This is a genomic window from Isoptericola sp. MSGPD8_1_ISO-PGPR-S23-394 (genome assembly GCF_058072785.1).
In genome coordinates this window covers 3,341,754-3,453,956 of record NZ_CM176517.1, presented here as the reverse complement: position 1 = coordinate 3,453,956, position 112,203 = coordinate 3,341,754, and the positions used below count along the sequence as shown (strand labels likewise).

The following is a 112,203-nucleotide window of genomic DNA, read 5'->3' as shown; positions in this document are numbered from 1 at the left end:
CTCGGAGCGCTCGCAGGTGGAAGCCCATCAGGGTGCCGCGCACGACAGCTTCGCCGTCGTCGCCGTAGGCAAGAGCCAGGAAGAGGCGGTTCGGGCTGCGCTCGGCCTCATACGGCGCAGCGACCGTGGAGAGATGCGAACCAAGCTCCGCTCTGCGGCGCACGGCCGGTCCACGAAGTACCGGAAGAGCTCCGAGGGGCAGGGCTTCACCAAGAAGAGCTGACCCGTGCGGGCGTGACGAAGGTCGGGCCGCGCATCTCCACGATCCGCTGAGAGCGTCATACCTGGTGAGGCGGTCAGTTCAGCCGAGCCGCGCCAACCGCCGGACTCCCACACGGTTCTCGGCATCGGTGCGGTGCCGCAGAATGAGGCTGTGAGTACCACACCCACCCTGCCCCGCGTCCGCGCCTCCGAGCTGGTCGGGCGTGGCTGGTTGAACACCGGCGGCAAGACGCTGAGCCTCGAAGACTTCCGAGGTCGTGTGCTGGTCCTCGACTTCTGGACCTTCTGCTGCCTCAACTGTCTGCACGTCCTGGACGAGCTGCGCGAGCTGGAGGAGAACCACCGCGACGAGCTCGTCATCGTCGGTGTGCACTCCCCGAAGTTCGCGCACGAGGCGGACCCGGACGCCCTGGCTGCCGCCGTCGATCGGTACGACGTGCGCCACCCCGTGCTCGACGACCCGGAGCTGACCACCTGGGACGCCTACACGGCCCGCGCCTGGCCCACGCTCGTGGTCGTCGACCCCGAGGGATACGTGGTGGCGCAGATGGCGGGGGAGGGGCACGCGTCGGCGATCGCGACCCTGGTGCGCGACCTGGTCGCGGAGCACGAGGCCAAGGGCACCCTGCACCGCGGGGACGATCCTTACGTCCCGCCGGCGCCGGAGCCCAGCACCCTGCGCTTCCCGGCGAAGGCGGTCGAGCTGGCGGGCGGGAACCTGCTCGTGGCCGACGCCGGCCACCACTCGCTGGCCGAGCTGGCGCCCGACGGCGAGACGTTGGTCCGGCGCATCGGCTCCGGTGAGCGGGGGCTCGTCGACGGCGGGCCGGGCAGCGGCGACGCGCACGACGCCCGCTTCAGCGAGCCGAACGGGCTGTGCCTGGTCCCCTCCGAGCTGCGCGCGCGCCTCGGCTACGACGTGCTGGTCGCCGACACGGTGAACCACGCGCTACGCGGTGTACATCTTGCCACCGGGCAGGTGTACACCGTGGCCGGGACGGGTCGGCAGTACATGGTCGGCGGGCAGGAGAACGTCGAGCTCCCCGGCGAGGGGCGGCGTGCTCACGCGCCCGGGGACGAGGAGCCGGCCACCCGGGTCAACCTCTCCTCGCCCTGGGACGTCGCCTGGTCCGAGCCCCTCGGTGCGTTCGTCGTCGCGACGGCGGGCAACCACACGCTGTGGGCGTTCGACCCCGCACGGGCATCGATCCGGTTGCTCGCCGGCACGATGAACGAGGGGCTCGAGGACGGCCCGGGGAGCACCGCGTGGTTCGCCCAGCCGTCCGGTCTCGCGCCGTCGCTCGACGCCGACGGGAACGCCGACGGCGGGTTCTGGCTCGCCGACGCCGAGACCTCCGCCCTGCGGCACGTCGCACCGGACGGTGCCGCCGACGTCGAGGTGCGGACCGCCGTCGGGCAGGGCCTGTTCGACTTCGGCCACCGCGACGGCGCGGCCCCCGAGGCGTTGCTGCAGCACCCCCTGGGCGTCGCCACGATGCCGGACGGTTCCGTCGTCGTCGCCGACACGTACAACGGCGCGCTGCGTCGGTACGACCCGGCGACGCAGGAGGTCACCACCCTGGCGACGCGTCTCGCGGAGCCGAGCGACGTCGTCGTGCAGGCCGACACCGACGGTGGCAGCGTCCACCTGCTCGTCGTCGAGTCGGCGGCTCACCGCCTGACCCGGATCGCCCTGCCCGCCGACCTCGCCGGCGAGGTGCTGGACGGCGGCGCGCACCGCGTCGCCCGCACGGCCACCGATGTCGCCCCCGGCGTGCTGCGCCTGGACGTGCCGTTCGTCCCGGCACCGGGACAGAAGCTCGACGACCGGTTCGGCCCGTCCACCGAGCTGCGCGTCAGCGCGACTCCGCCCGAGCTGCTGCTCGACGGCACGGGCGACGGCACCGCGCTGTCCCGCGACCTGCGCCTCAACCCCGAGGTGCCCGAGGGCGTGCTCCACGTGACCGCCAAGGCCGCCTCCTGTGACCTGCCGCCCGAGGACGCGCCGACCGGACCCGACGGAGAGCCTGAGTTCTTCCCTGCCTGCCACCTCGCCCAGCAGGACTGGGGCGTGCCGGTGCGGGTCACGCTCGACGGCGCTCCCGAGCTGACCCTCCCGCTGCGAGGTGCATAGCGCACCTCACACCATCGCGGCCGAGCGCTCCCAGAGCTCGTGAGCCACCCGAGGGTCCCGGACCTCGCGGCCGACCCGGGCCGCGATCCTGCGGCTCTCGTAGTAGGCACCGGGTGCGAAGGTGGTACCGGGGGTGCCCTCCGCGAGCCAGACGAGCTGGTCGGCGCCCTTCTCCGGGGTGGTCGTGATCAGTCGCCGGAGGGGGCCGTGGTAGAGGCGCCGCAGCACGTGGTTCGTCTCGCCGGCGAAGCTCGTGCCGACCACGCCGGGGTGGAACGCGACCGCACTGACGCCCTGGTCGGCGTACCGGCGCTGGAGCTCCTGGGTGAACAGGATGTTGGCCAGCTTGCTGTTGCCGTACGCGCGGTGCGCGGCGTAGCGGCGGGCGTTCTGCAGGTCGTCGACGTCGAACCGGCTGAAGATCTGGGCGGCCCGGCTGGCCGTCTGGATCACAGTGGCGCGGCCGGCGACGAGGGCGGGCAGGAGCAGCTCCGTCAGCAGGAACGGCGCGAGGTGGTTGACCTGGAAGGTCTTCTCGTAGCCGTCGACGGTGACCTCGCGCTCGCCCATGATGCCGCCCGCGTTGTTGGCGAGCACGTCGATCCGCGGATAGGTGGCGAGCAGGTCGGCGGCGAGCCGGCGCACCTGGGCCAGCTCGGCAAAGTCGGCCACCAGGCTCGGCGCGCCGAGCTCGGCGGCGACCGCCTCCGTCTTCCTGGCCGAGCGGCCCACGAGCACCACGTGGTGACCGTCGCGGACGAGCCGACGGGCGGCGGCCGCGCCGATCCCGTCGCTGGCGCCGGTGAGGACGATGGTTCGGGGCACGGGGCCCCCCGGCGAGCGTCCGGTGGGCAGGGTCATGCGGCCTCGAGCTCGTCGAGCATGCGCTCGAGGTTGGCGCGGGCGGTCGCCGCGTACCCCGCGACCCAGTCGCCGGCGTAGGCGCGCGGGACGACCTCGACCACGAGCAGGCACGCGAAGTACGCCCGGTACAGGCGCAGCCGCGTCCAGGCGTCCGAGTCGCCGGCACCGGGGGTTCCATCCCCGAGGCCGAGGTCGCCACCGGCCTCGCGGTACCCGGCGAGCACGTGCGGGTCGACGGCGCCCGCCCCGAGCTGGTCGGCGCCGACCAGCTCGAAGACCGGGTCGCCCCACAGGGCGCGCTCGGCGTCGACGACGGCGGCCAGGTCGTGCCGGTCGGCGTCGAGCAGGACGTTGCCCGGCCACAGGTCGGCGTGCACCAGCCGCGGGGTGGTCACCGTGGCCAGCACCTGCCGGTGGCCGGCGACGGCGGCACGCAGCCGGGCGTGCGGCAGCGCCACCGCCCACCGCTCGGCGTCGTCGAGCGCCGCCTCGACCATCGCCGCGAAGGCACCGGGCCACGTCGCCCGGCTCAGCCCGGACTCCGGCGCGGGGTACCCGAAGCGGTCGCCGGTGAGGCGGTGCAGGCGGGCCATGAACCCGCCGAGCTGCCGTCGCGCCCGGTGCGAGCCGGAGGTGTCCAGGTCCGCACCCTCCCAGAGGACGCCGGGCACGTGCTCGGTCACCACGACGTCCCCGTCGACGTGCTCCCGGCTGCGGTCCACCCGCAGCAGCCCGGGCACGGGCAGGCCGGCACGGTGTGCGCGGCGGTAGACGTCGGCCTCCGTCCCGGAGATCCCGTGCTCGTAGCGCAGCAGCCGGCTGGTGTCCGCGCCGGTGACCTTGACGACCACCAGCCGCCCGTCGGTGAGCGTGACGCGCAGGACGGTGGCGAACATCCCGCCCGCGAGGGTCTCGACCTCGCGGACGGTCCCGACGGGCGCCAGCACGGCGGTGACCTGGTCGTCGGTGACGGCGGTCTTGGTCAGCACCCGCCGAGCCTAGCGGTGGGCCACCGGGCCGGGTAGGGGAGGGCGTCAGGCGAGGCCGCACCGCCGGGCGACCACCGCCGCCTGCATGCGGGACGGTACCTGCAGCTTGGTCAGCACGCGCGACACATGAGTCTTCGTGGTGGCCTCGGAGATGACGAGCTCGGCGGAGATGTCCTGGTTCGACAGCCCCCGTCCGAGGGCGGCCAGCACGTCGACCTCCCGGCGGGTCAGGTCGGCGAGCCGGGGGTCGGTGCCGGGGGCCGGGGGCGGCGTCCCGGCGGGGGACGACGGCGGCGGTGCGGGCTCGCCGAGCCGCGCGAGCACACGCCGGGTCACCTCGGGCGCGAGGACCCCGTCGCCTGCCGCCACCTGGTGCACGGCGCGCAGGAGGTCGGCGGGCTCCGCGGACTTGAGCAGGAACCCCGCCGCGCCGGCGGCGAGGGCGCCGTGGACGTACTCGTCGAGGTCGAAGGTCGTGAGCACGAGGACGTCCGCCAGGCCCTCGGCCGCGATGATCCGGGTCGCCTCGACGCCGTCCGTACCGGGCATCCGCAGGTCCATGAGCACGACGTCGGGACGCAGCGCCCGGGCGTTGGTGACGGCGGCGTCGCCGTCGGCCGCCTCCGCGACGACCTCGACGCCGTCGGCCGACTGCAGCAGCAGGCGCAGGCCCGCACGGATGGCGGCGTGGTCGTCGGCGAGCAGCACCCGGACCGGACGGCCGCGTGGCACCGTCATGTCGCCTCCTCGCCCACGTCCACGGCCTCGTCCACGGGCAGGCTGGCCTCGACCTGCCAGGCGTGGTCCGCCGTCGGCCCCGCCGCGAAGGTACCGCCGAGACCCTCGGCGCGCTCGCGCATGGTGACCATCCCGGTGCCCGCGCTGAGTGGCCCCTCCCCTCGCTGTGGGTGCACGACGCGCCGCTGCACCGCGTGCTCCGACGGCGCGTCGTGCACCCACAGCGTGGGGAGGGGGTTGCGGACTCGCAGGGTCAGCCCGGCGCCGTCGTCGAGGGCGACCGTCACGGGTTCACCGGGGGCGTGCTTGCGGGCGTTGGTCAGCGCCTCCTGGGCGATCCGGTGCAGGGCCTGCCCGACGGCGGCCGGGACGGTCCGGTCGGTGATCCGCAGCGGGTCGTGGACCGTGACGTCGTCGCCCGCGGAGCGCGCCGACCGCACCAGCTCGCCGAGGCCGTCGAGCCGGCCGGGAGCGGTGAGCGGTTCCGGCGGGACGTCGGCGTGCAGCAGCTCGATCATCGACCGCATCTCGGTGAGGGAGGCGACCGAGCTCTCACGCACCTGCTCCAGGGCGGTGCGGTCCCGCTGCGGGTCGGGCGGCAGCGCGAGCGCCGCGCCGGAGTGGATCGCGATGGAGGACAGGTGCGAGGCGATGACGTCGTGCAGATCGCGCGCCATCGCCGCGCGCTCGGCCTGGACGGCCTCGTGGCGGTCCAGGGCGGCGATGCGCGCCAGGTCGGCGGCACGCTCACGCTCCAGCTCCGCCGCCCGGGCGGCCTCGTCGGCGCGCGCCCGCTCGAGGTCGGCGAGCTCGGCCTTCTGCCGCACGTTGTCCGCCCACCACATCGGCATCACGACGACCGCGCCCATCTGCAGACCGGCGAACACGAAGTAGCGCAGCTCCTGGCTGGCCTCCCCGGCGGCGACCGCGACGGTGAGCGTGAGCGTCGCCGCGGCCGTCCACAACCAGGTGCGCGCCGTGCGGCCGGTCCGCAGGACGGCCTCGAACAGCAGCTCCCACAGCACCACGAGGAGGATCGCCAGGCTGCCGCCCCACACGAGGTCGACGGACACGACGACGAGGCCCGCGCCGAGCGCGAGCAGCGGGTGCGTGCGCTTGGCGAGGAGCACCACGCAGCCGACGGCGAGCAGCGCGACGCGCCACCACGGCTCCGGCACGACCGATCCCAGCGGGCCGACATCCTGGACGAGGTCGACCAGGCCCACCGCGAGGAGCAGCATGCCGAGGAGGAAGGCCATGGCGGCACCGAAGGCGTCCGCCAGCAGGTCCTCGCCCGCCCACGCCCGGCGCAGGCCGCGCGGCCGCGACCTCGGGACGGGTGGGGACTCGGTGCTCACGGTCACCATCCCAGCACAGGGCGGCGCACCGGGGATCGTCGGAAGGATGTACGGCCGCGTGCCCGGTGCCCGTGCCACGGCCCCGAGGATCATCCGTCCGGAGGACGCCGCCGAGCCGCTGACCACGCGATGCTCGGCGCATGGACCTCCCCGTGGATCTCGTCGGGACCGACGGCGGGCTCGTCGCGATGGCCGGCGTGCTCGCCGTGCTCGCACTCGTCGACTCGACCAGCTTCGGCACCCTGCTCGTCCCCGTCTGGCTGCTGCTGGCCCCGGGCCGCGTGCGGGCCGGACGTGTGCTCGCCTACCTCGGCACGGTCGCGGTCGCCTACCTCCTGATCGGTGTCACGGTGCTGCTCGGTGCCGGTGCGGTGCTCGAACGGTACGGCGACGTGCTGGAGTCGCGACCGGTGCTACTGGCCCAGCTCGTGCTCGGGATCGGTCTGCTGGTGCTCAGCTTCCGGTTCGACGGCAAGCGGTCCGCACGCCGGGCCGCGAAGGACGGCGGGCGGCCCGGTCGGCTGGTGCGGTGGCGCGAACGCGCGCTCGACCTCGACCCCGGCACCTCGTCCCCGGTGCTGCCGCTCATGGGGCTGGCGCTCGGCGCGGTGACGCTCGAGGTGGCCACGATGCTGCCGTACCTCGCGGCGATCGGTCTGCTGACGGCGTCGGACCTCGCGACGCCCGTGACGCTGGGGGTCCTGGCGCTGTACTGCGTCGTGATGGTGCTGCCGGCGCTGCTGCTGCTCGTGGCCCGCTGGGCGGCGGCCCGCCGGGTCGACCCGTGGCTGCGCCGGCTGGAGCGGTGGCTCTCGAAGAACGCTGCCGAGATGACGGGCTGGGTCCTCGGCATCGTGGGGGTGCTGCTCATGCTCGACGCGTTCGGGCGCCTGGGCTGGACGGGCTGAACCGTCCGGGACCAGGGACGGCCGGTGAGGGCAGGGGCGGCGAGCGATACTCTCCGGTGGTACCCGCACCCGTCCGGAGAGGCCCTCTCGTGTCCGACCAGCCGCCGCCCCCCGACCCGCAGCAGCCGCCCGCGGGTGAGCCGTACCAGCAGCCGTACCAGCAGCCATACCAACCGCCGCACCAGCAGCAGCCGCCCGCGCAGCAGCCCTCCCCGTACCCGTCGCCGTACCAGCAGCAGCCGCCGTACCCGCCGGGCTACCAGCCGTATCAGCAGTACGGCTACGTCGACCCGAACGCGAGGTCGCGGATCGCGGCGGGTCTGCTGGGCATCTTCCTCGGCTCGCTGGGCATCCACCGCTTCTACCTCGGGTACACCGGGCTCGGCCTGACGATGCTGCTCATCACGGTCCTGTCGCTGGGGTTCCTGTCCTGGGCCGTCGCGATCTGGGGCCTCATCGAGGGGATCCTCTACCTGACCGACAAGACGGGCAGCTTCTCCCGCGACGCCAAGGGCGTGCCGCTGCGCGACTGAGTCAGCCGGGCCGGCCGAGCCGGGCCGGCAGCTCGCGCAGGCTGTCGACGACGTCGACGCGCGCGGCCTCGCGCCGGGCGGCGTGCAGGTAGCCCCACGGGCCGCGACGGATCAGCACCGGCCGCATCCCGGCGTCGGCGGCCGGCAGGACGTCGTTGTCGAGCCGGTCGCCCACGTAGGCGATGTCCGACGGCCGGACCCCGGTGAGGTCGGCGACCCGCGCGAAGAACACGGGGTCGGGCTTCTCCACACCCCACTCGTCGGACGTGCGGATGCTGTCCACGGGCAGATCCATGGCCTCGAGCGCCCGGCGGGCCTGCGGCGGCTGGTTGCCGGCGACGACGACGGCGTACCCGGCGTCGCGCAGGGCGGCCAGGGCGGGGCGCACGTCGTCGTAGAGGTCGTCGGCGTCGAAGTTCTCGCGCAGGTCGTCCGGGTCGTCGACGGCCCAGCGGGCGATCTCGGCGGACAGGTCGATGCCGGGCCGGGCGAGCTCGAACGCGTCCTGCAGGGGACGGTCGGTGGCGGCGCAGGCGCCGATCAGGCCGAGGAACGTCCCGCGGGGGACGCCGAGGCGGTCCGCCCACCGGGAGAAGATGCGGGTCTCGTCGATCAGGGTCTCGCCGACGTCGAAGACCACCGCGCTCACCATGGGACGAGCCTATCCACACCTGCTGCGCGGGCAGGGGCGCGCACGGGTAGCGTGATCAGCAGACGTCCAGATCTCGGCCGTAGGGTGAGGGACATGACCGAACCGGCGATCCCCGTGACGCTTTCCACCGCGTCGGTCTATCCGCGCCGTGCCGCCTTCGCCTTCGAGTCCGCCGCCGAGATCGGCTACGACGGCGTCGAGGTGATGGTCTGGTCGGACCCAGCGACCCAGGACCCGCAGGCACTCTCGCGGCTCGCGGCCGACACCGGCATGCCCATCCGTTCCATCCACGCCCCGACGCTGCTGGTCAGTCAACGGGTGTGGGGGCGGTCGCCCGCCGACAAGCTCGCCAAGGCGGTGGACATGGCCGGCGAGCTGGGGGCGCGGACCGTCGTCGTGCACCCGCCGTTCCGCTGGCAGTACCGCTACGCGCGCAGCTTCGAGGAGCAGGTGCGCGAGCTCAACGCCTCCAGCCCGGTGACCGTCGCGGTGGAGAACATGTACCCGTGGCGCCCGCACTCGCGCCTCGACCGGGAGCTCAAGGCCTACCTGCCCGGCTGGGACCCCATGGAGCACGGCTACGACGCCGTCACGCTCGACCTGTCGCACGCCGCCATCGCGCAGCAGGACGGCTTGAGCCTGCTCCAGGAGTTCGGCGACCGGCTGCGGCACGTGCACCTGGCGGACGGCACGTTCAACGCCCGCGACGAGCACCTGGTGCCCGGTCGCGGTGACATGCACTGCGACAAGGTGCTGACCGAGCTGGCGCGTTCGGGCTTCGACGGGGACGTCGTGCTGGAGATCTCGACCCGCAAGGCGTACGACGCGCACGAGCGGCACACCGACCTCGTGGCGGGTCTGGAGTTCGCGCGGGCCTACCTGTCGCCGGAGCCCGTCCCGTACACGCCGCCGCCGCCGGAGCACCGCCACCGTCCCGCGGACGCCTGGGAGCCGGAGCACCCGAGCCTCGACAGCCAGTGAGCCCCTGAGCCGGCTCAGGCGGCCAGGGCGGGCGCGCTCAGGCGGCCAGCGCGGGCCGGGCGCCGACGGCCCGCAGCACGAACGTCTCGGCGGCGCTGATGGCGCGCTCGCGGGCCGCGGGCTCCTCGGGGATGAGCCGGCCGGAGAGGCAGGCGTTGACGAGCTGCACGGTCGGCTCGATGTCCTGGCGGGGGAAGGAGCCGACGGCGATGCCGTCGTGGAGGATCCGCTTGAGGATCGACTCCACGATCTCCGCGTGCTCGCGCAGCCGCGCCTGGGTGGACCGGGACAGGACGGTGCGCAGGTCCGGGCCGGGCGCCAGGTGGAAGACCCGCGCGAGCTGGGCCTGCTGGCGGATGTAGGTGCGCAGCTGCTCGACGGGGTCGTCCACACCGGCGAGCGCCCGCTCGAGCGTCAGGGCGTACTGCTCGGTCTCGTGGGTGATGAAGCCCAGGAGCAGCGACTCCTTGTCGGAGAAGTGGTTGTAGACCGCGGTGCGGCCCACGCCGGCGGCCGTCGCGATGTCGGCCAGCGTGATCGTGTCGAACCCTCGCTCGGCCATGAGCGTGGACAACGCCGTGAACAGCTTGTGCCGAGTCATCTGGCGGTGCTCGTGCAAACTCTTGCCGATGATCTTGGGCATGATGACATCATAGGCATCCAGCGTCAGGACACGGGCGGCTATCCTCGCCGCTGTGACTGATGACACCGGAGCGCAGGCCCAGGACCGCAGCGGTGACGTGGTGCCGGACACCAAGGACTGGACGTGGGTCGTGGACCACGCCTGCCCCGAGTGCGGCTTCGATCCGACGGCGGTCGACCCGCTCGCCGTCGGCGCCGCCGTCCGGGCGACGGTGCCCGCCTGGCAGGCCGTCCTCGCGCGGCCGGAGGTCCGCCGCCGGCCGGTACCCGGTGTGTGGTCGCCGCTGGAGTACGCGGCCCACGTCCGGGACGTCTTCCGGGTCTTCGACGAACGGCTCGAGCTCATGCTGCGCACCGACGGCGCCGAGTTCGCGAACTGGGACCAGGACGCGGCGGCCGTCGAGGGCCGGTACGGCGAGTCCGACCCGGCCGCCGTGGCCACCGAGCTGGCCGATGCCGGCGAGGCCGTCGCACGCCGCTTCGACACGGTGCGCGCCGACCAGCTCGAGCGGGTGGGGAAGCGTTCGAACGGGTCGACGTTCACGGTGCGGACCTTCGGGCGGTACTTCCTGCACGACGTCGAGCACCACCTCCACGACGTCGGCGTCTGAGCCCGCGCTCCCGCCGTAACAGGCCGGAAACACGCGGGCCTGATGGCGCGTGGCGGGGAGGAGTACCTTGCGCCACATGTCGTACGTGCAGACGCTCGTCCCGCCGGAGCACGCGTCGAACCATGTGCTCGTCGTCCCCGACTCGTGGGGTCCAGCGCGGGTCCGGGGGCTCGCCGACGCCTGGTTCCCGGACGTGTACTGGCTCAAGGAGCCGCAGTCGGACACCGGGCCGCGTCCGATGGCGGGCGCGCGGTTCCGCGGCATGGCCACCGAGACGTCGCGGCCGCCCGGTCCGGGCGTGCTGGGGGTCGGCGCCGAGCACGGGGCGGCCGGACCGTTCCCCGTGCCGGAGGCGCTGTCGCCTCAGGTCGGCCTGAGCGGTCCGGCTACGGCGTACGCGCTCGGTCGCGTGGACGGCATGTTCGACGCGCGGGTGGGCCGGCCCGCGACCACGGACGACCGCGACGGCATCTCCCGGGCGTTCGCGGCCGGGCTGCCGGAGGGCGAGGAGCTCCGGCTCGTGCAGTGGGGCGTCGCGGTGGCGCGCAAGGCCGGGGGCGTGCTGCTCGCCGACGGACGCCAGCTGCTGCACCCGGACCCCGCGGGTGCCGTCGACCTCGCGCTGTACGCCGCGCACCCCGTGGGGAGCGGCGATCTCCTCGGACTGCTGCGCTCGCTCGTCGCGACCGCGGAGGTCGAGGTGGAGGAGGCCGCCGCCGACGGCACGACCCGCTGCCGGCTCGTGGCGCGCACCCCGTACGACGGCGTGATCCTGGTCGAGGCGGAGCGGGTCGACCGGGTGCCCCGTGCGATGGCGGGACTCGACTGGCGCGAGTACGGGCCGCACGCGTACCGGGTCTCGTGGGTGCCGCAGGACGCCTACGAGCTGGAGCTCGAGCGGCCGTCCGGGGTCCATGTGATCGCCCGGGCCCGGATGCGGGCGATGGTGGCCCGGCTGGCGCTCCTGCTGCACGCGAGGACCGGCGGCACGATCGTCGACGACGGCGCGTTCCTGGCGACGGTGGCTGAGGTCGAGCGGCGCACCGACGACCAGCGGACGACGTCGCGCGCCTGGATCTGACGGGGCACACCGATGTTGTCCACAGGGGTGTGGAGCAATCCGTGACCGTCCGCTCCGGACGCCGGTGCTGGTGAACGCAGGATTCGCGGCGACGACGCTGGTCGTCGTGCCGTCGGCGGGCCGACCTCGCGAGGCGCTCCCAGCCGCGGAATCTCGCGGATCGTCTCCGTTACCACGGTGTTCCCGGCCACGACAACTCGGGGGCAGCACCGGTGGCGGGGTGGTACGCGGCGCGCCCACGGTGGCGTGTCGTCCACAGATTTCGTCCACAGGGGTGTGGACGGTGTGGGGATTCCGGGCGTCCCGCTGTGGACGAACCTGTGACCGAAAATCCGCGGCCTCGGACCTCTTGCAGTCGACCCCCAGCAGGTCTAGAAACGTGCCTAACGGTCTCGGCGAGAGGTGCTCAGGATCACGTCGATCACGGTCGACGGGGTCCGTCGGACAGCCCGCCGGGGCAAAGGTCGACCGGAGAACGACGGACCGATCCGTACCGAGTGCGGGCCGCGGGTGACGACGCGGGTGTTCGGCGGGGCCGGAAGACCACCCGCGTCCGGGATCCTACGGAGAACGGGCCGGTCAGGGCGACGACGCACCAGGCCCGGACCGACCCGGTGGGAGACCCGGGGCTGTGACGTCGACACAGCACCCCGACTGCGATCGCCGGGGACCGCGGCGATGCCGAGGCCCCCGGCCGCCCCGGGGGCCTCGGCCGTACCTGGGAGCGCGACCGCGCGTAGCCTCGGGCCCATGAGCAACCTCGAGACCCGTCCCGCTGAGCAGGTCTGCGCACCGGGGACCGCAGCCCCCGACGTCGAGCTGCTGGGCTCCCGGGACGTCCCGCTCGGGGGGCCTCGCGCGATGTCGGTGCGTCGCACGCTCCCGCAGCGGCAGCGCTCCCTGATCGGCGCGTGGTGCTTCTGCGACCACTACGGGCCGGACGACGTCTCGACGTCCGCCGGGATGCAGGTCCCGCCCCACCCGCACATCGGCCTGCAGACCGTGAGCTGGTTGTTCGCCGGCGAGATCCTGCACCGGGACTCCGTCGGGTCGCTGCAGACCGTGCGGCCGGGAGAGCTCAACCTCATGACGGCGGGCCGGGGCATCTCGCACTCGGAGGAGTCGCCGGAGCCGAGCGCAGGGCGTCCGAGGCCGCCGACGCTGCACGGCGTCCAGCTGTGGACCGTGCTGCCGCTCGACGCGAAGGACACCGCACCGAGCTTCGAGCACCACGGCGACCTGCCCGCCGTCGTGCGGGACGGTGCGCGGGTGCAGGTGTTCCTCGGTGCGCTGCGGGTAGCGGGGCAGGCGCTGGAGTCGCCGGCCCGCACGTTCACCCCGCTGGTCGGCGCCCAGATCGACCTCGAGCCCGCGACGTCGGTCGTGCTCGAGGTGGACCCCAGCCACGAGCACGGCCTGCTCGTCGACGAGGGCGACGCGCGCCTGGAGGACGGTGAGGTCGACGCCGACACCCTGGCGTACGTCGCACCCGGGCGTTCCCGGGTGACCGTGTCCGCCGGTGCGCGGCCGGTGCGCGCCGTCCTCATCGGTGGCGAGCCGTTCGGCGAGGACGTCGTCATGTGGTGGAACTTCGTGGGGCGCACCCACGAGGAGGTCGTCGAGGCGCGCGCCGCCTGGACGGCACAGCTCGCCGACGCGGACGACGGCGGCACGACGTTCGTGCCGGACGCCGCCGCCCGGCGCTTCGGGCAGGTCGAGGGCTATGCGGGCGGGCCGCTGCGCGCCCCCGCCCTCCCGGACGTCCGGCTGCGACCCCGCGGACGCCCGGGCCGTTGACGCCCGTCAGGGGAACGTGATGCGGAGCTTCGCGTTCTTCTTGCCCTGGGCGATGTTGACGACCTTGATCTTCATCCCGCCGCCGCGGGTGGTGAAGGTCTGCCCCTCCCACATGTTCGAGCGACGGTTCGACTCCCGGCCCATCGGCACGACGAGGTGCTCGCCCGGGTACGCCCACGTGGACCGGCTGCCCGCGACCCGGCTGACGGTGATGCCGTACCGCACCGTGTAGTCGGAGCTCGCACGGTAGGGAAGGCGCGTGTACGGGTACCGCACCCCGGGTTCCTTGCGGCGCAGCTCGATGAAGTACACCTCGCCGGTGCGTGGGTCCCGGGCACGCACGAGGGTGGGGCGCTTCGTGTCCCGGTGCCGTGCCGTGAGCAGGACCGTCCGGTTGCCGCCCTTGGCTCCGACGAACCGCTGCTCGGAGCGCGGCAGGACGCCGAGCCGTCGCTTCTGCGCGCCCGACAGCGCCGGGATGCCCTGGGCGGCGAACTCGCCGCCCATCAGGTCGAGCGGGTCGAGCCCCTCGGCCGCCCCGCACCGCGAGCTGCGGAAGCTGCCGTCGTTCTTCCCCTCGCACCAGCCGACGCCGGAGTGCTCGAGGCCCATGTTGTGCGCCAGCTCGTGCGCCAGCGTGGCCACGCCCTTCTCGTACTGGTTGTGGTCCCACCGGTCGCCGGAGCGGTAGCCGTCCGGCCCCCCGAACAGGGAGAACGTCCATCCGCCGGGGGAGTTGCGCCCGGCCTTCGACGGCATGGAGGCGAGGCCGACCTTCCCGTCGCAGGTGTCGCCGTACCTCGAACCGCCGGCATAGTCGCCGGTGCGGTACGGGTAGAGGACGACGAGGTGCGCGCGACGGTCGGGCCCGCGGTCGTCCGCCGAGTACCACCGCTTGCCGTAGTGCTTGGCACCGCCCCGCTTGACCTGCTTGAGCACCTGCTTCGTGGTGCGGCACGCCCCGTCGCCGGTGTTGATCCGGCGGACCTTCCCCGAGCGGACGAACGTGACCCGGCCGCGCGACTGCTCCGACCAGTACGCCGAGGTCTCGCGCAGGAGCCGGTCGACGTCGGAGTTCCGGACCCATTTCTTCACGTGCTTCTTCCGGACGTTCTTCGGAGTCGCCACGACGATCTGCACGGTGTGCGTCTTCGTGCTCGTCCGCGCCGCCGTCGAGAGGGCACGCGTGCCGTCGTTGGCGGACGACCGGCCGAACCGGGACGAGTCGACCTCGGACTCCCAGGTCACGGGATGGCCGGCGTGTGGTTCGCGCACGTCCGGGGCTGCTGCGGCGGACAGCGCGTCGACCGCGAGCAGCGCGCCCACGGCGACGGCGACGACGGAAATACGGAAAGACATATCGGGCCCCCGAGCCGATCGACATCGATAGGTCGGAGCGTATCGACGAAAGGAGAAATGTGCCCGGCGAAATCAATGTCCCTTTCGTCCAAAAAAGGAACATGAAGGACGCCTCGACGGCTCTGCGCCCTCAGTGCCGCCGTCGGACGATGACGGGCAGCGCCGCCCACAGGAAGAGCAGGAGCACGGCGCAGCCGACGCCGACGATCAGACCGGCCGTGCGGTCGAGCACGACGTCGTAGACCAGCAGCGCCGTGCACGAGAGCGCGATGGCGAGCAGCACGAGGGCCGCCCGCGTCATCCGGTCACCGACCGTCACGACCGGCTGCTTCAGGTGCTTGCGGAAGAGAGCCCGATGGATGGCCACCGGCGCGACGAACAGGCCGGTGGCCACGATGCAGGTCAGCAGGTCGACGAGATAGACGTTGCGCTGGAAGTCGTCGAGGTCCTGGAAGCGGGACTGGAACGGCAGGATGAGCAGGAACCCGGTGAGGATCTGAACACCGGTCTGCATGACCCGGAGCTCCTGCAGCAGCTCGACCCAGTTGCGGTCCGAGCGTTCCTCCAGCGTCTCTTCGCGGCCGTGCTCCTGCCGTTCCGGCGTCCCGGCGGTGTCCGTCATCGCCCCTCCTCCGCGACTGCTGATGGGCACCTCATCGTGCCATCGGCACCGACACGCCGCACCGGTGGCGAGAGCTGGAATCCGACTCCGGCGCGGTTGTCCGACGCTCTCGGTTCCGAGTGCGGGTCGCTCATGGGCGCCGCGCGGAGGGGGCGGCCGTCCCAAGAGCGCGGCGCCGCCAGCGGGGACTCTCAGTGCGGCGAGCCGGCCAGAAGCGAACGGTGTCGCCTCCGCGGGGGGAGGCGACACCGAGCCGGTCGTCGTGGGTCAGCGGCCGAATCGCTGGAAGGCGGCTTGGCGGCTGACGTTCAGCGCCGCGCCGATCACGGTCCACGAGTCGCCGGCCTCACGGGCCTCACGCACCACGCGACGCAGGTCTTCCTCCGCGGCGGCAACTGCCTTGCTCGCAGCGATGATCTCGCGGAAGTGGGTCGCGTCGCGGGCCGGGTGGGTGGTGGGGTCGAGCGCGTCGAGCGCCGCCTCTTCACGATCGATGAGTCGGGTCATGGGGCGTCACCTCATCTCATGTAGTCGTAGCGACTAGGTTGTAGTCGGTCGGCGTGGATGATGCGGGCCGGTGCGTCGATGGGCACCACCACCAGCTCCAGGAGCGCCCCGGCCAGGTCGGGCCCGATCACCAGCAGGCGGTCCTCGCCGTCGTACTCGTACTCGACGTAGCGGATCGCGTTCTCCCAGGCGTGCACGATATCGGCGTCGTCGACTCTGTGCCTGTGCGCGCTCGGGAGGACCTGCACGCTGTCAAGGCTATGTTGACAGCAGCTGTGGCGTCAAGGTCGCCTTGACGCCTGCTGTCGATCATCGTCAATCGGTGTCGCGCTCATCATCGAGGGATCCTCGCCCATGCACTGTTGCAGAGGGAGTGCGCTGTGACCTGCCGTACTGCTGAGAGCGGGTGACGGGAATCGAACCCGCGCTGTCAGCTTGGGAAGCTGAAGTTCTACCATTGAACTACACCCGCACGTCCGTCATCGCCGGCCGATGAAGGCCGTCGCGACGACGCGCGTGCCGATCATACCCAACACCCCGCCCCAGGCCGAAACCGGGCGTGAACCCGGTCCGAACGAGGCCCGGTCCGGGCCCGGACCGACACGGGGACGCCGGTCGCCGGGACCGCGGTGCACGCCGGGGGAGGGCCGACTACCGTGTCCCCGTGCTGCTCTCCGACCGCGACATCCGTGCCGAGCTCGACGCCGGGCGCGTCGGCCTGGACCCCTACGACCCGGCGATGGTGCAGCCGTCGAGCATCGACGTCCGCCTGGACCGGTACTTCCGGCTGTTCGACAACCACCGGTACCCGTTCATCGACCCGTCGCAGGAGCAGCCGGAGCTGACGCGGCTGGTGGAGGTCGACGCGGGCGAGCCGCTGGTGCTGCACCCGGGGGAGTTCGTCCTGGGTTCCACCTACGAGTCCGTCTCGCTGCCCGACGACGTCGCGGCACGCCTGGAGGGCAAGTCGAGCCTCGGGCGCCTCGGGCTGCTGACGCACAGCACCGCCGGCTTCATCGACCCCGGGTTCTCGGGGCACGTCACCCTCGAGCTGAGCAACGTGGCGACCCTGCCGATCACGCTGTGGCCGGGGATGAAGATCGGCCAGCTGTGCTTCTTCCGGCTGTCCTCGCCGGCGGAGCACCCGTACGGTTCGGAGCGCTACGGTTCGCGTTATCAGGGCCAGCGCGGCCCGACGGCGAGCCGGTCCTGGCAGTCCTTCCATCGCTCGGACGTATGAGCGCGTCCTCCCGGGGTGGCCGACGTCGGTACGCTCGGTCCCGCCGCGCGGGGTCGACCAGGCACGACGCGGCGCCCCGGTCCCGGAAGGAGCTCCGCCAGATGGCCAAGCAGTCGTCACCGTCCCTGCCCCTGCTGCCGCGTGCGACCACGCAGGGGCACCAGGCGCGCCACCTGCTGGCCGTGCCCGCCGACGTCGAGGTCGACGAGGTGGAGGTGCTCGCCATGTCCCGGTTCTCGGGGGCCCGCTGGGACGTGGCGCCGGCGTCCCTGCTCGGTGCGGACCTGCCCGCGGGTCGCATCGCCGGTCCGGGGGAGCCCGGCGTGCTGCGGTTGACCCGGCACAGCCACGTGCACGGCCCGTACGCACCTCGGGGGGACGGCTTCGAGCTCGGGCTCCCCAGCAGCACCGCGATGGTGTTCGACGTCGTCACGCCGCGCGAGCGCTGGGCCGACGCCCCGCCGCCGGGCGGTGGCGACCGCGACGGGCTGGCGAGGTCCTTCCCCGCAGGGCTGCCGAACCGTGAGGAGGAGCGCGTCGTGGCATGGCTCGTCGCGGCGGCCCGCCGCCTCGGGGGCTCCGCCCGGCTCGACGTCGCCGCGCTGTGGGACCCGGCGGAGGCCGCGCGACGGGACGCCGGTGCCGGCGTCGTGCTGACGCCCGACCCGGGGGCCGCCGTCGACCTCACCGTCTGGTCGGACATCTGGCTGGACCCGCAGGCCGCGCACCGGGTCCTGCAGGAGGTGCACCCGCGGGTGGTGCTCGCGACCGAGGGCGCCGACTACCAGGGCCCACCGGCCGGGATCGCCGAGAAGCCGCTCTACCCGGGCGAGAAGATGGACCCGGAGGTGCGGCGGGCGCTGCACGCCCAGGCCGACGAGATCGACATCGCCGCGCTCCAGGAACCGGTGGTGCTCGACGGGTACGGGCTGACCATCGACCTCGGCCACGACGGCTACGTCACCGTGGAGGTCTCCGGCGACGAGGTCCTGCCCCTGCTCGTCAAGGAGCTGCCGTGGGCCGCCGGGGGCGCGATCTGCTACCGCGTGGTGTGGGACCCGCCGGACCAGCACGAGGCGCAGCGGGAGTTCCCGCAGCCGGCGCTCGTGGTGGCGCGCAAGCGGGCCGCGGATCTCGTGGGCCGGGTGGCCGCGGCCATCCAGGGCGCGGTGGGCGGCGAGATCGCCGACGAGTCCGAGTTCCTGCTGGCCCCCGAGGACCTGTAGCGGGGGCGTCGTCGTCGACCGGCCCGATCCGAGGTCCGGCGATACAGTGAAGCCCCGCCCCGCCCCCGGACGGACGGAGTGTCGTGCTGCCGGTCCTGCTGCTCACCTTCGCGCTGGCGCTCGTCGCGCCGGCACTGGTCGCTTGGATGGGCCGGCGTGCGTTCTGGGTGCTGGCGCTGGGTCCGGCCGCAGCGGCCGCGTACGCGCTGGCCGCCACGGAGCGGGTCGCCGCCGGCGACCTGCCCGTCTCGACCACACCGTGGGTGCCGGGACTCGACCTGTCGATCGGCCTGCGCCTCGACTCGCTCTCGTGGCTGATGCTCCTCGTCGTCGGGGGAGTGGGCGCGCTCGTGCTGATCTACTGCAGCGCCTACTTCTCCCGGGACGCGGAGGGCACCGGCCGGTTCGCCGCGGTCCTGACGGCCTTCGCCGGGGCGATGATCGGCGTCGTCACCGCGGACGACCTGCTGCTCCTGTTCGTGTTCTGGGAGCTGACGACCGTCTTCTCCTACCTGCTGATCGGCCACTACGCCGATCGCAAGACGTCCCGCCGGGCCGCGATGCAGGCGATCGTCGTCACGACAGCCGGCGGCCTCGCGATGCTGGTCGGCCTCGTCGTGCTCGGGGTCGCCACCGGCTCGTGGCGCATCTCGGAGGTCGTGGCGGACCCGCCCACGGGTTCCGCCGCCGTCGTGGCCACCGTGTGCCTGCTGGCGGGTGCCGCCACGAAGGCGGCGCTCATCCCGTTCCACTTCTGGCTCCCCGCGGCGATGGTGGCGCCGACGCCGGTGTCCGCCTACCTGCACGCCGCCGCCATGGTGAAGGCGGGCGTCTACCTCGTGGCGCGGTTCGCGCCCGCGTTCGCCGAGCTGGCCGTGTGGCGCTGGCTGGTGCTGCTGCTGGGCGGGGGCACGCTGCTGCTCGGCGGCTACCGGGCGCTGCGGCAGCACGACCTCAAGCTCGTCCTGGCGTTCGGCACCGTCTCCCAGCTCGGCCTCATCGTGCTGCTGGTGGGTCTGGAGAGCCGGGCGGTCGCGCTCGCGGGGCTCGCGATGCTGGGCGCGCACGCGATGTTCAAGGGTGCGCTCTTCCTGGTGGCCGGCGCGGTGGACGTCGCCACGGGCACCCGTGACCTGCGCAGGCTCTCCGGCCTGTGGCGCACGATGCCCGTGGCCGCCACGGCGGCGGCGCTCGCCACGGCCTCCATGATCGGCCTGCCCCCGTTCGCGGGCTACGTGGCGAAGGAGGCGGCGCTGGAGGGGCTCTGGCACGACGCGACGCACGGCGGCGGCACGGTGGTGGTGACCACCCTCGTCGCCGTCGTCGTCGGGTCCGTCCTCACCGTCGCCTACAGCCTGCGGTTCCTGTGGGGCGCGTTCGCGACCAAGCCGGCCGCCGACGGCGGAGCGGCCGAGCCGACGCCGGTCCGGCGGCGCTCTTGGTTGCTCGTCCTGCCCCCGCTGGTCCTGGGTCTGCTCGGGCTGGTCGCCGGCCTGACGCCGTCGACGGGCGAACGCCTCCTCGGCCCCTACGCCGAGACGTACCCGGCCGGCGAACCCGGGCACCTCGTGCTGTGGGGCGGCCTGACGCCGGCGCTGGGCCTGTCGCTGCTGGTGCTGGCCGGTGGCGCGGCGCTGTTCTGGAAGCGGCAGCGGGTCGAGCTGCTGCAGGACCTCGCCTGGTCGCCGCGCGCCGCGGACCTCGTCTACCGCCGGGCGATGCGCCGCCTCGACGACGTGGCGGCGGACGTCACGGGCGCGACCCAGCGCGGCTCCCTGCCCGTCTACCTCGGCATCATCCTCGTCGTGCTGGCGGTGGCGCCGGGCGCGGTGATCGCCACCGGTCTCCTGACCGGCACCACCGTGGCACCCGCGGCCGTCGGCTGGGACCGGCCGGCGCAGGCGGCCGTGGTGGCCGTCGTCGTGGCGGCCGCGATCCTCGCGGCCCGCGCCCGGCGCCGGCTCAAGGCCGTGGTGCTGGTGGGCGTGGCCGGGTACGCCAACGCCGGCCTCTTCGTCCTGCACGGAGCCCCGGACCTGGCGCTGACCCAGGTGCTGACCGAGACGGTCACGCTCGTCATCCTCGTGCTGGTGCTGCGCCGGATGCCGACGTACTTCTCCGACCGGCCGCTGGCGGCCAGCCGCTGGGTGCGGCTGGTCCTCGCGGTCATCACCGGCGTGGTGATGATGGCGCTGACGTTCGCGGCGCCGCTGGCCCGGGTCGCCACCCCGATCAGCGTCGACTTCCCCGAGGAGGCCGTGGAGTTCGGCGGCGGCCACAACATCGTCAACGTCACGCTGGTCGACATCCGGTCGTGGGACACCGTCGGCGAGATCTCGGTGATCCTCGTCGCGGCGACCGGGGTCGCCTCGATGGTGTTCCTGCGCCAGCGCAGCGGCGAGGTGCTCCGGCTCTCCCGGGCCGACGGCGAGGGCCTCGCCCCGGACGGGCACACGCGGGACGTGTGGATCGCCGCCGGGCGCACCGTGTCGCCGTCCCGGCGCTCCGTCATGTTCGAGGTGGTCACGCGGCTGATCTTCCACGCCATGATCGTGGTCGCGCTGTTCCTGCTGTTCAGCGGCCACAACGCGCCCGGAGGCGGCTTCGCCGCGGGGCTGATGGTGGGGATCGCGCTCGCCGTGCGCTACCTGGCGGGCGGTGGCTACGAGCTGGGCGAGGCCCTCCCGGTGCAGCCGGGCGTGCTGCTCGGATCCGGGCTCTTCCTCTCCGCCGGGGTCGGGCTCGCCGCGCTGCTGACGGGCAACGAGGTGCTCGAGAGCGTGATCGTCGACCTCTCCGTGCCCGTCCTCGGCAAGATCCACCTCGTGACCTCGCTGTTCTTCGACGTCGGGGTCATGCTCGTGGTGGTCGGCCTGGTCCTCGACCTGCTGCGCACGCTCGGTGCCGAGATCGACCGGCAGGGCGACGCTCCACGGTCCCGCTCGACGGAGGGAGCCTCGTGATCGTCCTCGAGAACACCCCCTCGGCCGTCCTGCTGCTCGCCGTGGGCGTGCTGTGCGGTGCCGGGGTCTACCTGGTGCTGGACCGTCCGCTCACGCGGGTGCTGCTCGGCATCGTCCTGCTGAGCAACGGCGCCAACCTGATGCTCCTCGTCGCCGGCGGGCGGGCGGGGGCGTCGCCCGTGGTGGGCAACGCCCCGCAGGACGTGCGGATGAGCGACCCGCTGGCCCAGGCGATGATCCTCACGGCGATCGTCATCACGCTCGCCCTGACGTCGTTCATGCTGGCCCTGGCGTACCGGTCGTGGCAGCTCCACGGCCACGACGAGGTCGCCGACGACGTGGAGGACCGGCGCGTCGCCCGGCAGGCCGCCATCAACGCACCCGCGTACGTGGACGACGACGCCGCCGAGACGGGCGAGACGCTCGACGAGGAGGCGGCCGCCGTCTACGACCAGGTCGTCGAGGCGGCCGAGCGCCGGCGCTCGCGGGACGAGCGCGACCCACGTGGGCCCCAGGAGGGTTCGCCATGATCGACACCGCCGCGCTCTGGTCCGTGCCGACCCTGGTCCCGTTGCCCGTGCTCCTGCCGCTCTTCGCCGCGGGGCTCACCCTCGCCCTGCACCGGTACGCGAACGTGCAGCGGGTCATCAGCGTCGCGGCGCTGTCGGTGACCACCGCGTCCTCCGCGGTGCTCATGGTGGCGGCGGACGACGGGCCGTTGGTCGTGGACGTCGGCGGCTGGGCCGCACCCGTCGGCATCGCGCTCGTCGCGGACCGGCTCTCCGCGCTCATGCTGACGGTCAGTGGCGTCATGCTGCTGTGCGTCCTGCTCTACTCCCTCGGGCAGGGCATCCCCGAGGGGGAGGACGCGCCCCGGGACCGCCGCGTCGGCGGCAGCATCCCGGTGGCGATCTTCCACCCCACGTACCTGGTGCTGGCCGCGGGCGTCGCCAACGCGTTCCTCACGGGCGACCTGTTCAACCTCTACGTCGGCTTCGAGATCCTGCTCGCGGCGTCGGCGGTGCTGCTGACGCTCGGCGGGACGGCGGAACGGGTGCGGGCCGGGTCCGTGTACATCGTCGTCACCCTGATGTCGTCGCTGCTCTTCCTCACGGCGATCGCACTGATCTACTCGGCGACGGGCACCGTGAACATGGCGCAGCTCGCCGAGCGCCTGCCGGACATCGACCCCACGGTGCGGCTGGCGCTGCAGCTCCTGCTCCTCCTGGCGTTCGGCATCAAGGCCGCGATCTTCCCCCTGGCCGCCTGGCTGCCCGACTCGTACCCGACGGCGCCCGCCCCGGTCACCGCGGTCTTCGCCGGCCTGCTCACCAAGGTGGGGGTCTACTCGATCCTGCGGACCCAGACGCTGCTGTTCCCCGCCAACGACGTGGTCGACCAGGTGCTGATGGGGCTCGCGCTGGCCACGATGCTGGTCGGCATCCTCGGTGCCGTCGCGCAGAACGACGTCAAACGGCTGCTGTCCTTCACCCTGGTCAGCCACATCGGCTACATGATCTTCGGTGTCGCGCTCGCCTCCGAGGCCGGGACCGCCGCCGCCATCTTCTACGTCGTGCACCACATCTCCGTCCAGACGGCGCTGTTCCTGGTGGTGGGGCTCGTGGAGTGGCGGGGCGGGTCGACGTCGCTGGACCGGCTGGGTGGTCTGGCCCGCCTCGCGCCCGTCCTGGCGGTCCTGTTCTTCGTCCCCGCGATGAACCTCGCGGGCATCCCACCGTTCTCGGGGTTCCTGGGCAAGGTCGGGCTGGTCACCGAAGGGGTCCGCGACGGGTCGGGCCTCGCGTGGGCGCTCGTCGTGGGGTCCGTCGCCACGTCGTTGCTCACTCTCTACGCCGTCGTGAAGGCCTGGAACAAGGCCTTCTGGCAGGAGGCTCCGTCCGGCATCGCCCGCGACGTCGCCCTGCCCCGCGGCCTCGTGCTGCCGGCCGGCGCCCTCGTCGCCTTCGGTCTCACGCTGACCGTGGTCGCCGGCCCCCTCTACGGCTACGCGGAGCGGGCCGCCCGCACCTCGATGGACGGGTTCACGTACGTCAACGCCGTCTATCCCGGCGGGTCGGAGCGCGGCACGGGCGAGTCGGTGGAGGTCTCCGAGGAGGAGGTGGGGTCCCCATGACCGACCAGCCGCGTCGCCGCACCGACATCCTGCGCCGTCTGGTGGGCCGCCCGGTGTCGCAGTGGCCCGCCGTGGTGCTGCTCACCGCCGTCTGGGTGCTGTTGTGGGGCGACCTGTCCTGGGCCAACGTGATCGCGGGCGTGCTGCTCGCCGTCGTCGTCGTCGTGGCCTTCCCGCTGCCGCCGATCAAGGCCGACGCCGCGTTCCGGCTCGTGCCGTTCTGCCGGCTCGCCGGGAGGTTCGTCCTGGACCTGGTCGTCGCCTCGTTCCAGGTGGCCTGGACCGCCCTGCGGCCCGGCCCGGCGCCCCAGGGGGCGATCGTGCGGGTGCAGCTGCGCAACCCGGACGACGTCTTCCTGACCCTCACGTCGGTGCTGGCCACGCTCGTCCCCGGGACGCTGGCGGTGGAGACCAGCCGACGGACCGGCCGGGTGTTCGTGCACGTGCTCGACATCGAGGGGTTCGGCGGGGCCGACGGGGTGCGTCGCAGCACCCGGGAGCTCGAGGAGCGGGTGCTGCGGGCGCTCGCGGGTGACGCGGTCCTCGAGCGGTGCGGCCTGGCCGGGCCGTCGGCGGACCGCGGGGAGGTGCAGGCCTGATGATCGTGGTGGTCGTCGTGGCGGCGGTGCTGGTGGCCGCCGCCGCCCTGATGGCGCTGGTGCGGGTCGAGCGCGGCCCGTCGATGCTCGATCGCGCCCTGGGGCTGGACCTGCTCACGGTGAGCCTCGTCGGCGCGATCGCCATCGAGGCGGTCTGGTCGCGACGCACCGAGACCGTGCCGATCCTCCTGGCGCTGTCGCTGGTCGGGTTCGTGGGCTCGGTGGTGATCTCCCGCTTCGGCGTCCGGCAGCACCAGTCCCAGCATTCCGGCCGGTCCGCGGAGCCTGACGCGGCCCCGGAGCCTGGCGCGGCCCCGGAGCCTGGCGCGTCGTCGGAGCCTGGCGCGTCGTCGGAGCCTGGCGCGTCGTCGGAGCCTGGCTCGGCGCCCGGGGTCGGCACCACGGACGAGGGGGGACCCGCATGACCGAGGTCGACGCCGGCACGTGGACGACGGTCGCGGACGTCGCCGCGGCGCTGTGCCTGCTGCTCGGCGCCTTCCTGACGTTCGCGGCCGGCGTCGGGGTCATCCGGTTCCCCACGCTGCTCGACCGGATGCACGTCGTGACCAAGCCGCAGGTGCTCGGCCTCCTGCTGCTCCTGCTGGCCCTCGCGCTGCGGGTGCGGAGCTGGTCGGCGGTCTCGATGCTGGTGCTGGTCGCGGTGTTCCAGCTCGCGACCGCGCCCGTCGCGGCCCACCTGGTCAGCCGGGCCGGCTTCCGCACCGGCAAGGTGGACGAGGCGGTGTTGCGGCCCAACGAGATGGCCGGCCCCCAGGACGCGCCCGACGACGCCGACGGGACGGACGACGACGCCGGACCGGTCGGGACCGAGCACCCCGGCGAGCCGGACCACCCGGGCCCGAACGCGCCCGGGCGCACGCTCGACGACGACCCGGCCGGGCGGTCCGGGGACGACTGAACCGGCGGACCCGCCGCCCGCCCCCTGCCGGCCCGCGTGCCAGGTCGGGTCCAGCGGCCGGTGCGGCGGGACCTTCGCCTCTGGCCGCCCACCGGCGCGCCTCCGCACGGTGGTGGTGGGTGCGGCGGACGCCGCGCCCCCGCGAGCGCCCGTCGAGGCCGCAGAGGTGGTTGCTGATGATCACGAGGGACGAGCGAGGTCGACGATCTGTCGTCCGCCGCTCTCCGTGGGTCACCGCCACGGTGGCGACGGGCAGCATCGGCGGCCTGCTCGAAGCGTTCGGTCCGCCAGGGTCGGCGCAGATCGCCGTCTCGGCCTTCGCGCTCGTCCTGGTCGCGGTCAGGGGTCGCCGCATGGTCATGGACCTCCGTGCCGGTACTTACGGCGTCGACATGCTGGCCGTGCTGTCGGTCGCTGCCACGGTGCTGGTCGGCGAGTACTGGGCTGCGCTGGTCGTGTGCCTGATGCTCTCCGGCGGGGAGGCGCTCGAGACCTCGGCGAACGGCCGGGCACGCCGTGAGCTGACGGCTCTGCTGGCCCGGGAGCCCCGCGTCGCCCAGCGCGCCGGGCCCGAGGGGACGCTCGAGGAGGTGCCCGTCGACCAGATCCGGCCCGGGGACGAGGTGTGGGTCCGGCCGGGGGAGGTCGTCCCGGTGGACGGGCTCCTCCTCGCCGCGGCCGCGACGTTCGACGAGTCCTCGCTGACCGGGGAGTCGCTCCCGGTGGAGCGCCACCGTGGTGACCTGGTGCTCTCGGGCTCGGTCGGCGGGTCGGGTGCGGTGAGGGCGCGCGCCACGGCGACCGCGGCGACGTCGCAGTACCAGGCGATCATCGAGCTCGTGAAGCAGGCGCAGGCGTCCAAGGCGCCGTTCGTCCGCCTCGCGGACCGTGTGGCGGTGCCCTTCACGGTGGTCGCGCTCCTGCTCGCTGCCGCGGCCTGGGCGTTGAGCGGGGACGCGGCCCGGTTCGCGGAGGTGCTCGTCGTGGCCACCCCCTGCCCGCTGATCATCGCCGCGCCCGTGGCGTTCATGTCGGGGATGTCCCGCGCCGCGTCGAACGGGATCATCGTCAAGTCCGCGGGCACCCTCGAGCTGCTGTCCCGGGTGCGGACGGTCGCACTCGACAAGACGGGGACGCTCACCCGGGGTGCACCCGTCGTCGCGGAGGTGCTTCCCGGCCAGGGGCGCACCGCCGGGGAGCTGCTCGCGCTCGCGGCCTCCGTCGAGCAGTATTCGGTGCATGCGCTGGCCGCCGCGATCGTGCAGGCCGCGCACCAGCGCGGCATCGAGCTCTCGCCCGCGCACGACGTCGTGGAGGAGACGGCCCGTGGCGCTCGCGCGGCGGTCGACGGGCACGCCGTCGCCGTGGGCAAGCTGGCCTATGTCGGTGAGGACACCCGCCACCCCGCCTCACGGCCCGGGGCCGGGCAGATCGGTGTCCACGTGGCGGTCGACGGCTCGTACGCGGGGACCGTTCTCCTCGCGGACGAGCTCCGGCCCGAGGCCCGTGACACCCTGGCGGCCCTGCGCGGCGCCGGGGTCCGCACCACCGTCATGCTCACCGGGGACGCCGAGGTCACCGCCCGGCACGTCGCGGACCAGGTGGGTATCGACGACGTGCGCGCCGGGCTCCTGCCCCAGGACAAGGTCGACGCCGTCCGACGACTGCAGGACCGCCCGGTGCTGATGGTGGGTGACGGGGTGAACGACGCGCCCGTCCTCGCCGTGGCCGACATCGGGATGGCCATGGGGGCACGAGGCTCGACGGCCGCGACGGAGTCGGCCGACGCGGTGGCGGTGCACGACGACCTCGCGCGCACCGTCACGGCCGTGCGGATCGGTCAGCGGACCGTGCGCGTCGCGTGGCAGGCCATCGCGCTCGGGATCGGGCTGTCATCGCTGCTCATGGTCGTCGCGGCGACCGGGCGGCTCCCCGCGCTGGCGGGCGCATGGCTGCAGGAGGGGGTCGACCTCGCCTGCATCCTGTGGGCGCTCCTGGCCACGCGCCCCGGACGGGACGAGACTCGGTCCGGGGCGACAGGTCAGACCACGGCACGCTCGCGAGCCAGCAGCGACTCCTTGATCGGCAACCCGTAGCGGAACCCACCGAGCGTCCCGTCGCTGCGCAGCACCCGGTGGCACGGCACGAACAGGGCGGCGGCGTTGCGGGCGCAGGCCCCGGCGGCGGCGCGCACGGCCGCCGGCCGGTCCGCTCGGCGTACTCGGCGTAGGTGACCGGGTCCCCGGCGGGGACGTCGCGCAGGACCTCCCACGCATGCTGCCGGTACGGTCCGGAGCGCTGGCGCACCGGCACCTGCCCGACGGCGGTCACCTCGCCCGCGTAGTAGGCCCGCACGGCGCCGGCCTGCCGCGACACGTCGGCGGCGGACGCCTCGACGGCGGGGACAGCGCCGTCCGGCCGCAGGTCGGGGTGGATCAGCGCGAGCAGGGACGCGACGTCGTCGGTCCAGCCCGAGGCGAGGACGACGCCGTCGTCGGCGACGATCGTGAAGGGACCGTCCGGGGTGTCGACGGTGGTGGCGGAGGTCATGGGGTGATCCTTCCGGTGAGGGCGGCACGCCAGACGTGCCGGGCGGCGTAGGAGCGCCAGGGCGCCCAGGTCGTGGCGCGCTCGGCGAGCGCGCGAGGGTCGTCGGGGAGGCCGAGCGCACGGGCGCCGGCGCGCAGGGCGACGTCACCGGTCAGCCAGATGTCCGGGTGGCCGAGCACCCGCAGCGCGACGTACCCGGAGGTCCACGGTCCGATCCCTGGACGGGCCTCGAGCTCGGTGCGCAGCGTGCCGGCGTCGGCGCCGACCCCGACGACGAGCGTGCCGTCGGCGAGCGCCCGGGCGGTCGCGACGACCGTCCCGCGCTGCCGGGCGGGCAGCGCGAGGTGGGTGCCGTCGTCGTCGGCGACCTGCTCCGCGGTGGGGAACAGGCGCGTCAGCCCGGGCAGCCGGGACGTGTAGGGCGTGCTGGCGGCGGCGGCGAGCCTGCCGAGGTGTGTGCGTGCCGCGGGCACGGAGATCTGCTGGCCGACGATGGCGCGGACGACGAGCTCGTGCGGGTCGGTGGTGCCGGGCACGCGGGTGCCGGGCGTGGCGGCGACGCTCGCCGCCAGGACGGGGTCCGCGCTCAGCGCGGTCTCCACCGCGACGGGGTCCGCGTCGAGGTCGAGGAGGCGGCGCACCCGGGTGACGGCGGTGGCGACGTCCTGCAGCGACGCCAGCTCCAGGTGCAGCGCGACGGTTCCGGGGCCGACGGCGGAGCCCGCCCGGACCTGCACCGCACCCGGGCCGTGGGGCAGCAGGAGGGTGCGCGCGTACGTCGCGTCGGATCCGTCGGTCGAGGCGGTCTCGACGCCGTCGACGGCCCGGGCGGCCAGGTAGTCCACGGTGCCGACGGCGTCGAAGGGTTCGCGCACCGGCAGGGTCAGATCGAGGTGCACCGGGTCGGCCGGGTCGCGGGGGCCGGTGGTGCCGGTTGCCTCGACGGGAGGTCGGTGACGCCGGGCGCGCAGCGCGGTCGGGGTGGTGGCGAAGACCTCCCGCACCGTGTCGTTGAGCTGGCGGATGCTGCCGAAGCCGGCGGCGAACGCGACGTCGGCGACGGGCAGGTCGGTGCTGGTCAGCAGCGTGCGGGCCGTCTGCGCGCGGTGGGCGCGCGCCAGGGTGAGGGGGCCGGCCCCGAGGTCGTCGCGCAGCACCCGATGCACGTGCCGGGGGCTGTACCCGAGGCGGCTCGCGAGGCCGTCGACGCCCTCGCGGTCCACCACACCGTCGGCGACGAGCCGCATCGCGCGGGCCGCGAGGTCCCCGCGCAGGTCCCAGGCGGGGGTGCCGGGGGTGGCCTCGGGCAGGCACCGCTTGCAGGCGCGGTACCCGGCGTCGTGGGCGGCGGCGCTCGTGACGTAGAAGGTGACGTTCTGGCGCAGCGGCGTGCGTGCCGGGCACGACGGCCGGCAGTAGATGCCGGTGGTGCGCACGGCGGTGAAGAACTGTCCGTCGAACCGGGCGTCGCGGGCGGCGATCGCGCGGTAGCGCTCCGTGAAGACGTCGGGGGTCATGACCTCATCGTCGCGCGTGCCGGGACGTGTGGGCTAGCGGGAATCAGACACGACGGTGGCAGAACGGTCTGCCGGGAGCCGGCTCAGACCGACGCGTCGAGCCAGCCGACGACGGCGTCCAGGAACTCGTCACGGGCGGGTGCGGGGGAGAGCGCCAGGTCGTGGGCCCCGCCGCGGATCGTCATGTAGCTGACGTCGTCGCCGAGCACCGGGGCCACCGCGCGCATGTGCTCCACGTCCAGCACGCTGTCCGTGGTGAGGTGCTCGTCGTGGCTGGACCGGTCGGAGGAGAGCACGAGCACCGGGACGTCCAGGTCGAGCCCTCGGGCGAGCCGCCGCTGGGACCTCAGCACGGACCGCAGCCACGCCGCCCGCACCGCGAAGGGCTCGTGCCACTTCCACGCCGGGTCGAACTCCCACTCACCGCCGTGCTCGGCGTGCAGCGCGAGGGCGTAGTCGGCGACCAGGTGGCTCACGACGGCCCGCGGTGCCACGGGCGCGACGGCCTCCACCATCGCCGTCGCCGCCCAGCGGGTGGCACGCGGCTCGTTGAGCCGGAACCAGGGGCTGTTGAGCACCACGGCGTCGGCCCGGCCCGGTCGTGCGGCGGCCCACAGCGGGACGACCAGGCCACCCGTGGAGTGGCCCTGCGCGACCAGCCGCTCGTGCCCGGCGTCCCGGACGACGGCGGCGGCCGCGTCCAGGTCCTGCGCGTAGACGGCGATGTCTCGCACCTGGTTCGGGTCGTGCCCGGCCGCCACGTGCGCGTCCCAGGAGCGTCCGTGCCCGCGCAGGTCGACGGCGTAGAACGCGTATCCCGCGGCGGCGAACCGCCGGGCGACGTGCGGGTGGAAGAAGTAGTCCACGAACCCGTGGACCGCGAGGACCGCCGTACGTGCCGGCCGGCCGTCGGGTGCGACCGAGGGCGTGTACCGCACGAGGGTGGCCTCGGCGCCGTCGGGCAGGGCGAGGGTGCGTGCCTCGAAGCCGTCACCCAGCAGGTCGGGGCGCCAGTCTGTCGGCTCGGCGCCCTGCGAGGAGGACGGCGGGGTCGCGTGGCCTGGTGCGGACGTCATCCCGCCGAGCCTACTCAGCGGGTCTCGTCCGGGCGTTCCTCGTCAGGCGTGCCCGGTGCGTCCGGCTGGTCCGGCGCCGGGTGCGGCGGCTCCGTCGGCTGCGGGGAGGCGAGCGGCGGCTGGCCCGGCGCGGCGACGGGCGGTTGACCCAGCGGCGGCGCGGGCTGGGGCGGCGTGCCGCCCGGCGTGTACGGGTTCGGCACCGGCGTCCCGGCGGGGTAGGCGGCGGCGCCCGTCGCGCCCGCTCCGGCCGAGGTGCCGGTCGTCTCTGCGGTCCCGGGCCGGCGGTTGCCGCGCACGACGAGGACGACGACGAGCGCGATGACGGCCAGGCCGACCACGACGCCGACGACCCACCACGGGAAGCCGCCCCCGAGTCCTCCGCTATTGGCCTCGCCGCGCGCGAAGATCTCGGTGCTCTCACCCATGGCGGGCCGCCACTCGACGGTGCTGCCCTCCACGGTGCCGTTGGTCTCGACGACCTCGCCGGGGAAGGTGACGGCGACACGCACGTCGAAGCTGTCGGCGATGCCGGGCGGCAGCGAGCTCATCTGGCCGGTGTCGTCGGTCATGTCCATCGTGCCCTGGACCAGGTACTCGTCCCCGTCGCGCGTGATCGACAGCTCGTCGGTCCCGGTGCCGGAGAGCTCCTCCAGCGGCATGTCGGCGAACGTCACCGTGGTGCCGGTGTACTCGCCGTCGGCGTAGGGCTCCTGGGACGAACCCTCCGGCAGGTCGCTGGCGACCTCGTCACCGGCCTGGTCCCACAGCTCCTGCGGGTCCATGCCCATGGTCTCGGCGAGCTGGTCCGAGAACGCCACCGTCATCGACCCCGAGACGGTGTCGTCCTCGGAGAGGTTCAGGTCCATGTCGAGCTTCATGCACCCGGCCAGGGTGAGCAGCCCCACGGCGGCGAGCACGGCGACGACGGCGGTACGGAGGCGGCGACGGCCTCGGGTCGATGTCTGCACGGGTCCAGCATCCCCCAGGACGTTGGCCACGGCACCTGCTGCGTCGGGTGCTCCGACGAGGGGCGTGCGAAGCAAGGTTGAGTGGAATAGACTCAACTTTGCGGAGGTTGATCCGAGCAGACCAACCCTGAGCGGAACCGGAGGATCCATGGACACCAAGTTCACGACGATGTCGCAGCAGGCCATCGGCGACGCCGTCCAGTCGGCGTCGGCGGCCGGCAACCCCCAGCTCGAGCCGGCCCACCTGCTCGCCGCCCTGCTGCAGCAGACGGGCGGCGTCGCCGTCGGGCTGCTGGAGGCCGTGGGCGCGAACCCGCAGCAGGTCGGCCAGAAGGTGCGTGCCGCCCTCGTCGCGCTGCCCACCGTCAGCGGCGACGGCGTCGCCCAGCCCTCCCCGTCGCGGTCCATGCAGGCCGTCCTGACCGGATCCGCCCAGGAGGCCGAGGCGCTCGGCGACGAGTACGTCTCGACCGAGCACCTGCTCATCGCGACCGCCACCGGGCAATCCGCCGCCGCGCAGGCGCTGACCGCCGCGGGCGCCACCGCCGACGCCCTGCGCACCGCCCTGCCCGCCGTGCGCGGCTCCGGTCGCGTCACGAGCCCGAACCCGGAGGGGACGTACAAGGCGCTCGAGCAGTACGGCACCGACCTCACGGCCCAGGCACGCGACGGCCGGCTCGACCCGGTCATCGGCCGCGACGCCGAGATCCGCCGCGTCGTGCAGGTGCTGTCGCGCCGCACCAAGAACAACCCGGTGCTCATCGGCGAGCCCGGCGTCGGCAAGACCGCCGTCGTCGAGGGCCTCGCCCAGCGCATCGTCGCCGGAGACGTGCCCACCTCGCTGCAGGGCAAGCGGCTCGTCGCGCTCGACCTCGCCGGCATGGTGGCGGGCGCCAAGTACCGCGGCGAGTTCGAGGAGCGCCTCAAGGCCGTCCTCGAGGAGATCGCCTCCTCCGACGGCGAGGTCGTCACCTTCATCGACGAGCTGCACACCGTCGTCGGGGCAGGGGCCGGCTCCGAGGGGGCCATGGATGCCGGCAACATGCTCAAGCCCATGCTCGCCCGGGGCGAGCTGCGGATGGTCGGCGCGACCACGCTCGACGAGTTCCGGGAGAACATCGAGAAGGACCCGGCCCTCGAGCGCCGCTTCCAGCAGGTGTACGTCGGCGAGCCGTCCGTCGAGGACACCGTCGCGATCCTGCGCGGTCTCAAGGAGCGGTACGAGGCGCACCACAAGGTCACCATCGCCGACTCCGCCCTCGTGGCGGCCGCGGCGCTGTCCGACCGGTACATCACCGGCCGCCAGCTGCCCGACAAGGCGATCGACCTCGTCGACGAGGCCGCCAGCCGGCTGCGCATGGAGATGGACTCCTCGCCGGTCGAGATCGACGAGCTCCAGCGAGCCGTCACCCGGCTGGAGATGGAGGAGGTCGTCCTCAAGGACAACGAGGGCTCGGCCGACGCCGCGTCGCGCGCCCGGCTCGAGAAGCTGCGCGCCGACCTCGCGGACCGCCGCGAGGAGCTGGCCGCCCTGACCGCCCGCTGGGAGTCGGAGAAGGCCGGCCATAACCGCGTCGGTGACCTGCGCGCCCGTATCGACGAGCTGCGCACCGAGGCCGACCGGCTGCAGCGCGACGGTGACCTCGAGGCGGCCGCCCGGCTGCTGTACGGCGAGATCCCCTCCGTGGAGCGCGAGCTCGCCGACGCGGAGCAGGCCGAGGCCGACGCCGTCGCCGCGGAGACCGGCGAGGGGGGCACCGAGCGGGAGGCGCCGATGATCGCCGACAAGGTCGGTGCCGACGAGATCGCCGAGGTGGTCTCCGCCTGGACCGGGATCCCCGCCGGGCGGATGCTGCAGGGCGAGACCGAGAAGCTGCTCGGCATGGAGGACGTGCTGGGTCAGCGGCTCATCGGGCAGACCAGCGCCGTGCGGGCCGTGTCGGACGCCGTCCGGCGCTCGCGCGCGGGCGTCGCCGACCCCGACCGCCCGACCGGCTCGTTCCTGTTCCTGGGCCCGACCGGTGTCGGCAAGACCGAGCTCGCCAAGTCGCTCGCGGAGTTCCTCTTCGACGACGAGCGGGCGATGGTCCGCATCGACATGTCCGAGTACTCGGAGAAGCACAGCGTCGCCCGCCTGGTCGGTGCCCCTCCGGGGTACGTCGGCTACGAGGAGGGCGGCCAGCTCACCGAGGCCGTCCGCCGTCGGCCCTACTCCGTGGTGCTGCTCGACGAGGTGGAGAAGGCCCACCCCGAGGTCTTCGACATCCTCCTGCAGGTGCTCGACGACGGACGCCTGACCGACGGCCAGGGCCGCACCGTCGACTTCCGCAACACCATCCTGGTGCTGACGTCGAACCTGGGTTCGCAGTTCCTCGTGGACCCGACGCTCGACGACGCCACGAAGCGGGAGAACGTCCTGACGGCCGTGCGGGCGGCGTTCAAGCCGGAGTTCCTCAACCGGCTCGATGACGTCGTCGTCTTCGACGCGCTCTCGCTCGGCGAGCTGGGACGGATCGTGGACCTGCAGGTCGCGGCGTTCGCGGCGCGGCTCGCGGACCGGCAGATCACGCTGTCGGTGACCGACGCCGCCCGCGAGTGGCTGGCGCTGGAGGGGTTCGACCCCGCGTACGGCGCGCGGCCGCTGCGGCGCCTGGTGCAGCGCGAGATCGGTGACCGGCTCGCGCGGCAGCTCCTCTCCGGGGACGTGGCCGACGGCGACCAGGTCGTCGTCGACCGCGACCCGGAGGGCGCGGGTCTGACCGTCGCCCCCGAGGTGCTCAACGCCTGATCGCGGACCGTCCGTGGCGCACCGGCCGCCGGCCGCCGGTCGCCGTCCGCTGGCTGCCGGGCGCTCAGCGTCCGGCGGCCGCGACGCCGTGCTCGAACGCCCACACGACGAGCTGCACGCGGTCACGGGTGCCGGTCTTCGTCATGATCCGGCCCAGGTGCGACTTCACCGTGCTGGCCTCGAGGACGAGCGCCGCGGCGATCTCCGCGTTCGACGAGCCCCGGCAGAGCCGGGCGACGATCTCGTGCTCGCGCGGCGTGAGCAGGCCCGCCGCGTCCTCGTCCCGAGCGGCGGGGGCGCGGCGGCGGGCGAACTCGTCGATGACCCGGCGGGTCAGCGAGGAGTCCACGAGCCCGTCGCCGGAGGCCACGCGGCGGACGGCGTCGACCAGGACCTCCGGTTCAGCGTCCTTGAGGAGGAACCCGCTGGCGCCCGCCTCGAGCGCGCCGAACACGTAGTCGTCCAGGTCGAACGTGCTCACCACGAGCACGGGGACGGGGTCGGCGACGCCCGGCCCGGCGAGCGCGCGCGTCGCCGTGATGCCGTCGCCGCCGGGCATGCGCACGTCCATGCAGACGACGTCGGGCCGCAGCGCGCGGGCGACCTCGACCGCCCGCGTGCCGCTGGACGCCTCTCCGACGACGTCGATCCCCTCGCTGCCCAGGATCACCGCGAACCCGGCACGCACGACCGCCTGGTCGTCCACCAGCACGACCCGCGTCACGACGCCCCCTGCCCGGCGACCGGCACCGCGAGCCGTACCCGCCACGCGCCGTCGGGCGTGGTGCCGGCCTCCAGGCTGCCGCCGACCAGCGCCGCGCGCTCGGTCATGCCGATGACGCCGTGCCCCGGTGTCGCGGTTCCCGGCCGGTCGTCGGACCGGCCGGCGACCCCGCCGCCCACCGCGACGCGGTTGCGCACGGTGAGCACCAGCTCGGCCGGCCGGTGGTCGAGCACGACTCCCACGGGCTGTCCCGGCGCGTGCCGCCGCGCGTTCGCGAGCGACTCCTGCAGGACGCGGTAGACGGTGCGCTGGGCGTTCGCCGGGAGGTCTGCCGGTCGACCCCGCACCTCGTGCCGGACGTCGGTACCCGTCGACCGGGCGAGCTCGAGGAGCGCCGGCAGGTCGTCGAGGACGGGTTGGGGTGCGTCCCCGTCCCGGGCGTCCCGCGCGTCGCGGCCCGTCGGGCCGTCGCCGGAGCGCAGCAGCCCGACGACGAGGCGCAGGTCGTCCAGCGTCGACCGGCCCTGGGTGCGGATCCAGCGCAGCGACTCGCGGGCCCGGTCCGGGTCCGTCGCGACGAGGCGTTCCGCCGCGGCCGCCTGCACGACGATCCCCGACAGGTGGTGCGCGGCGACGTCGTGCAGCTCGCGGGCCATGCGTCCGCGCTCCTCGAGCACCGCCTGGGCGGCGCGTGCCTCGCGTTCCCGCTCGGCCTGGGCCACCCGCTCGCGCAGCTGCGCCTCCAGCTCGCGGCGCGTGCCGACGTACGCCCCGACGAGTGCGGCGGCGACATACGCCAGCGCCGCGGAGAGCAGGCCCGTCCAGAGCTGGGAGGCGACGGTGCCGGCGCCGGGCACCTGGGCCGGGAGCGGCCCGGTGAGCACGAAGGCGAGCAGCGTCTGGACGACGCCGGCGCCCGCCGCGACCCACGGCGCCACCCGGCGGGGGACGTAGGCGCCGACCGAGTAGGCCGCCACGAGGGTGGCGGGCGTCTGGAAGGACATCAGCGGGGGCAGCACCGCCACGAGGGCGACCTGACCTGCCGTGGTGAGGACCAGGCACAGCAGCGGCGACCGACGACGCACCGTCAGCAGCATCGCCTGCCCGAGGATGACACCGACCACCGCGACGCGGGCGCCGGCCGGGCGTGCGTCGACGGTGCCCTGGGCGACCAGGGGGAGCACCTCGTCGACCGTGACCCGCTCGACCACGAGGAACAGCGCGACGGTCACCACCCCGACCGCGGCGCCCAGGAGGGCGTCGCGGTGCAGGGTGGTCGTGGCGGCGAGACGCGCGCGCAGAGTACCGATCACCGGTGCTGCCTCCCGTCCGTCGGTCGCTGCGCCGAGGCTACGTCAGGTCCCGGCGCCGGAACATCACCGCGCCGCCGCCGAGCACGACGACGACCCAGACGGCGAGGCCGGCCAGGGCCGCTCCTGCCCCGAACGCGGCGCTCCCGCCGAGGATGCCGGACGCCCCCGGCCCCGTGGACGCGAGCGAGCCGAGCGTCAGCGGCAGCCACGACATCGCCGACGACGTCCCGCCGGAGAGCAGCGCCACGGTCGCCTGGACGAGCGGCTCGACGAACGCCGCCCCCACGAGGACGACGATCGCCGCCACCTGACCGCGGACGAGCACTCCGACGCCGAGACCGAGCCACGCGAGCGCGACGAGCACGCACAGCCCGCGCACCCAGGTGGCCAGGGCGTCGGCGCCACTGATCGCGAGCCCGGCCCCAGGCGTCGTCGCGATCGCCACGGCGAGACCCAGAGCGGTGACGACCGCGAGGGCGACACCGATCACCAGCGCGGCGACCGCCGTCGCACCGGCCTTGCCGAGCAGCACCCGGGTGCGGGAGGGCTGGACGAGCGCGGTCGGGACGACCCCACCGGTGCGGAAGTCCGTGGTGCCGGCGAGGACGCCGAGGATGAGCAGGCAGAGCGTCGCGACCCCGACCGACCCCGCCCCCGAGGGCCCGTTGCCGAGCAGGTCGAGCATGCCGCGCTGGACGGAGGCCGAGCCGAGGTCGGTCAGGGCGGTGAGGTCGGGCACCAGGTCGGTGGCGATCTCGGACGAGGTGCCGCCGAGGCCACCGAGCCGGTCGGCCAGGCGAGGCAGGAGGAGGGTCGTGGACTGGACGAGCACGGCGCCGGCGAGGGCGACGATGCCGACCACCCACGGGGCTCGGGTGGAACGCAGCTTGAGCAGCTCGGCGAGGAACATCAACGCACTCCTTCGGTCGCGGCGGTGAGGTCGAGGTAGACGTACTCGAGGGGGTTGTCCCGGGCCAGCTCGTCGAGCGGGCCCGCGGTGATGACCCGGCCCTGGCCGAGCACGACGACGTCGTCGGCGACCTGCGTCACCTCGGACAGGACGTGGCTGGCGAGCAGCACCGCGCCGCCGTCGTCCGCGAACCCGCGCAGGAGCTCGCGCAACCAGCGCATGCCGGCCGGGTCGAGCCCGTTGGCGGGCTCGTCCAGGACGAGGGTCGCCGGGTCACCGAGGAGGGCGGCGGCGAGGCCCAGCCGCTGGCGCATGCCGAGGGAGTAGGTCCGCACGCGGCGGTCGGCGGCCGGCGTCATCCCGACGAGCGCCAGGACGTCGTCGACCCGGCGCGCGGGCAGGTCCCCGGCCAGCGCGAGGATGCGCAGGTGGTCGCGGCCGGTGCGGCCCGGGTGCAGGCCGCCGGCGTCGAGCAGGGCACCCACCGTGCGGGCGGGGTCGTCGAGGTCGCCGTAGCGGCGCCCGTGGACGAGCGCCTGGCCGGCGGTCGGCGCGGCGAGACCGAGCAGCACGTGCAGCGTGGTGGTCTTGCCGGCGCCGTTCGGGCCGAGCAGCCCGACGACGCGTCCCGGTTCGACGGTGAAGCCGACGTCGTGGACGGCGTCGAACGGGCCGTACGACTTGCGCAGCCCCGTGATCTGGATGGCGGGCACGTGGTCCCCTCTCGTGGTGTCCGCGCCGGGAGCGGCGCGAGGACTCCAGCCTGTCCGGAGCGACGTCGTCGTCGCTTCCGGCGGGAGGGGGAACCTGGGCTACGACCTTTGGTGGAATGCCGAACAGGAACCTGGGCCCGTATTCACGGAGGAATACGGGCCCAGGTTCCTGTTCGGCGGTCGATCAGATGCGGACGAACGTCGGGTTGTCCTGCCACATCCTGCGCTTCACGACCCCGACACCCGGCCGGGCGGACTCGATGATCTTGCCGTTGCCGGCGTAGATCGAGACGTGGCCGGGCGTGTAGACGATGTCGCCCGGTCGGGCGTTGCTGCGCGAGACCTTCTTGCCGGCGTTGCGCTGCCCCGACGTCGTGCGCGGCAGCTTCTTGCCGGTGGCCTTCTGGTAGACGTACGAGGTGAAGCCCGAGCAGTCGAAGCCCGACGACGGGCTGGTGCCGCCGTACGTGTACCGGTGGCCGACGTAGCGGTTGGCCACCTTGACGACCTTCGCGCCGCCGGTCTGCTTCGCCTTCATCGTGATGGTGCGGTAGCGCTTGGCCTTGACCAGGCCCGTGGACCGGGCGGGGACCACGGTCAGGCGGATCCGGTTCTTGCCGACGTCGTAGCGCTTCAGCACCGGCTTCATGCGCACGATGCCGTTCTTGTTGAGCTTCTTGACGTTGACCTTCTTGCCGTCGACGAAGAGGCGGACGCGACCCTTGACCGGCTCGCCGTGCTTGGTGGCGTGGACGGTGAAGCGGGGGCGGGTCTTACCCTTGCCCTGCTTCGCGACCTTGCGGGACACGGAGACCTTGACGGCAGACTTGGACTTCTTCGCGGCGACGATGCTCTGCCCGACGGCCGACAGGGTGGTCGTCGTGGCCGAGGTGGTCGTGGACGGGGCGGCGGAGGCCGTGGTGGCCCCGGCGACGAGGGTCCCGCCCGCGAGCGCGGCGGAGAGCGTGATCGCGACGACGGAGCGTCGCAGGCGCGGTGCGCCGGCGTCCTGCGGGCGCGCAGGGCTGTGCTGGGTGATGGACATGGGTACCTCTCCAGCCTGCGAGATGAGCTGTCGGATGAGGCCGAGAAGTGATGGCCCGCCGTCGTGAGACGGCTTAACCCCGAGGCCGGAACGAGTCCGGCCGAAGAACGTGGTTCTCCCGCTGCTGCCGTGGGTTCGGTGATGCCGGACCACCGGCAGCACTGGGCTTGCGGTCCGACCGTTCACCCCGGAGACGGGGCGACCCGGGCACGCTAGCCCGCGCTCGCAACAGATCACAATCAGGTCACGGCGCGTTCTCGGGGTGCTTCGCGGAGAACCTGTGAAGGATCTCGGCCGCCGGCGCATGCCGGAATCTTCGGCCCGATCGGCTCTTGCCGGGGCGAAACCGGTCAAGACGACCAGACGATCTGTCCCGGTTCGTCGGCTTGTCACGCGGGCCGTGCAGGCCGATGACCGGCGTTCACGCAGGTCGAGGGGCGGCCTTCACATCTCGCGTGACGTCGGTCACTCCAGAAGGGTGCCGGTGCGCGGAGCGTCCCCGACGGCGACGCACAGTCCGGCACGGTCGCCCTCGGCCCAGGACTCCTCGCTCGGTGTCCACACGACCCACCTCAGGTCGTCCCCGGCGCCCGCCTCCTGGGCCCGCGGGCCCAGCAGCTCCGGGCCGCACGCGCGGGACGCGCGGGCGGTCAGGGTCTCGGAACCCGGCCAGACCTCGTCCCCGGCCGAGTCGTGGCGGCCGACGACCTGCACGACGTGCTCGTCCGCGCAGGGCACCACCTCGACGGTCGCGACGGCGGACCCGTCCGGCAGCTCGGCCACGCAGGACCCGAGGACGAGCTGCACGGCGTTGACCTGCCGCGGCTCGTCGAGGTCCGCCGCCACGGGCTCCCAGGCCTGCTCCTGCGCCCGGTTCACCGCCCACGCGCCACCGGCGGCCGCGGCGACCACCAGGACGATCACGCCCAGCACGGCGACCACCCACGCCCGGGCCCGACGGCGCGCCGCCGCGCGCTCCGCCGCGGTCGGGCCACCAGGGGCGCCCCAGCGGGCACCGAAGGCGTCCGGGTCGTCCGCGGTCGCTCCGGGCACGTGCCCCGGCGCGACCCCCGGGCGTGCGGGCGGCCCGGCGAGTCCCGGCGTCCCGCCGTCGCCCGGGGCGCCCTCCGCTGCGGGGCCCGTCCCCGGACCGGGGGAGACGAACTGCGGGTCCTCGGGACGGTCGGGCACGTCGGTCATGGGCACCAACCTATCGGCGCGACGGCGAGGGGTCCGCGAGGTCGAGGACCACGGGGACGTGGTCGCTCGCCCCCTTGCCCTTGCGCTCGTCGCGGTCGATCGTCACCGCGCGGACCCGCTCGCGCAGGGCCGGCGAGGCGTAGGCGAAGTCGATCCGCAGCCCCTTGTTCCGAGGGAAGGCGAGCTGCTGGTAGTCCCAGTAGGTGTACGTGTGCTCGGCGGGCACGTGCTCGCGGGTCACCTCGGTGTACCCGACGTCCTCGAAGGCCGCGAAGGCAGCACGCTCCGCGGGCGAGACGTGCGTGTGCCCGTCGAACGCGGCCGGGTCCCAGACGTCGGTGTCGCGCGGGATGACGTTCCAGTCGCCGAGGAGTGCCACGGGGGCCGAGCGGTCCGCCGCGAGCCAGCTCGCGGCGTCGGTCCGCAACCTCTCGAGCCAGGCGAGCTTGTACGCGTAGTGGGGGTCGGTCAAGGACCGGCCGTGCGGCACGTAGAGGGACCACACGCGCACCCCGCCGCACGTCGCGCCGAGGGCGCGGGCCTCCACGCGGGGCTCCTGGTCGGGCTTGCCGAACGCCGGCTGGCCGACGAACGACGCCTCGACGTCCGCCAGTCCCACCCGCGACACGATCGCGACCCCGTTCCACTGGTGGTACCCGGTGTGGGCGACCTCGTAGCCGGCCGCCTCGAAGGCGGCGCGGGGCACCTGGTCGTCCCGGCACTTCGTCTCCTGGATCGCGAGCACGTCGGTGCCCGAGCGTTCCAGGAAGGCCAGCACCCGGTCCAGCCGGGTCCGCAGGGAGTTGACGTTCCACGTGGCGATCCGCACGGGCGCCACGGTACCGGCGACCGCCGGTCCCACGTGGCGGTGTCCGGGGCGATACGCGCCGCCGGGCCGGGGTCCCGGCGGCGCGCGGAACCCTCTAGAGTGCGGTCATGGGAACCGCGCTCGTCACCGGTGCTACCGCCGGCCTCGGACTGGAGTTCGCCTGGCAGCTCGCCACCGCGCGCCACGACCTCGTGCTCGTGGCCCGCACCACCGAGCGCCTCGAGCAGGTGGCGGGACAGATCCGCGCCGCCGCCGGTGTGCAGGTGGAGGTCCTGCCGGCGGACCTGTCCGTGACTGACGACGTCGCCCGGGTCGCCGAGCGCCTGGCGGTGACGGGTGACGAGCCGGACGACGGACGGCGCCCCGTCGGGCTGCTGGTCAACAACGCCGGGTTCGCCACGGCTCAGCAGTTCGTCGGCGGGGACGTCGAGGCCGAGCTGCGCGCGGTGGACGTCATGGTCCGCGCCGTCGTCCAGCTCACGCACGCCGCCGTCGGGCAGATGACCGCCCGAGGGCGCGGCGCCGTCCTCAACGTGGCCTCCGTGGCGGCGCTGACCACGGGCGGCACCTACGCGGCCGCCAAGGCCTACGTGCGGTCCTTCACCGAGGGGCTCACCGTCGACCTGCGGGGCACCGGTGTCACGGCGACCGTGCTGTGCCCCGGCTTCGTGCGCACGGAGTTCCACGAGCGTGCCGGGCTCGACACGGCGTCCATCCCGTCGGCCGGCTGGCTCGACGCACCGACGGTGGTGGCGCAGGCGCTCGCCGACGTCCGCCGCGGCGTCGTCATCTCGACGCCGTCCCTGCGGTACAAGGCCGGGTCGGCCCTGCTGCGGGTCCTCCCGCGGCCTGCCGTCCGCGCCATCGGTCACTACCGCTGAGCAGCCGGGCGGGCGACCGCGCGGGCTGCCGCCTGCCGGGCGACCTCGGCCTCTGACCGGGAGGCCTCCGCCCACGACCTCTCGAGCTCGCGAACCTTCTTCCGCGCCTCGCGCACCTTGCGCTCGGCCTCCTTGCGCCGCGCCGCCGCCTTCTTGACCTTCGCGTCGGAGGCGTAGGCCTCCACGACGGCGGCGGTCGCGGCGGCCTCTGCGGCGTCGGCCTGCTCGCCGGCCTGCTCGCCGGCCTGCTCGCTGGCCGCGCCCGTGCTGTCGCCCGTCGGGTCCTCGTCGGTGCGCCGCGCGATGAACGCTGCCACGCCGTCCAAGGTGCGTTCGAGACCCCAGACCACGTCGTCGACCTCGTCGAGCTCGGGAACCTCCGGGACGTAGGTGCCGCGTTCGACGAGGGGGCGCAGATGGGGGAACCGGACCTCGTCGACGAGCATGCGGAGGGTGTCGGCGATGGCGCTCGGGTCGTACGTGCCCTCGCTCTCCTCGGCGGCGCGTTGCAGGTCCCGGCCGAGCAGCGCCGCGTTGCGGGTGTAGCCGTTGACCAGCAGGATCGTGGCCACCTTCGCGCCGTCCGTGAGCGGGGTCGAGCGCAGGGCCCGCAGGCCGGCGTCGGCGGCCCGCAGGTTGTTCGGTGTCAGGGGAGCGCCGCTGATCGGGATGTCCAGCACCCACGGGTGCTGCCGGTACGCGGCGAGCGTGAACAGCGCCCACTCGCGCAGCTCGGCGCGCCAGTCGGCCGGGTCGTGCGCCGGCGGGAAGACGACGTCGAAGGCGACCTCCTGCATGAGCAGCAGCAGGTCGTCCTTGCTGGTGACGTACCGGTACAGCGACATCGTCGTGAAGCCGAGGCGCTTGGCGACGCGCGCCATCGAGACGCCGGCGAGCCCTTCGGCGTCGGCGATCTCGACGGCGGCCTCGACGATCCGCTCGATGCTCAGCTCCCGCCGGGGCGCCCTCTCGGGGCGTTCGGCGACCCCCCAGGCGAGCGCGAGACGAGGGGGCAGCTCGGGCACGTCCGTCGCGTCGGTCATGCGCTCATCATCCCCGACCGGTCGTCACGACGGTCCCTGCGGCCCAGGTCCGGGCCCGCCCCTCAGCGGACGGTGCGGCGACGGTAGAGCACCGACCCCGCGACGAGGCTCGCCAGGAGGAAGGTGCCGAGCCAGGCGAGCGCGGTCAGCAGCGTCGCGGTCTCGAGAGTGCCCATGAGCAGACCCCGCACGGTCTCGATGATCGCGGTGAACGGTTGGTGCTCGGCGAACCCGTGCAACCAGTTGGGCATGGTCTCCACGGGCACGAAGCCGGAGCTGAGATAGGGCACGAAGAGGAAGATCATGTTGACCGACGGCGCCGAGTCGACGCTCATCACCAGGCCGAGGACGGCGCTGATCCAGGTGAAGGTCACGATCGCGAACGTCGCGAAGGCGAGGAACCCGAGCCAGCCCCCCAGGCCGGCGTCAGGCTGGAACCCGAGCGCGAGGGCGACGGCCACGACGAGGACCGCGGAGGCGAGGTTGCGCACGACGCTCGCGATGACGTGCCCCCACAGGACCGACGGCGAGAAGATCGGGAGGGTCTTGAACCGGTCGATGGTGCCCGTGCTCATGTCCTGCGCGACGGCGATCGCCGCCGTCGCGGAGTTCATGCCCAGGCACATGATGAGCACCCCCGGCACCACGTAGTCGATGTAGTCGCCGCTGCCGCCGCTGATGGCGCCGCCGAAGATGACGACGAAGACGACCATGATCATCACGGGCAGGGCGAAGGCGGTGACGATGCCGTCGACGGAGCGGATGCTGCGGCGGGCCTCCCGGCGGGCCATCGTCGTGACGTCGCGCAGCGGCGACCGGCGCGCCCCCGCGGCCCGGCCGGTCGAGGGTGCGGTCGCTCGGGCCTGGACGGTGGTGGTCATGACTGCTGCTCCGCTGTGGTCGAGGGGCGCCGGTGGCCGGGTCCGGTCAGGGCGAGGAAGACGTCGTCGAGCGTCGGCTTGACGACGCTGACGCCGGAGACGGTGAGGCCGCCGGCGTCGGCGCGGTCGAGCACGTCGCGGATCGTCCGCACGGGCTCGGCGCTCGCGAAGGTCAGGGCGAGGGACCGCTGGTCGGTCGCGGCGGTGTCCACGCCGGGCAGGTCGGCGAGCGTCACGTCGCGGGCGGTGGCGAGGCTGGTCGCGTCGTCGAACGTCACGCGCACGTGCTCGCCGGAGACGAGCGTCTTGAGCTCGGCGGCGGTGCCACGGGCGGCGATCCGGCCGTCGGCGAGCACGGCGATGGTGTCGGCGAGCCGGTCGGCCTCCTCCAGGTACTGGGTGGTGAGCAGGATCGTGGTGCCGTCGGCCGCCAGGGAGCGCACCACGTCCCACAGCTGGGTGCGCGACGCCGGGTCGAGCCCGGTGGTCGGCTCGTCGAGGACGAGGCCTGCGGGTCGGCGACGAGGCTGATCGCCAGGTCGAGCCGCCGCCGCATGCCGCCGGAGTACGTCGACACCTTGCGGCGGGCGGCGTCGGCGAGGTCGAAGCGTTCCAGCAGCTCGGCCGCCCGACGGCGGACCGTGCGCCGCGGGAGGTGGGCGAGGTCGGCCATCATGACGAGGTTCTCCTCACCGGTCTGGAACTCGTCGACCGAGGCGTACTGCCCCGTCAGCGAGATGCTGCGCCGGACGGCGGCGGGACGGTGGACGACGTCGGCCCCCGCGATGACGGCGGTGCCCCCGCCGGGGCGCACGAGCGTGGTGAGGATGTTGACGGTGGTGGTCTTGCCGGCGCCGTTGGGACCCAGCAGGGCGAAGATCTCGCCGCGGCGGACGTCGAGGTCGACGCCGCGCAGCACCTCGTGCCGGCCGTAGGCCTTGCGCAGCCCGCGGACCTCGATCATCGGGTCGTTCATGGGGACTCCTCCGTGTGTGTATGGCATACACGAGCGTATGGCATACACGCCGCGTAGGCAATACACGCAACCCACGGGCGGCCGCACGCGCCCTCCGGCGCGATCGCCCCGGCTACCCTGGTGCCGTGACTTCCGCCGACTTCTCTCCCACTCCCCGCGAACAGCTGCTCGAGCTCGTCAAAGAGCTCGCCGTCGTGCACGGGAAGGTGACGCTGTCCTCCGGCAAGGAGGCCGACTACTACGTCGACCTGCGCCGGATCACGCTGCACCACCGCGCCGCGCCGCTGGTCGGGCACGTGCTGCTGGACCACCTGGAGGAGGTCGGGCTCGGCACGGCCGAGGTCGACGCCGTCGGCGGCCTCACGCTCGGGGCAGACCCGATCGCCGACGCGCTCCTGCACGCCGCGGCGTCGCGCGGGCAGGAGCTCGACGCGTTCGTCGTGCGCAAGTCCGCCAAGACCCACGGCATGCAGCGGCAGATCGAGGGACCGGACGTCGCCGGCCGCCGCGTCGTCGTCCTGGAGGACACCACCACGACGGGCGGCTCACCCATCACCGCCATCGAGGCGCTGCGCGCCGCGGGCGCCGAGGTGCTCGGCTGCGCCACGATCGTGGACCGCGCCACGGGAGCTGGGGAGAAGATCGAGGCTCTCGGAGTGCCCTACCACCACCTCTTCGGCCTGGACGACCTCGGCCTGGCGTGAGCTCGGCACGTCGCCCCGGGTTCGCGCCGTTCGCGGCCCCGCTCCTGGTCTCCGTCGCGGGCGGCGTCCTCGTCGTGCTCGGCCTCGTCGAGACGTGGGTCGTCGTCGTGGCCGGGATGCTCGTGGCCGCCGCCGTCGTGTGGTGGTACCAGCGCGCGCTGCACCGCTGGAGCGTCCGCAGCGCGGAAGGCCTGCGGGCTCTCGAGGCCACCGGGCGGTGGACCGCGTACAGCCTGCCGGACCGGCCCGACGCCCCGGACGAGGCGCGGTCGTTCCCGAAGCGCGCACCCCTCGCCAGCGCGCTCGGGCACACCTACGGCCTGCTGCTCAGCACCCGCGCGCACCATCGGCAGGTGTGGAGCCTCGAGCTGGGGGTGCAGCGGCGCTCCGCCGGCACCTCGCACGACGGGCGCCCGGCCGAACCGATGATCTCCTCCGACCCCTTCCACGTCGTGCTGACGCACCTGGACCGCGGGTTCGGTCAGGTGGACGTCCGGGCGTCCGGACCGGCCGACCGGTGGCGCACGGACGTCGAGGTGGGGGTGCCCGGCTTCGACGAGACGTTCGTCGTCCGCACCGAGAGCGAGCGCACGGCACGCCGGTGGCTGGCCTCGGGCGCCGGCGCGGAGCTGGCCCGCGAGGGCACCGGGGTGCTGCACGGCGGCACCCTGCGGCTCGACGGGCGCACACTCCTGTGGTGGCGTCCGGGCCGTGCCGACCTCGACGTGCTCGACGACGTCGCCCGGGTCGTCGGACGGGCCGCCTCGTACCTGCCGCGGTGAGCGCCCGCGCAGCGGTGCCTCAGACGCGGGCGACGAGGTCCGCGATCGAGTCGACCACGTGCGAGGGCCGGAACGGGTGGTGGTCCACCTCGTCCTTCGCGGTGGACCCCGTGAGCACCAGGAACGTCTCCAGGCCCGCCTCGATGCCCGCGACGACGTCGGTGTCCATGCGGTCGCCGACCATCGCCGTCGTCTCCGAGTGCGCGTCGATCCGGTTGAGCGCCGAACGGAACATCATCGGGTTCGGCTTGCCGACGTAGTACGGGGACCGTCCCGTCGCGGCCGTGATCATCGCCGCGACCGCGCCCGTGGCGGGCAGCGGGCCCTCGGTGGACGGACCCGTGGTGTCCGGGTTCGTCGCGATGAACCGGGCCCCGCCCTTGATGAGGCGGATCGCCTTGGTGATCGCCTCGAACGAGTACGTGCGGGTCTCGCCGAGCACCACGTAGTCGGGGTCGGTCTCGGTGAGCGTGTACCCGGCGGCGTGCAGGGCCGTCGTCAGGCCCGCCTCGCCGATGGCGTACGCCGACCCGCCCGGCACCTGGTCGGCGAGGAACTTCGCGGTCGCCAGGGCCGACGTCCAGATCGCCTCCTCCGGCACGTCGAGGCCGGAGCGGGCCAGCCGGGCGGAGAGGTCGCGCGCCGTGAAGATCGAGTTGTTGGTCAGCACCAGGAAGGGTCGCCCCGCGTCGCGCAGCGCCGCGATGAACTCCGCCGCGCCGGGGATCGCCTGCCCCTCGTGCACGAGGACGCCGTCCATGTCCGTCAGCCAGCACTCGATCGTCCGTCCGCTCATGGGCACACGCTATCGCCAGCGGCCCTCGGCGGGGGTCGTAGGCTTCGCAGCGTGACCGACGAGCCTCAGGACACGACACACTCGGGCGCCGTGCGCCGCCATGCCGCGCCCTCGCACGGCACGTCCTGGCGAGCCGCGCCGGGCCTCGCCGTCCGCGGCGGGCTGGTGGGCATGGCCGAGTCGGTCCCCGGCATCTCCGGGGGCACCGTCGCCCTGGTGACCGGCCTGTACGACCGACTCCTCGGTGCCGCGAGCCAGGTGGTGCACGTCGGGCGCGAGCTGGTGCAGGGGGTCGCCCAGGGGCGTGGCCTGCGCCCGGCGGCCCGAGCGGTGCGTGCCGTCGACGGTCGGTTCCTCCTGCCGGTCCTCGTGGGGATGGCCGTGGTCCTGCTCGTCTCGCTGAGCACCATCGCCCCGCTGCTGGAGGAGAACCCCGTCCCGGTGCGGTCGGTGTTCTTCGGCATGATCGCCGTGTCCGTGATCGTGCCGCTGCGCATGATGCCGGACCGGTTCCGCCTCCAGGACCTCGGGCTCCTCCTGGTCGCCGCGGTCGTGGGGTTCTTCCTCGTCGGGCTGCCGCCCGCCGGCGTGACCGACCCGTCGCTCTGGTACGTCGCCGGGGGTGCGGCGATCGCCATCAACGCGCTCGTGCTGCCCGGGGTGTCGGGGTCGACGCTGCTGGTGGTGCTCGGTCTGTACATCCCGGTCCAGCAGGCCGTGGAGGACCGCGACCTGGCGTTCCTCGGAGCGTTCGCGGCCGGCGCAATCGTCGGCCTCGCCTCCTTCGTGAAGCTCCTGCACTGGCTGCTCGACCATCGCCGGCAGGTCACGATGGCCGTGCTCGCGGGTCTCATGATCGGCTCCCTGCGCGCGCTGTGGCCCTGGCAGGACGCCGAGGGCGGCCTGCTCGCGCCACCCGACGGCGGGGCCGCCGTCGGGCCGCTCATGCTCGCCGTCGCGGGTGCCGCCGTCGTCGGCGCGGCGATCTGGTGGGAGGCCGTGCGGAGCGACGAGAATGCGTGACGCCGGCGCCGGCGGTGACGAGGTCGGTGCCGAGGAGGTCGGCGTCGGTCCGTGGCCGGGTGAGCTGCCCGACGACCCCCGCTACGACCCGGAGCTGCTCGCCCACGGCGACCGCCGCAACGTCGCCGACCGGTACCGGTACTGGACGGTCGAGGCCGTCCGCGCCGACCTCGATGCCCGCCGCCCGCCGGACCGGTTCCTGCACGTGGCCATCGAGAACTGGGCGCACGACCTCAACATCGGCTCGGTGGTGCGCACGGCCAACGCCTTCAACGTCGCCGGGGTGCACGTCGTGGGCCGACGGCGGTGGAACCGCCGCGGGGCGATGGTCACCGACCGCTACCTGCACGTACGCCACCACCCGGACGCGGAGGCGTTCGCCGCGTGGGCGGCCGGCGCCGACGGCGGTGCCGGGCTGCCCGTCGTGGGGGTCGACAACGTGCCCGGCTCCGTCCCCCTGGAGCACCGGGTGCTGCCCGCCCGGTGCGTGCTGCTGTTCGGCCAGGAGTCCAGCGGGCTGACGCCCGCGGCGCAGGCGGCGTGCGACGTCGTCGTCCACATCACGCAGCACGGCTCCACGCGCTCGCTGAACGCCGGCGCGGCGGCCGCCATCGCGATGCACGCCTGGGCGCTCCAGCACGTGTGACCGCGGCGACCGTCTCGCTCTGCGGGCCCGGATGTGACGCCCATGACCCGGTCGTGAGAAAATCCGGATGCATGTGGGCCCAGGAGGCCGCCAGCCACCAGCGAGGGTGTGTCGCCGCCCGCCTGCGTTCCTCGTACGTTCCCTCATTGGAGTACCGCAGATGCCTATCGCAACCCCCGAGGTCTACGCCGAGATGATCGACCGGGCGAAGGCCGGCAAGTTCGCCTACCCCGCCGTCAACATCACGTCGTCGCAGACCGTCACCGCCGCGCTCCAGGGCTTCGCCGAGGCGGAGTCGGACGGCATCATCCAGGTCTCCGTGGGCGGCGGCGAGTACGCCTCGGGCGCCACGATCAAGGACCGCGTCACCGGCTCGCTGGCCCTCGCCGCGTACGCCGCCGAGGTCGCGAAGAACTACCCCGTCAACATCGCGATCCACACCGACCACTGCGTCAAGAAGAACCTCGACTCCTGGGTCCGCCCGCTGCTCGCCCTCGAGGCGGAGCAGGTCAAGGCCGGCAAGAACCCGACCTTCCAGTCGCACATGTTCGACGGCTCGGACATCCCGCTGGAGGAGAACCTCGTCATCGCCGAGGAGCTGCTCGAGCTCTCGCAGGCCGCGCGCACCATCCTCGAGGTCGAGATCGGCGTCGTCGGTGGCGAGGAGGACGGCCACGAGGCCGAGATCAACGAGAAGCTGTACACGACGGTCGAGGACGGTCTCGCCACGGTCCGCGCCCTCGGCGCCGGTGAGAAGGGCCGCTACCTGACGGCGCTCACGTTCGGCAACGTGCACGGCGTCTACAAGCCGGGTGCCGTCAAGCTCCGCCCGGAGATCCTCGCGGAGATCCAGCAGGCCGTCGGTGCCGAGATCGGCCAGGAGAACCCGTTCGACCTCGTGTTCCACGGCGGTTCGGGCTCCACGGCCGAGGAGGTCGCCACGGCGGTCGACAACGGCGTCATCAAGATGAACATCGACACGGACACGCAGTACGCGTTCTCGCGTCCCGTCGCCGACCACTTCTTCAAGAACTACGACGGCGTCCTGAAGGTCGACGGCGAGGTCGGCAACAAGAAGGCCTACGACCCGCGCGCCTGGGGCAAGCTGGCCGAGGCCGGCATGGCCGCCCGCATCGTCGAGGCGTCCCAGTGGCTGCGTTCGGCCGGCCACAAGATGTGATCGTCGCCTGATGTGCGCAGTGCCCCTCCACCGTGACGGTCGAGGGGCACTGTTCGTCTGCGGGTCCGGTCAGCGAGGGCCGGCGGTGGTGATGTCGAGGTCGACGCCCGGGTCCTCGTCGACGATCTCGAGCAGCTCGCCGATCCGGGTGACGTCGAGCAGGAACCGCACCGTCGGCGGAGCGCGCAGCACCCGGACCTTGTGCGGGCTGCGCGAGGCCAGCCGGGCCAGGAAGGCCACGCCGGAGGAGTCCATGAAGGTGACGTGGTGCGCGTCGAGCTCGACAGGCAGGCCGGAGGCCTCGGCGTCGGAGATCGCCTCGCCGAGCTCGGCGCTGACGTCGGCGTCGATCTCGCCCGAGAGGACGACGCGGGCCCGGGAGGTGCCCACGATGACGTGGATGCTCGCGGGGTCGCCGATCTGGGGCGCCGTGGGGGCAGCGCCGTCCCCGTTTCCGGGGGTGCCCGGCGTCGTGTTCGATCCGTCCTGCACGGTGCTCCTTCCTCGAGCTGCTCGCTCTGCTCAGGTCTCAGCGGACACCAATCTACGGTTGAATGTGCAGCGAATGCACCAACTTCGCCGGGACGCGCGGGAAATGGAGGGCTGATGACCGATTTGCCCCATCCTCTCGCCTCCGCGGCGCAGGTTTCCGGCGAGGACCTCGCGCTCGCCGTCACCACGACGACGGTTCCCGCGTTCATCACCGGGCCGTGGGAGTCCGGCATGCCCGTGATCTGGGTCAACGAGGCCTTCGAGCGCCTCGTGGGCGTCGGCGCCGAGGACCTGCGGCTGCTGGGCCCGCACCCCCTCCTCGCGCTCGTCGAGGACGACCCGAACCGGGCCGCTGCGCAGGCCGACCTGGCGGCCGGACGCGCGATGCGCCGGATCGTCAGCGCGCGCAAGCGCGACGGCGGCGTGAGCTGGCTGCAGGTGGACGTCACGCCGATGCCGCACGCCGACGGCGCGGAGACGCGCTGGGTCGGTGTGACCACCGACGTCTCGGAGTACGTCGACCAGCAGGCCGCGCAGCTCGCCTCCCTGGAGGTGGAGCGCCGCCAGCGGGCGGACCTCGACCTGATCGCCCAGACGACGGAGCTGCTCGGCGACCTCGAGTACCCGTTCGCGTTGCGCGACATCGCGGACCTGCTGCGGTCGCTCGTCCCGTGGAGCGGCTTCTACCTCAACGACGACGGCCTGCAGCACGCCGAGGGCGTCGACGTCGCCTCACCGCCGACGGGACGTGGCCGGCGGCACACCCGCTACGTGCCGGAGACCTGGCCCGGCGATCTCGAGGCGCTCGGTGGAGAGGCCCCGCCCGACGGCACGGCTGCGGGCGGGGCCGCTCCCAGCGTCGCGGGCGGTTCGTCGCCGGACCGGGTCCAGGAGCTCCTCGACGGCGTGGTCGACGGACCCGTGCGGCTCGACCTCGGCGGGGACTACGGCCCGCACTCCGCCTCCGGCTGGCTGCGACGGGACCTCGTGCGGCGCGTCGTCGAGGAGTCCGGCGTCGTGCCGCGCTCCGTCGTCGTCCACGCGGTCGCCGGACGGCGACGGGTCCTGGGACTGCTCGTCACCTGGCACGGTGACGCCGCCCGCGGGCCGGGCGCCGGGGACGGCGCCTGGTCCGACCCCGGCCCCGAGCACATCTTCACGGTGGTCGAGGTGGTCGCGCGCCGGGCGGGGACCGCGATCGACAACGCCCGGCTGTACGCCCGCGAGCACCGCCTCGCCGAGGCCCTGCAGCGCGCCATGCTCCCCGAGCAGGCCGACGTGACCGGGCTCGACGTGTGGACCTACTACGCCCCCAACGCGGAGCACGCTCAGGTCGGCGGGGACTGGTACGACGTGCTGCAGATCTCCGAGGGCACCGTCGGGATGGTGATCGGCGACGTCGTCGGGCACGACGTGGAGGCCGCCGCGGCGATGGGCCAGCTGCGGTCCGTGGTCCGCGCCTACGCCTACGAGCTGACGACGCCGGGCACCGTGCTCGACCGGGTCGACCAGCTCGTGACGGGCATGCGGGTGCCGCGCCCGGCGTCGATGGTCTACGCCACCCTGCACCACGTGGCCGACGACGACTCCTGGTCGGTGGAGTACACGCGCGCGGGCCACCTGCCGCCGCTGCTGCTGCGGGACGGCGACGTCCGGCTCCTGTCGGGCGCCGGCGGGTCGCTGGTCGGCTTCGGCACGGCGGCGCGCAAGACGGGGCGCGAGGTGCTGCACCGCGGCGACGTGCTGCTGTTCTACACCGACGGGCTCATCGAGCGTCGCGACCGGTCGCTCAAGGTCGGCCTGGACACGCTGGTCGAGATGTCCGGCCGCATCACCGCGCGGGACGCGGCCGGCGTGGGCGAGGAGCTGCTGTCCCGGCTCGCCGACTCCCCGGAGGACGACGTCGCCATCGTCGTGGTGAGGGTGCCGGACCCGGTCGAGGACGCCCGGATCACGGCGCTGAGCCCGCGGTCGCGCCGGTGGTTGCTGCCGAGCGAGCCCGCGTCGATCGGTCGGGCACGGCACGCGGTGCTGCGCACGTGCCAGGCGTGGGGGCTGCCGGAGTCGGCGGCGGCCGAGCTGGTCGTCTCCGAGCTCGTGGCGAACGGCGTGCTGCACGGCTGGGGGAACATCGCGCTGCGCCTGTTCGACACCGGGGACGGGCTGCGCATCGAGGTCGAGGACGCGAACCCGGCTCCGCCGGTCGCCACCGACGGTCACCCGAACCGGGTCGGCGGTTTCGGCATGCAGATCGTCGAGCGGCTGGCCGACTGGGGCTGGCGGCCGGCGGGTTCCGGGAAGCTGGTGTGGGCCAAGCTGCGGCCCCAGCCGATGCCGTCCGAGGAACCCGCCGCCGTCACCGGGTAGGCGCGTCTCAGGTCAGCGAGCGCACCTCGCCCACGGAGGTGCCGGCGTCCACGAGGAACGTCGCGCAGCGGTCGGCCTCCGCCCCCTCGCCGATGCGGTCCGCCGCGCGGGACAGCGCGAGCAGGGAGCGCAGGAAGCCCTGGTTCGGCAGGTGGTCGGCGGGGATGGGGCCCTGCCCCCGCCAGCCGGCACGTCGCAGGGCGTCGAGCCCGCGGTGGTAGCCGGTCCGGGCCTGGGCGTAGGCCGTGACGGCGTGGACGACGTCGTCGCCGCTGTCGAGCGTCCGCTCGGCGAGCACCGCCCACACGAGGCTCGACGCCGGGTGCGCCGCGGCGACGTGGGCCGGGGACTGTCCTTCGGCGAGGGCGGTGCGGGCGGCGGCGTGCTCGTCCGGCAGGTACGTCGGCGCCGGACCGCCGAGGAGGTTCTGGACGGGCTCAGATGAACTCATGCCGACCATTGTCCCAGGCGACCGGTCGGCTGCACGCGGTCGCGGTCGGGACACAGTCGTTCGGCGCGTCGTCATGCTGCGGACGCGGGTAGTCTCGTGCGCATGATCGAGATCGCGACGTCCTCGACGACGACGACGCTCGTGATCGCCGGTGATCTCGACCTCGCCGAACGGGACCAGTTCCCCGAGATCGCGGCGAGGGTCGTCGGGCTGCGGAGGCAGCTGCTGGTGATCGACATGTGCCGCGTGACGTTCATGGACTCCACCGGCGCCGCGTTCCTCATCTCGTTGGCCGACTCCGGGCGCAAGCGCGGTGGGGCGACGGTGCTGCGCGGTGCCGACGAGCGTGACCTCTTCGTCCTGGAGGTCTGCGGTGCCCTCGACCTGTTCCGCGTCGACCACGACCACCGCTGCGAGCAGTCCGACACCGGCACGGGGGCGACCCCGGTGCAGCTCCCGCAGCGCCACCGCCCCTCCTGACCCGCCGTCAGGTCATGGCCGGGTAAACTCTGCCGAGGCCCGGCGGCAGCCCCCGGGCCCACCGATTCACGAGGAGAGTTGATCCATGCCAGCCGTGGTGCTCGTCGGCGCCCAGTGGGGCGATGAGGGCAAGGGGAAGGCGACCGATCTCCTCGGAGACCGTGTCGATTACGTGGTGAAGTTCAACGGTGGCAACAACGCCGGGCACACCGTCGTCATCGGGGACGAGAAGTACGCCCTGCACCTGCTCCCGTCCGGGATCCTGTCGCCCGGGGTCACACCGGTCATCTCGAACGGCGTCGTGGTGGACATCGAGGTCCTCTTCGAGGAGCTCGACGGCCTGATCGAGCGCGGGGTGGACGTCTCGCGCCTGCTCGTCTCGCAGGGCGCGCACGTCATCGCGGGCTACCACCGCACCGTCGACAAGGTCACCGAGCGCTTCCTGGGCAAGCGACGGATCGGCACCACGGGTCGCGGCATCGGGCCGGCCTACGCGGACAAGATCAACCGCGTCGGCCTGCGCGTCGCGGACCTCTTCGACGAGAAGATCCTCGCCGAGAAGATCGAGGGTGCGCTCGACCAGAAGAACCACCTGCTCGTGAAGGTCTACAACCGCCGCGCGATCGGCGTGCAGGAGACCGTCGACGAGCTGCTCCAGTACGCCGAGCGGCTGCAGCCCATGGTGGCCGACACCGGCCTCGCCCTGAACCAGGCCCTGGACCGCGGCGAGACCGTCCTGTTCGAGGGTGGTCAGGCCACGATGCTGGACGTCGACCACGGCACCTACCCGTTCGTCACGTCGTCGAACGCGACGGCCGGCGGTGCGGTGACCGGGTCGGGCGTCGGGCCCACCCGCGTCGACTCGGTGATCGGTGTGGTCAAGGCCTACACGACCCGCGTCGGCGAGGGGCCGTTCCCCACGGAGCTCTTCGACGACAAGGGCGCCTACCTGCAGAAGGCCGGCGGGGAGTTCGGCGTCACCACCGGCCGCCCGCGGCGCTGCGGCTGGTACGACGCCGTCATCTCGCGCTACGCCGCACGGGTCAACGGCCTCACCGACCTGGTGCTCACCAAGCTCGACGTGCTCACCGGGCTCGCGAAGGTCCCGGTCTGCGTCGCCTACGACGTCGACGGCGAGCGCTACGACGAGATGCCGATCGACCAGACGGCGTTCCACCACGCGAAGCCGATCTACGAGGAGCTCGACGGCTGGTGGGAGGACATCTCGCACTGCCGCACGTTCGAGGACCTGCCCGCCAACGCCCAGCGCTACGTGCGCCGCCTGGAGGAGATCTCCGGCTGCCGCGTCTCCGCCATCGGCGTGGGCCCGCGGCGCGACGAGATCATCGGGATCCACGACCTGGTGCACCCGCGGGCCTGACGGCCGACGGCGCACCGGGAGGTGGCGGTCAGCGGCTGCCGACCGAGGAGCCGGCCGTGCCGAGGATGCCGTCGAGGATCTGCTTCGTGCCGGCGGCAGCTGCCTCGGGGGACGCCACCTGGGCGGTGACCATCGCGCCGTCGTAGGTGAGGAGCAGCGCGCTGACCAGTGACGGTTCCGGCGCGAGTCCGCCGCGGTCGAGCTGGTCCGCCAGGACCGTGGTGAAGCGTTCGCGGTGGCGGGTGATGGCGTGCCGGACGGGGTGCTCCGGCGACGGGTACTCCGCGGCGGCATTGATGAAAGGGCATCCGTGGAACGCCGCCCCGGCCGCGTCATGCCAGATGCCGTCGAAGATCGGGGTGATGCGGGTGCGGGCCGTGCCGTGGGCGTCACGGAGGCGTGCGTGCAACGATGCGTGGAACCTGGCACTCCGCTGGTCGAGGTACGCGACGACGAGGTCGTCCTTGCCGCCGAAGTGGTGGTAGAGCGAGGCCTTGGCCGCCCCTGCCATGGACAGGATGCGGTCGATGCCCACTGCATGGATGCCGTCGGCGTAGAACAGGTGGTCCGCTGCCGCGAGGAGCCGGGTGCGGACGTCGGGGACCGGGTTGGTCCGCGGGAGGTTCATCGCGCCGAGGATACCGGCGTTGTCGCCGCGCGGCAGGGGAGGCGGAATAGACAGATCGGTCTGTCTGTTCGTCCGGCTGAGCGCCCCACCTGGGGGCGGACATCACGAAGGGACATCCCATGACGTACAAGGCTGCCATCGTCATCCTCACCGACTTCGCGGCGGACAGCGCCGCCGTCTACCGGGCGCTCGGCACCGCCCAGGAGTTCGTCCAGGCTGGAGACGACGTCAAGATCGTCTTCGACGGTTCGGGAGTCGACTCCCTCGCGGCCCTCGCCGCGCCGGAGCACCAGCTCCACGACCTCCTCGAGTCGCTGCGCGACCAGGTCGCCGGAGCGTGCGGGTTCTGCGCGAAGGCGCACGAGGCCGCCACGGCGATCACCGAGGCCGGCTACCCGCTGCTCACGGACAACAAGGGGCACGCCAGCCTCCGCGACCTCGTGGTCGAGGGCCGCACGGTGCTCACCTTCTGAGTCGTCGGGCGCCCGCGCCGACGCGACGACGGCGGCCACCTCGTGCCGGGTGGCCGCCGTCGTCCGTGCCGGCATCACACCGTGGTGCAGGCGGCTCCGTCGATCGAGAACGATGACGGCGCAGCTCCGCCGCCGTCCATCTGCAGCCCCAGCGTGCGCGACCCGCCCGCGGGTAGCGCCGCGTCCCAGGCGGACGGCCGGGCCGCGATCGTCGACCCGGTCTGCGACCAGTCCGCCGACCAGCCGTTGGCCAGGGCCTGCCCGGCGGGCGCCTCGAACTCCAGCACCCACCCGTTCCAGGCCTCTGCGGACCCGTTGGTCACCGTGACGTCCGCGGTGTAGCCGGTGCTCCAACGGTTCGCGTCGTCGAACGCCACCGTGCAGGAGCGGTCACCGCCGTCGTCCGCCGACGTCGTCAGTGCGACCGGGTCGGAGGCCGCCGAGGTGTTGCCCGACCCGTCCAGGGCGCGGACGGCGAACGAGTAGTCGGTCCCAGCCTCGAGGCCGGAGACCGTGTGCCCCGGGCTCGACGTGGAGCCGACGACCTCCCCGGTACCCGTGTCGACCACCTCGTAGCGGGCGACGCGGGTGTCGTCCGTCGACGCCGTCCAGGTCAGCTCCGCGGACGTCGCCGTCACCTCACCGGCGGCCACGTCCTGCGGGGCCGTCGGCGGCGTCGTGTCGCCCTCAGCGCCGAGAGCGGCCTCGGACAGTGAGATGCCGGTGGTCGAGTCCGCGCCACCGAGCGGGACCTGGTGGTCCAGCGAGACGTACTTGTCGTCGACCTGCCACAGGGTGGGCTCCAGCAGGGCGTACTTGTCCTCGTCCCAGGTCTCCCAGTCGTTGAGGAGAAGACCGCCTGTGTCACCCGAGTTCGGGTTGAGGCACCAGAACGTGTGGTGCAGGCCGTAGTCGACGATCGCCTCGCGCAGGGCCTCCAGCCACTTCTCGTTGGGACCGTCGTCGAGGAACCCGCCCCACTCGCCGATCAGCAGCGGTGACGTGTCCTCCTTGTGCAGGTAGAGCCAGTTGGGGTCCCACACGTCCGCCTCGAGGGAGTCGCGGTCCCAGTCGTCGCCCTCGAACCACGGCTGCTCGTGGACCAGCGGACCGTAGTCGTGCGGCGAGTACATGATCTGGTCGTTCAGCTCTCCGGCGACCTCCACGGGGTGGTCGGCGGCGCCGCGCAGGTTGCCGCCCCACCAGTTGAAGTAGTAGTCGTCCTCGTCCTGGGAGGTCCAGTCCGCCCCGTCGCGCGGGTAGACCTCGATGCCCTCGACGAGGATGAGCAGGTTCGGGTTGATGGCCAGGATCTTCTCGGCGGCGGTCTCGGCGACGTGCTTCCAGTTGTCCGCGTCGGTGGAGTCGTCCCACTTGGCCCGCGGGTCCTGCTTGTGGGTGCCGTGCGGCTCGTTCTGCAGGTCGGCGCCGATGATGGTGTCGTTGTCCAGGTACTCCTGCGCCAGCCACTCCCAGCCCGCGTAGAAGTCCTCCGTGGTCACGGAGTCCGTGTACCACATAGGGGCGAAGTGGCCGGAGTTGTCGGCCTCGGCGCTGTGGACGTCGACGAGCACCTTGAGCCCGTACTTCTCGCAGAGCCCGAGCCAGTAGTCGAAGACCTCCTTGTTGGTCATCCCGGCCAGCTCGGGGTTGGCGGCGGTGTTGACGTTCGGGACGACCGTCTCGCCGTCCTTCCACTCCACGAGGAGCTCGGTCGAGACGGGCACCCGGACCAGATTGATGCCGCGTTCGGCCATGTCCCTGGTGATCGTCTCGATGTTGCCGCCCCAGAGGCCGTGGAAGACGCGTTCGGAGGCGTTGAAGCCGAACCAGTTGGCGCCGGTCATCCAGACCTCGTTGCCGTCGGCGTCGACGACCTGGTTGCCGTCGGTGGTCAACCAGTCGTCACCGGCGGCCGAGGGGGAGGCAGCGGTAGCGGCCGCCGGAACGGCGGAGGTCGGAGTCGCGGCAGCTGCCGGGACCGCGACCGCGGCGGCCAGCGCGAGTCCGGCGGCAGCAGCAGCGGTGCGCCGGGGGAAGACCCGGCGCCGGGGGATCGGTGACTTCACAAGACATCTCCGTCGGTGTCGTGCGCGTTGCGCGTCGTGACGGGCCTCGTCGGGCCCGGGTGATCTGCTCGAACGTCGCATCCCGGGAGGCGCTCCTGAAGGGCCCGAAACGTTTAGGCAGGTCCGCGGGGTGGCCGGACCCTCGGTGGGGTGCTGGAGCGGACATCCGCCCAGGAAAACGCCCCGCCGCCTACACTCAGATCCCGTGAAGATCCTCGTCGTCGGGAACGGTGCTCGCGAGCACGCCATCGTCCACTCCCTCGCCGCGGAGCCGGCTGTCGGCGCCGCGCACGAGCTGCACGCCGCGCCCGGCAACCCCGGCATGCGGGGGCAGGCCGAGCTGCACGCGGTCGACGCGCACGACGGTGCGGCGGTCGCCGCGCTGGCGACGTCGCTGGGAGCGGACCTCGTCGTCGTGGGGCCCGAGGCGCCGCTGGTCGCCGGGGTCGCCGACGCCGTGCGGGACGCGGGGGTGCCGGTGTTCGGGCCGTCCGCCGAGGCGGCCCGCCTGGAGGGGTCGAAGGCCTTCGCCAAGGAGGTCATGGCCACCGCCAACGTGCCGACCGCGATGGCCCACGTGTGCACCACCCTCGACGAGGTGACCGCGGCCCTGGACGCCTTCGGGCCGCCGTTCGTCGTCAAGGACGACGGGCTGGCGGCGGGCAAGGGCGTCGTGGTGACCGACGACCGGGACGCCGCCGTCGAGCACGCGCGGGCCTCCCTGGCCGCCCGCGGCGACGCGGGGACCGTGGTGATCGAGGAGTACCTGGACGGTCCCGAGGTCTCGCTGTTCTGCCTGTGCGACGGCGCCACGGTGGTGCCGATGGTGCCCGCCCAGGACTTCAAGCGCGTCGGCGACGACGACGCCGGACCCAACACGGGCGGCATGGGCGCCTACACCCCGCTCGACTGGGCCCCGGCCGGGCTCGTCGGCGAAGTGGTCGACCGCATCGCCCAGCCCACCGTCGACGAGATGGCGCGCCGCGGCACCCCGTTCACCGGCGTGCTGTACGTGGGGCTCGCGCTCACCTCGCGCGGCACCCGCGTGGTCGAGTTCAACGTGCGGTTCGGCGACCCGGAGATCCAGGCCGTGCTCGCGCGGCTGCGCACGCCGCTGTCGGGCGTGCTGCTGGCTGCGGCCCAGGGGAGGCTCGCCGAGATCGAGCCGCTGAACTGGTCCGACGACGCGGTCGTAAACGTCGTCGTGGCCTCGCAGGGCTACCCGGAGTCACCCCGCAAGGGCGACCCGATCGACGGGATCGACGCCGCGGCCGCGCTCGACGGCGTGCACGTGCTGCACGCCGGCACCGCGGTGGCCGACGACGGCGCGCTCGTCAGCGCGGGCGGTCGCGTCCTGTCCGTGGTGGGACGGGGCGACGACCTCGCCGCGGCCCGGGCGGTGTCCTACGCGGGAGTCGCCCTGGTCGACCTGCCGGGCTCGCACCACCGCACCGACATCGCCCTGGCGGCCGAGCGCGGTGACGTCGTCGTCCCCTGAGTCGGGGCGCGACGCCGGTCCGTCGCCGCTCCGTGCCGCTCGATCTTCCGGTCCCCGGTGACTCGGTTATCCGGATCTATCGGCCTCGGTTTTCCGGTTCCGCATGGCTCGATCCTCCGGATCGACGTAGCATCGAGCCATGTTGGACAGGGTGGTGGCTCGACGGGTCGAGTCGGTGGTGACCGGTCTCCTGGCCGACGAGCCCGTGATCGCCCTGCACGGACCACGCTCTGTCGGGAAGTCGACGGTGCTGCATCGGGTCGCGGCCTCGCATGGTGCCGACGTCGTCGACCTCGATGATCCCGTCGAGCGCGACGCTGTCGAGGCGAACCCCAACCTGGCCGTGGCCGGGCCCGCACCGGTGTGCGTGGATGAGTACCAGCACGTGCCGGCGCTGTTGGATGCGCTGAAGGCGCGCCTCAACAGGGACGGCGCGACTCCCGGCACCGCAGTGCTGACCGGCTCCACTCGCCAGGACGCCCTGCCGCGGACCGCGCAGGCGCTGACCGGCCGCCTGTTCAGTCTGGTGCTGTGGCCACTGTCACAGGGTGAGATAGACGGCACTCACGAGAACCTGCTGGAGCGGCTCATCGAGGACCCTGGCGACACAGTGGCCGCCCTGCCCAGGTCGACGACAGACCGGGCCGAGTACGTCCAGCGGCTCTGTGCCGGTGGATTCCCGCTCGCTCTGAGCCGGAGTTCGCAGGCTGCTCGAAATCGGTGGTTCGACACCTACGTGCGCACCTCGATCGAACGGGATGCGGCGGAACTGTCCAAGGTGCAGCAGCGACAGGTGCTCTCCGATGTCCTCGGGCGGTTGGCCGGACGCACTGCACAGGTTCTCAACGTCAAGCAGGTCGCCAACGACGTGAGTGCTCCGTGGGACCGTGTGGAGTCCCACGTCCGCCTGCTCGAAGATCTCTTCCTGGTGGCCCGCCTGCCTGCCTGGGGGAAGACGCTGACGGCTCGCTCGACCGGTCGCCCGAAGATCCACGTGGTCGACTCGGGCCTGGCCGCCCGGATGATGCGGGTCAGCCCGGCCAGGCTGGGGACCCTTGATCCGACGGTGCAGACCGAGCTGGGACACCTCGTGGAGACCTTCGTCGTCGGCGAGCTGCGCAAGCAGGTTTCCTGGCTGGACGAGCCCGCCACCGTCGGACACTGGCGGACGAGCGACGACATCGAGGTCGACCTCGTGGTCGAGCTGAACGACGGACGGGTCGTCGCTTTCGAGGTCAAGTCCGCAGAACGTGTGGCCGGCAAGGACTTCGCCGGACTGCGGACCTTGCGTGATCGCGTGGGCAAGAGGTTCGTCGCCGGAGTCGCGCTCGGCATGGGGCAGCGCTCGTACACCTACGAGGACCGTCTGCACGTCATGCCGATCGACCGCCTGTGGAGGACGGTAGGCGAGTGAACGGGCCTCTCACGATCTGCTCGGCCAGTCCGACGGCGGAGTGAGAGACTGTGTGCCGTGACCGACGCGCGCCCCACCTCGAAGCCCGAGACGCCCGACGCCTTCGCCGGTGGCCCGCTCGACCTGCCCGGCTGGCGGCACGTCTACTCCGGCAAGGTCCGCGACCTGTACGAGCCGGACCTGCCCGCGCTCGGCGGGGTGCACCCGTTGGGCGACGTCGTCCTGGTCGTCGCGTCCGACCGGGTCTCGGCCTACGACCACGTGCTGACCCCGGGCATCCCCGACAAGGGCGTGGTGCTCACCCAGCTCAGCCTGTGGTGGTTCGACCAGCTCGCCGACCTCGTCGACAACCACGTCGTGTCGGTCGAGCCGTCCGCCGAGCCGGGCGACGGTCTGGTGCCCGACGTCGTCGCGGGACGCGCGATGGTCTGCCGGCGCCTCGAGATGTTCCCCGTCGAGTGCGTGGCCCGCGGCTACCTCACCGGGTCCGGGCTCGCGGAGTACCGCACGAACGGCCAGGTCACGGGGATCCCGCTGCCCGCCGATCTCGTGGACGGCTCGCGCCTGCCGGAACCGATCTTCACCCCGGCCACCAAGGCCGCGGTGGGGGAGCACGACGAGAACGTGTCGTTCGACGAGGTGGTGCGCCGGATCGGGGGCGAGGATGCCGCTCGCCTGCGCGACCTGACGCTCGCGGTCTACCGCCGCGCCGAGGAGATCGCGCGGGAGCGTGGCGTGATCCTCGCCGACACCAAGCTCGAGTTCGGCGTGGTGACCGACGGCGGCACCCGGTCCGACGGCGGAGCCTCGGCCGGGCGGATCGTCCTCGGTGACGAGGTGCTCACCCCGGACAGCTCACGCTTCTGGCCCGCGGACTCCTGGGAGCCGGGGCGCGCTCAGCCGAGCTTCGACAAGCAGTTCGTGCGGGACTGGCTCACCTCGGACGCCTCGGGCTGGGACCGCGCGTCCGGCGCCGAACCGCCGGAGCTTCCCGCCGACGTCGTGCGCCGCACCCGTGACCGCTACCTCGAGGCGTACGAGCGGATCACGGGCGCGGCGCTGCACTGACGGCCGTCGTCGGGGCCTGGAGTCGTCAGAGGCCCGTGCCGGCGACGCTGCCCGCCTCGAGCGGGCTGCCGTCCATGGTGGCCGCGGAGCAGAGCAGCAGCCGGTCCCCGAGGGTCCATGACGTCTCGGTGGGGTAGAAGTAGATGGCGTCGAGCGCCGAGTCGGCGTACTCGACCCCGATGTAGTTCGAGAACGCGTCCATGCACAGCGTCTCGATCTGCCCGAGCACCGCGTCGTCACCGGGGTACTCCGCGCCGTCCATCTGCTCGACGGCGATCACCTCGGCCCCGTGCGCGACCGAGCAGTCCGCCGGCGACATCGGCTCGCCGCTGGTGAGGTCCTCCGGCGGGTCGAAGCAGTCCCCGACGACCATGTCGAGGCCCGTGGACTGCTGGTACGACTGGTTGAAGCCGTCCTCGAAGCCCTCCTGGAAGCTGTCCTGGAACTCGTCGTTGTTGACGAGCCAGACGAAGAACACGATGAAGAGCGTCCAGGCGATCGTCCCCAGCGCGCCGAGCACGATGCCGGCGACGGCGAGGCCCTTGCCGGACCGACCGGACTTCTTGACGCGCACCAGCCCGGCGATGCCGAGCCCGACGGCGACGAGCGCCAGGCCGAGGATGCCGGTCACCAGCGACGCGATGGCGACGCCGTCCGTGCCGGCCGGACGGGGGGCCTCATAGGGGGAGGGTCCCCCGGGTCCCGGCGCAGGGGGCTGTCCGGGGCCGTACGGCGACGTGTACGGGGAGGCGTACGGCGAGGCAGCGGGCGTTCCGCCCTGGTGCGGGGCCGGGTCGGCAGTGCCGTCCGCCGGCCGGTAGGGGTCGGGCGAGGAGGTCGACGTCACGGGGTTCTCCAGTTGTGTGTGGTTCTCGCGTCGGGCACCGACCCTAGCGTCGACCACGGGTGTCACGGGAGCCCCTGTCCGCGCACGGGACCGTGCGTGACGGCGGGTAGACTGACCGCGGAATCCCGCCGTCGTGCTCCCGCCCGTCTCGCGCGCCTCGCGTCGTACCGCTCGCGTGGACCGGGATCCCGGAGCGACGGCCCGTGCAGAGCCCCTGAGGAGCCCGAAGTGGGACGCGTCGTCGTCGAGGTCATGCCCAAGCCCGAGATCCTGGACCCCCAGGGCAAGGCCGTGGTCGGGGCGCTGCCGCGCCTCGGTTTCACGCAGTTCTCCGGTGTCCGTCAGGGCAAGCGGTTCGAGCTCGAGGTCGACGGCGAGGTGACGCCCGAGGTGCTCGCGGCGGCCCGCCAGGCCGCGGAGACGCTGTTGTCCAACCCGGTCATCGAGGACGTCGTGCGCGTCGCCGACGCCTCGGAGGAGTCCGCCGGGGTGTCCGCCTGATGAGCGCCGGCACGGTCGACAAGACGCTCGACAGCGCCCGGATCGGCGTCATCACGTTCCCGGGCACGCTCGACGACCGGGACGCCGCCCGTGCGGTCCGTCTGGCCGGCGGCGAGCCCGTGTCCCTGTTCCACGCCGACGGCGACCTGCAGGGCGTCGACGCCGTGGTGCTGCCCGGCGGGTTCTCGTACGGCGACTACCTGCGCGCCGGGGCGATCAGCCGTTTCGCTCCCGCGATGGACGCCCTCGTGGACGCCGCGAAGGGCGGCATGCCGGTGCTCGGCATCTGCAACGGCTTCCAGGTGCTCACCGAGGCGCACCTGCTGCCCGGGTCGATGATCAAGAACGACCACCTGCACTTCGTGTGCCGCGAGCAGGTCCTCGCCGTGGAGAACACCGACACGGCCTGGACGAACCGGTACGCCACCGGCCAGCGCATCACGATCCCGCTGAAGAACCAGGACGGCCAGTTCGTCGCCGACGAGCGCACCCTCGATGAGCTCGAGGCGGAGGGCCGCGTCGTCTTCCGCTACGTCGGGACGAACCCGAACGGGTCGCGCCGTGACATCGCGGGGATCACCAACGCGGCGGGCAACGTCGTCGGGCTCATGCCCCACCCGGAGCACGCCGTCGAGGCGGGCTTCGGGCCGGACGGCGCCGCCGGCCCGCGCACCGGTACCGACGGTCTCGGGTGCTTCACCTCGGTGCTGGCCACCCTCGTCCACGCATGAACGGGCGCACCGCATGAACGCGAGGAGCCCCCGCGGAGGTACGCCGAGGGACGAGGTGTGCCGGAGCGAGGCACCGCAGGGTTCGTGCCAGGAGCGCACCGCATGACGGCGGAGGTCTGCGCCGGCACGGCGGAGATCGTCGAGGTGCCCTGGGGTGACCCCGACGCCGCCGCGCTGCGTGCTGAGGCGGTCGCGGACCTCGGGCGCCGCTACGGCGGGGACGAGGACGCGAAGGAGGTCATCGACCCGGCGAGCATCGTCGTGACCCTCCTGGCCCGGGTCGACGGCATAGCGGTCGGCTGCGGCAGCATCCGGGACGTCTCGGGCACCGACGACGGCCGCGGCCGCGGCGCCACCCATCCCGCCGCGACCGGCGAGGTCAAGCGGGTCTACGTGCTCGACGGCCACCGTGGTCGGGGCCTCGCACGGCAGCTCATGGCGGGTCTGGAGCGGGCCGCGCGCCAGGCCGGGTTCCGCCGCCTCGTGCTCGAGACCGGCACGGCGCAGCCGGAGGCGATGGCCCTGTACACCGCGCTCGACTACGCGCCGGTCGAGTCCTACGGGCGGTACGCCGCCGAGGCCGACCAGCGCTGCTTCGGCAAGAGTCTCTGACTCACTCGTTCGGCAGTATCGGCTTCGTTCGGCAGCTTGAGGTGCCGAACGTGGCGTGAACTGCCGAACGCAGCGGCTGGATCGGCGGTGCTCAGGCGTGCAGCAGCGGACGCACCTCGCGGCCGAGGAACGCAGCGAACGCCGCCAGGTCCGATTCGGTGGCGGTCGGCTGGATCGCCACGGCGGTGGCACCGGCGTCCATGAGCGCTCGGACCGCGGCGGCGATCGAGGCGGCGTCGCCGGCCGCGCCGATCCCGCGCCCCGGCTCGGCACCCCACTGCGGAAGCTCGGCGTCGAGCCGTTCGTGAGCCCGCGGGCCCGTCGTGGCGATGAGCGTGGCGTGCACGTCGGTCAGCTCCCGGCCGGCTTCCTCGGCCGCACGACGAGCGGCCGCGACGGAACCGCGGACGTCGTCGCGGGTCAGCGCGTTGGCGAGGATGAGCCCGTCACCGAGCTCGCCGGCGAGCGCCAGCGACCGCGGACCGACACCCCCGAGCCACAGGGGGACGGGTTCCGTCGGCGGCCAGTCGAGCCGGACGGCGTCCAGGGAGACGTAGCGGCCCGACGTCGTGACCTCGTCCCCGGCGAGCAGCCGCCGCAGCGCGTCCGTGTGCTCGCGCAGCAAGGTCAGCGGTGACGAGACCCGCACCCCGGCCTGCCCCATCCACTCCTGGACGCCGTGCCCGACGCCGGGCACGAAGCGCCCGGGGAAGCTGCGGGCCAGGGTCGCGATCTCCATGGCGGTGATCGCGGTGCTGCGCAGCGGGACGGGCATCAGCCCCAGACCGACACGGAGACGGTCGGTCCAGGCGAGCGCTGCCGCTGCCGCAGCCAGCCCGCTCTGCTTGAAGCAGTCCTCCCACACCCACAGGTCGTCGAGCCCCGCGTCCTCCGCGGCGGACGCCAGCGTGCGCAGGGTCTCGGGTGCGTGCGTGGGGACGTGGGCGATGCCCAGACGAACGGCGGTGGTCATGCGCCCATCGTGCCGCACGTCACCGACAGGGATCAGTTGTCCGTGCGGGGAGGGGTGCGCAGGTAGGCCAGCTGCGCCGCGACCGACTGCCGGGCGGCGCCCAGCACCGAGGGATCGACGTCCGCGTACACGTGCGCGACGACGGCGTCGACCGAGGCGTCGGGGCCGAGCTCGTCGAGGGCGGCCCGCACCTGGGCCAGACGTTCGTGACGGTGGGCGCGGTAGGCCCGGACCGCCGTACCGAGGTCGGCGATCTCCGGGCCGTGCGCGGGCAGGCCGAGGCGGCCGTCGCCGAGACGTTCGAGCACGTCGAGGCTCGTGAGGTAGTCGCCCAGCGACCCGTCGGGCTCCGCGATCACCGTGGTGCCCTGCCCGAGCACCGTGTCCCCGGTCAGGACCACGGGCTCCGCGCCGTCCGTGAGCACCACGAACGACACGGAGTCGGCGGTGTGCCCCGGCGTCGCGACGACCTCGATCCGCAACCCCGCGGCCTCGATCACCTCACCTCCGCGCAGCGGCTCCGCGCCGTGACAGTGGGCGGGGTCCACCGCCCGGACGGGAGCGCCGGTCAGCGCACGGAGCCGCGCCGACCCGGCGGTGTGGTCAGCGTGGCGATGAGTGATCAGGACCAGCTCCACCGGAGCCGCGGCCAGCGCGGCCAGGTGCGCCTCGTCGTCGGGCCCGGGGTCCACCACGACGGCGTGCGCGGCGCCCGGGGCGCGCAGCACGCACGAGCGCGTACCGTCCAGCGTCATCGGCCCGGGGTTGTCCGCGCGGCGTACGGACACCGACGGGGTCAGGGACTTCACGGCCTGGTCTCCGCCGCCAGCAGCTCCAGCGTCTGCACCCGTCCGGGCGTCGCGTCCAGCGGCTCGGCGGCGTAGGTGCCCGCGACGGGCACGATCATCACTTCGTCCACCCCGTGGCGCTCGGCGAGACGGCGGACCTCCGCGCCGGCCTCGTCCGGCGTGCCGATGAGCCACCGGCCACGCATGTCCTCGACCATCTGCTGACCGAGCCCGTCCAGCGGCGTCGCCAGCGCCTCCTCGACCGTCTCGGAGCGTCCCATCGGGCGGCCGGTCCGCAACCGCGCCATCGCCCGGAGCTGGGGCAGCGACCGCTCGTGCGCCTCCTCCGACGTCGGGGCCACGACGGCGTTCACCGTGAGGAAGGTGCGCGGCCGCGGGTGCTCCGCCGACGGCCGGTAGCCGTCCCGGTACAGCGCCAGCACCTGGTCGATCCCCGCCCCGGAGAAGTGGTTCGCGAACACGTACGGCAGCCCGAGCGCGGCCGCCAGGCGTGCCGAGTAGTCGCTGGAACCCAGCAGCCACAGGGTGGGGGCCGCGGCGGCGGCCGGTGTCGCCCGGACGTCGTAGACCTTGCCGTCGGTCAGCCGGAGCTGGGCGCCGTCGGGCGACATGAGCGCCAGGATGTTCTGCACGTGCTCGGGGAACCGGTCGACGTCCGACGTCGGGCCGGACGAGCGCAGCAGCGCCGTGACCACGGGGTCGCTGCCCGGCGCCCGGCCGATGCCCAGGTCGATGCGGCCCGGCGCCAGGGCCTCGAGCGCGGCGAACTGCTCGGCCACCACCAGCGGGGCGTGGTTCGGCAGCATGACGCCGCCCGAACCGACCCGGATCCGTGCGGTGCGGGCGGCGGCCGCGGCGATCATCACCGGCGGGGTCGACGCCGCGACGGCGGCCATGTTGTGGTGCTCGGCGAACCAGTAGCGCTCGTAGCCGAGCTCGTCGGCGCGCTCCACCAGCGACATCGACGAGGCGAGCGCCTGCGCGCTGGACTGCCCGGAGCGGACCGGCACGAGGTCCAGTACGGAGAGTGCGGGAGAGGTAGTCATCGCTGGAGGCAACCCGGCGTGGCGGCGGAATCTTCCGCCGTCCGACCGTGACCTGTCACTCGCCGCGACCCCGTCAGTCGCGCAGGACGGCGGTGGCCTCGACCTCCACGAGCTGGTCGGTGTAGCCGAGCACGGTCACGCCCAGCAGCGTGCTGGGGACGTCGTGGTCGCCGAACGCCGCCCGCACCACGTTCCAGACCGCCACCAGGTCGGCCTGCTCGGAGGACGCCACCAGCACCCGCGTGAACGCCACGTCCGTGAGGCCGGCACCGGCGTCCGCGAGGGCCTGGCGCAGGTTCGCCACGACCTGGTGGGCCTGCGCCACCGGGTCCCCGGGCGCGACGGTGCGCCCCTCGGCGTCGAGCGGGCAGGCGCCGGCGAGGTGGATCAGCCGGGTGCCCGGCTCAGGAGGGCAGCGGGTCGCGCAGCCCGCTCGCCCGGCGGACGGGGCGGGCGACGGCGGCGCGGACGGCGTCGGCGGTGCCGAGCACGCGCACGTGCTCGCTCGCCCGGGTCACTGCCGTGTAGAGCAGCTCGCGGGTGAGCAGCGGGGACGTCGGCGGGGGCAGGACGAGCGAGACCCGGCGGAACTGGCTGCCCTGTGCCCGGTGGACGGTCATCGCGTGGACCGTCTCGACCGGCGGCAGCCGGTGGGTACGGACCCGCAGCGGGTCGCGCGGGTCGCCGAACGCCGCGACCACCCCGTCGCCGTCGGCCACGACGACGCCGGTGTCCCCGTTGAAGAGGCCCACCTCGGCGTCGTTGCTGGTCACCAGCAGCGGACGTCCGACGACCCACGGCCCCCACGTGCTCGCCCGGTCGGCCCCGGTGGCCTCCTCGACCCACGCCTCGACCTGCGCGGCCCAGCGCGCGACGCCGACGGGCCCGCGCCGGTGCGCGACCATCACCCGGTGCTGGGACAGCGCCTCCAGCGCGCGGCGCGGATCGCCGTCGCGAGCGGCGGCCACGAGCAGCCTGCCCGCCTCGACGGCGTCGGCGTGCACACCGTCGACGTCGTCCTCGGTGAGCCGGTCGGTGTCCGCCTCGACCAGCTCCACACCGCCGGTCCCGGCCCGCAGCACCGCGAGCGCCGCGTCGCCGTCCCCGGCGCGGACGGCGCTCGCGAGCGGGAGGATCGCCGAGTGCTCCTGCTGCCGATAGACGGTCGACAGCCCGACGACGCCGTTGCGCAGCCGGTCGGGCTCGCCGCCGGTCAGCGGCACGTCGTCGATGCCGTCGGTGCCGGCGAGCGCGAGGGTGGCGGAGGCCGTCGCGGTGCGGACCGTCTCGACCGTGGGGGCGCCGTCGATCGACGGCCGGTGCACGAGGTCGCCGAGCACCGCACCGGCCTCCACGGACGCGAGCTGGTCGGGGTCGCCGACCAGGACCAGCCGTGCGCCCGGGCGCACGGCCTCCAGCAGGCGGGCCATGAGCGACAGCGGGACCATCGAGGTCTCGTCGACCACCACCACGTCGTGCGGCAGGTGGTGGGCGGCGTCGTGCCGGAACCGGGTGGCGCTGCGGTACCCGAGCAGCCGATGGACGGTCGTGGCGACCGGCCCCCCGGTGCGCTCCCGGTCGTCGGGGCCGAGCCCCGAGACGACCTCGCGCACGGACTCCTGCAGCCGCGCCGCCGCCTTGCCCGTCGGCGCGGCCAGCGCGACCCGGAGCGGTCGGGCCCCGGTGCGATGGTCGAGGTCCGATCCGGCGCCCGGTCCGCCGCCCGCGACGTCGTGGACGACGGCGAGCAGGCGCGCGACCGTCGTCGTCTTGCCCGTGCCCGGCCCGCCCGTGAGCACCGTGACCCGCCGTCTGGCCGCGTGCGCGGCGGCGAGCCGCTGGCGGGTGTCGCCGCCCGACGGGAAGAGTCGCGTCAACGCCGCCGCGAGCCGTTCGGCGGGCACGTCGAACGGCTCCGCCCGGACTCGCTCGTCGATGCGGTTCCGCACGGTGAGCTCGTCCCGCCAGTACCGGTCCAGGTAGAGCCGCCCGCCGACCCACCGCACCGGCCGGTCCGCCGGGCCGTCCACCCCCACCGCGACCAGCGGGCTCGCCTCGATCGCCGCCACCCAGGCGTCGTGCTCCGGCCACGGCACCGCGGGGCCGGCGTCCCCCGCGTCCCCCGAGACCGGGTCCGTGGCGGTCGGACCGGCGTCCGACGTCGTCGGCCGGGCGGAGCCGCCGTCGTCCTCGGGGCGGGCGAGGGCGGCGAGCTCCGTCGCGTCGTCGAGGCGTACGCACACCGAACCACCGCGCAGCGCACGCACGGTCAGGGCGACGGCGAGCAGCACCCGTTCGTCGGCCTCGCCGGTCAGGCGCCCGAGGTGGGTGGCCACGTGCACGTCGGTCGACGCGACGATCCCCGTCGCGTTCAGGTCGCCCAGCAGGCCGGTCGCCCCGACGGCGCGGCGGACGTCGCCGTCCACCGTGGTGTCGGCGCTCATGCGGCCTCCTCGGTGCTCGCCGTGCTCGCGATGCCACGGTCCAGCAGGTCGGACAGGGCGGGCACGAGCCTGGGCGGCGGGACCCAGGCGACCACGCCGTGCGGGGAACCGTCCGGCCCGAGGGGAGTGGCCGGTCCGCACATGCCCCGCACGAACAGGTAGAGCCCGCCGCCCAGGTGGACGTCCGGGTCGTAGCCGGGCAGCCGCCAGCGCAGGTAGCGGTGCAGACCCACCAGGTACAGCACGAGCTGGAGCGGGTAGTGGGCGCCGAGCATCGCGTCGACCGTCGCGGCGGGCCGGTAGTCGGCCGCGGTGAGCGGGGCGTCAGGCACCCCGAGCCGGTTCGTCTTGTAGTCCACGACGAGGAACCGCGGGGTCCCGTCCGGGCCGGCCACCCGCAGGACGGCGTCGATCGACCCGGTGAGGTAGCCGCGCAGCGCCGGTGGGTGCGGGTCCGCGGCGGCGAGCGCGGCGAGCATCGCCGGGTAGGCGGCGAACAGGTCGTCGGCGCCGAGGTGCCGGTCCAGCAGCGCAGCGACGTCGGCCAGCCCTGCGCCGTGCCCCGTGCCCTGCCCGGCGCCGTGCTCTGAGTCGGACCCCACGCCGAGGGCCGGGCCGCGCCGGTCGCCCCCGGCGAGCGGCAGCTCGAACTCGAGCTCGGCGAGCCGGTCGCGGGGAGGGATCTCGGCGAGCGTGGCACCTGCGGCGAGCGGCCCCAGCGGGGTGCGCGCGACGACGGCGAGCGCTGCGGCGAGCCGTGCGGGGTCCGCGCCGGGGAGCCGGGACGCGGCGGCCGCCCGGGTGCAGTGCGCCAGCAGCTCCGCGTCGAGGTCGGGGACTGCCGTGTCCACGTGCTCCAGGATCTCGTGCACGAGCGTGCCGAACGCCGCGCCGGCCGGCAGACCCGACATCGGCGAGGGCAGGTCCGCGCCGTCGCCGGCCGCTGGTCCGTCCGGCGTCCCGACGGGCAGCACGTCGGCCGCCCGCTCGGCGGGCTCGTCCTCGACGCCCACGTCCTCGGGCTCCGACTCGACCCCGGCCCGCACCTCCGTCAGCGCGGCCGCCGTCGACCCCGGCGCCTGTTCTGCCGGCGCTCCCGGGGCCTGGGGTCCGGCCGCCGCGAACCCGTGGCCGGCCGGGCCGTGGTGCGCTCCCGCCGTGAGGGCCGTGTACGACGACCGCCGCCACGACGCGTCCGGCAGCCGGTCCAGGGTGGACACCTCGAGCGTCGGCAGGTGCCGAACGGGCGGCTGCCAGCGCGTGGTCGACGGGGCGGCGGGCACCTCCTCGACGGCCACGGTCCCGCCGGACCGCTCGGCGACGGCGTCGAAGGCTGCCCGGGCCTCGTCGTCCCGCATCCGCCGCGCGGTCGCGTGCCTCTCCGGCTCCCCTTCCAGCAGCCGCTCGGCGAGCAGCACCCGCGTCAGGGCGCCCCGGGCGGAGTTGGCCTTGGAAGGCGCCCAGTGCGCGACCACCTGGTGGCGGGCACGGGTGAGCGCCACGTAGAGCAGGCGCAGGTCCTCGCCGGCCTCCTCGGCGCGGCTGCGGTCGAGGGCCGCGTCGTAGCCGGGCGACGCCGGCCCCCCGACGTGCAGGGTGCGCCGGCCGTGCTCGTCGTGGAAGCGCAGCACGTCGGGCGACGACGGCACCCAGCGGTCCCACGCGTAGGGCACGTAGACGACGCCGAACTCGAGGCCCTTGCTGGCGTGCACCGTGACGACCTGCACCGCCGCGGCGTCGGTCTCCAGCCGACGGCTGCGCTCCTCGTCGAAGTCCCCCTGCGCCTCGGCGATGCGGCGGCGCAGCCAGGCGGTGAGCGCCTGCGGGCCCAGCCCCTCGGCCAGCGCGGCGGAGTGCAGCACCTCGCCGACGTGCCGCAGGTCGGTGAGCTGCCGCTCGCCGGTGGTGAGCCGCAGCAGCCGCTCGGACAGCCCCTCGCGGGTCACGGCCTCGTGCAGCGCCGCGACACCTCGCGTGGCGAGCAGCCGCGACCAGCGGCGCACCGTGTCGGACAACGCGTCGTGCGCGGCGTCGTCGGCCCCCGCGAGCCGGGCCGCGTCCCAGCCGACGAACGGCGTCAGCGCCAGCGCGGCGGCGCGGCCGTGCGCGCCCGGCTGCTCCAGGGCGTCCAGCAGCGCGAGCCAGTCGCGGGCCGAGGGCGTCGCGAACACGCTCGACAGCCCGGACACCACCGCGGGGACCCCCCGGTCGGCGAGCGCCTGGCGCACCAGCTCGGCCTGCACGTTGGTCCGGGTCAGCACCGCGACGTCCCGCGGCTCCAGCGTCCGACGCGCCGGGCCCTCACCGACCGGGCCCTCACCGACCGGGCCCTCACCGACCGGGGCGTCGTCGGCCGTGCCGTCGTCGACGAGGTCGCGGCCGAGCCGTGCGACCACGTCCGCGGCGACGTCCTGCGCGACGTGGGCGCGCGGCGTGCCGACCGCCGGCACCGAGCCTGCCTTGAGCCCGAGCGACCGGCTGGTCACGTGCCGCAGCCGCAGCGGTGCGCCGCCGTCGAACCGCGAGCCGTGCGCCGCCTCGACCGCCCGCGCGACGATCCGCCCGTCGCCGAGCGCGACGTCGCCGAGCACCGTGTGCAGGGCGTCCAGCAGCGGCCGGTCGCTGCGGTACGACGTGCCGAGCGTGGCCACCGTCGTGGCGGCCTCCCGCGCGTCGAGGTAGGCGACGACGTCGGCCCCGCGGAACGCGTAGATCGCCTGCTTGGGGTCGCCGATGAGCACGAGCGGGCGGTGGTCGTGGAACGCGGTGCGCAGGATCTCCCACTGGACGGGGTCGGTGTCCTGGAACTCGTCCACCATGACGACCGCGTACCGCGAGCGGATGCGCTCGGCCGCCGTCGGGCCGTGCTCGGGGTCGGCCAGGGTGTCGCGCAGCAGCACCAGCAGGTCGTCGTAGTCCAGGAGGTGCTGGGCCCGCTTGCGCCGCAGCGTCTCGGTGCGGGTGTCCAGGGCGACGCGGTGCCGCAGCGCGCCTGCGGACGTCGGCTCGCCACCGCCCGGCTCCTCGGGGACGAGCCGTGCCTGGTGGTCGCTGACCGCCGCCCTCCCGACCTCGCCCGCCAGCGTCGGGGTGAGTGCCGGGTGGGACTCGTCGGCGAACCGGCGCACGTACAGGTCGTCGGTCACCTCGCGCACCAGGTCGGCGACGTCCGGGACGAACGTGGCCGCCGGGTCGACGTCCGCCGTGATGCCGAGCGCCACGAGCATCTGCTGGCAGAATCCGTGCGTCGTCGTGATCGTCGCCGCGTCGAGCTGGGACAGCGCGACCGTGAGCCGGTGGCGGCGGCGGTCCAGCTCGTCGGCGTCGACGGCGGCCAGCAGGGCGACGAGCGGGTCCGCGTCGGACGCCGGGTCGGTCGCGCGCAGCGCTCGCTCGGTCCGGACCAGGCGGTCGCGCACGCGGTCGCGCAGCTCGGACGTCGCGGCGCGGCCGAAGGTGACCAGCATGAGGTCGCGCAGCTCCGCGACGCCCTCGGCCACGTACCGCGTCGCCAGTGCCGCGATGGTGAACGTCTTGCCCGTCCCGGCGCTCGCCTCCAGCACCGTCGTGCCCTGCGGGAGCGGCCCATGCACGTCGAAGATCATGCGGTCCCCTTCTCCTCGCGCTCCAGCAGGGGGTCCCACACGCGGCGCGCGAGCGCCCCGAAGCGGGTGGTCTCGTCGGGCCGCACGCGGCGGTCGTCGTCGGTCGGTGCCCCGACGAACGTGTCGAGCGCGACCCCGGGGCCCCAGCAGAGCACGTGGTACGGGTCGTTCTTCTCGAAGCCGCCACCCCAGGTGTAGCGCGCCTCGCCGAGCGCGGCGGCGGCGTCCACGGCACCCCGGTCGCGCGCGACGGCGTAGGCGTGCGAGGCGTCCGGGGGCAGCGGCAGCGGGTTGCGGGCGGCCTCGGCACGCAGTCGCACGAGGTCGTCGAGCAGGCGCACCGCGGTGGCGTGGTCCGGGGCGACGACCCGGCTCCACGCGGCGCGCGGTGCCGACACCGGCGCGCGACCGATCGTGCCGGTCTCCCACGCCGTGCCGGGGTGCGCGGCGGCCAGGGCGAGGACCTGCACCCAGGAGCGCAGACGGTGCTTCGGCGCGAGCCTCGAGTACTCGGCGCGCACCACGCGCTCGCCGTGGACGCCCGGCACGGTACCGACCACGGTGACGCCGGACGGCAGCACCGCGGTGACGTCCACCGAGCGTGCCGCCGCCGTGGACATCGCGGCCGACGCCGTCGCGTGGACCGGCTGCACGCGCTGCAGCACGTTCGACAGCGCGGCGTGCCCGAGGCGCCGCGGCGGGAGCTGACCGCGCCGCCACTCGGCCTGGAAGGCCAGCTGCGGGTCGGTGCCCGCGAGGGTGCGGGTGAGGATGCGGTCCCCGGCACCCCAGCCCACCAGCGGGTCCGGGCTGAGCGGGAGCCGGTCGTCCACCTCGTCGGCGTCCTGGGTGAGCCGCACACCCAGGCTCCGCGTGACGAACCAGCGCACGGGGTGCTCCAGCACGGCGACGAGGTCGTCGAGGTCGACGTCGGTCCCGCCGGGCGGGTCGACGGCCAGCGGATCGGTGACGAGCAGGCCCGGAGTCGCGCGGTCGGTCCGGCCGGCCACCGCACCGGCGAGCGCGGCGGTGTCGTGGCTGAACGGGCCGGGCGTGCCCAGCGCACCGGCCACGAAGTTGGGCTCGCCGACCGCCTGCAACGGGTGGTGCACGACCACGTGCTCGCGTGCCGGCCCGCCGCCCGGGCCGGCGGCGAGCCGGTCGAGCGTGTCCAGCAGCTCCGCGACGGGCACGGCCGGCGGCCGGGACGCGCCCGTGCGCTCGTCCGCCCCCGTGTGCAGCACCACCAGGTGCTCGCCGGCCGCCCCCAGGGCGTCGAGGAAGATCTGCCGGTCCTCGGTGCGGGGGTCCCGTTCCCCGACGCACGCGTCGCGCGCGAGCAGGTCGTCGCCGTCCGGGGAGGTGGACCGCGGGAACACGGTGTCGTCCATGCCGAGGAGGCACACCACCCGGTGCGGGACGGCCCGCATCGGTTCCAGGGAGCACACCGTCAGCGCGCCCGTGCGGAAGCCGGACCGGGTCGGACGGGGCGCCAGCCGGTCGGCGAGCAGCGCGCGCACGTCCTCCAGCGCGAGCCAGGAGCCCATGTGGGCCTCTCCCGACGCCCGCACGCCCGTGAGGATGCGCCGCGCCTGGCTCGTCTGCCAGGCGTCGTCCGGCGTCGGGTCCGTCAGGAGGGTCACCGCTCGGTCCAGGGTGTCCAACCACGCTCCCAGGGGCCGCACGCCCGCGAGCTCTGCGAGCAGTTCCGTGAGGCGCGCGACCAGCTCGCTGAACCGGCCCGCCACCTCGACGTCCGTCGACCCGACGTCGTCCAGCGGCAGCGCGGGCCCCACGTACCGGGAGTCCTCCTCCGCCATCGCGACACCGAGCAGCACCCGGTCGAGCGCGGCGTCCCACGTGCCCTGCCGCACGCGCGGGTCGATGCCGAAGCGTTCGCGCCGGGTGCCGTCCTCGCCCCAGCGCACCCCCACCTCCACGGCCCAGCGGCGCCACCGGTCGAGGTCGTCGTCGGTGAGCCGGAAGCGGCGCCGCACCGGGGCGGATGCCGCGAGGTCGAGCACCTCGGAGGCCGTCACCCGGCCGTCCGCCAGCCGCAGCAGCGTGGACAGCACGGCCAGCACCGGGTTCACCGCACCCGCCCCGCGGTCCGCGAGGCTCACGCGCAGGCGTTGGCCGGGGTGGACGGTGGCGGCACCGTCCGGGGCCGCGCCGAACGTGGCCGTGACGAGCGGCGCGAAGGCCTCGACGTCCGGGCACAGCACGACGACGTCGCGCGGTTCCAGCGTGGGGTCCGCGGCGAACAGGCCCACCAGGACGTCGCGCAACACCTCCACCTGCCGGGAGCGGCCGTGGCAGGCGTGCACCTGCACGCTACGGTCCGCCTGGGCGAGCTCGATGCGTTCCGCGGGGTCGGGGGCGTCCGTGCGCAGCGACGTCTGCAGCGCGCCGAGCAGCGTCGCCGGGGGAGCGGGTGCCGGGTGGTGCGTCACGGCGGCCTCTGCCTCGTCGGGGTCGCGCAACCCGGTGAGCCGCACCTGGAGCTCGACGGCATCCCGCGCCGTCGACGTCAGCAAGGGGTGGCGGGCGGCCGACGGCAGGTCCGCGCGCCGCAGGCTCCGGCGAGCCTCTGGGGAGGCGTCGACGGCGTCCCACAGCGCTGCCGACGGGTGCGGCAGCCACAGGTGCACGTCCCGGTCGCGCGCGAGGGCGCGCAGCACCCGCCGCTCGTCCTCCGGCAACCGGGTCGGGCCGAACACGGACAGCCGCGACGGCAGGTCGACGGCGTCCGGGTCCCGTCCCAGCGCCGCGACGGCGTCGCCGAGCGCCTCGGCAGGGCTCGGGGCGTCCAGCAGGTCGCGGACCCGCTGCCACAGCTCGCGCTGCCAGGCCAGGTCGTCCGGGACCGCGCCCCCCGCCCCGTCGCCGGCGTCCCCGTCGTGCCACGCCGCCAGCAGCGCCGGCCGCTGGCGTGCGTACGCGGTGAACAGGTCGGCCACCCGCTGCGCCAGCGCGAGCCGCCGCGACCGGCGCACCACGTCGTCCGGCCCGCCCACGTACCGGGCCAGCGGCGCCGCCCACGGTTCGTCCAGCGAGGCGTCCACCACCTGCAGCACCGGCCAGACCAGGCGCTCGCGGCGCCACGGGTCGTCGTCGGGCTCGACGCCGGTCACCGCGGCGACGGCCGACGCGACGAGCCGGGTGGTCGACCCGAAGTCGACGTTCGCGCACACCCCCGCACCCGTGCCGCCGTCGCCCAGGTGGTGCGCGAGCCGTTGCGCGAGCCACCGCTCCACCCCGCGTGTCGGTACCGCCACGACGTCCGGCGTGAACGGGTCGACCGGCGGCTCGGCCAGCACCTCGGCCAGGGGCGCGACCAGCGCGTCGGCGCGCTCCGACCGGTGGATGTGCAGCACGCGGTCAGGCTACGCGCGCCGTCCGACAAGCGCCGCGTGTCTCGTGCTCGCCCGGTCAGGCCCGCAGGGCCTGGTCCACGTCCTCGATGATGTCCAGCGGGTCCTCGAGGCCGACGGAGAGCCGCACGGTCGTGTCCCGGATGCCGACGGCGGCCCGGCCGTCCGGACCCAGCTTGCGGTGCGTCGTCGTCGCCGGGTGCGTGACGATCGACTTGGTGTCGCCGAGGTTGTTGGACAGGTCCACGATGCGCAGCGCGTCGAGGAACCGGAAGGTGCGCTGCTTCGCCTCGGCCGGGGTGGCGCCGTCGGGCACCGTGAGCTCGAAGGTGACGACGGTGCCGCCGCCGGTCTGCTGGGACGTCGCCAGCTCGTGCTGCGGGTGCGACGGCAGGAACGGGTAGCGGACGCGGGTGATCTCCTCGCGTCCTTCCAGCGCCGTCGCGACCTGCAGCGCGGCGGCGTTCTGGGCGCGCACCCGCACGTCGAGGGTCTCGAGGCCCTTGAGCAGCACCCAGGCGTTGAAGGGGCTCAGCGACGGGCCGGTGTGCCGCAGGAACGTCTGGACGGGTCCGGAGAGGAACTCCTCGGACCCGAGGATCGCCCCGCCCAGCACGCGCCCCTGCCCGTCGATGTGCTTGGTCGCGGAGTAGACGACGACGTCGGCGCCGAGCTCGAACGGCTTCTGCAAGATCGGCGTGGCGAACACGTTGTCCACCACGACGACGGCGCCGGCCGCGTGGGCGAGCTCGCTGACGCGGCGCACGTCGACCAGGTCCTGCATGGGGTTGGAGGGGGTCTCGAAGAACACGACGTCGGCCGGCGTGGCGAGGGCTTCCTCCCACTGGGACGGCACGTGCCCGTCGACGAGGTCGACCCGTACGTCCCACTTGGCGAGGATCTCGTCGTAGATGACGTTGGTGGAGCCGAACAACGCACGGGCGGAGACGATGCGGGACCCGGAGGACACCAGCGCCGCGAGGGTCGTGAAGACCGCCGACATGCCGGTCGCGGTGGCGTAGCAGGCCTCGGCGCCCTCGACGAGGCGCAGCCGCTCCTCGAACGTGTGCACGGTCGGGTTGCCGTACCGCGAGTACATGAACCGCGAGGTCTCCCCGGCGAACGCGGCCTCGGCGTCGGCGGCGGAGCCGTAGGTGTAGCCCTGGGTGAGGAAGAGCCCCTCGGACATCTCCTCGAACTCGGAGCGCCGGTGCCCACCGCGCACGGCGAGCGTCGCCGGGCGGACGCCGTCGGGCAGCGGGCCGCGCCCCGACCCACCGGGCCGGGTCGGGTCAGCGCCGGGGCCGGTGGGGACCTCGGTGCCGGTCACGCGGTGGCCTCGTCGTAGGAGCCCCAGGGCAGGCCGCGCACCTTCCAGCCCTGCTGGTCGCGCACCCCGCCGAAGCCGGGCGCGCCCTCGAAGCCCTCGAGGACGTTGTAGGACGGGCCGATACCCGCGGAGGTGGCGAGCCGGGCGGCCCCGATGGAGCGCTGGCCGGAGCGGCACAGGAAGACGACCGGCCGGTCGGGGCCGATCCCTGCCATCTCCAGCTCGGCGAGGAAGGCCGGGTTGGGTCGGCCGTCCGCCGTGACCCACTGGGCGAACACGGTGTCCTTGCCGAGCCCGGTGAGGTCAGGGACCCCGATGGTGCGCCACTCGCCGTCGGTGCGGACGTCGACGAGCACGCCGTCCGGCTCGGCGGAGAGCAGGTCCCATGCCTGCTGCGGTGTGATGTCCCCGGCGTAGCCCTGCGCGGGTCGCGGTTCGATCGGCGGTTCGGTCGGTGCGTTCACGGCACTCCTCCCATCGGTCGTGGCGGTAGCACCGCGTCCGAGGGCTGGAGGGCCCCCGCGGGTTGCTGCGGCGTCGACGTGCCACGTCACTCGGCCGCTCGGGATGGTCAGAGCGATCGTACGACACCGCGTCCAGGGAGCGGGACGAGCGTCTCGCCTGCTGGTCGCGCGGCGCTGACTCACATCCTGAGACGCGCCGCCCATTTGTTGACACTCCCCGGCGGATCGGTGAACCTGAGAGCAGGTCATGAGCGCCAGCGCGAAGCCCCGGCTCGCTGGCCGGCAACCCTCCCTCGCGGCGGGGTGCCCCGGGTGACGACCTGGCACGGCGCCGCCCGGCGACCGGCAAGCGCGGGGAGCCCCTCCCCGGAACGAACGAGGAGGACGTCATGACCACGCTCACGGAGAGCCCCGCCTGTCCGGGCGCCGAGGCCACCGTCGCGGACCTCGCCCCGCTGCTGCCCGTCGTCGGGCACGAGACCCCCGCCCCCCTCGTCGACGGCCGCCGGCTCTCGTACGCGAACCTCGACGTCGCGGCCTCGGCCCCGGCGCTGCAGGCCGTCGCCGACCGCATCACCCGCACCCTCCCGCTGTACGCCTCCGTGCACCGCGGTGCCGGGTACCTCTCGCAGGTCTCCACCTCCCTGTACGAGACGGCGCGGCGCACCATCGGCGAGTTCGTGGGTGCGCGCGACGACGACGCCACGCTGATCGTGCGCAACACCACCGACGCGCTGAACCTGCTCGCCGGGTGCCTCCCGGCAGTCGACGGCGAGCCCGGCCGGGTGCTCGTCCTCGACGTCGAGCATCACGCGAACTTCCTGCCCTGGCAGCGCGGCGCGGACGCCACCGTGCTGACCGGGCGCGCCACGGCCGCCGGGACCGTCACCGCGCTGCGCGACGAGCTGGCCGCCGGCGCCGCCGCCGGCCGGGCCTACGCCCTCGTGGCCCTCACCGGCGCCTCGAACGTCACCGGCGAGGTGCTGCCGGTCGCCGACGTCGTGAGCGCAGCCCACGCCGTCGGTACCCGGGTGCTCCTCGACGGTGCGCAGCTCGTGCCGCACCGCCGCTTCTCGCTGGCCGAGACCGGCGTCGACTACCTCGCGTTCTCCGGGCACAAGACCTACGCCCCGTTCGGCGCCGGGGTGCTGGTGGGCCGGCGGGACTGGCTCGACGCCGGCACGCCCTACCTCGCGGGCGGCGGCGCCGTGCGCAGCGTGCGGGTCGACGGCACCGAGTGGCACGACGGCCCGGCCCGGCACGAGGCCGGCTCGCCCAACGTGCTCGGCGCGCTGGCGCTCGCGGCGGCCTGCGAGGCGCTGGCCGGGGTCGACCCGGTCGCGCTGCGCGAGCACGAGGACGCACTGCGCGCGCGCCTCGTCGCGGGCCTCGAGGTGATCGAGGGTGTCGAGGTGGTGCGGCTGTGGCCCGATGCCGCCGACGCCGTCGGGGTCGTCACGTTCACCGTCGCCGGGTACGAGCCCGGCGCGGTCGCCGCGTACCTGTCCGCCGAGCACGGCATCGGGGTGCGCGACGGGCGGTTCTGCGCGCACCCGCTGCTCTCCCGTCTGGGGTACGGCGCGGGGGCGGTCCGCTCGTCCGTGGGCGTCGGCACGGCGGGGGAGGAGGTCGAGCGCCTGGTCGCTGCCGTGGGTGCCCTGGTCGCCGACGGTCCGCAGGCGCGCTACGACGTCGTGGACGGCCTGTGGATCGTCGTCGACGACCCGCGCCCCGTGCCCGAGGGCTCCGGGCTCGAGGGGCTGCTCGCCACCGCCGGGCCTGGCCGCGACGAGGCGTTCGGCTGCCTGCCCGAGGACGCCTGACCCGGCTCTCAGGCGGTCGCCAGGCTGGCCAACGCCTCGCGGACCTCGTCCGCCGAGAAGCTGGTGACCGGCAGCGCGGAGGTGCGCGCCGCACGCACCACGCCGCGGGCGTCGAGGACGAACGTGCCGCTGTGCTGCAGCAGTGCGACCTTCCGCAGCCCGGCGTCCGCGTGGTCCCCGGTGGCCCACACCTCTGCGACCGGGGCCCGGCGCGCCGCGCGCCCCGCGGCCGTGGCGGCCTCGGCAGCAGCGCCCGGCGCGAGCAGCAGGAAGGCCGTGTCCCCGAGCTCTCCGGCGTCGTGCATGCGCTGCACCTGGGCCGCGTGCGCGAGGCACACCGGGCAGGTCGCGGACCGCATGAAGTGGACGACGGCGGTGCGCCCGGCCACGACGTCGCCGAGTGTGCGCTCCTGCCCGTCCGGACCCACGAGGGTCAGCGCGGGCAGCGTCGTGCCGAGGGCGGGGTGCTGGTCCTGCGGTGATGCTCCGGTGCTCATGGCGGGTCCTTCGGTCGTAGACTAGGACCATGATCGTCAACCAACCTGCGTATATTGTCAAGGGGGTTGCGCAGCTTGTTCGATGACGCCCTCCAGCGCTTCTCGGCGGGAGCCCGCGACGACCTGGGCTTCCTGCTCCTCGCGGCCGCCGACGCCGTCGTGACGGCGACGATCGCCGAGGTCGCCGCCCAGGGGCACCCACGGATCCGACGGGTCCACGTGCCCGTGTTCCAGCACCTGGACCCCGCCGGCACCACGATCAGCGCGCTCGCCGAACGGGCCGGTGTGACCCGCCAGGCCATGACCGGCGTCGTGCGCGAGCTCGAGGAGCTCGGTTACGTCGTCACCGCGCCCGATCCCGGCGACCGTCGTGCGCGTCGCGTGTCCCTCACGGCGCGAGGCGCGGAGTACTGTCAGGCCGCGAGCCACGTCAGCGAGCGGGTGGCCGCGCGGTGGGCCAGCCGGCTCGGGGACGAGGGGGTGGACCGGCTGCGGGAGCAGCTCAGGTCGCTCGCCGCCGGAGAACCCGACCGCGCCTGACGGACACCGGCCTGACGGTCATCAGACCGGCGGTCACCAGACCGGCGGGTGCCGCTCCGGCCAGCGCAGCACGTCCTCGAGCTGCGCGGCCAGCGCCAGCAGGGTCAGCTCGCCGCCCGGACGGCCGATGAGCTGGACCCCCATCGGCAGGCCGTCGTCGGTCCAGTGCGTCGGCACGGTGATCGCGGGCAGCCCCGCGACGTTGAGCCAGGACGTGAACGGCGTGTACTGGCACTGCTGGGCGAAGTTGCGGTCCGGGTCCTCGGCGTCGAACCAGCCGACGGGTCGGGGTGTCATGGCCAGCGCCGGGGTCACCACGGCGTCCAGCGAACCCAGGCCCGCGATGAGCCGGCGCTCGAACGCGGACAGGACCCGCAGCGCCTCGACCAGCTCGCGGGCGGGCACCTCGCGGCCTCGACCGATCAGCCACCGGGTCAGCGGCTCGAGCCGGTCCAGCGCGGCCGCGTCGTCGATCGGCACCGCGGAGGCGCCCCCCATCCACAGGCTGCGGAACGCGTCGCCATACTCGGGCGCCGCGTCCCAGCGGTGCTCCTCGACGCCGTGCCCGAGCCCGGTCAGGGCCGCCACCCCCGCGTCGAGCGCCGCCGTCGCCTCCGGGGCCACGGTGATCTCGTAGTAGTCGTCCCACGCCGACCAGGTGGTCACCCCCAGGCGGAACCGGCCGCCACTCCTGCCCGCACTGCCGTCGCGCCCCGCCACCTCCCCGCGCTGCGCCGCCGCGAGGTACGCCCCGGCGTGCGCGGCCGGGGTGCGCAGCGTGAAAGGGTGCGCCACCGTGCCGTCCGGGTGCCGCGCGAGCATGCCCTCCAGCAGCAGCGCCGTGTCCGCCGTGGTGCGGGCGAGCGGCCCGTTGACGACCAGCCCGCCCGGCGACTCGACACCCGACCCCGACGGCAGCAGCCCGCGGCTCGGCTTGAGCCCGACCACCCCGCAGGCCGCGGCAGGGATGCGGACGGAACCCCCGCCGTCGGACCCCGGGGCGAAGGGCAGCAGCCCGGCCGCGACGGCGACGGCCGCGCCACCGCTCGACCCGCCGGCCCCGCGCTCCAGGTCCCACGGGTTGCGTGCGACCGGTCCGGCGAGGGGCTCGGTGTAGGCGGGGAAGCCGAGCTCGGGCGCCGTGGTCCGGCCGAGGCTGACCGTGCCTGCCGCGTCCAGGTCGAGCACGACGCCGTCGGAGACCTCCGGCACGAACCCGGCGAGCGCCCGCGAGCCGAACCTCGTCGGCACGCCGGCGCGGGCGAACAGGTCCTTGTCGCCCGTCGGCATGCCCCACAGGGTGCCCGACGGCGGCCCGAGCGTCGCGACGCGTTCCCGCGCCAGGTCCGCGGTCACCCGGGAGAACGCGCCGAGGCGGTCGTTGCGGGCCGCGATGCGGGACAGGAAGTGCTCGGTCACCTCGGCGGGGGTGAGCTCGCCGGCCCGGAGGCGGTCACGCAGCTCGACGGCGGTCAGCTCGTGCAGGGCGTCCATGCCCCGACCCTACGACGGTGCCGAGCAGGAGGTTGGGCCCGAATTGATGGCCTATTGCGGGCGCAACCTCCTGCTCGGCAGGCTCAGAGGGGTGTGACCGTCCCGGAGAAGTGCTGCTGGCGCCGCCGGCCGTTCCAGCCGACGTACCCGAACCCGTCCGGCTCCTGGGTCACCGCGAGGTCGACCGTCCCGGGCAGCAGCACCGGCTTGGCGAACTCCACCGTCCAGCGGTACGCGCCCCCGCGCTGGTGCCCGACGTCCGCGAGTGCCCGGGCGGCGGTGTACATCCCGTGCGCGATCGCCCGCGGGAACCCGAACGCCTTCGCCGACAGCGCGGACAGATGGATCGGGTTGCGGTCCCCGGAGACCGCACCGTAGGCGCGACCCGTGCCGGGGCCCAACGCCCAGCGGCCCGTCGGCAGGGGCGGGTGCCAGTCCGCGCGGGGCTCGTGGTCGGGTGCCGGCCGGTCCGGGAGCTCGAAGCCCTTGGCGAGGTACGTCGAGACCCCCCGCCAGACGGGCCGCCCCGTCGTCGTGCCGGTGGCGTCGCGCCAGACCTCCGCGACCAGGTCCACCTGCACGCCGCGGCGGTGGGGGCGCAGGTTCTCCGCCCACGCCCGCACCTCGAGCTCGTCCCCGAGCCGGACCGGCTCGCGCAGCTCGACGGCGTTGGCCAGGTGCACCATGCCGAGCAGCGGCAGGGGGAAGTCGCCGCGCACCATGACGGCGGTGGCCAGCGGGAACGCGAGCACGTGCAGGTATCCCGCGGGCAGCACGTCCCCGACGGGCTCGTGCAGCAGCCGCTGGTACTCGTGCAGGTGGCGGGCCAGGCGCGCGGTCGTGACACCCGGGACCCGGTAGGCGACGTCCGGCAGGGTCAGAGGGTCGCCGCCGGTCGCGTCCTCGGTGCCCCGGCCGTCCGAGGGCGAGCGTCCCGCGCCGACGACCGGCAGCGCCGGCAGGGCCCGGCCGGCGGCGATCCGGCCCGACGCCGCGGCTCCTCGCGCGTAGAGCCCGCCGAGCCCCGGGAGGCTCGGCTGGGTCTCGACCCGCAGCGTCGCGCCGTCGCTGGTCCGCAGCGGTTCGGCCGTCACTGACCCACCATGTGCTGACCGCACACCCGCAGCACCTGCCCGTTGACGCCGGCCGCGGCCGGGGAGGCGAGGAACGCGATCGCCTCGGCGACGTCGACCGGCTTGCCACCCTGCGCGAGCGTCGGCAACCGGCGCGCCACCTCGCGGGTGGCGAACGGGATCGAGGACGTCATGTCGGTCTCGATGAAGCCGGGAGCGACGGCGTTCGCCGTCCCGCCCCGGGCTGCCAGGAGCGCCGCCATCGCGCGCGTGTGCCCGATGACGCCGGCCTTCGAGAACGCGTAGTTGGACTGGCCCTTGTTCCCGGCGATCCCGGACGTCGAGGCGAGGGAGACGATGTGCAGCCCGTCGATCCCCGCGGCGAGCAGCGTCTCGTTGATCCGCAGCTGCGCGGCGAGGTTCACCGCCACGACCGACTCCCACTGGGCGGGCTTCATGTTGGCGAGCAGCTTGTCGCGCAGGATGCCCGCGTTGTGGACGACGACGTCGAGGCCGCCGTGGCGCTCGCGGGCGTGGGTCAGGATCCGCGCCCCGGCGTCGTCGGCGGTGACGTCGAGCTGCAGGGCCGTGCCACCCACCGCGTTGGCGGTGCGGCTCAGGCCCTCGCCGGCGGCGGGGACGTCCACGCAGACCACGGTGGCGCCGTCGCGGGCCAGGGTCGTGGCGATGGCCGCCCCGATGCCGCGAGCGGCGCCGGTGACGACGGCGACCTTGCCCGCCAGCGGACGGTCCCAGCTCTCGGTGCCGGCACCCGCACCGCCGGCAAGCCCGACGCGCAGGAGCTGGCCGTCCACGTAGGCGCTCTTGGCGGACAGGAAGAACCGCAGCGCCGCGAGGCTCGGGCCCGCGTCGACGGTCGCGCCGTCGGTCAGCACCACACCGTTGCCGGTGGCGCCGCCGCGCAGCTCCTTGGCGAGCGAGCGCAGGAAGCCGTCGACACCGTTCCGGGTGGCGGCCACCGCGGGGGAGTCGCCCTCGGCGGGCGCGCGGGAGACCGTCACGACCCGGCCGTTGCCGGCCAGCTGTCGCAGCACGGAACCGGCGGCGAGGACGGGAGCGGCGAGGTCGGTGGGTGCGGACGCCTCGGTGAGGACGAGGATCACGGCACCCCAACGGACGTCGTCGGCGGGCTGGCGGCGGACGTCGAGGTCCCAGCCGAGCAGCGCCTGGGCGAGCGCGTCGGCGTCGCCCTTCGAGGCGTCGTCGGACAGCAGGAGGACGGGGCCGACGGTGAGCGGTTCACCGGCGCGGAAGCGCCGCAGGATGGCGGGCCGGGGGAGTCCCAGCTTCTTGGCGAGGGTCTGGGTGAACCCGGAGTTGACGGCCTGGGTGTAGCGGTCGGTCATCAGGTTTCCTTCCCGGCTCAGACGGACTCGACGATGGCGGTGGCGCCGAGCCCGCCGGCGGCGCAGACGGAGATCAGCGCCCGAGCGGTCTCGCCCGTCTCGGCGGCACGCTGGGCCACCAGCTTGGCGGCGGTGGCGACGATCCGCCCGCCGGTGGCGGCGAACGGGTGCCCGGCGGCCAGCGAGGAGCCGTTGACGTTGATCCGGGCGCGGTCGACGGTGCCGAACGCCCCCGTCAGCCCGAGCTCGTTCTTGCCGTAGTCGGGGTCCTCCCAGGCGGCCAGCGTCGTCAGCACGGTGGAGGCGAACGCCTCGTGGATCTCGAAGAAGTCGATGTCGTCGAGGGTGAGCCCGTTGCGGGTCAGGAGGCGGGGCACGGCGTGCACGGGGGCCATGAGCAGGCCCTCGCGGCCGTGCACGAAGTCGACGGCGGCCGTCTCGGCGTCCACGAACCGGGCGAGCACGGGCAGGTCGTGCGACTCGGCCCACTCGCGCGAGCCGAGCAGCACCGTCGAGGCGCCGTCGGTCAGCGGGGTGGAGTTGCCGGCCGTCATCGTGGCGGGCGTCTCCAGCGACCGGCCGAACACCGGCTTGAGGCCGGCGAGCTTCTCCAGGGAGGTGTCGGCGCGCAGGTTGTCGTCGCGCGTCAGGCCGCGGAACGGCGTGACGAGGTCGTCGAAGAACCCGGACTCCCACGCGGCGGCGAGGTGCTGGTGGCTGGCGAGGGCGATCTCGTCCTGCGCCTCGCGGGAGACGCCCCAGCGGGCGGTGGTGATCGCCTGGTGCTCGCCCATCGACAGCCCGGTGCGGGGCTCGTCGGTGGCGGGGGCCATCGGCTTGAGGTCGCCGGGACGGACGGTGGCGAGCGCCTTGGCGCGGGCCTGCCAGGTCTTGGCGTGCTGGGCCTCGAGGAGGGCGCGGCGCAGGCCCTCGCTGACGGCGATGGGGGCGTCGGAGACGGTGTCGGTACCGCCGGCGACGCCCGACTCGATCTGGCCGAGCCGGATCTTGTTCGAGATGTTGATGGTGGCCTCGAGGCCGGTGGCGCAGGCCTGCTGGAGGTCGAACGCGGGGGTGCTGGGCGACAGCGAGGAGCCGAGCACGGACTCCCGGACGAGGTTGAAGTCGCGCGAGTGCTTGAGGACCGCGCCACCGACGACCTCGCCGAGGCGCTCGCCCTGCAGCCCGAAGCGGGCCACGAGGCCCTCGAGGGCAGCGGTGAACATCTCCTGGTTGGAGGCGTCGGCGTACTTCTTGCCGGCGCGGGAGAACGGGATGCGGTTGCCGCCGACGACGACGGCGTCGCGGACGTCCGGCCGGTCACCGGCCGCGGGGGCGGGGGTCTGCTGGCGAGTGGCCACTGCGTGCTTCCTTACACTCCGACGGATGTTCAGGTAGTACTCACAGTACCTGATACTCTGAGTCTCGTGAGACGAGTCACAGGGGGTGGCCGATGACGGTCGCAGCACAGGGACGCACGGAGGGCTCTGCCCGTCCACGGCCCGACGGCCGGTCGACCCGGTGGGACGATCATCGCGCCCAGCGGCGCACGTCGCTCGTGCGTGATGCGCGGCGCGCGATCCACGAGCTCGGCCCCGGGGCGTCGATGGACGAGATCGCCGCCGTCGCCGGGACGTCCAAGTCGATCTTCTACCGGTACTTCGACGACAAGGCGGGCCTCCGGCTCGCCGTCGCTGAGTCCGTCGTCGCCGGGATGCACCGCAAGCTCGCCGAGGCCGCCCATGAGGCGCCCACGCCGCACGCCGCCCTGCGGGCGATGGTGCGCGTCTACCTGCAGACCATCGAGCGCTCGCCCCACGTCTACTGGTTCGTCACGCGCACGGCCATCGGCGGCAACGTGCCTGACGACGGCGCGTCCGGCCGGGTGGAGGCGCTCGGCGCCTACCTGGACTCGGTCATCACGCTCGTGGCCGAGCCCGCCGCCCAGGCGGCCGGGGTCCCGCCGTCGACCGCGGCCGCCTGGGCGGCCGGCGCCGTCGGCTTCGTGCGGGGCACGGGGGAGTGGTGGCTCGGCCACACGCTCGCCGCCGGGCTGTCGCGCGACGAGCTCACCGACCAGATCACCACCTGGCTCTGGAACGGGCCCGTCGGGGTGCTGCACCACGACACGACCGACCGGCCCGGGCCCCTCCCGGAAGCACCCACCACCGAGAAGCAGGAGTACCGATGACGACGACGTCCGACCGCACCGAGCACAGCGGCACCACCTCGGCCCGCGGCACAGCCACCGACGCGGCGGACCGCATCGACGTCGCCGGCCTGTCCGAGCTGCTGCTGGGCCGCTGGCCCGAGCTCCGCCGTCGTGCCCGGGCCCGTTCGGGGGACCCGCGCTTCCACAAGGACGAGACGCTGACGCCGGGCGAGCACCGCGAGCGCACGCTCGAGCAGATGCGCGAGATGGTCGCGGACGACGACAAGATCACCTGGCTGGCCTTCCCCGAGCGCATGGGCGGCCAGGACGAGCCCGGCGCCAACCTGGCGTGCTTCTCCGAGCTCGTCGCGGCCGACCCCTCCCTGCAGATCAAGGCGGGTGTCCAGTGGGGTCTGTTCGGTGCGGCGATCCTGCACCTGGGCACCCCGGAGCAGCAGGACCGGTTCCTGCCCGCGGCCATGGACCTGACCGTCCCGGGCGCCTTCGCCATGACGGAGACCGGCCACGGGTCGGACGTCGCCTCGATCGGCACCACGGCCACCTACGACCCGGCCACGGAGGAGTTCGTCCTCGACACCCCGTTCCGCGGGGCGTGGAAGGACTACCTCGGCAACGCCGCGCAGCACGCCACCGCCGCGACGGTGTTCGCCCAGCTGATCACCAACGGTGTCGACCACGGCGTCCACTGCTTCTACGTGCCGATCCGCGAGACGCTCCCGGACGGGTCGGCCGGTCCTTTCCTGCCCGGCGTCGGCGGCGAGGACGACGGCCTCAAGGGCGGCCTGCGGGGCATCGACAACGGGCGCCTGCACTTCTCCGGCGTCCGGGTGCCGCGCACCGACCTGCTGGCCCGCTACGGCTCCGTGGCCGCGGACGGCACCTACTCGTCGCCGATCGACAGCCCCGGACGCCGCTTCTTCACCATGCTCGGCTCGCTGGTCCAGGGTCGCGTGTCCCTCGACGGCTCGGCCGTCAACGCAGCCAAGATCGGCCTCGCCATCGCGGTGAAGTACGCCGCCGAGCGTCGGCAGTTCGCGGGCCCGGGCGTCGACGAGATGGTGATCCTGGACTACGCGACGCACCGCCGGCGTCTGTTCCCGCGCATCGCGGAGGCCTACGCCGGGCACTTCGCGAACGAGCGCCTGCTCGACCTGTTCGACGACGTGTTCTCCGGCGAGCACGACACCCCGGAGAACCGTGAGGACCTCGAGACGACGGCGGCGGCGCTGAAGTCGACGTCGACGGCGTTCGCGCTCGACACGCTGCAGGAGTGCCGCGAGGCGTGCGGCGGCGCCGGGTTCCTCACCGAGAACCGCATTACGTCGCTGCGCGCCGACCTGGACGTGTACGCCACGTTCGAGGGCGACAACACGGTGCTGGCGCAGCTCGTCGCCAAGCGGCTCGTCGGCGACTACGGGCGCGAGCTCAAGGGTGCCACGAAGACGCCTGCCGGCATGGCCCGGTTCGTCGTCGAGCGGGCCACGGACGCCGCGCTGCACCGCACAGGCCTGCGCCGGGTCACCCAGGCGATCGCCGACGTCGGCGACCCGCGCCGCGCCGCCGGGCACCTGCGTGACGCCGACACCCAGCGCGAGCTGCTCGCCGACCGCGTCGCCACGATGGTCGAGGAGGTCGCCCTGGCGTTGCGGCCGGCCCAGAAGGCCGAGCCGGCGGTGGCCGCCCGCATCCTGGACGAGAACCAGGTCGCGCTGGTCGAGGCCGCGCGGGCGCACGCCGACCTGCTGCGGTGGGAGGCGTTCACCGACGCCCTGTCGACGATCGAGGACCCGGCGACCCGTCGCGTCATGACCTGGGTGCGCGACGTCTTCGGGCTCACCGTCATCGAGCGCAACCTCACCTGGTACCTCCTGCACGGTCGGCTCTCCGACCAGCGGGCCCGGACGGTCACGGGCTACGTCGACCGGCTGCTGACGCGGCTGCGCCCGCACGCCGTCGACCTGGTCGACGCCTGGGGCTTCGGGCAGGAGCACCTGCGGGCCAAGATCGCCTCGGGCGCGGAGGCCGAACGCCAGGACGAGGCCCGTGCGTACCTCACGGCCCGGCGGGCCAGCGGTGACGCGCCGGTGAGCGAGAAGGCGCTCAAGAAGAAGCGCTGAGCCGTCAGGCGGCGACCGGTGCGGGCTGTCCGACGGCGGCACCCGCACCGGCGTCGTCGGCGTCCGCGTGGGGGAGGGGTCCGACGATCGCCGCCTCCTGCTCCTCCGCGGTGACCTCCCGCAGCGGCAGGCCCAGGGTGATGGTGGCCGGCCGCTCCGGGGTGCGGGGAGGTGGCGTCATCAGCACGACGCGGAGGGTCCCCGCGACGGCGAGCACCCCCGCCAGGATCGTCAGCACCGGCCCGCCGAGCGCGAGCGCCGCGCCGAGAAGGAGCCCGCCGCCGAGCGCGACGGCAGATCCTTCGAGCACTACCCGTTGCATGTCCTACCTCCACGGTCCGCCTCATCCGTGCTCTTCCCAGGACACGACAGATGGTCGCCCGGCGCATCCGCTGGGGCGCCCTGGCGGGTCACAACTCCGTCTCGACCGGGCCGGGACCTCAGAGCGACCTCAGGGGCGCGTGAAGGTCGGGCCCTTCACGCGTGCGTGTGGCGCCCGGTGAGGCTGTGGCCGAGCAGGAGCGGCGACGGCGGTGCCGCGGCCTGGCGGTGGACCTCGCCGGAGAGGCGCAGGGCGAGCTCGAACCGGACCGCCACGACCGCGTCGGCGCTGAAGCGGCCACCGAGCAGCGGGTGCGGCATGAAGGTCAGGACCTCGTCCTCGCGGGGGACGACGCCGTGGCGGGAGGTCTCCACGACGAGGTCCTCCAGGAGCAGGTCGGTCCGCCCGTCGGGGGATTCGAGCTCGGCGGTGAGCTCGACGGCGTTGTGCCAGCGCATCTCGAGAGTGCCCTCGACGGTGTCCAGGAACCACCACCCCTCGAGCGACTCGAGGAAGACGTCACCGAACAGGGTCGCGAACCGGGGGGTCTTGCCCTGGATGCCCAGCCACGACCAGGACGCCAGCCCGTAGGCGAAGGCGGCTGGGGTGAAGGGTCGCAGGAGGTCCACGGGCGCATCAAAGCACGGTGCGCGCTGCTCGCAAACCCCCTGTCGCGATGAACAAGATGTGACCCGCTTCACGGGCGGACGTCACGTGGTCCAAGGGTTGTTCAAGTCGCCGTCGGCGGGGAACCGGCCGATGCACCGGCTCGTTGGCCTCCACATGAGCCAGACCGACAGCCCTGCCCGTCCGTCGTCCGAACCTGCCGGTGTGGACCTCCGGTCCGTCGCGATCAGCGGGATCACGACCTTCGCCTGGTACGCGGTGCCCGACGTCGTCCGCCCCCGGTGGGCCCGCGCCCTGGCCAAGACCGCCGTGCTGGCGGCAGGCGTCGCCCTCGGCGCGGCGACCACGCGGGAGGGCGCCGAGGCCCGAGCGGCCGTCCGGGACGTCCAGGACGAGATCCGGTCCGCGAAGCTGTCCGCCGAGGTGCCTTCCGAGGTGCCTTCCGGGGCGCCCGAGGCCACGACGCTCCAGTCCACGACGCCCGAGCCGCCGGCGCAGGACGGCGTCGGTGCCGGGCGGGCGGTGGCCGCCACGGCGGCCGTCGTCGGCGGGGTGGTGGTGGTCGGCACCCTCGCCGTCCTGGGCGAACGGTGGACCTACCGGTTCGCCGAGCGGCTCCGAGGCCGCGGGGTGCGTGCCCCGCACGCCGCCGTCGGGCTCGTGCTGGGGGCCGCCGCAGCGGGTCTCGCGGCGATCGAGGCGCCGGTCAGCGCAGAGCGATCCAGATCAGGAGCTGCGTGACCAGGAACCCGGTGACGATGTTGAGCCACAGGAAGCGCCGCCAGCCGGCGTTCGCCCGCTCGCAGTCGGCGTCGTCGAGGTCGCGGAAGGGCGCGATGCTCACCACGTAGGGCACCACCAGCAGGGCCGCGAGCATCCCCGGCCAGCCCGTGGCGAGCAGCACCAGCCCGCCGAGGGCGTAGCACGCCATGGCGGCCCGCACGGTACGGCCCGCCCCGAGCCAGGTGGCCACGGAGCCGAGCCCTGCCGCGCGGTCCGCCTCGACGTCCTGCACCGCGCCGAACGCCTGCGAGGCCATGCCCCAGCAGAAGAACCCGGCCAGGGCGGCGAGCACGGGGACGGTGAAGGCCCCGTCGGCCAGCGCGATACCGAACACCGCGGGGCTGACGAAGTGCGTGCTGGAGGTCGCCGAGTCCAGCACGGGGCGCTCCTTGAAGCGCAGCCGGGGTGCGGAGTACGCGACGACGGCGAACACGCTCACGGCGAGCACCGCCGTCGAGCCCGCGTCGCCCACCACCACCAGGTAGGCGAGGAACGGCAGGTTGGTGAGGACCGCCGCCCAGACGGTCAGGCGGTGCCAGCGCCGAGACAGCACCACTCCCTCGATGCCGCCCTTGCGCGGGTTGCGCAGGTCCGACTCGTAGTCCCAGACGTCGTTGAGCCCGTACATCAGCAGGTTGTACGGGACCAGGAAGTACAGGGTCCCGAGCACCAGCTCGGCCACGCCGGTGCCGGCGATGCCGCCCACCATGACGTACGCGGCCGCGAACGGGTAGGCGGTGTTGATCCAGCTGATCGGGCGCGAGGACCCGACGACCTGTCGCAGCGCGGCGGCCGCTCCGTGCACGGTCGGGGTGGTCATGCGGGCGTCTCCCTCGGTGTGGCCAGCGCCCACAGGCTCGGCAACAACAGCGCGGCGACGACGGGCCAGGTCAGGTCCTCGACGGGCGCCAGCCCGACGGTGGGCCCCAGCAGGGCGTCGCCACCGTAGCGGAACAGGTCGGCGTCGATCATCAGGCTGTCGAACACCACCGTGAGGATCATGAGGACGACGGCGGTGAGGCCGACGGCGGTCCACCAGCGCGCCCCGAGCCCGCGCACCACCGTGGCGACCACGGCGACGGCCAGCGAGCCGGCCACGACCAGCACGGCGAGCAGCGCGTACGTCATCGGATCCTCCTCCCGGATCGGCGGGCGCGTCCGGCGGACCACCGTGCGAGCAGGCCGTGCAGCACCAGCGTGACGTAGCAGAGGAACAGGATGAAGAACAGCTCCTCGAGGGGCAGGTGCGGGGCCAGCTCGATGCCCGTCATCGCCGCGCCGCCGCGCTCGTAGTAGCCCTCCGCGATCGCGACGACGTCCCAGGCGAGGAACACGGCGGTGCCGACGAGCAGCACGACGGCGCCGCGGACCGGGTGCGCCGAGAAGAGCAGCAGCCGGGCGCGGTGGTCGATCAGGGCCATGCACCCCAGCGCTCCGAGCAGCAGCCCGAGGTAGACGAAGTGGTCCCAGGTCATGGGGCTCCCGCCGTCGTCGTGCTCGGCACGGGCACGGCGCCGGCGGTGGTGTCGCCCCGCAGGCGCTTGAGCACGAGCTCCGCGCTGATGAGGCACATGGGCAAGCCGATCCCAGGGATGGTGGACCCGCCCGCGTAGAGCAGCCCGCCCACGTGGCGGGACCGGTTGCCGGCGCGGAACATGGCGCTCTGCCGCAGGGTGTGCGCCGGACCGAGCATCCCGCCCGACCACGACGACAGGTCGGCGGCGAAGTCGCCCGGTCCGACGGTCCGGCGGACGGCGACACGGTCGCGCAGGTCCGGCACGCCGGCCCAGTCGGCGACCCGGTCGATCGCGGCGTCGGCCACCTGCTCGACGACGGCGTCGCCCGCGCCGTCCACCCCGCCACGACCGATGCCGGGGTCGGCGGGGACCGGCACCAGGAGGAACAGGTTCTCGTCGCCGGCCGGGGCGACCGTCGGGTCCGTGCGCGAGGGTGCGCACACGTACAGCGACGCCGGGTCGGGCACCCGCCCGGCGGCGATGTCACCGAAGTTGGCACGCCAGTCGGCGGTGAAGAAGAGCGAGTGGTGAGCGAGCTCGGGCAGCCGCCCGCGCACGCCCAGCATCGCGAGCACGCCCCCGGGGCCCGGGTCCCGGCGGTCCCACCAGCGCTGTGGGTAGGTCTGCAGCGCGGGGGGCAGCAGCTCGGTCTCGACGTGGTGCAGGTCGGCGGCCGCGACGACGACGTCGGCGCGCGTCTCGTGCACGGCCCCGGCGGCGTCGGTCCAGCGCACCCCGGTGGCGTGGGCACGGCGCGGGCCCGGCCCGGGGCCGGGTCCGGACGCCGTCGTGACCTGCGTGACGCGCGCGCCCGTGGTCACCCGGGCGCCGGCCCGCCCGGCGGTCCGCGCCACGGCCGCGACGAGGGCGTGGAACCCGCCCTGGGGATAGCGCACGCCGCCGTCGAGGTCGAGGGCGCTCATGAGGTGGTACATGCTCGGGGCGCGGTCCGGCGAGGAACCGAGGAAGACCGCCGGGTACCCGAGGACCTGGCGCAGGCGGACGTCGTCGAACGAGCCGGCGACGAACGACTCGAGGGACCGGCCCAGCAACGTGCCGAGGCGTGGCAGGCGCGCCAGCACCTCCGGGGAGGCGAGGCCGCGCCAGGACGCGAAGGTCGTGTAGAGGAAGTGCCGCACCGCCATGTCGTAGGTGTCGTGCGCGGAGTCGAGGTAGCGCTCGAGCCGGGCCCCGGCGCCGGGTTCGATCCCCTCGAAGGCGGCGGCGTTGGCGGCGCGGTCCCGGTCGACGTCCAGGGGGTCGGCGTGGCCCTCGAAGAACACCCGGTACGCCGGGTCGAGCGGGTGCAGGTCGAGCTCGGCGTCGGCGGTGGACCCCATGAGCCGGAACCAGTGGTCGAAGACCTCGGGCATCAGGTACCAGGACGGCCCGGTGTCGAAGCGGAACCCGTCGGCCTCCCAGGAGCCGGCGCGGCCGCCGACCTCCGGGTGGCGCTCCAGGACCTCGACGTCGTACCCGTCCCGGGCGAGCAGCCCGGCGGTGGCGAGCCCGGCGATGCCGCCGCCCACGACGACGACCCTCATCGCCGCACCTCCCGCGCGAGCGCCCCGGCGACGATCCGCGCCTTGACGGCGTCCGGGACCCGGACCCGCCGGTGGCGCAGCGTCCCGGCCGGCGTGGCACGCAGCCGTCGGGCGAGCTCCGCGAAGAGGTCGTGCGCGACCTGCACCGCGACCCGGCTGGAGCGCGGCAGGTCCCTGACCGCCCGCTGGGCGACGGCGAGGTCGGCCTCGATGTCGTCCAGCAGCCGGTCCTTGGTCGCCTCGTCGAACGCGGCGGGGTCGAGGGCGGGGAAGTAGCTCCGCCCGCGGGCGTCGACGTCGTCGGCGAGGTCGCGCAGGAAGTTCACCTTCTGGAAGGCCGCACCGAGCCGGGCAGCCCCGGCCGCGCGCCGGCCGTACGCCCCGTCGGCGCCGTCGACGAAGATGCGCAGGCACATCAGGCCGACCACCTCGGCGGAGCCGTGCACGTAGCGGGCGAAGCTCTCGTCGTCGTGCGTCGTGACGGTCAGGTCGGTGCGCATCGAGGCGAAGAACGGGTCGATCAGGTCGGCACCGATCGCGAACCGGCGGGCGGTGCGCACGAACCCGTGCACCACGAGGTCGTGGCTGTAGCCGCGCTTCGTGGCGAGCGCGACCTCCTGCTCCAGCGCGGTGAGGAGCTCGTCGCGCTCGGCGGCGGTGAGGTCGGCCGCGACGTCGTCGACGATCTCGTCGGCCACCCGCACGAGCGCGTAGACGGCGCGCACGTGGTCGCGGACCGCCGGTCCGAGGAGCCGGCAGGCCCAGCCGAACGACGTCGAGTAGGTGTCGACGACGGCGGCGGCGGTACGCCGGGCGGCGCGGTCGAAGTCGGAGCCCGGGCCGGACGCGGCGGTCACGCGGCGGCCTCAACGGCCGTGCGGGCGTCGGCGGCGGTGCCTGGGCGCGTTCCTGCTGGCAGCGGAAGGGCGGACGGGTGCACCGCCTGCCTGCGCTCCGCCGTCTTCAGCACGTCCTCCAGCATGGTGCACGGAGCGAGTCCCGACCACCCGGCGCACAGGACGTCGTCGAGCACCTCGGGCGGTCCCGTCGGGTGCGCGCCCTCCCGCTGGCTGTCCGGCTGTCGTCGGGTCACGCCGTGCCTCGCAATCCTCACCCTGCTGAGTAAGTATCTTTATTGGCGAGATACTAACCACAGGGAGGCTACGATGTCTCCGTGACGCAGGCAAGCACCGAATCGTCGCCGTACTGGTACGGCACCGCGGACACCGAGGCGCGCGGGCTGCTCGACGCCGTGCGCGCCTTCCGTCGCGCCGACGAGGAGATGCGGCAGCGCGCGAGCCGTGACATGGACATGAACGTCAGCGACCTGCGCGCGCTGCGTTACGTCATCGAGTGCGAGCAGGGCGGCGAGCCTGTGACGCCGAGGATGCTGAGCGCCCGGCTCGACATCTCCACCGCCGCCACCACCAAGCTCGTCGACAGGCTCTGCCGGTCGGGGCACCTGGAGCGCCTGCCGCACCCCAGCGACCGCCGCTCCGTCGTCGTCGCGGCCACGCACGACGCCCACCACGAGGTCCGCGAGCGGCTCGGGGGCATGCACGCCCGCATGCTCGGCATTGCGCGGGCGGTGCCGCCGTCGGCCCGCCCCGCGGTGCGCGACTTCCTCCGGTCGATGGCCGCCGAGCTCGCGCGGGAGCACCACGACGCCGCGACGCACGTGGTCACCGACTCCTCGGACGGCCGCGACGCCGACGCGCCGAGGACCGGGCCCGCGCCGGTAGACTGACCCTGCGCCGCCCCGTCCCGCGTCGAGCCGCGCTCGTGGACCGCCGCCGGGGCACGGGTCGCGCGCGACCTGGCCCGGACCGACGCCGGATCCCGTCGCCGTGCGGCGACCGCCGCATGGCACGGAGATCACCCGGTCCGGCATCCCGTGCGACCCGAGGGAAGTTGATGACCGCCGCTGCCGACCGTGCCGCCACCCCGCCGACCCCGCGCCCGACGCTCGACACCGTCGAGAACGCCGCGTCGACCCCCGACGAGAAGCAGCCGTACGGCGAGCTCGGGCTCAAGGCCGAGGAGTACCAGCGGATCCGCGACATCCTCGGACGCCGTCCCACGGCCGCCGAGCTCGCCATGTACTCGGTCATGTGGTCCGAGCACTGCTCCTACAAGTCCTCGAAGAACCACCTGCGGAAGTTCGGCGACCGGGTGACGCCCGAGATGACCGAGCACCTGCTCGTCGGCATCGGCGAGAACGCGGGCGTCGTCGACATCGGCGACGGCTGGGCCGTGACGTTCAAGGTCGAGTCGCACAACCACCCCAGCTACGTCGAGCCCTACCAGGGCGCCGCGACGGGCGTCGGCGGGATCGTGCGCGACATCATCTCGATGGGCGCCCGCCCGGTCGCCGTCATGGACCAGCTCCGCTTCGGGGCGGTCGACCACCCCGACACCGCGCGCGTCGTGCACGGCGTGGTCGCGGGTGTCGGTGGCTACGGCAACTCGCTGGGCCTGCCGAACATCGGTGGCGAGCTCGTGTTCGACTCCTGCTACCAGGGCAACCCGCTCGTCAACGCGCTGTGCCTCGGCGTGCTGCGGCACGAGGACATCCACCTCGCCAACGCCTCCGGCACCGGCAACAAGGTCATCCTGTTCGGCGCGCGCACCGGCGGCGACGGCATCGGGGGCGCCTCCATCCTCGCCTCGGAGACGTTCGAGGACGGCGTGCCCGCCAAGCGGCCGAGCGTGCAGGTGGGCGACCCCTTCATGGAGAAGGTGCTCATCGAGTGCTGCCTCGAGCTCTACGCGGCGAAGGTCGTCGAGGGCATCCAGGACCTCGGTGCCGCGGGCATCTCGTGCGCGACCTCCGAGCTCGCCTCCAACGGCGACGGCGGCATGCACGTGGACCTCGACGACGTCCTGCTGCGCGACCCGTCCCTCAACGCCGGCGAGATCCTCATGTCGGAGTCGCAGGAGCGGATGATGGCCGTCGTCACGCCGGAGAAGCTCGACGCGTTCCTGGCGATCACCGACCGGTGGGACGTCGAGACCTCCGTGATCGGCGAGGTCAACGGCTCGGGCCGCCTGACCATCGACCACCACGGGCAGCGGATCGTCGACGTCGACCCGAAGACCGTGGCGCACGAGGGCCCGGTCTACGACCGCCCGTACGCACGGCCCGTCTGGCAGGACGAGCTGCAGAAGGCCTCGGTCGCCGGTCTCGGGCTCGCCCGGCCGGAGGCCGCGGACGAGCTGCGGGCCACCGCGCTGCGCCTGCTCGCCTCGCCGAACCTCGCCTCGCCCGCCTGGGTGACGGACCAGTACGACCGCTACGTGCAGGGCAACACGGCGCTGTCGCAGCCCGACGACGGCGGCGTGGTGCGTGTCGACGAGTCGACCGGCCTGGGTGTGGCCCTGGCCACCGACGCCAACGGCCGGTTCGGCAAGCTGGACCCGCGGGCCGGCGCCCAGCTCGCGCTGGCCGAGGCGTACCGCAACGTGGCCACCACGGGCGCGACGCCGCTCGCCGTCACCGACTGCCTGAACTTCGGCTCCCCGGAGCACCCCGACTCGATGTGGCAGCTCGTCGAGGCGATCGAGGGCCTCGCCGACGCCTGCCAGGAGCTGGGCGTCCCCGTCACGGGCGGGAACGTCTCGCTGTACAACGGGTCCGGCGAGCCCGGGCAGATCGACTCGTCGATCCACCCGACCCCGGTGGTCGGCGTCCTGGGCGTCCTGGAGGACGTGCGCACCGCCCTGCCGTCCGGCTGGCGCACCGAGGGCGAGCCCGTGCTGCTGCTCGGCGCCACGGCCGACGAGCTCGACGGCTCCGCGTGGGCCGACGTCGAGCACCACCACCTCGGCGGCCTGCCGCCGCGCGTGGACCTCACCGCCGAGCGCGCGCTGGCGGGCGTCCTCGTGGAGGCGCGGCGGTCCGGCGCCGCGAGCGCCGCGCACGACCTGTCCGAGGGCGGGCTCGTGCAGTCGCTGCTCGAGGCGTCGCTGCGCTACGGCGTCGGCGCCGCCGTGTCGCTCGACGCCCTGACGGCGCGCGACGGAGTGACCCCGTTCGCCGCGCTGTTCAGCGAGTCGACCGCCCGGGCGCTGGTCGCGGTCGCGCCCGAGCGGGAGGCCGAGGTCGTGGCCGCCGCCGAGGCGGCGGGCGTGCCGGTCGCGCGGCTGGGCGTGACCGGCGGCCCGTCGCTGTCGGTCGCGTTCGGCGACGAGTCGTTCGAGATCGCCCTGGACGAGGCGCGCACGGCGCACGAGGGCACCCTTCCCCGCATCTTCGGCTGAGGCAGGGTCGACCTTTCCGTAGATGCTGTCTCGATCAACGAGACGGTTCGCTCGTCTCGCACGAGCGCGTCATAGTGGCCGGACCGCCCGAGACCTGCGCCCCGGCGCGCGTCCGCCACCGAGCTGAGGAGTACCGATGGAAGACCGACTGCAGGACACCTTCGACGAGGTGCTGCGGCGCAACCCTGGCGAGGCGGAGCTGCACCAGGCTGTGCGCGAGGTCTTCGAGTCGCTCGTCCCGGTGCTGCGCAAGAACCCGCAGTACACCGAGGCAGCCGTCCTCGAGCGGATCTGCGAGCCGGAGCGCCAGATCATCTTCCGCGTGCCGTGGGTCGACGACGCCGGCCGGGTGCAGATCAACCGCGGGTTCCGGGTGGAGTACAACTCCGCCCTCGGCCCGTACAAGGGTGGCCTTCGCTTCCACCCGTCCGTCTACCTGGGGACCGTCAAGTTCCTCGGGTTCGAGCAGGTCTTCAAGAACGCCCTGACGGGTCTGCCCATCGGCGGCGGCAAGGGCGGTTCGGACTTCGACCCGCGTGGCCGCTCCGACGGTGAGGTCATGCGGTTCTGCCAGTCGTTCATGACGGAGCTGTACCGGCACATCGGTGAGTACACCGACGTCCCGGCCGGGGACATCGGGGTGGGTGCCCGCGAGATCGGGTACCTCTTCGGCCAGTACAAGCGGATCACCAACCGGTACGAGTCGGGTGTCCTGACCGGCAAGGGGCTCACCTGGGGCGGTTCGCTCGTCCGCAGGGAGGCGACCGGCTACGGGTGCGTGCTCTTCGCCCAGAGCATGCTGGCGACCGAGGGGCAGGACGTCGACGGCCTGCGCGTCTCCGTCTCCGGGTCCGGGAACGTCGCGATCTACGCGGCCGAGAAGGCTCAGCAGCTCGGCGGCCGAGTGATCACGTTCTCCGACTCCTCGGGGTACGTGGTCGACGAGGCCGGCATCGACCTCGACCTGCTCAAGCAGATCAAGGAGGTCGAGCGCGGGCGGGTGTCCGACTACGTCGACCGCCGTCCCGCCGCCCGGTTCGTGGCGGAGGGCAGCGTGTGGGACGTGCCGACTGATATCGCCCTGCCGTGCGCCACGCAGAACGAGCTCACCGGGGCGGACGCCAAGCAGCTCGTGGCCAACGGCGTGCGTGCGGTCGCTGAGGGCGCCAACATGCCCTGCACGCCCGAGGCGGTGGCCTTCTTGCGCGAGCAGAGGGTTTCGTACGGGCCGGGCAAGGCGGCCAACGCGGGGGGCGTGGCCACGTCGGCGCTGGAGATGCAGCAGAACGCCTCGCGGGACTCCTGGAGCTTCGAGTACACCGAGCAGCGGCTCGGCGAGATCATGACCGGGATCCACGACCAGTGCCTCGCGACCGCCGACGAGTACGACGCCCCCGGCGACTACGTCGTGGGCGCCAACGTGGGTGGGTTCACCCGGGTGGCCGACGCCATCATCTCGCTCGGCGTCGTCTGAGCCGCAGGGCGGAGTCAGGACCACGACGGCGCGGTCCCTCGTCGAGGGGCCGCGCCGTCGTGTGCCCGGGTGCGCGGGCACGCCGGAGCAGATCGACTCAGGCTTCGGTGTTCTCCGAGGAGATCATCCACGCCTGCTTCTCCAGGTCGGCGATGATCTCGTGCAGCAGGTCGGCGGTCGTCGGGTCCTCGGCGTCGACGTCGTCGTGCACCTCGCGGGCGACCTCGACGGTCTGGGCGATGCGCTCGGCGACGGCGTCGGCGGTGTCGCCGACGGAGACGAGGCCGGCCGGGTACGGCGAGAGGTCGGTCTTCGTCGCGACGGTCTCGGCGCGCCCGTCCGGTACCGCCTGCAGCGCGCGCAGCCGCTCGGCCACGGTGTCGCTGTGCTCGCGGGCGACGTCGACCAGCTCGTCGAGCTGGAGGTGCAGGTCGCGGAAGCCGCGGCCGGTCACGTTCCAGTGCGCCTGCTTGCCCTGGACGTGCAGGTCGACGAGGGCCACGAGGACCCGCTGCACGTGGCCGTGGAGCTTTTCGGACGCGGTGGCCCGGTCCGTGCTGCGGTGGATCGACGGAGTGGTCATGGTGCTCCTCGCTCTCTCGGGGATCGCCCGGTGGCGGTCACCGTGCTTCGTTGTCTTGAACGATTCCAGGCTAGGCGTGTTCCCGCAGGTCCGCCAGCAAGGCCAGGCGTGCCTGCCCGGGCAAGGTTTCGCTCGCCTGGCTGCGGTTCCGTCACTACGATGGGAGCAGGAGGCGCACGATGTCGTGGCTTGCGATGTACCTGCTGGCGCTCGGGCTCGCCGCTGTCGGGCTGGCGGCACGGTCCTGGCTGCGCTCGGCGGGGCACCGGGAGGCGGTGGCGCGCCGTCGTCGTCGACGGGCGGGTCCTGACCCCTGGGAGACGCTCGCCATCCAGGTACGGCTCGGCGAGCTCGCCCGCGAGCTGCGGACGGTGACCGACGACCCCGGGCTCTACGCGCGTGCGCACCACTGGCGTGCCGTGCAGGACGCCTACGACGCGATGCTGCGCGACGCCTGCCGGGTGGCGGGGCTCGCTGTCGTCGACGTCCCCCTGCGGGCCGACGAGCACACCGGCGAGGAGGAGCGGCTGCGCGAGGAGCTGGAGCTCAGCGCCCGCGGCTGGTCCTGGTGACCGCCGAGGTAGCGCAACCTCCTGCCGAGGTAGCGCAAGGCCCGGCGAGGTGTGCTACCTCGCCGGGCCTTGCGCTACCTCGCGGGGGTCAGAAGGTGTCGATCGCGCTGTTCAGCGTCTTCGACGGGCGCATCACCGCGGCAGCCTTGTCGCCGTCCGGGTAGTAGTACCCACCGACGTCGACCGGGTTGCCCTGTGCGGCGAGGAGCTCGTCGACGATCGTCGGCTCCTGCTCGGCGAGCCGGGCCGCGAGCGGGGCGAACGCCGCGGCGAGCTCGGCGTCCTCGGTCTGCGCGGCCAGCTCCTGCGCCCAGTACAGGGCGAGGTAGAAGTGCGAGCCGCGGTTGTCGATGCCGCCGATGCGCCGGGTCGGCGACTTGTCCTGGTCGAGGAACGTGCCGGTGGCGCGGTCCAGGGTGTCGGCGAGCACCTGGGCGCTGGCGTTGCCGGCCACGCGGGCCAGGTGCTCGAACGACGCGGACAGCGCGAAGAACTCACCGAGCGAGTCCCAGCGCAGGTAGTTCTCGGCCAGGAGCTGCTGGACGTGCTTCGGCGCCGAGCCGCCGGCGCCGGTCTCGAAGAGCCCGCCGCCGTTCATCAGCGGCACGATCGACAGCATCTTGGCCGAGGTGCCGACCTCGAGGATGGGGAAGAGGTCGGTGTTGTAGTCGCGCAGCACGTTGCCGGTCACGGAGATCGTGTCCAGGCCCTCGCGGATGCGGTCCAGGGAGTAGCGCGTCGCCTCGGCGGGGGCCATGACGAGGATCTCCAGTCCCTCGAGGTCGTCGTGCTCCCCGAGGTACTTCTCCACCTTGGCGATGAGCTGGGCGTCGTGCGCACGGTTCGCGTCGAGCCAGAAGACGGCCGGGTCGCCGGTCTCGCGGGCACGGCGGACGGCCAGCGCCACCCAGTCGCGGATCGGGGCGTCCTTCGTCTGGCAGGCGCGCCAGACGTCTCCGGCCGCGACGTCGTGGGAGAACAGCACCTCACCGGCGGCGTTCACGACCTCGACCGTGCCGTCGGCCGGGATCTCGAACGTCTTGTCGTGCGAGCCGTACTCCTCGGCCTTGCGCGCCATGAGGCCGACGTTGGGCACGGAGCCCATCGTGGCGGGGTCGAGCGCGCCCTTGGCCCGGCAGTCGTCGATGACGGCCTGGTAGACCCCCGCGTAGGAGGAGTCCGGGATGACGGCGAGTGTGTCGTGCTCGGCGCCGTCCGGACCCCACATGTGGCCGCCGATGCGGATCATCGCGGGCATCGAGGCGTCGATGATGACATCGGAGGGCACGTGCAGGTTGGTGATGCCCTTGTCCGAGTCCACCATGGCCAGCGCGGGCCCGTTCTCGAGGCCCTGGGCCACGGCCGCCTTGACGGCCGCGCCGTCGGGCAGGGCGTCGACGCTGGACAGGATGCCGCCCAGCCCGTCGCGCGAGGAGAGGCCGGCGGCCTTGAGCTGGGCGCCGTACCGCTCGAAGACCTCGGGCAGGAACGCCTCGACGATGTGGCCGAAGATGATCGGGTCGGAGACCTTCATCATGGTGGCCTTGAGGTGGGCGGAGAACAGGACGCCCTCGGACTTCGCGCGCTCGATCTGCTCGGCGAGGAAGCGGTGCAGAGCCGCGACCGACAGGAAGGTCCCGTCGACGACCTCGCCCTCCTCGACGGCGAGGCCGTCCTTGAGGACCTGGGTGTCGTCGGCCGTGCGGAGCCGGATGCTGAGGGTGTCCGCGGCCGGCATGGTCACGGACTTCTCGTTGGAGAAGAAGTCGTCGGCGCCCATCGTGGCGACCTGGGTCTTCGAGTCCGCCGACCACTCGCCCATGCGGTGCGGGTGCTTCCTGGCGTAGTTCTTCACGGCGGCGGGCGCGCGGCGGTCGGAGTTCCCCTCGCGCAGGACGGGGTTGACCGCGGAGCCCTTGACCTTGTCGTAGCGGGCCCGGGCGTCGCGCTCGGCGTCCGTCGTCGGCTCCTCCGGGTAGTCCGGGATCGCGTAGCCCTGGCCCTGCAGCTCGGCGATCGCGGCCTTGAGCTGGGGCACGGAGGCCGAGATGTTGGGGAGCTTGATGATGTTGGCCTCGGGCGTCGTGGCCAGCTCGCCCAGCTCGCCGAGGGCGTCACCGACGCGCTGGTCCTCGGCGAGGTGGTCGGGGAACTGGGCGAGGATGCGCCCGGCGAGCGAGATGTCCCGGGTGTCGACCTCGACGCCGGCCTTGGCCGCGTACGCCTGGACGATCGGGAGGAACGAGTACGTCGCCAGCAGCGGGGCCTCGTCGGTGTACGTGTAGAGGATCCGGGCAGGGTTCGGCTGAGGCTGGGTCGTCATGCGGAGCGGCTCCTGAGGACGTCGAGATTGCTTGACATCAAGATACTTTGCCGCGACGGGCCGTGTCGAAACAGGGTCTCCCTCCGCGCGCGCCCATGCACGGGCAGAACTACGGTCGTGGCGTGCCCACCCGAGACCTCCGGCTCGCGCCCGCCAGCCCCGACGACGTCGTGTCCGCGCTCGCCGCGCTGCGTGCCGAGGTGGGCATCCCGGCCATGTACCCCGCCGACGCCCGGGCGGAGGCGGAACGCGCCGCGCGGGGCGACCTCAAGGACTTCCGGCAGGACCGCCGGGACATCGACTTCGTCACGATCGACCCGCCGGGCTCCCTGGACCTCGACCAGGCGGTCCACGTCGCGTCGTCGGGCCACGGCTACATCGTTCGCTACGCGATCGCCGACGTCGCGGCGTTCGTCTCGCCCGGCGGCGCCCTGGACCGCGAGGTGCATCGCAGGGCGCTGACGTTCTACGGGCCGGACTCCCGCACCCCGCTGCACCCGGCCGTCCTGTCGGAGGGCGCGGCCAGCCTGCTGCCCGACCAGGACCGGCCGGCGGTGCTGTGGACCGTCGCGGTCGACTCCTCCGGCGAGATCACGAGCACCACCGTCACGCGGGCCGTGGTCCGTTCGCGGGCACGCCTGACGTACGGCGAGGCGCAGACCGCGCTCGACGCCGGGACGGCACCCGAGTCGCTGACGCTCCTGGCCGACGTCGGACGGCTGCGGCACGCGCGCGAGCAGGAGCGCGGCGGGGTCTCGCTGGCGGTGCCCGAGCAGGAGGTGGTGCGGCGCGCGGACGGCGCCTACGACCTGGAGCTGCGCCGCACGCTGCCCATCGAGGAGTGGAACGCGCAGATCTCCCTGCTCACCGGGATCGCCGCCGCCCGGCTGATGAGGGAGGCCGGGGTCGGCGTCCTGCGGACGCTGCCACCGCCCGCGACGCGCGACGTCGCGCGGCTGCGGCGCACGGCCGGGGCGCTGGGCATCGCGTGGCCCGAGGAGATGACGTACGCCGAGCTGCTGCCGCGCCTGGAGTCCCGGCGGGCGGCGCACGCGGCGTTCCTCAACGAGGCGACGACGCTGTTCCGCGGCGCGGGATACCTCGCCTTCGGGGTGCCGGGGCCCGTCGGCGGCGCCCGCGTCGAGCTGCCGGCCGACGCCCGGCACGCCGCGATCGGTGCCGAGTACGCCCACGTGACGGCACCGTTGCGACGGCTCGTCGACCGGTACGGCACCGAGGTGTGCCTGGCCCAGTCGGCCGGCCGTGACGTGCCCGACTGGGCCCTGGCGGCGCTGCCGGGGCTGCCCGGGACCATGCAGTCGGCCGCGCAGCGCGCGAGCACGTTCGAGAGAGCGTGCGTCGACATCGTCGAGGCGGTGCTGCTGGGTTCGCGGGTCGGGCGTCCGTTCGACGCCGTGGTGGTCGACGCCAACGCCGCGCCGGGCGGGGACGGCGGTCCGCGGCGGGCCCGAGGGCAGGTCATGCTCCGCGAGCCGGCGGTGCGGGCCGCCGTGCTGGGGGCCGAGGGCGCCGAGCTGCCGCTGGGGGAGCGCGTGCGGGTGACCCTGGCGGAGGCGTCGGTGGCCGAGCGGCGGGTCCTCTTCACACTTCCCTGAGTCGCCCCGGGCCTCCGTCGGTCCTCCCACCCGCGTGGGACCGCTCTCAGAACACGGTTTGGTAACACTCCTGCCTTACATCGATGGAGGTGCTGGCGCCGTTGCGGTAGATGTTTGTTAGGTTGCCTGCCAACCGAGCGGTTACCCCTCCGGCGCGAAGACGCGTCGTGGACCGGCGCGCAGGAGCGCCGCGAAAGGATGGACCTCCATGCACGGACGCACGAGGCACCAGCGCTGGCTCACCGCCACCGCGCTCGCCGCCAGCGTGACCCTCCTCGCCGCCGCGTGCGGCGGTGGCACCGACGCCGAGACCCCCGACGACGGCACGACGCAGGGCGAGACGGACGCCGCCGGCGCCGACACCGACCGGGAGCTCGTCATCTGGGCCGGGTCGCAGACCCCCATCACCGCGAACTTCAACCCCTACGCCGTCGGGGTGCTGCACGTCGCCAACGGCGGCGTCTACGAGACGCTCTTCGCCTACAACAAGGCCGCCGACACCGAGCCGATGCCCCTGCTGGGCACGGACGCGACGTGGAACGACGACGGCACCGAGCTCACCGTCACGATCCGCGACGGGGTGACCTGGAACGACGGGGAGCCCTTCACGGCCGACGACGTCGTGTACTCCTTCACCAACGACGCGGCGAAGCCGGCGTACCTGGCCGGTGCCGAGGCGATCGACGGGTCGACCGTCGTGCTCCGCTTCGACGAACCGCAGTTCACCAACGAGTTCGCGCTGCTCGGCTCGACGTACATCGTCCCCGAGCACGTGTTCGCCGCCCACGAGGACGACTCCACCGAGACCGAGGACGGCGAGGCCCTCGAGGGCCTGGTCGCCTGGGCCAACGCCGAGGCGCCGGTCGGCACCGGCCCCTACCTCGTCGAGACCAGCTCCGACGCCAACTACACGGCCGTCGCCAACCCCGGCTACTGGGGCGGCGAGCCGGCCGTGAAGAACCTGCGCTACGTCGGCATCGACTCCAACCAGTCCGCGGAGGACCTGCTCTCCACCGGCAAGGTCGACTGGGCCACGATGTTCGTGCCCGAGCCGCAGCGCATCGAGGACGCCGGCTACGGATACCTCAACACACCGGTCGACCCGACGGTGCTGTACACCTGCGCCAACGCCGACCTCGGCTGCGAGGGCGAGCAGACCGACGTCGCCGTCCGCCGGGCGCTCAGCGTCGCCATCGACCGGGGCGCGATCAACGAGAAGGCCTTCGTCGGCCTCGCCCAGGAGATCTCGCCGACGTTCGCGCTGCTCGGCCGCGACGACAAGTGGATCGCGGACGGCATGCCCGCCGCGATCGAGCAGTCCGCGGACCCGGCGCAGGCCGCCGAGATCCTCGAGGCCGCCGGCTACGAGAAGGGTGCCGACGGCTTCTACGGCAAGGACGGCGAAGCCGTCGAGCTGACGCTCACCTCCGTCGACGGCTGGACCGACTACAACAACGCCGCCAAGCTCATCGAGGAGCAGGCCGCCGAGGCGGGCATCAAGGTCGTCGCCTCGACGATCTCCTGGAACGAGTTCGCCGACGCCCGGGTCTCCGGCGAGTTCGAGCTCATCATGGGCGGCGTCGTCGGCACCTCGATCGCGGACCCGTACCAGATCTACCGCGACTGGTTCTCCGGCGACTACACCACCCCGGTCGGGACGGCGCTGGAGCCCGGCTTCTGGAACTTCTCCCGGTACGACAACGACGCCGTCGACGAGGCGGTCGAGGCGGCCGGCAGCACGAACGACGAGGCGGTCAAGGCCGACGCGTACGCCGAGATCCAGGAGCACATCGTCCACGACGTGCCGTACATCCCGCTGGTCGTCAACGCCTCGCAGACCTTCTACAACCAGGACGACTACACGGGCTGGCCCACCGAGGAGGACCTGTACCTCTTCCCGCCGGCCTGGCAGGGGCCGTCCTCGGGCGTGATCCTCAGCAAGCTCGCCGGCGCCGAGTGACCCGGACCGTGACCCGTTGAGCCCGGTACCGAGGAGGAGCCCGATGCGCCCGACGAACGACGAGACACCATGAGGTTCTACGCCCGACGGATCGGCTTCTACGCCGTGACCCTGTGGATCGCCGTCTCCCTGAACTTCCTGCTCCCGCGCCTGCTGCCCGGTGATCCGTACACCATCCTGATCGCCAAGCTGCAGCGCAACGGAGAGATCTCGCCCGCCATCCAGCAGAGCATCCAGCTCCTCCTCGGTGCCACCGAGGACCAGTCCCTCGGGGAGCAGTACCTCAGCTACTGGGGCAACCTCCTGCGCGGAGACCTCGGCGTCTCCGTGACGCAGTTCCCGACACCGGTCACCGACCTCATCGGCGGGGCGCTGCCCTGGACGATCGCGCTCGTCGGCACCGCGACCGTCCTGTCGTTCGTCCTGGGCGTCGGTCTCGGCGCCTGGGCCGGGTGGCGGCGCGGGTCGTGGGTGGACGGTGTCATCCCGTCCACCACGCTCCTGCAGTCGCTGCCCTACTTCTGGGTCGCGCTGCTGTTCATCTACGTCTTCAGCGTCGAGCTGGGCTGGTTCCCGATCATCGGCGCGTACGACGTGTTCACGTTCAACGGCCCCGAGATGAGCTGGGCGTTCGTCGGATCCGTCCTGTACCACGCGATCCTGCCGGCCGTGACGATCATCATCTCGTCCGTCGGCGCCTGGATGCTCGGCATGCGCAACATGATGGTCTCGACGCTCTCGGAGGACTACATCACCACCGCGCGGGCAAAAGGTCTCGACACCCGCCGCATCGCGCTGACCTACGCCGTGCGCAACGCCGCCATCCCGTCGGTGAACGGGTTCGGCGTCGCCCTGGCCTTCGTCGTGGCCGGCTCCCTCGTCACCGAGCAGGTCTTCAGCTATCCCGGGCTGGGCAAGCTGATGATCGAGGCGGTCCGCAACAACGACTACGCGCTCATGCAGGGCGTCTTCCTCATGATCACGCTCGCCGTGCTCGCCGCACTCCTGGTCATGGACCTCGTGCACGGCCTCATCGACCCGAGGGCCCGCCACCGTGACTGAACCCCAGAACACCCGCCCGCGGTCTCGACGCGGGCTGCGCACCGGCCCGGCCCGCCACGGCAAGCTCGCCGTCGGCCTCACCGTCGTCGTCGCCGTCGTGCTCTTCGCGCTCGTCGGGCCGATGCTCACCCAGGACCCCCGCGACTCCGACAACCCCGTTCTCGTCCCGCCCGAACCCGGCCACTGGCTCGGCACCACGAACCTCGGGTACGACGTGCTGGCCCAGCTCGCCGAGGGCGCTCGCGGTTCCCTGCTGGTCGGGGTCGTCGCGGGTCTCCTCGCGATCGTGCTGTCCCTGCTGTTCGGGGTCGTGGCGGGCTACGCCCGCGGCGCCACGGACGAGGGGCTGTCGCTCGTCACGAACGTCATGCTCGTCATCCCCGGCCTGCCCCTGATGATCGTCGTCTCCAGCTACCTGGAGGTACGCAGCCTGTGGGTGGTCGCGATCATCCTGGGTGCCACCGCCTGGCCCGGCGCCGCCGTCGTGCTGCGCCTGCAGACCCGGTCGCTGCGCAACCGCGACTACGTCTCGGCGGCCCGCGTCGCCGGGGAGTCCACGCCGCGCCTGCTGGGCCTGGAGATCATGCCCAACCTGCTCCCGCTGCTCACCGCCCAGTTCCTCTTCGCGGTCGTGCTCTCGATCCTGGGCGAGGCCGGGCTGTCCTACCTCGGGCTGGGGCCGAACGGCTCGATCACGTGGGGCACGATGCTCAACGAGGCGCAGGGCGGCGGGGCGCTGACCCGCGGCGCCTGGTGGTGGTTCGTCCCGCCCGGCCTGATGATCGCCGTCCTCGGCTGCGCGATGAGCCTCATCAACTTCGCGATCGACGAGATCATCGACCCCAAGCTCCGCCAGGCCCCCGCCGCCGCGAAGCTCCAGCGCCGTGCCCGGCGGGCCGGCCTCGACGTCACCACCCACCACGACGACCCGCGCGGCAAGGAGCCGGCCGGCGGCGGGCCCGACGCGTCCGACGGCGACGCCGTCGGTCCCGCCCCCGAGCGGGACGAGCAGAAGGCGGAGGTCCAGTCATGACCGCACCGACGACGACGGCGGCCGCGCCGTTGAGCTCCGCTGCCCACGCCGCGTACGTCCGCGGGCTGGACCCCGTGCTGACGGTGCGGGACGTGTCCATCGAGTACGAGGTCGACCCGCCCGTGCGCGCCGTCCGCGACGTCTCCCTGACGCTCCACCGCGGCGAGATCCTCGGGCTCGCCGGCGAGTCCGGGTGCGGCAAGTCCACCCTGGCCTACGGACTCGACCGGCTGATCAGGCCGCCCGCCGTCATGACGTCCGGCCAGGTGACGTTCCATGACGTCGACGGCACCGACACCGACGTCGTGGGGCTCGCCGGCGACGCGCTGCGCGCCTTCCGCTGGGACAAGGTGTCGATGGTGTTCCAGGGGGCGATGAACTCCCTGAACCCGGTGATCAGCGTGCGGGCCCAGCTCGAGGACGTCCTGACCACCCACCGGCCGTCCACCTCCAAGGAGGCGCGGCGGGCGCGCTGTGCGGAGCTCCTGGAGCTGGTGGGTGTCGACCCCGACCGGCTCGACGCGTTCGCCCACGAGCTGTCGGGCGGGATGCGCCAGCGCGTCATGATCGCGATGGCGATGGCGCTCGACCCGCAGGTCATGATCATGGACGAACCGACGACGGCGCTCGACGTCGTGGTCCAGCGGGACATCCTGCGCGAGATCATGCGCCTGCGCGAGAAGTTCGGCTTCGCCGTCGTGTTCATCACGCACGATCTGCCGCTGCTGCTGGAGATCTCCGACCGTATCGCCGTGATGCGTGCCGGCGAGATCGTCGAGCTGGACACGGCCGAGCAGCTCTACGCGCACGCTCAGCACGAGTACACCCGCACGCTGCTGTCCTCCTTCCCGAGCCTGCTCGGGGAGTTCTCCTACGACGAAGGGGCACGGCGATGAGCACCCTCGAGGTCCGTCACCTGGTCAAGGACTTCCGGGTCCGGGGCGGTCTGCGACGCGGCACGCTGCGCGCCGTCTCCGACGTCTCGTTCACGCTCGAGGCGGGCCGGACCGTCGCGATCGTGGGGGAGTCCGGCTCCGGCAAGTCGACCGTCGCCCGGATGATCGCCCAGCTCGAGACGCCGACGTCCGGGCAGATCCTGCTCGACGGCGAGCCGGTCGCGCGGCGCGGTCGCGCCCTGGCGCGCTACCGGCACCAGGTGCAGATGGTCTTCCAGGACCCCTTCGCCTCGCTGAACCCCTACCACCCCGTGGCCTACCACCTCGAACGGCCGCTGAGGATCCACCGTGTCGCCCGGGGCAAGGAGGTCGCGCCGGCCGTGCACCGGCTGCTGAAAAGCGTCGAGCTCACGCCCGCCGAGGTCTTCGCCGCCAAGCGCCCGCACGAGATGTCCGGCGGGCAGCGCCAGCGGGTCGCCATCGCCCGGGCGCTGGCACCCGGAGCGCGGTTCCTCGTCGCGGACGAACCGGTGTCCATGCTCGACGTGTCGATCCGGCTCGGTGTGCTGCACCTGCTGGCGCGGCTGCAGCGCGAGGAGGACCTGGGCGTCCTCTACATCACGCACGACCTGGCCACCGCCCGCCACTTCAGCGACGAGATCGTCGTCATGTACCGCGGCGAGGTCGTCGAGCAGGGGCCCAGCGACCAGGTGATCCTGGACCCGCAGCACGAGTACACCCGGACCCTGCTCGCCGCCGCGCCCGAACCGTCGCGGCACGGCAGGCTGCGCGACGAGGTCCGGGCCGAGCTCGCGGCGCAGCCGTGACCGGCGCCGGTCCGGGCGCCGCGCGTTGAGGTCAGGAGCGCGCGCGGTAGAGGTCGCGCAGGAGGCACATCTCGGCGCCGTGGGCCATGGCCTCGCGGTTGAGGTGCGCCACCAGGGCCGCCATGGAGTCCTCGGCGAACGGTCCGCCCCGCGGCCCGAGCGGCTGTGCCAGCGCGTCGTCGTCCATCGCCGCCACGTTCTCCCGCCAGGCCTCGTAGCCCTCGCGGAGCACGGCCAGGCCGCCGTCGGCGTCGAGCGGCAACGGTTCGGGCCAGTGGCGCTCGTCGAACATGTCGGCGCCCGCGGGCGCGGTGCTCGGACCGAAGAACGCCCGGGCCCGGGCGCCCCACACGTCGCGGCCCAGGTGCATCATGCGCCAGGCGACGGTGGTCACGGGAGGCACCTCCGGCTCGGGCGTCGTCGACTCGATCCGCACCACCCCGTCGACCCCGGTGCGGAGGCTCCACGCGCCGGCCGCGGGTTCCCACAGGTACTCCTCGTCGGTCAGCCCCTGCAGCCGCGGCCAGAGGTGGAACTCCCAGTAGAAGCCGATCTGGTCGGCCAGGAGGTCACGCACCGTCGTCGTCATGGACGGATCATCGCGCCAGGGTCCGACATACTGTGGGCCATGCCAGCACGACGACGGACGGACCCGGTCGCGGGGCGCGCCGCGGTGGCCCGGTGGCTCGCCGGGGAGGCGGACAACCGCACCACCACGACGGCGGTGCGGTTCACGCTGGAGGAGCTGGCCGCCGTCGCGCCCGGCAACGCGGTGGAGGTGCGGGTCCCGCAGGCCGGCGCGGTCCAGGCCGTCGAAGGTCCGCGGCACACCCGGGGGACGCCGCCGAACGTCGTGGAGACCGACGTCGAGACGTGGATGGCGCTCGTCACCGGCCGGGCCTCGTGGCCCGACGTCCTGGCGGCCGGGCGCGTGCATGCCTCGGGCGAGCGCGCGGACCTGTCCCCGTGGCTGCCGCTGCAGGCGGCGCGCGCCCGCTGAGGCGACGCCCTCCTGCGGGCGAGCGGGCCGGACGTG

103 protein-coding genes, 1 tRNA gene, 2 pseudogenes and 2 riboswitches (1 of these 108 cut by a window edge) are annotated in these 112,203 nt (G+C 73.7%); of the genes and pseudogenes, 50 read left to right on the top strand and 56 right to left on the bottom strand.

Going from position 1 to position 112,203, the window contains the following annotated elements:
* Together AC3RJ8_RS15895 and AC3RJ8_RS15890 are read left to right on the top strand one after the other, a co-directional pair.
* On the top strand, window positions 1-223 hold the end of the coding sequence (locus AC3RJ8_RS15895; protein ID WP_489713518.1) for a hypothetical protein. It extends 290 nt beyond the left edge of the window; 223 of the gene's 513 nt are visible here — the last part of the coding sequence; the start codon falls outside the window, past its left edge; its stop codon occupies window positions 221-223.
* 150 nt (window positions 224-373) lie between these two features.
* Window positions 374-2,356: an NHL domain-containing thioredoxin family protein gene (locus tag AC3RJ8_RS15890; RefSeq protein ID WP_489713517.1), complete on the top strand. Its 1,983-nt coding sequence runs from the start codon at window positions 374-376 to the stop codon at window positions 2,354-2,356.
* A 6-nt stretch (window positions 2,357-2,362) separates the two neighbouring features.
* Here AC3RJ8_RS15890 and AC3RJ8_RS15885 read toward each other — a convergent pair whose 3' ends face one another.
* From AC3RJ8_RS15885 to AC3RJ8_RS15870, 4 genes are read right to left on the bottom strand one after another with little or no spacing between them, the layout of a single operon-like run.
* Complete coding sequence (locus tag AC3RJ8_RS15885; RefSeq protein WP_489713516.1) at window positions 2,363-3,217, bottom strand: SDR family NAD(P)-dependent oxidoreductase; 855 nt, start codon at window positions 3,215-3,217, stop codon at window positions 2,363-2,365.
* A complete protein-coding gene (locus AC3RJ8_RS15880; RefSeq protein WP_489713515.1) occupies window positions 3,214-4,209 on the bottom strand; it encodes a phosphotransferase family protein in 996 nt (331 codons plus the stop codon). The genes AC3RJ8_RS15885 and AC3RJ8_RS15880 overlap by 4 nt, the downstream gene beginning before the upstream one ends.
* Window positions 4,210-4,254: 45 nt before the next feature.
* The gene (locus AC3RJ8_RS15875; RefSeq protein WP_489713514.1) at window positions 4,255-4,947 is read right to left on the bottom strand and encodes a response regulator; all 693 of its coding nucleotides are present in this window, start codon (window positions 4,945-4,947) and stop codon (window positions 4,255-4,257) included.
* Window positions 4,944-6,305: a sensor histidine kinase gene (locus AC3RJ8_RS15870; RefSeq protein ID WP_489713513.1), complete on the bottom strand. Its 1,362-nt coding sequence runs from the start codon at window positions 6,303-6,305 to the stop codon at window positions 4,944-4,946. Before AC3RJ8_RS15870 ends, AC3RJ8_RS15875 begins: the two co-directional genes overlap by 4 nt.
* A 140-nt stretch (window positions 6,306-6,445) precedes the next feature.
* Here AC3RJ8_RS15870 and AC3RJ8_RS15865 point away from each other — a divergent pair, with 140 nt between their 5' ends.
* The gene (locus AC3RJ8_RS15865) at window positions 6,446-7,213 is read left to right on the top strand and encodes a GAP family protein (protein WP_489713512.1); all 768 of its coding nucleotides are present in this window, start codon (window positions 6,446-6,448) and stop codon (window positions 7,211-7,213) included.
* A gap of 89 nt (window positions 7,214-7,302) precedes the next feature.
* Window positions 7,303-7,746 carry a TM2 domain-containing protein gene (locus tag AC3RJ8_RS15860; protein WP_489713511.1) on the top strand — a complete coding sequence of 148 codons (444 nt, stop codon included), beginning with the start codon at window positions 7,303-7,305 and terminating at the stop codon, window positions 7,744-7,746.
* Window position 7,747: 1 nt separating this feature from the next.
* Here AC3RJ8_RS15860 and AC3RJ8_RS15855 read toward each other — a convergent pair whose 3' ends face one another.
* Window positions 7,748-8,398, bottom strand: coding sequence for an HAD family hydrolase (locus AC3RJ8_RS15855; RefSeq protein WP_489713510.1), 651 nt, complete (start codon window positions 8,396-8,398; stop codon window positions 7,748-7,750).
* Between the two features lie 93 nt (window positions 8,399-8,491).
* Here AC3RJ8_RS15855 and AC3RJ8_RS15850 point away from each other — a divergent pair, with 93 nt between their 5' ends.
* Window positions 8,492-9,379, top strand: a complete 888-nt coding sequence (locus AC3RJ8_RS15850; RefSeq protein WP_489713509.1) for a sugar phosphate isomerase/epimerase family protein — start codon at window positions 8,492-8,494, stop codon at window positions 9,377-9,379.
* Between the two features lie 37 nt (window positions 9,380-9,416).
* On the opposite strand, the gene AC3RJ8_RS15845 is transcribed toward AC3RJ8_RS15850, so the two are convergent.
* Window positions 9,417-10,022 carry a TetR/AcrR family transcriptional regulator gene (locus AC3RJ8_RS15845; protein ID WP_489713508.1) on the bottom strand — a complete coding sequence of 202 codons (606 nt, stop codon included), beginning with the start codon at window positions 10,020-10,022 and terminating at the stop codon, window positions 9,417-9,419.
* Window positions 10,023-10,074: 52 nt separating this feature from the next.
* Between AC3RJ8_RS15845 and AC3RJ8_RS15840 the strand changes: the two genes are divergently transcribed.
* The 3 genes from AC3RJ8_RS15840 to AC3RJ8_RS15830 all read left to right on the top strand — a co-directional run bounded on the left by AC3RJ8_RS15840 (window position 10,075) and on the right by AC3RJ8_RS15830 (window position 13,510).
* Window positions 10,075-10,632: a DinB family protein gene (locus tag AC3RJ8_RS15840; protein ID WP_489713507.1), complete on the top strand. Its 558-nt coding sequence runs from the start codon at window positions 10,075-10,077 to the stop codon at window positions 10,630-10,632.
* A 76-nt stretch (window positions 10,633-10,708) separates the two neighbouring features.
* Window positions 10,709-11,713 (top strand): hypothetical protein, encoded by a 1,005-nt coding sequence (locus tag AC3RJ8_RS15835; protein WP_489713506.1) that lies wholly within the window; start codon window positions 10,709-10,711, stop codon window positions 11,711-11,713.
* Between the two features lie 750 nt (window positions 11,714-12,463).
* A complete protein-coding gene (locus AC3RJ8_RS15830) occupies window positions 12,464-13,510 on the top strand; it encodes a pirin family protein (protein WP_489713505.1) in 1,047 nt (348 codons plus the stop codon).
* A gap of 6 nt (window positions 13,511-13,516) precedes the next feature.
* On the opposite strand, the gene AC3RJ8_RS15825 is transcribed toward AC3RJ8_RS15830, so the two are convergent.
* From AC3RJ8_RS15825 to AC3RJ8_RS15805, 5 genes are all read right to left on the bottom strand, one after another.
* On the bottom strand, window positions 13,517-14,869 hold the full coding sequence (locus AC3RJ8_RS15825; RefSeq protein ID WP_489713504.1) for a metallopeptidase domain-containing protein: 1,353 nt from the start codon (window positions 14,867-14,869) through the stop codon (window positions 13,517-13,519).
* Window positions 14,870-14,999: 130 nt separating this feature from the next.
* Window positions 15,000-15,491: a DUF6328 family protein gene (locus AC3RJ8_RS15820; protein WP_489713503.1), complete on the bottom strand. Its 492-nt coding sequence runs from the start codon at window positions 15,489-15,491 to the stop codon at window positions 15,000-15,002.
* Between the two features lie 267 nt (window positions 15,492-15,758).
* Window positions 15,759-15,998 (bottom strand): hypothetical protein, encoded by a 240-nt coding sequence (locus AC3RJ8_RS15815; RefSeq protein WP_489713502.1) that lies wholly within the window; start codon window positions 15,996-15,998, stop codon window positions 15,759-15,761.
* Between the two features lie 11 nt (window positions 15,999-16,009).
* Window positions 16,010-16,246 carry a hypothetical protein gene (locus AC3RJ8_RS15810; RefSeq protein ID WP_489713501.1) on the bottom strand — a complete coding sequence of 79 codons (237 nt, stop codon included), beginning with the start codon at window positions 16,244-16,246 and terminating at the stop codon, window positions 16,010-16,012.
* 153 nt (window positions 16,247-16,399) lie between these two features.
* Window positions 16,400-16,470: transfer RNA gene (locus AC3RJ8_RS15805), tRNA-Gly, on the bottom strand.
* 192 nt (window positions 16,471-16,662) lie between these two features.
* Here AC3RJ8_RS15805 and dcd point away from each other — a divergent pair.
* The 9 genes from dcd to AC3RJ8_RS15760 all read left to right on the top strand — a co-directional run bounded on the left by dcd (window position 16,663) and on the right by AC3RJ8_RS15760 (window position 27,175).
* Window positions 16,663-17,238 carry a dCTP deaminase gene (gene dcd, locus AC3RJ8_RS15800; RefSeq protein WP_489713500.1) on the top strand — a complete coding sequence of 192 codons (576 nt, stop codon included), beginning with the start codon at window positions 16,663-16,665 and terminating at the stop codon, window positions 17,236-17,238.
* 101 nt (window positions 17,239-17,339) lie between these two features.
* Complete coding sequence (locus AC3RJ8_RS15795) at window positions 17,340-18,464, top strand: hypothetical protein (protein ID WP_489713499.1); 1,125 nt, start codon at window positions 17,340-17,342, stop codon at window positions 18,462-18,464.
* Window positions 18,465-18,547: 83 nt separating this feature from the next.
* Window positions 18,548-21,427, top strand: a complete 2,880-nt coding sequence (locus AC3RJ8_RS15790) for a Na+/H+ antiporter subunit A (RefSeq protein ID WP_489713498.1) — start codon at window positions 18,548-18,550, stop codon at window positions 21,425-21,427.
* On the top strand, window positions 21,424-21,957 hold the full coding sequence (locus tag AC3RJ8_RS15785; protein ID WP_489713497.1) for a Na(+)/H(+) antiporter subunit C: 534 nt from the start codon (window positions 21,424-21,426) through the stop codon (window positions 21,955-21,957). Before AC3RJ8_RS15790 ends, AC3RJ8_RS15785 begins: the two co-directional genes overlap by 4 nt.
* Window positions 21,954-23,561 (top strand): Na+/H+ antiporter subunit D, encoded by a 1,608-nt coding sequence (locus AC3RJ8_RS15780; RefSeq protein ID WP_489713496.1) that lies wholly within the window; start codon window positions 21,954-21,956, stop codon window positions 23,559-23,561. Before AC3RJ8_RS15785 ends, AC3RJ8_RS15780 begins: the two co-directional genes overlap by 4 nt.
* Window positions 23,558-24,160 carry a Na+/H+ antiporter subunit E gene (locus AC3RJ8_RS15775; protein WP_489713495.1) on the top strand — a complete coding sequence of 201 codons (603 nt, stop codon included), beginning with the start codon at window positions 23,558-23,560 and terminating at the stop codon, window positions 24,158-24,160. The genes AC3RJ8_RS15780 and AC3RJ8_RS15775 overlap by 4 nt, the downstream gene beginning before the upstream one ends.
* On the top strand, window positions 24,160-24,585 hold the full coding sequence (locus tag AC3RJ8_RS15770) for an MrpF/PhaF family protein (protein WP_489713494.1): 426 nt from the start codon (window positions 24,160-24,162) through the stop codon (window positions 24,583-24,585). Before AC3RJ8_RS15775 ends, AC3RJ8_RS15770 begins: the two co-directional genes overlap by 1 nt.
* A complete protein-coding gene (gene mnhG, locus AC3RJ8_RS15765; RefSeq protein ID WP_489713493.1) occupies window positions 24,582-25,079 on the top strand; it encodes a monovalent cation/H(+) antiporter subunit G in 498 nt (165 codons plus the stop codon). Before AC3RJ8_RS15770 ends, mnhG begins: the two co-directional genes overlap by 4 nt.
* 176 nt (window positions 25,080-25,255) lie before the next feature.
* Window positions 25,256-27,175 (top strand): heavy metal translocating P-type ATPase, encoded by a 1,920-nt coding sequence (locus tag AC3RJ8_RS15760; RefSeq protein ID WP_489713492.1) that lies wholly within the window; start codon window positions 25,256-25,258, stop codon window positions 27,173-27,175.
* Here the strand turns inward: AC3RJ8_RS15760 and AC3RJ8_RS15755 are convergent.
* The 4 genes and pseudogenes from AC3RJ8_RS15755 to AC3RJ8_RS15740 all read right to left on the bottom strand — a co-directional run bounded on the left by AC3RJ8_RS15755 (window position 27,121) and on the right by AC3RJ8_RS15740 (window position 31,193).
* A pseudogene (locus AC3RJ8_RS15755) lies at window positions 27,121-27,629 on the bottom strand (methylated-DNA--[protein]-cysteine S-methyltransferase). The gene AC3RJ8_RS15760 and the pseudogene AC3RJ8_RS15755 sit on opposite strands and share 55 nt — an antisense overlap.
* Window positions 27,626-29,146 carry an AlkA N-terminal domain-containing protein gene (locus tag AC3RJ8_RS15750; RefSeq protein ID WP_489713491.1) on the bottom strand — a complete coding sequence of 507 codons (1,521 nt, stop codon included), beginning with the start codon at window positions 29,144-29,146 and terminating at the stop codon, window positions 27,626-27,628. The pseudogene AC3RJ8_RS15755 and the gene AC3RJ8_RS15750 overlap by 4 nt, the downstream one beginning before the upstream one ends.
* Before the next feature lie 83 nt (window positions 29,147-29,229).
* Window positions 29,230-30,222 (bottom strand): alpha/beta hydrolase, encoded by a 993-nt coding sequence (locus tag AC3RJ8_RS15745; protein WP_489713490.1) that lies wholly within the window; start codon window positions 30,220-30,222, stop codon window positions 29,230-29,232.
* Window positions 30,223-30,236: 14 nt separating this feature from the next.
* Window positions 30,237-31,193, bottom strand: coding sequence for an LppM family (lipo)protein (locus AC3RJ8_RS15740; protein WP_489713489.1), 957 nt, complete (start codon window positions 31,191-31,193; stop codon window positions 30,237-30,239).
* Window positions 31,194-31,341: 148 nt separating this feature from the next.
* Here AC3RJ8_RS15740 and clpB point away from each other — a divergent pair, with 148 nt between their 5' ends.
* Complete coding sequence (clpB, locus tag AC3RJ8_RS15735; protein WP_489713488.1) at window positions 31,342-33,981, top strand: ATP-dependent chaperone ClpB; 2,640 nt, start codon at window positions 31,342-31,344, stop codon at window positions 33,979-33,981.
* A gap of 64 nt (window positions 33,982-34,045) precedes the next feature.
* Here the strand turns inward: clpB and AC3RJ8_RS15730 are convergent, their stop codons facing one another.
* From AC3RJ8_RS15730 to AC3RJ8_RS15700, 7 genes are all read right to left on the bottom strand, one after another.
* The gene (locus AC3RJ8_RS15730) at window positions 34,046-34,705 is read right to left on the bottom strand and encodes a response regulator transcription factor (RefSeq protein WP_489713487.1); all 660 of its coding nucleotides are present in this window, start codon (window positions 34,703-34,705) and stop codon (window positions 34,046-34,048) included.
* Window positions 34,702-36,018 (bottom strand): sensor histidine kinase, encoded by a 1,317-nt coding sequence (locus AC3RJ8_RS15725; RefSeq protein WP_489713486.1) that lies wholly within the window; start codon window positions 36,016-36,018, stop codon window positions 34,702-34,704. The genes AC3RJ8_RS15730 and AC3RJ8_RS15725 overlap by 4 nt, the downstream gene beginning before the upstream one ends.
* A 37-nt stretch (window positions 36,019-36,055) precedes the next feature.
* A complete protein-coding gene (locus tag AC3RJ8_RS15720) occupies window positions 36,056-36,928 on the bottom strand; it encodes a hypothetical protein (RefSeq protein ID WP_489713485.1) in 873 nt (290 codons plus the stop codon).
* On the bottom strand, window positions 36,928-37,641 hold the full coding sequence (locus AC3RJ8_RS15715; protein ID WP_489713484.1) for an ABC transporter ATP-binding protein: 714 nt from the start codon (window positions 37,639-37,641) through the stop codon (window positions 36,928-36,930). Before AC3RJ8_RS15715 ends, AC3RJ8_RS15720 begins: the two co-directional genes overlap by 1 nt.
* A gap of 184 nt (window positions 37,642-37,825) precedes the next feature.
* Window positions 37,826-38,686, bottom strand: coding sequence for a C40 family peptidase (locus AC3RJ8_RS15710; protein ID WP_489713483.1), 861 nt, complete (start codon window positions 38,684-38,686; stop codon window positions 37,826-37,828).
* A 1-nt stretch (window position 38,687) separates the two neighbouring features.
* Window positions 38,688-38,837: riboswitch (cyclic di-AMP (ydaO/yuaA leader) on the bottom strand.
* 314 nt (window positions 38,838-39,151) lie between these two features.
* Window positions 39,152-39,886 (bottom strand): septum formation family protein, encoded by a 735-nt coding sequence (locus AC3RJ8_RS15705; RefSeq protein ID WP_489713482.1) that lies wholly within the window; start codon window positions 39,884-39,886, stop codon window positions 39,152-39,154.
* A gap of 10 nt (window positions 39,887-39,896) precedes the next feature.
* Window positions 39,897-40,715: an exodeoxyribonuclease III gene (locus AC3RJ8_RS15700; protein WP_489713481.1), complete on the bottom strand. Its 819-nt coding sequence runs from the start codon at window positions 40,713-40,715 to the stop codon at window positions 39,897-39,899.
* A 107-nt stretch (window positions 40,716-40,822) separates the two neighbouring features.
* Between AC3RJ8_RS15700 and AC3RJ8_RS15695 the strand changes: the two genes are divergently transcribed.
* Window positions 40,823-41,596, top strand: a complete 774-nt coding sequence (locus AC3RJ8_RS15695; RefSeq protein WP_489713480.1) for an SDR family NAD(P)-dependent oxidoreductase — start codon at window positions 40,823-40,825, stop codon at window positions 41,594-41,596.
* Here AC3RJ8_RS15695 and AC3RJ8_RS15690 read toward each other — a convergent pair.
* The 4 genes from AC3RJ8_RS15690 to AC3RJ8_RS15675 form a co-directional block, all read right to left on the bottom strand.
* Window positions 41,587-42,639, bottom strand: a complete 1,053-nt coding sequence (locus tag AC3RJ8_RS15690; RefSeq protein ID WP_489713479.1) for a TetR/AcrR family transcriptional regulator — start codon at window positions 42,637-42,639, stop codon at window positions 41,587-41,589. The two genes, AC3RJ8_RS15695 and AC3RJ8_RS15690, sit on opposite strands and share 10 nt — an antisense overlap.
* 62 nt (window positions 42,640-42,701) lie before the next feature.
* Window positions 42,702-43,520, bottom strand: a complete 819-nt coding sequence (locus AC3RJ8_RS15685) for an ABC transporter permease (protein WP_489713478.1) — start codon at window positions 43,518-43,520, stop codon at window positions 42,702-42,704.
* The gene (locus tag AC3RJ8_RS15680) at window positions 43,517-43,798 is read right to left on the bottom strand and encodes a hypothetical protein (protein ID WP_489713477.1); all 282 of its coding nucleotides are present in this window, start codon (window positions 43,796-43,798) and stop codon (window positions 43,517-43,519) included. Before AC3RJ8_RS15680 ends, AC3RJ8_RS15685 begins: the two co-directional genes overlap by 4 nt.
* Window positions 43,795-44,496, bottom strand: coding sequence for an ABC transporter ATP-binding protein (locus tag AC3RJ8_RS15675; protein WP_489713476.1), 702 nt, complete (start codon window positions 44,494-44,496; stop codon window positions 43,795-43,797). The genes AC3RJ8_RS15680 and AC3RJ8_RS15675 overlap by 4 nt, the downstream gene beginning before the upstream one ends.
* A 125-nt stretch (window positions 44,497-44,621) precedes the next feature.
* On the opposite strand from AC3RJ8_RS15675, the gene pyrE reads away from it, so the two are divergent.
* Window positions 44,622-45,200, top strand: coding sequence for an orotate phosphoribosyltransferase (gene pyrE, locus AC3RJ8_RS15670; protein WP_489713475.1), 579 nt, complete (start codon window positions 44,622-44,624; stop codon window positions 45,198-45,200).
* Window positions 45,197-45,982, top strand: coding sequence for a hypothetical protein (locus AC3RJ8_RS15665; RefSeq protein ID WP_489713474.1), 786 nt, complete (start codon window positions 45,197-45,199; stop codon window positions 45,980-45,982). The genes pyrE and AC3RJ8_RS15665 overlap by 4 nt, the downstream gene beginning before the upstream one ends.
* A gap of 19 nt (window positions 45,983-46,001) precedes the next feature.
* On the opposite strand, the gene AC3RJ8_RS15660 is transcribed toward AC3RJ8_RS15665, so the two are convergent.
* The gene (locus AC3RJ8_RS15660; protein WP_489713473.1) at window positions 46,002-46,778 is read right to left on the bottom strand and encodes an HAD-IIA family hydrolase; all 777 of its coding nucleotides are present in this window, start codon (window positions 46,776-46,778) and stop codon (window positions 46,002-46,004) included.
* 51 nt (window positions 46,779-46,829) lie between these two features.
* Between AC3RJ8_RS15660 and AC3RJ8_RS15655 the strand changes: the two genes are divergently transcribed.
* The 3 genes from AC3RJ8_RS15655 (at window position 46,830) to fbaA (ending at window position 49,627) form a co-directional block, all read left to right on the top strand.
* Window positions 46,830-47,801, top strand: a complete 972-nt coding sequence (locus AC3RJ8_RS15655; RefSeq protein ID WP_489713472.1) for a DUF368 domain-containing protein — start codon at window positions 46,830-46,832, stop codon at window positions 47,799-47,801.
* Complete coding sequence (locus AC3RJ8_RS15650) at window positions 47,794-48,447, top strand: TrmH family RNA methyltransferase (RefSeq protein WP_489713471.1); 654 nt, start codon at window positions 47,794-47,796, stop codon at window positions 48,445-48,447. The genes AC3RJ8_RS15655 and AC3RJ8_RS15650 overlap by 8 nt, the downstream gene beginning before the upstream one ends.
* A 160-nt stretch (window positions 48,448-48,607) precedes the next feature.
* Window positions 48,608-49,627 carry a class II fructose-bisphosphate aldolase gene (gene fbaA / locus AC3RJ8_RS15645; protein ID WP_489713470.1) on the top strand — a complete coding sequence of 340 codons (1,020 nt, stop codon included), beginning with the start codon at window positions 48,608-48,610 and terminating at the stop codon, window positions 49,625-49,627.
* Window positions 49,628-49,696: 69 nt separating this feature from the next.
* Here the strand turns inward: fbaA and AC3RJ8_RS15640 are convergent, their stop codons facing one another.
* Window positions 49,697-50,119 carry an STAS domain-containing protein gene (locus AC3RJ8_RS15640; protein WP_489713469.1) on the bottom strand — a complete coding sequence of 141 codons (423 nt, stop codon included), beginning with the start codon at window positions 50,117-50,119 and terminating at the stop codon, window positions 49,697-49,699.
* A gap of 114 nt (window positions 50,120-50,233) precedes the next feature.
* On the opposite strand from AC3RJ8_RS15640, the gene AC3RJ8_RS15635 reads away from it, so the two are divergent.
* Window positions 50,234-52,486, top strand: a complete 2,253-nt coding sequence (locus AC3RJ8_RS15635; protein WP_489713468.1) for an ATP-binding SpoIIE family protein phosphatase — start codon at window positions 50,234-50,236, stop codon at window positions 52,484-52,486.
* 7 nt (window positions 52,487-52,493) lie between these two features.
* On the opposite strand, the gene AC3RJ8_RS15630 is transcribed toward AC3RJ8_RS15635, so the two are convergent.
* Entirely contained in the window at window positions 52,494-52,937 is a 444-nt protein-coding gene (locus AC3RJ8_RS15630) for a DUF3151 domain-containing protein (protein WP_489713467.1), read from the bottom strand.
* A 102-nt stretch (window positions 52,938-53,039) separates the two neighbouring features.
* Here AC3RJ8_RS15630 and AC3RJ8_RS15625 point away from each other — a divergent pair, with 102 nt between their 5' ends.
* Window positions 53,040-53,417, top strand: a complete 378-nt coding sequence (locus AC3RJ8_RS15625) for an STAS domain-containing protein (RefSeq protein WP_489713466.1) — start codon at window positions 53,040-53,042, stop codon at window positions 53,415-53,417.
* Window positions 53,418-53,502: 85 nt separating this feature from the next.
* The gene (locus tag AC3RJ8_RS15620) at window positions 53,503-54,798 is read left to right on the top strand and encodes an adenylosuccinate synthase (RefSeq protein ID WP_489713465.1); all 1,296 of its coding nucleotides are present in this window, start codon (window positions 53,503-53,505) and stop codon (window positions 54,796-54,798) included.
* 28 nt (window positions 54,799-54,826) lie between these two features.
* Here the strand turns inward: AC3RJ8_RS15620 and AC3RJ8_RS15615 are convergent, their stop codons facing one another.
* Window positions 54,827-55,426, bottom strand: coding sequence for a TetR/AcrR family transcriptional regulator (locus tag AC3RJ8_RS15615; protein WP_489713464.1), 600 nt, complete (start codon window positions 55,424-55,426; stop codon window positions 54,827-54,829).
* Between the two features lie 119 nt (window positions 55,427-55,545).
* Here AC3RJ8_RS15615 and AC3RJ8_RS15610 point away from each other — a divergent pair, with 119 nt between their 5' ends.
* Window positions 55,546-55,899, top strand: coding sequence for a sulfur reduction protein DsrE (locus AC3RJ8_RS15610; protein WP_489713463.1), 354 nt, complete (start codon window positions 55,546-55,548; stop codon window positions 55,897-55,899).
* 74 nt (window positions 55,900-55,973) lie between these two features.
* On the opposite strand, the gene AC3RJ8_RS15605 is transcribed toward AC3RJ8_RS15610, so the two are convergent.
* On the bottom strand, window positions 55,974-57,968 hold the full coding sequence (locus AC3RJ8_RS15605; RefSeq protein ID WP_489713462.1) for a cellulase family glycosylhydrolase: 1,995 nt from the start codon (window positions 57,966-57,968) through the stop codon (window positions 55,974-55,976).
* Window positions 57,969-58,173: 205 nt separating this feature from the next.
* Here AC3RJ8_RS15605 and purD point away from each other — a divergent pair, with 205 nt between their 5' ends.
* From purD to AC3RJ8_RS15590, 3 genes are all read left to right on the top strand, one after another.
* Window positions 58,174-59,466 (top strand): phosphoribosylamine--glycine ligase, encoded by a 1,293-nt coding sequence (gene purD / locus AC3RJ8_RS15600; RefSeq protein ID WP_489713461.1) that lies wholly within the window; start codon window positions 58,174-58,176, stop codon window positions 59,464-59,466.
* Between the two features lie 178 nt (window positions 59,467-59,644).
* Window positions 59,645-60,880: an ATP-binding protein gene (locus AC3RJ8_RS15595; RefSeq protein ID WP_489713460.1), complete on the top strand. Its 1,236-nt coding sequence runs from the start codon at window positions 59,645-59,647 to the stop codon at window positions 60,878-60,880.
* Between the two features lie 57 nt (window positions 60,881-60,937).
* Window positions 60,938-61,948 carry a phosphoribosylaminoimidazolesuccinocarboxamide synthase gene (locus tag AC3RJ8_RS15590; RefSeq protein ID WP_489713459.1) on the top strand — a complete coding sequence of 337 codons (1,011 nt, stop codon included), beginning with the start codon at window positions 60,938-60,940 and terminating at the stop codon, window positions 61,946-61,948.
* Window positions 61,949-61,973: 25 nt separating this feature from the next.
* Here the strand turns inward: AC3RJ8_RS15590 and AC3RJ8_RS15585 are convergent, their stop codons facing one another.
* Window positions 61,974-62,795, bottom strand: a complete 822-nt coding sequence (locus AC3RJ8_RS15585) for a DUF4190 domain-containing protein (protein WP_489713458.1) — start codon at window positions 62,793-62,795, stop codon at window positions 61,974-61,976.
* Window positions 62,796-63,023: 228 nt separating this feature from the next.
* On the opposite strand from AC3RJ8_RS15585, the gene purS reads away from it, so the two are divergent.
* The 3 genes from purS (at window position 63,024) to AC3RJ8_RS15570 (ending at window position 64,639) form a co-directional block, all read left to right on the top strand.
* Complete coding sequence (gene purS / locus AC3RJ8_RS15580; RefSeq protein WP_489713457.1) at window positions 63,024-63,296, top strand: phosphoribosylformylglycinamidine synthase subunit PurS; 273 nt, start codon at window positions 63,024-63,026, stop codon at window positions 63,294-63,296.
* Complete coding sequence (purQ, locus tag AC3RJ8_RS15575) at window positions 63,296-64,027, top strand: phosphoribosylformylglycinamidine synthase subunit PurQ (RefSeq protein WP_489713456.1); 732 nt, start codon at window positions 63,296-63,298, stop codon at window positions 64,025-64,027. The genes purS and purQ overlap by 1 nt, the downstream gene beginning before the upstream one ends.
* 102 nt (window positions 64,028-64,129) lie before the next feature.
* Window positions 64,130-64,639 carry a GNAT family N-acetyltransferase gene (locus AC3RJ8_RS15570; protein ID WP_489713455.1) on the top strand — a complete coding sequence of 170 codons (510 nt, stop codon included), beginning with the start codon at window positions 64,130-64,132 and terminating at the stop codon, window positions 64,637-64,639.
* 91 nt (window positions 64,640-64,730) lie between these two features.
* On the opposite strand, the gene AC3RJ8_RS15565 is transcribed toward AC3RJ8_RS15570, so the two are convergent.
* From AC3RJ8_RS15565 to AC3RJ8_RS15525, 9 genes and pseudogenes are all read right to left on the bottom strand, one after another.
* A complete protein-coding gene (locus AC3RJ8_RS15565) occupies window positions 64,731-65,612 on the bottom strand; it encodes an LLM class flavin-dependent oxidoreductase (protein WP_489713454.1) in 882 nt (293 codons plus the stop codon).
* 32 nt (window positions 65,613-65,644) lie between these two features.
* Complete coding sequence (locus AC3RJ8_RS15560) at window positions 65,645-66,367, bottom strand: MBL fold metallo-hydrolase (RefSeq protein ID WP_489715661.1); 723 nt, start codon at window positions 66,365-66,367, stop codon at window positions 65,645-65,647.
* Between the two features lie 50 nt (window positions 66,368-66,417).
* A complete protein-coding gene (locus AC3RJ8_RS15555) occupies window positions 66,418-67,467 on the bottom strand; it encodes an LLM class flavin-dependent oxidoreductase (RefSeq protein WP_489713453.1) in 1,050 nt (349 codons plus the stop codon).
* A 73-nt stretch (window positions 67,468-67,540) separates the two neighbouring features.
* Window positions 67,541-67,861 (bottom strand): annotated as a pseudogene (locus AC3RJ8_RS15550) (RidA family protein); the annotation flags it as partial.
* A gap of 10 nt (window positions 67,862-67,871) precedes the next feature.
* Window positions 67,872-69,911 carry an exodeoxyribonuclease V subunit alpha gene (recD, locus tag AC3RJ8_RS15545; protein WP_489713452.1) on the bottom strand — a complete coding sequence of 680 codons (2,040 nt, stop codon included), beginning with the start codon at window positions 69,909-69,911 and terminating at the stop codon, window positions 67,872-67,874.
* Window positions 69,908-73,516, bottom strand: coding sequence for a UvrD-helicase domain-containing protein (locus AC3RJ8_RS15540; protein ID WP_489713451.1), 3,609 nt, complete (start codon window positions 73,514-73,516; stop codon window positions 69,908-69,910). The genes recD and AC3RJ8_RS15540 overlap by 4 nt, the downstream gene beginning before the upstream one ends.
* The gene (recC, locus tag AC3RJ8_RS15535) at window positions 73,513-76,893 is read right to left on the bottom strand and encodes an exodeoxyribonuclease V subunit gamma (protein ID WP_489713450.1); all 3,381 of its coding nucleotides are present in this window, start codon (window positions 76,891-76,893) and stop codon (window positions 73,513-73,515) included. Before recC ends, AC3RJ8_RS15540 begins: the two co-directional genes overlap by 4 nt.
* 55 nt (window positions 76,894-76,948) lie before the next feature.
* The gene (locus AC3RJ8_RS15530; protein ID WP_489713449.1) at window positions 76,949-78,220 is read right to left on the bottom strand and encodes an O-succinylhomoserine sulfhydrylase; all 1,272 of its coding nucleotides are present in this window, start codon (window positions 78,218-78,220) and stop codon (window positions 76,949-76,951) included.
* The gene (locus AC3RJ8_RS15525) at window positions 78,217-78,684 is read right to left on the bottom strand and encodes a rhodanese-like domain-containing protein (protein WP_489713448.1); all 468 of its coding nucleotides are present in this window, start codon (window positions 78,682-78,684) and stop codon (window positions 78,217-78,219) included. Before AC3RJ8_RS15525 ends, AC3RJ8_RS15530 begins: the two co-directional genes overlap by 4 nt.
* Before the next feature lie 243 nt (window positions 78,685-78,927).
* Window positions 78,928-79,042, top strand: a riboswitch (SAM riboswitch).
* A 31-nt stretch (window positions 79,043-79,073) separates the two neighbouring features.
* On the opposite strand from AC3RJ8_RS15525, the gene AC3RJ8_RS15520 reads away from it, so the two are divergent.
* Complete coding sequence (locus AC3RJ8_RS15520) at window positions 79,074-80,507, top strand: aminotransferase class V-fold PLP-dependent enzyme (RefSeq protein WP_489713447.1); 1,434 nt, start codon at window positions 79,074-79,076, stop codon at window positions 80,505-80,507.
* Between the two features lie 8 nt (window positions 80,508-80,515).
* Here AC3RJ8_RS15520 and AC3RJ8_RS15515 read toward each other — a convergent pair whose 3' ends face one another.
* Window positions 80,516-81,004: a redoxin family protein gene (locus AC3RJ8_RS15515; RefSeq protein ID WP_489713446.1), complete on the bottom strand. Its 489-nt coding sequence runs from the start codon at window positions 81,002-81,004 to the stop codon at window positions 80,516-80,518.
* Between the two features lie 75 nt (window positions 81,005-81,079).
* Between AC3RJ8_RS15515 and AC3RJ8_RS15510 the strand changes: the two genes are divergently transcribed.
* Window positions 81,080-81,544 carry a MarR family winged helix-turn-helix transcriptional regulator gene (locus AC3RJ8_RS15510; RefSeq protein ID WP_489713445.1) on the top strand — a complete coding sequence of 155 codons (465 nt, stop codon included), beginning with the start codon at window positions 81,080-81,082 and terminating at the stop codon, window positions 81,542-81,544.
* Window positions 81,545-81,577: 33 nt separating this feature from the next.
* On the opposite strand, the gene AC3RJ8_RS15505 is transcribed toward AC3RJ8_RS15510, so the two are convergent.
* The 4 genes from AC3RJ8_RS15505 to AC3RJ8_RS15490 all read right to left on the bottom strand — a co-directional run bounded on the left by AC3RJ8_RS15505 (window position 81,578) and on the right by AC3RJ8_RS15490 (window position 86,839).
* Window positions 81,578-83,038, bottom strand: coding sequence for an amidase (locus AC3RJ8_RS15505; RefSeq protein ID WP_489713444.1), 1,461 nt, complete (start codon window positions 83,036-83,038; stop codon window positions 81,578-81,580).
* Between the two features lie 83 nt (window positions 83,039-83,121).
* On the bottom strand, window positions 83,122-84,132 hold the full coding sequence (locus AC3RJ8_RS15500; protein ID WP_489713443.1) for a MaoC family dehydratase: 1,011 nt from the start codon (window positions 84,130-84,132) through the stop codon (window positions 83,122-83,124).
* A complete protein-coding gene (locus tag AC3RJ8_RS15495; protein ID WP_489713442.1) occupies window positions 84,129-85,478 on the bottom strand; it encodes a 3-oxoacyl-ACP reductase in 1,350 nt (449 codons plus the stop codon). Before AC3RJ8_RS15495 ends, AC3RJ8_RS15500 begins: the two co-directional genes overlap by 4 nt.
* A gap of 17 nt (window positions 85,479-85,495) precedes the next feature.
* A complete protein-coding gene (locus AC3RJ8_RS15490) occupies window positions 85,496-86,839 on the bottom strand; it encodes an acetyl-CoA C-acetyltransferase (protein WP_489713441.1) in 1,344 nt (447 codons plus the stop codon).
* Window positions 86,840-86,931: 92 nt separating this feature from the next.
* Here AC3RJ8_RS15490 and AC3RJ8_RS15485 point away from each other — a divergent pair, with 92 nt between their 5' ends.
* Window positions 86,932-87,669 carry a TetR/AcrR family transcriptional regulator gene (locus AC3RJ8_RS15485; protein ID WP_489713440.1) on the top strand — a complete coding sequence of 246 codons (738 nt, stop codon included), beginning with the start codon at window positions 86,932-86,934 and terminating at the stop codon, window positions 87,667-87,669.
* On the top strand, window positions 87,666-89,768 hold the full coding sequence (locus AC3RJ8_RS15480; protein ID WP_489713439.1) for an acyl-CoA dehydrogenase family protein: 2,103 nt from the start codon (window positions 87,666-87,668) through the stop codon (window positions 89,766-89,768). The genes AC3RJ8_RS15485 and AC3RJ8_RS15480 overlap by 4 nt, the downstream gene beginning before the upstream one ends.
* Window positions 89,769-89,772: 4 nt before the next feature.
* Here the strand turns inward: AC3RJ8_RS15480 and AC3RJ8_RS15475 are convergent, their stop codons facing one another.
* The gene (locus AC3RJ8_RS15475; protein ID WP_489713438.1) at window positions 89,773-90,078 is read right to left on the bottom strand and encodes a hypothetical protein; all 306 of its coding nucleotides are present in this window, start codon (window positions 90,076-90,078) and stop codon (window positions 89,773-89,775) included.
* 167 nt (window positions 90,079-90,245) lie between these two features.
* Window positions 90,246-90,719, bottom strand: coding sequence for a hypothetical protein (locus tag AC3RJ8_RS15470; protein WP_489713437.1), 474 nt, complete (start codon window positions 90,717-90,719; stop codon window positions 90,246-90,248).
* Window positions 90,720-90,921: 202 nt separating this feature from the next.
* Between AC3RJ8_RS15470 and AC3RJ8_RS15465 the strand changes: the two genes are divergently transcribed.
* Window positions 90,922-91,458: a hypothetical protein gene (locus tag AC3RJ8_RS15465; protein WP_489713436.1), complete on the top strand. Its 537-nt coding sequence runs from the start codon at window positions 90,922-90,924 to the stop codon at window positions 91,456-91,458.
* Here AC3RJ8_RS15465 and AC3RJ8_RS15460 read toward each other — a convergent pair.
* Genes AC3RJ8_RS15460 through AC3RJ8_RS15440 form a run of 5 tightly spaced genes read right to left on the bottom strand, consistent with a single transcriptional unit; the run spans window position 91,424 to window position 95,418 of the window.
* Window positions 91,424-92,320 (bottom strand): prenyltransferase, encoded by an 897-nt coding sequence (locus AC3RJ8_RS15460; RefSeq protein WP_489713435.1) that lies wholly within the window; start codon window positions 92,318-92,320, stop codon window positions 91,424-91,426. The genes AC3RJ8_RS15465 and AC3RJ8_RS15460 overlap by 35 nt on opposite strands.
* Window positions 92,317-92,628 (bottom strand): lycopene cyclase domain-containing protein, encoded by a 312-nt coding sequence (locus AC3RJ8_RS15455; protein ID WP_489713434.1) that lies wholly within the window; start codon window positions 92,626-92,628, stop codon window positions 92,317-92,319. The genes AC3RJ8_RS15460 and AC3RJ8_RS15455 overlap by 4 nt, the downstream gene beginning before the upstream one ends.
* Window positions 92,625-92,975, bottom strand: coding sequence for a lycopene cyclase domain-containing protein (locus tag AC3RJ8_RS15450; protein WP_489713433.1), 351 nt, complete (start codon window positions 92,973-92,975; stop codon window positions 92,625-92,627). The genes AC3RJ8_RS15455 and AC3RJ8_RS15450 overlap by 4 nt, the downstream gene beginning before the upstream one ends.
* Complete coding sequence (crtI, locus tag AC3RJ8_RS15445; RefSeq protein ID WP_489713432.1) at window positions 92,972-94,561, bottom strand: phytoene desaturase family protein; 1,590 nt, start codon at window positions 94,559-94,561, stop codon at window positions 92,972-92,974. The genes AC3RJ8_RS15450 and crtI overlap by 4 nt, the downstream gene beginning before the upstream one ends.
* Window positions 94,558-95,418, bottom strand: a complete 861-nt coding sequence (locus AC3RJ8_RS15440; RefSeq protein WP_489713431.1) for a phytoene/squalene synthase family protein — start codon at window positions 95,416-95,418, stop codon at window positions 94,558-94,560. The genes crtI and AC3RJ8_RS15440 overlap by 4 nt, the downstream gene beginning before the upstream one ends.
* A 317-nt stretch (window positions 95,419-95,735) precedes the next feature.
* Between AC3RJ8_RS15440 and AC3RJ8_RS15435 the strand changes: the two genes are divergently transcribed.
* The 3 genes from AC3RJ8_RS15435 (at window position 95,736) to gdhA (ending at window position 100,295) form a co-directional block, all read left to right on the top strand.
* Window positions 95,736-96,308: a MarR family winged helix-turn-helix transcriptional regulator gene (locus AC3RJ8_RS15435; RefSeq protein ID WP_489713430.1), complete on the top strand. Its 573-nt coding sequence runs from the start codon at window positions 95,736-95,738 to the stop codon at window positions 96,306-96,308.
* 167 nt (window positions 96,309-96,475) lie between these two features.
* Window positions 96,476-98,821 carry a phosphoribosylformylglycinamidine synthase subunit PurL gene (gene purL, locus AC3RJ8_RS15430; RefSeq protein WP_489713429.1) on the top strand — a complete coding sequence of 782 codons (2,346 nt, stop codon included), beginning with the start codon at window positions 96,476-96,478 and terminating at the stop codon, window positions 98,819-98,821.
* 136 nt (window positions 98,822-98,957) lie between these two features.
* Entirely contained in the window at window positions 98,958-100,295 is a 1,338-nt protein-coding gene (gene gdhA / locus AC3RJ8_RS15425; protein ID WP_489713428.1) for an NADP-specific glutamate dehydrogenase, read from the top strand.
* A 97-nt stretch (window positions 100,296-100,392) separates the two neighbouring features.
* Here gdhA and AC3RJ8_RS15420 read toward each other — a convergent pair whose 3' ends face one another.
* The gene (locus AC3RJ8_RS15420; RefSeq protein WP_489713427.1) at window positions 100,393-100,878 is read right to left on the bottom strand and encodes a Dps family protein; all 486 of its coding nucleotides are present in this window, start codon (window positions 100,876-100,878) and stop codon (window positions 100,393-100,395) included.
* 179 nt (window positions 100,879-101,057) lie between these two features.
* On the opposite strand from AC3RJ8_RS15420, the gene AC3RJ8_RS15415 reads away from it, so the two are divergent.
* Window positions 101,058-101,450: a hypothetical protein gene (locus AC3RJ8_RS15415; RefSeq protein WP_489713426.1), complete on the top strand. Its 393-nt coding sequence runs from the start codon at window positions 101,058-101,060 to the stop codon at window positions 101,448-101,450.
* Window positions 101,451-101,538: 88 nt separating this feature from the next.
* On the opposite strand, the gene AC3RJ8_RS15410 is transcribed toward AC3RJ8_RS15415, so the two are convergent.
* Complete coding sequence (locus tag AC3RJ8_RS15410) at window positions 101,539-103,773, bottom strand: NADP-dependent isocitrate dehydrogenase (protein ID WP_489713425.1); 2,235 nt, start codon at window positions 103,771-103,773, stop codon at window positions 101,539-101,541.
* Between the two features lie 122 nt (window positions 103,774-103,895).
* On the opposite strand from AC3RJ8_RS15410, the gene AC3RJ8_RS15405 reads away from it, so the two are divergent.
* From AC3RJ8_RS15405 to AC3RJ8_RS15380, 6 genes are all read left to right on the top strand, one after another.
* Complete coding sequence (locus AC3RJ8_RS15405) at window positions 103,896-105,389, top strand: RNB domain-containing ribonuclease (protein WP_489713424.1); 1,494 nt, start codon at window positions 103,896-103,898, stop codon at window positions 105,387-105,389.
* Between the two features lie 208 nt (window positions 105,390-105,597).
* Entirely contained in the window at window positions 105,598-107,349 is a 1,752-nt protein-coding gene (locus AC3RJ8_RS15400; RefSeq protein WP_489713423.1) for an ABC transporter substrate-binding protein, read from the top strand.
* Between the two features lie 69 nt (window positions 107,350-107,418).
* Entirely contained in the window at window positions 107,419-108,411 is a 993-nt protein-coding gene (locus tag AC3RJ8_RS15395; RefSeq protein WP_489713422.1) for an ABC transporter permease, read from the top strand.
* Window positions 108,404-109,444: an ABC transporter permease gene (locus AC3RJ8_RS15390; protein ID WP_489713421.1), complete on the top strand. Its 1,041-nt coding sequence runs from the start codon at window positions 108,404-108,406 to the stop codon at window positions 109,442-109,444. The genes AC3RJ8_RS15395 and AC3RJ8_RS15390 overlap by 8 nt, the downstream gene beginning before the upstream one ends.
* Window positions 109,441-110,340, top strand: a complete 900-nt coding sequence (locus AC3RJ8_RS15385; RefSeq protein WP_489713420.1) for an ABC transporter ATP-binding protein — start codon at window positions 109,441-109,443, stop codon at window positions 110,338-110,340. The genes AC3RJ8_RS15390 and AC3RJ8_RS15385 overlap by 4 nt, the downstream gene beginning before the upstream one ends.
* Entirely contained in the window at window positions 110,337-111,167 is an 831-nt protein-coding gene (locus tag AC3RJ8_RS15380; RefSeq protein WP_489713419.1) for an ABC transporter ATP-binding protein, read from the top strand. Before AC3RJ8_RS15385 ends, AC3RJ8_RS15380 begins: the two co-directional genes overlap by 4 nt.
* Before the next feature lie 31 nt (window positions 111,168-111,198).
* On the opposite strand, the gene AC3RJ8_RS15375 is transcribed toward AC3RJ8_RS15380, so the two are convergent.
* Window positions 111,199-111,756 carry a DinB family protein gene (locus AC3RJ8_RS15375; RefSeq protein WP_489713418.1) on the bottom strand — a complete coding sequence of 186 codons (558 nt, stop codon included), beginning with the start codon at window positions 111,754-111,756 and terminating at the stop codon, window positions 111,199-111,201.
* Between the two features lie 39 nt (window positions 111,757-111,795).
* On the opposite strand from AC3RJ8_RS15375, the gene AC3RJ8_RS15370 reads away from it, so the two are divergent.
* Window positions 111,796-112,167 (top strand): sterol carrier family protein, encoded by a 372-nt coding sequence (locus tag AC3RJ8_RS15370; RefSeq protein WP_489713417.1) that lies wholly within the window; start codon window positions 111,796-111,798, stop codon window positions 112,165-112,167.
* The last annotated feature ends 36 nt before the right edge of the window (window positions 112,168-112,203 follow it).

Coding starts and splice junctions, on each gene's coding strand:
- AC3RJ8_RS15885 (WP_489713516.1), bottom strand. CDS start 3,217: ATGACCCTGCCCACCGGACGCTCGCCGGGGGGCCCCGTGCCCCGAACC.
- AC3RJ8_RS15875 (WP_489713514.1), bottom strand. CDS start 4,947: ATGACGGTGCCACGCGGCCGTCCGGTCCGGGTGCTGCTCGCCGACGAC.
- AC3RJ8_RS15865 (WP_489713512.1), top strand. CDS start 6,446: ATGGACCTCCCCGTGGATCTCGTCGGGACCGACGGCGGGCTCGTCGCG.
- AC3RJ8_RS15855 (WP_489713510.1), bottom strand. CDS start 8,398: ATGGTGAGCGCGGTGGTCTTCGACGTCGGCGAGACCCTGATCGACGAG.
- AC3RJ8_RS15850 (WP_489713509.1), top strand. CDS start 8,492: ATGACCGAACCGGCGATCCCCGTGACGCTTTCCACCGCGTCGGTCTAT.
- AC3RJ8_RS15845 (WP_489713508.1), bottom strand. CDS start 10,022: ATGCCCAAGATCATCGGCAAGAGTTTGCACGAGCACCGCCAGATGACT.
- AC3RJ8_RS15835 (WP_489713506.1), top strand. CDS start 10,709: ATGTCGTACGTGCAGACGCTCGTCCCGCCGGAGCACGCGTCGAACCAT.
- AC3RJ8_RS15830 (WP_489713505.1), top strand. CDS start 12,464: ATGAGCAACCTCGAGACCCGTCCCGCTGAGCAGGTCTGCGCACCGGGG.
- AC3RJ8_RS15825 (WP_489713504.1), bottom strand. CDS start 14,869: ATGTCTTTCCGTATTTCCGTCGTCGCCGTCGCCGTGGGCGCGCTGCTC.
- AC3RJ8_RS15820 (WP_489713503.1), bottom strand. CDS start 15,491: ATGACGGACACCGCCGGGACGCCGGAACGGCAGGAGCACGGCCGCGAA.
- AC3RJ8_RS15815 (WP_489713502.1), bottom strand. CDS start 15,998: ATGACCCGACTCATCGATCGTGAAGAGGCGGCGCTCGACGCGCTCGAC.
- AC3RJ8_RS15795 (WP_489713499.1), top strand. CDS start 17,340: ATGGCCAAGCAGTCGTCACCGTCCCTGCCCCTGCTGCCGCGTGCGACC.
- AC3RJ8_RS15780 (WP_489713496.1), top strand. CDS start 21,954: ATGATCGACACCGCCGCGCTCTGGTCCGTGCCGACCCTGGTCCCGTTG.
- AC3RJ8_RS15775 (WP_489713495.1), top strand. CDS start 23,558: ATGACCGACCAGCCGCGTCGCCGCACCGACATCCTGCGCCGTCTGGTG.
- AC3RJ8_RS15770 (WP_489713494.1), top strand. CDS start 24,160: ATGATCGTGGTGGTCGTCGTGGCGGCGGTGCTGGTGGCCGCCGCCGCC.
- mnhG (WP_489713493.1), top strand. CDS start 24,582: ATGACCGAGGTCGACGCCGGCACGTGGACGACGGTCGCGGACGTCGCC.
- AC3RJ8_RS15760 (WP_489713492.1), top strand. CDS start 25,256: ATGATCACGAGGGACGAGCGAGGTCGACGATCTGTCGTCCGCCGCTCT.
- AC3RJ8_RS15750 (WP_489713491.1), bottom strand. CDS start 29,146: ATGACCCCCGACGTCTTCACGGAGCGCTACCGCGCGATCGCCGCCCGC.
- AC3RJ8_RS15745 (WP_489713490.1), bottom strand. CDS start 30,222: ATGACGTCCGCACCAGGCCACGCGACCCCGCCGTCCTCCTCGCAGGGC.
- clpB (WP_489713488.1), top strand. CDS start 31,342: ATGGACACCAAGTTCACGACGATGTCGCAGCAGGCCATCGGCGACGCC.
- AC3RJ8_RS15720 (WP_489713485.1), bottom strand. CDS start 36,928: ATGTTCCTCGCCGAGCTGCTCAAGCTGCGTTCCACCCGAGCCCCGTGG.
- AC3RJ8_RS15710 (WP_489713483.1), bottom strand. CDS start 38,686: ATGTCCATCACCCAGCACAGCCCTGCGCGCCCGCAGGACGCCGGCGCA.
- AC3RJ8_RS15705 (WP_489713482.1), bottom strand. CDS start 39,886: ATGACCGACGTGCCCGACCGTCCCGAGGACCCGCAGTTCGTCTCCCCC.
- AC3RJ8_RS15695 (WP_489713480.1), top strand. CDS start 40,823: ATGGGAACCGCGCTCGTCACCGGTGCTACCGCCGGCCTCGGACTGGAG.
- AC3RJ8_RS15690 (WP_489713479.1), bottom strand. CDS start 42,639: ATGACCGACGCGACGGACGTGCCCGAGCTGCCCCCTCGTCTCGCGCTC.
- AC3RJ8_RS15685 (WP_489713478.1), bottom strand. CDS start 43,520: ATGACCACCACCGTCCAGGCCCGAGCGACCGCACCCTCGACCGGCCGG.
- AC3RJ8_RS15675 (WP_489713476.1), bottom strand. CDS start 44,496: ATGAACGACCCGATGATCGAGGTCCGCGGGCTGCGCAAGGCCTACGGC.
- AC3RJ8_RS15660 (WP_489713473.1), bottom strand. CDS start 46,778: ATGAGCGGACGGACGATCGAGTGCTGGCTGACGGACATGGACGGCGTC.
- AC3RJ8_RS15650 (WP_489713471.1), top strand. CDS start 47,794: ATGCGTGACGCCGGCGCCGGCGGTGACGAGGTCGGTGCCGAGGAGGTC.
- fbaA (WP_489713470.1), top strand. CDS start 48,608: ATGCCTATCGCAACCCCCGAGGTCTACGCCGAGATGATCGACCGGGCG.
- AC3RJ8_RS15635 (WP_489713468.1), top strand. CDS start 50,234: ATGACCGATTTGCCCCATCCTCTCGCCTCCGCGGCGCAGGTTTCCGGC.
- AC3RJ8_RS15630 (WP_489713467.1), bottom strand. CDS start 52,937: ATGAGTTCATCTGAGCCCGTCCAGAACCTCCTCGGCGGTCCGGCGCCG.
- AC3RJ8_RS15625 (WP_489713466.1), top strand. CDS start 53,040: ATGATCGAGATCGCGACGTCCTCGACGACGACGACGCTCGTGATCGCC.
- AC3RJ8_RS15620 (WP_489713465.1), top strand. CDS start 53,503: ATGCCAGCCGTGGTGCTCGTCGGCGCCCAGTGGGGCGATGAGGGCAAG.
- AC3RJ8_RS15615 (WP_489713464.1), bottom strand. CDS start 55,426: ATGAACCTCCCGCGGACCAACCCGGTCCCCGACGTCCGCACCCGGCTC.
- AC3RJ8_RS15610 (WP_489713463.1), top strand. CDS start 55,546: ATGACGTACAAGGCTGCCATCGTCATCCTCACCGACTTCGCGGCGGAC.
- purQ (WP_489713456.1), top strand. CDS start 63,296: ATGAGCGCCGGCACGGTCGACAAGACGCTCGACAGCGCCCGGATCGGC.
- AC3RJ8_RS15570 (WP_489713455.1), top strand. CDS start 64,130: ATGACGGCGGAGGTCTGCGCCGGCACGGCGGAGATCGTCGAGGTGCCC.
- AC3RJ8_RS15565 (WP_489713454.1), bottom strand. CDS start 65,612: ATGACCACCGCCGTTCGTCTGGGCATCGCCCACGTCCCCACGCACGCA.
- AC3RJ8_RS15560 (WP_489715661.1), bottom strand. CDS start 66,367: ATGACGCTGGACGGTACGCGCTCGTGCGTGCTGCGCGCCCCGGGCGCC.
- AC3RJ8_RS15555 (WP_489713453.1), bottom strand. CDS start 67,467: ATGACTACCTCTCCCGCACTCTCCGTACTGGACCTCGTGCCGGTCCGC.
- recD (WP_489713452.1), bottom strand. CDS start 69,911: ATGAGCGCCGACACCACGGTGGACGGCGACGTCCGCCGCGCCGTCGGG.
- AC3RJ8_RS15540 (WP_489713451.1), bottom strand. CDS start 73,516: ATGATCTTCGACGTGCATGGGCCGCTCCCGCAGGGCACGACGGTGCTG.
- AC3RJ8_RS15520 (WP_489713447.1), top strand. CDS start 79,074: ATGACCACGCTCACGGAGAGCCCCGCCTGTCCGGGCGCCGAGGCCACC.
- AC3RJ8_RS15515 (WP_489713446.1), bottom strand. CDS start 81,004: ATGAGCACCGGAGCATCACCGCAGGACCAGCACCCCGCCCTCGGCACG.
- AC3RJ8_RS15505 (WP_489713444.1), bottom strand. CDS start 83,038: ATGGACGCCCTGCACGAGCTGACCGCCGTCGAGCTGCGTGACCGCCTC.
- AC3RJ8_RS15495 (WP_489713442.1), bottom strand. CDS start 85,478: ATGACCGACCGCTACACCCAGGCCGTCAACTCCGGGTTCACCCAGACC.
- AC3RJ8_RS15485 (WP_489713440.1), top strand. CDS start 86,932: ATGACGGTCGCAGCACAGGGACGCACGGAGGGCTCTGCCCGTCCACGG.
- AC3RJ8_RS15480 (WP_489713439.1), top strand. CDS start 87,666: ATGACGACGACGTCCGACCGCACCGAGCACAGCGGCACCACCTCGGCC.
- AC3RJ8_RS15460 (WP_489713435.1), bottom strand. CDS start 92,320: ATGACCACCCCGACCGTGCACGGAGCGGCCGCCGCGCTGCGACAGGTC.
- AC3RJ8_RS15455 (WP_489713434.1), bottom strand. CDS start 92,628: ATGACGTACGCGCTGCTCGCCGTGCTGGTCGTGGCCGGCTCGCTGGCC.
- AC3RJ8_RS15450 (WP_489713433.1), bottom strand. CDS start 92,975: ATGACCTGGGACCACTTCGTCTACCTCGGGCTGCTGCTCGGAGCGCTG.
- crtI (WP_489713432.1), bottom strand. CDS start 94,561: ATGAGGGTCGTCGTCGTGGGCGGCGGCATCGCCGGGCTCGCCACCGCC.
- purL (WP_489713429.1), top strand. CDS start 96,476: ATGACCGCCGCTGCCGACCGTGCCGCCACCCCGCCGACCCCGCGCCCG.
- gdhA (WP_489713428.1), top strand. CDS start 98,958: ATGGAAGACCGACTGCAGGACACCTTCGACGAGGTGCTGCGGCGCAAC.
- AC3RJ8_RS15420 (WP_489713427.1), bottom strand. CDS start 100,878: ATGACCACTCCGTCGATCCACCGCAGCACGGACCGGGCCACCGCGTCC.
- AC3RJ8_RS15415 (WP_489713426.1), top strand. CDS start 101,058: ATGTCGTGGCTTGCGATGTACCTGCTGGCGCTCGGGCTCGCCGCTGTC.
- AC3RJ8_RS15410 (WP_489713425.1), bottom strand. CDS start 103,773: ATGACGACCCAGCCTCAGCCGAACCCTGCCCGGATCCTCTACACGTAC.
- AC3RJ8_RS15400 (WP_489713423.1), top strand. CDS start 105,598: ATGCACGGACGCACGAGGCACCAGCGCTGGCTCACCGCCACCGCGCTC.
- AC3RJ8_RS15395 (WP_489713422.1), top strand. CDS start 107,419: ATGAGGTTCTACGCCCGACGGATCGGCTTCTACGCCGTGACCCTGTGG.
- AC3RJ8_RS15385 (WP_489713420.1), top strand. CDS start 109,441: ATGACCGCACCGACGACGACGGCGGCCGCGCCGTTGAGCTCCGCTGCC.
- AC3RJ8_RS15380 (WP_489713419.1), top strand. CDS start 110,337: ATGAGCACCCTCGAGGTCCGTCACCTGGTCAAGGACTTCCGGGTCCGG.
- AC3RJ8_RS15375 (WP_489713418.1), bottom strand. CDS start 111,756: ATGACGACGACGGTGCGTGACCTCCTGGCCGACCAGATCGGCTTCTAC.
- AC3RJ8_RS15370 (WP_489713417.1), top strand. CDS start 111,796: ATGCCAGCACGACGACGGACGGACCCGGTCGCGGGGCGCGCCGCGGTG.